We start from the raw sequence: 115,343 nt of genomic DNA on the forward strand, positions 1-115,343 counted from the left end.
ACTCCCGACCCCTTAGTTCGTAGCCAAGTGCTCTATCCAGCTGAGCTATGAGCGCATTAAGTAAATGGCGGTGAGAGAGGGATTCGAACCCTCGATACCAGTAATAGGTATGCTTCCTTAGCAGGGAAGTGATTTCAGCCACTCATCCACCTCACCGGAACGAGCCGCCATAATACAAACTAAAACCCTATTGTTCAAGTCATCATACTGAAATTTTCTTATTTTTTCGTTCAATGAATTATTTTTTAAGCAATTTCCTTATTATTTTCGTCTTTTTCGATCAAACGCTTGTTAAGATAGATATTATTTCTTCATTAAAATACAGTAGTGCATAACACATTATTGCAAACCTAAACGTGCAGTTCGGGTCTGCATGGCTTATGCTAAACTTATCTGCCAAGCGTGAAATCAAAAGACATGACAAAAAACTGGGCTGATCCCGAAGCGAAAGCTGAAGCTGAACGTTATGACAATCCTATTCCAAGCCGTACTCTAATATTAGATACGTTGGAACAATTGCAAACACCGCAATCTCATGCAGAACTTGTTGACCATTTTCATATTCAAGACCAAAAAAGTATCGAAGCTTTAAGCCATCGCTTAAGTGCAATGGTTCGTGATGGCCAAATCATGAAAGACGGGTTCAAGTTTCAGTTAGTGACAGACCAACCCACTTATGAAGCGACCGTCTATATTAATAGTAAAGGCTTAGGCACCGCACATATTGATGGTCAAGATGATCTTTTACTTCCTGAGCGTGAGTTACGTTTAGTCTTTAATGGTGATCGAGTCCGAGTTCGGCAGACCTCAGTAGACCGAAAAGGTAAACCGTGGGGGTTCATTACCGAGGTTCTACAACATCGTGTAAAACAGTTAATTGGTAAATTATCGGTACACGAAGGTGAATACTTTATTCAACCTAATAATCCAAATCAGCACCAACCTATTCCATTAGAAAAAGAATTAGTTGCACATGCCAAAGCAAATGTTGGCGATATGCTTCGTGTTGCCATAGATACCTACCCAACCCGTGAAGAGTTTGCAACGGCGCATATTATTCAATCTATGGCAGATAAAGCGGATACTGAAATTATTATTCCGCAGACTATTCTTGAGTTTGGATTACCTTACGAATTTCCAGATGAAGTTATAAAAGAAGCTGAAAGTTTTAAAGAACCTTCTGCACAAGACCGTGAAGGACGAGTTGATTTAAGAGATTTAGCGCTCGTCACAATCGATGGTGAAGATGCTCGAGATTTCGATGATGCCGTGTATGCAGAAAAACGTCCAGGTGGTGGTTATCGCGTTGTCGTAGCAATTGCTGATGTGAGCCATTATGTACGCTTAGATTCAGCTCTGAACGAAGAAGCAGAAGAACGTGGTACTTCGGTTTATTTCCCGCACTTTGTACTACCAATGCTACCAGAAGCATTATCAAATGGATTGTGTTCACTTAACCCGCATGTAGACCGTTTATGTATGGTCTGTGATTTGAAACTCTCTCGTACTGGCCGTGTAACTGGTTATGAGTTTTATCCATCGGTAATGCATTCAAAAGCACGTTTGACCTATACACAGGTAGCGCAATACTTTGACGGTGCAACCGACGCAATTCCAAAAGATCGTGATATTCACAAATCGCTAAATACGCTTTTTCAGCTTTATCAAATTCTGAAAAATTTACGTGCTGATCGTCATGCAATGGAATTTGAAACCATTGAAACGTACATGACTTTTGATGAGCTAGGCGGAATTAAAGAAATTTTGCCTCGTACACGTAATGAAGCACATAAGCTGATTGAAGAATGTATGTTGCTTGCTAACGTAGCCGCGGCTGAATATGCATTAGAACATGATGTTCCAATGTTATATCGCGTACACGAAGCGCCTGAGTTCTCACGTATTCAGAAAGTAAAAGATTTTGTTAAACTTCTTGGCTTACCTTTCCCAGATCAACCAACCCAAGCAGATTATCAAAAAGTTATTGAGGTAACTAAAGACCGTATTGATGCGCCAAGTATTCATGCAGTGTTATTACGCTCAATGATGCAAGCTTACTATGGTGCCAAAAATGCCGGTCACTATGGTTTAGCTTATGAAGCTTATACACACTTCACATCACCAATTCGCCGCTACCCAGACTTATTGTTACATCGTGCTATTAAAGCTCATTTGAAACAAAAGCCTTATCCGCTTTCTGGTGCAGCTTTAGATGATGCTGGTGAACATTTCTCTCAAACCGAGCGCCGTGCTGATGAAGCATCTCGTAGTGTAACGACTTGGTTGAAGTGTCACTATATGCAACAGCACTTAGGTGATGAGTTCATTGGTATTGTGAGTGCTGTCACTGAATTTGGTCTATTCGTTACTCTTAAAGACCTCTATGTTGATGGCATGATTCATATTAGCCAGCTCGGCGACGACTTCTTTATTTATGATCAAGCAAGTCAAAACCTTATTGGACAAAATCGTGGTCAGGTCTTCGGTTTAGGTGATGAAGTTAAAATTCAGGTTGCTGGTGTAAATCTGGAAGAACGTAAGATCGATTTCCAACTTATTCAGCAAGTGACCCATGCTGGACGAGTAGTTCGTAGTCGTGCCCCACGTACAACCAGAACAGCAACACAAGCAACTGAAGAAATTTTTGGTAAACCAACTACTACTTCTAATGATGGGGAAAAACCTGTCCGTAAAAAGAAGGAAAAAGGTAAACCAAGTTCATATACTAAAAAGTCTGGTAAAAAAACCACTACGAAAGCAGAGGCCAAGCCAGAAAAAGTAAAGAAAAAAGCGAAACCAAAAAAGAAAAAGTCGAATGCCAAGTCTAAGGCTGACTAATTCATAGGTGTTTCTATTCTTTGTTATTAAGCTCCCAAACATGGGGGCTTAATATTTTTAGAACGTTTATTTTCAATTTAAGCTTGATTTCCTGCCTAACAATACCTACATCTAATACTATGTTTAAAAAATAATGTGGCTATTAGCAATGACTTTACAGCAAGCGACTCTACCTACTCCCCGCTTTGACCAAATTACATTAGATAATTTAAAACAAGATATTCAACAAGCGATTCAAGCAGGACAAGAGTTCTTAAACACACTTACAGCTGCACCTTCTGACACAGACCAGCAACTTGCTGTACTTGAACAAATTGATACCCTTGAAAATAATCTCAGTGAATCATGGGGTGTTTTATCACATTTAAATGCAGTGATGAGTAATGCTGAAACTAGAGAAGTCTATCAGTCACTCTTACCTGCTTTAAGTGAATATTACACTCAACTTGGCCAACACACGGCGCTGTACCAGACCTATCAACACATTCATGATGGTCAGAGCTATTCAACGCTAAGTCCTGCTCAACAAAGTGCTATCCGACTCGCATTACGTGACTTTAAACTTTCTGGCGTTGCTTTAGAAGGTGAAGAGAAAAAACGCTACGCAGAAATTTCTGCACGACTTTCACAGCTTTCTTCTGACTTCTCAAACCATGTACTTGATGCGACACAGGCCTACTTTAAACCACTTACAGAAGACCAGCTAAAAGGTCTTCCAGAAAGTAATGTTGAGTTACTAAAGCAGTACGGTAAACAGCGCGAGCTTGACCAAGCTGTAGCAACTTTAGATTTCCCAGCTTATTTTGCAGTCATGACCTATGCAGATGACCGTGAATTACGTGAAGAGCTTTATAAAGCTTATGTCACTCGTGCATCGGATCAATCTGAACAAACAGAGTTTGATAACAGCAAAATTATGGAAGAAATCTTGAGCCTTCGCCAAGAAATGGCAAAACTACTTGGTTTCAATAACTACGCTGAATATTCTCTTGCTAGCAAAATGGCTCCTGATGTCAAAACAGTTCACGACTTTCTAGCCGACTTAGCTGAGCATGCACGTACCCCTGCTCTCCAAGAAGTTGCTGAGCTACAAGCAATTGCCAAACAAGATGGGATTGATGAGCTTAAACCTTGGGATACGACTTACTATTCTGAAAAGCTTAAACAGCAACAGTTCAACCTATCTCAAGAAGCATTAAAACCTTACTTCCCTGCTCCAAAAGTCATTCAGGGCTTATTCCAGATTGTTCAGCGCCTATACGGTATTAACATCGTTGAACGTGAGGCTCCAGTTTGGCATCCAGATGCACACTATTTTGAATTAGAAGACCAAGGCCAAGTGGTTGGCGGGTTCTTCTTTGATTTATATGCACGTACCGGTAAACGCGGCGGTGCATGGATGAGTGGCTTCCGCTCACGTATGCAAACTGTTCATGGTTTACAAAAACCAATTTGCTATATGGTGTGTAACTTCACTCCACCTGTGGGTAATCAGCCAGCCTTACTGACTCATGATGAAGTCATCACACTGTTCCACGAATTTGGACATGGCTTACACCATATGTTAACTGAAGTAGATAATATCTCGGTTGCAGGTACTCACGGCGTTGCTTGGGATGCAGTCGAGTTACCAAGTCAGTTTATGGAATTTTGGTCATGGGACAAAGAAAGTCTTGATGTTTTAAGTGAACATATTGAGAGCAAGCAGACCTTACCTCAAGAGTTACTCGATGCATTATTAAATGCTCGTTTCTTCCAGTCTGGCATGCAAACTTTACGTCAACTTGAATTTGCACTATTTGACTTAACTATTCACACCAAGACTCCTGCGTTGAATAGTGAGCAAATTCAGCAGACTTTAAATGACATTCGCAAACAGTACGCAGTAGTTCCAACTGTCGACTACAACCGCTTCCAACATAGCTTTAGTCATATTTTTGCAGGCGGTTACGCAGCGGGTTACTACTCTTACAAGTGGGCAGAAGTTTTAGCGAGCGATGCATTTGATCGCTTTGAACATGAAGGTATTTTCAACACTCAAACGGGTAAAGAATTCCGTCAAGCAATTTTAGCTGTGGGTGGGAAAGATACTGCTCTTGAAGCATTTGTCAATTTCCGTGGCCGTGAACCAAAAATTGATGCATTGTTACGTCATCAAGGTTGGACGAACGACAACAAAACCGCTTAAACTATGGGCCTAAATTGATCGTGTGGTTAGGGTGATAAAGATGAAAAAACGTTTCATTGCTGGGGCTAAATGTCCAAAATGTGAAGCCATAGATCGGATTGTCATGCTAACCACCGCTGAAGACGAATGGATTGAATGTATCGAATGCGGTTATAGCGAAAATCGTCCGACTCATATTGATGAGCCAGAAACACCTGCTATACCTGACGAAGTTGGAGTAATACAGTTCAAGCCTCGTCGTTCTGACTAAAGGTCTTAAACATGCCACTACAAAGAAAACAAAACTCAAAACTCTTGTGGATTTTAATTGGGGGCTTAAGCATTCTTGTAGTGCTTTTTTTCGCAGCACAATGGTTTTTCAAAAAAATCGAATCGTCAGCACCAATGGTTGATCCTCAACCTGTCTCGACACCTGCACCTCAAAAAACTACAAAACCATCTGCAAGTTCTGAGCCTGTCGCTCAAACACAAACTGCTAACTCGCAACAGCTTGTAAATGAAGATGTGCTCAAACAACCTGTCCCAGCTCAAGAGTCTTTAGCAAAAGAAGAAGTGTCTAAACTCAATGACATTCATCATCAGCTGCAAGATCAGGAAGAGACACTAAAAGCTCAACATGCTGATGCAGATCAACTGATTAAGCTAAAAGAAGAGCAAGTGAAGCTCCTTGAGGCCCAGGTTAAACAACAATAGTATTTGTTTAACTCTAAATATGATGCAAAAAAGCTAGTTCACACTGAGCTAGCTTTTTTATTTATTAACAATTTATCTGTTCAAAATAATAACCACATAAAAAAACACCCTCTTAAAGAGAGTGTTTTTACTCAGCTTATATTTTTAAATTACTTGTACCAGCCAAATAGTTTCAGCACTAATGGAGCATAAGTGACTAATACCAATGATGAGAACAAAACAATGATTGGTAATAACCAACGTTCATATCGGTAGTAGAAACTTGTGTATTTCTCTTTGGCTTCTGCATCGGCAGCATTTACCTCATCATCACCAACGGATAACCGCGTGAGTAGATGGTTCAAGGCAACTGGTGGTGTTACATAACCAAACTCGAATGCAACCAATACAATCATCCAGAAGTGAATTGGATGAATACCATTTTCGTAGGCTACAGGGGCAATCGTTGCTGCTACTAAAATTACAGCACCAAATGGATCTGTACACATACCAATAATGGCAAGTAGTAATGCAATAAATGCGAGCGAAATATAAATATTACCTAAGTGAGTCGGCAACATTTCAACAATTTCGGTACGCTCGATTAAACCACCCACACTTGCAGACAACGCCATTAAAATAATAAGCGCACCAATATGTCCAACTGTTTCTGATGTTGCAAAACGTAGTGCCCCACCAAAACCTAAACGGAACTGTGAACTATGCGGATCGTGTGACTGTAAGAATGGAGATTTTTTCTCATGTTCACGAACAATTGCTTCATGAATATTTAACGCTGGCGCCTCTTTAGGCATAACCATTTTATCGTACAAAATCATCGCAATGAGCACGAGAGGCAGAATCACTGGTGCAGTAAATTCGTTCATTCCTGTATCTAATGCATATTTATAAAATGCAAGAACAACTACAGTGATCAAGATGTATGGAATAACAGGTACAAAAGCACGTGCCATACCAGGAAGTGCTACTTTCGGTGAGTTCACGCGGAACTTCTCTTCTGCTAAGAAAAGAGAGACACCCAAGAAAATAAATGCAGTTAACCAGAAGACATAAATACCATGTCCAAATAATTCATCAGATGTAACATGACGGCTGTCCAACATCGCAATTAGAACGACCAAAAGACAAGGACGTACCACTACACCTAGTGAACCAGACATTGCAGATACAGCGAGTGCATACTGACGGCGAGCACCTGCATTCCAGACTTCTTTATAAATAATCGCACCGGCTGCGATAACGAAAATTCCAGAAGCACCTGTATAGGCAGTTGGTACAGCAGCAGCAATTAAAATTAACCAAGTTAAAGTTTCTGGTGCCAAGTTCCATGGACGAAGTACGTTTAGGAACAAGTCCATCACACGTGTTTGCGTGAGCAACATACCTGCCCAAATAAATAAGGCAAGGTTTAAGAAAATGCCCGAGAACTCTACCAACTGACCAAGGTAAATCCCTTGCCCCATTGGATAGTCCATAAAGAACGTGAATGCAACACCTGTAATCACAGCCATATATGCATACAAAGGCACACATAATAAAGCTAAGCCAATATTGCCACCCTCACGTTTTGCTGGTGGGGAAACAAATAGCTGATAAAGACTAATTAAGGTAAGGACGACAAATAAAATCATCCATAACCAGTAAATAATGATTGTTTCATGAGTTGGAGAAACCCCTGAATTAATCACAGAACGGTACTGGCTAATTACTGAAGAACTAAGCAATGCATTACCAAGCAACATAAAGAAGGCATACACTTTGTAGTCCAGCTTGGTTGCAGGGTTACGTAAACCAATATGGTGGAACTTCAACGATGCAGTAATCGCTGAGATTAAGACCATAAAGACTAGTAAAATTGCGCGGTTCTCTGTACCAAATTTAAATATGCCAAAGAAACCCGTTTCAATCGTACGATATGTACGTACCCCTGGATTTGCTTCAATATATTTAATGGTTTTATCGTAAGCCAGATATTTATCTTCACATTGCTGCTGTGCTGCTTGTAAGGATGCACGGACATCACTTTCTGAGGCAGCACCAAAGAAGCTTGCGAAATCATCAGATGCATTCGCTTTCATTTGCTCTTTTACTTGAGCATCAATATTTGGATGTCGATCACAAGACGGCTTTTCAGGCTCCGCACGCAAAAACGAATATTGCATGCCTATAGCAGGGTCACCATAAAGACGTTCCCCGATACGTAATAATTGTCCGTGGATCATTTCCCCGGTACCAATTATGAGCGTCATTAATAGTAAAATGAGGATCACGAATGTTGAGATCCATTCGTTCCATATATAACCCAGCAGACCTAATCCAGATCTTTTTTCTTGATATTCTTGCATAAATATTCCAATTTTGTTCTCTCAACCCCCTCATAACAAAGGCTTTGAGTCATGCAATTTCCTTGGTCAGGGGTATCGTCCATTCCCCTTCTACCAATCCCTTTATTCAACGATCAAATTTGCATCAAACTTTATCAATAAAGAATGACTAAAATCTCTTTTTTAACAGTTTGTATTGTCAATCTTTCTATTTGAACCTTTGTATAAGCCAATAGCATCCTCCAAAGATTGCACCGCCTATCGCCCCATATAAATGAGCTTCGGTTAAAACAGGACTCCCTATCAACTGTGCTGTGCCTGTTTGTCCAAAGGTGTTTTCCCAAATCAGCTTGGCAATAATTAACCCTAAAACTAGTAATGCAAAATTCCGTTCTTTACGGTATTGCAAATAAACTAAAGCAACAGCCGTATACAGCCCATGGAGTACCCCAGATAGACCGGCATATGCATCGATATAAGGCAAATAAAAATAGAACACCAAACTGATAAAAGGCGGCAAAAGAAAAAGAAGACTTAAAATGTGCCACACTTTGGTATGCGGAAATATGAAGGGCAAACACGCGAATGCCATCATATTTAAAAGAAAATGAATCCAGCCAACATGTACCCAGTGCGCTGTCCACAAACGCCAAAACTCACCGAGTAAGCTTTCGCGCCAATAAATAAAATAGTCTGGAAATACTTGTAGACATGCAGAAACAGAAATGCACCCTGCGACCAAAAGCACTTTTTTATTGAGTACATGATCTTTCATAGCACACTCCTTTTAAACCAAGCACCTTACGATTACTAGAGTTAGTAACCGTAAGGAGTGAGTTTCTTCAGATCTGTTTACTGTGCAGGTGCAGAGGTCGAGTCAGCTGGAACTTCTGATGCAGCCCCACCATCAAACAACTCATCCAGTTCTGCTGAACCTTCGTTTTTCTCATCCCAGAAATGAGACATACCATTATCACCCGTACGAACACCTGTATGCTCAGTCCAGTAGCGGTCAGAAATGCCACGGACAATTAAACCCGCCATACTATCAATTAACTTGAAGTTCGGATTGACTGGCTTGTCATCTGCTTGAGATGCTGCATAAGTTTTTAATGCATCACGGATTTTGGTATCGTCACCACTCGCTTGAGCCGCTACAGCGTAGAGTGCATGAGACAAACGAACACCTTTTTGCTCACCGATTTGCACTGACTGCTTTAACGTCTCATACGGGTCTGGTTTACCTTCGTTAGCCCCTGGTAATAAAGTCCAGATCACCGCACGTGTTGCATTTGGTGCTCCCCAGAACTTTTGGTTATCAAGACAAACCATGCCACGTTCTACAATAGCAGCAATATCTTTCGGAACATTGACAGAACCACCCGAGTTAATGTCATTTGTCACCGCTTGAAGGCCACTGATCATTCCAAGTAGATATACCGTCTGATCGGTATCACTACGCATAGTTGGACAAGAGTCACCTAAATGGTACTTATATTTAGATTCCCAACGATCAGCGAATAATTTATAGCCGGTATATTGTCGCTCTGCAGCAATTGCAGCCCAACGCTTCTGCGCAATACGTGCATCTTGAGCTTCTGTTACTTGTCCTGCTTTTGAAGCGCGCAAATAACGTAACTCCTGTTCTAATGCTTGGTTTTCCGCACATACACCTGAAGCAGCATACATTAAGACAGCAACACGAGTAGGATCTGCACCCATACCTTTAGTCGACATGATTGCAGGAGTTAAGGCACTACCAGTATTACAAACCATTTCAGCATCTTGCATTGCCAAAATAGGTGGAACGACGTGCTTTTCCGTAAAACCTAAAGCAACATTTGCTCCGCTTTTTACGACGTATGAACAACCTGATAAAACTGAAGCTGCAAGAAAACTCATCGCCAAACCTTGGCTTATTTTTTGGACTTTAGACATCTTCCTGTCCTCGATGTAATTTGTTTTTTCCTTTTCAGATGTACATTAGCAGATGCATATCTTGAATAAAAGAGTAATTACTCTAATTGTAGCGCTTATACTTTGACACACTTCACAGCAGATAAAATTGACAGTTTTTCAGGGAAACAAAAATTTTAGGCAAAAAAAAGTAGCATTGCGACGGTTCAGCACATGCTACTTATTAACTGGGATAAGCTTTTAACGGCTTATATTATTGTTGTTCTATATAATCCTTGAGTAAAGTTCCTGCTCTTCCTACTACTACAGCCATAACAACTGCAATTAACAGAAACATCCACATTGAAATCTCCATGAGAGACCTCCTTACTACATTCGCACCCAGTAAAACTGGACACTTGATGAAATTAATCGATTAACCAATTAAACTATTGACTGACCGACGACCTTTGCATCCTCTGTCTCTTAACTTTGCTATAATTAGCTTTATTAAGATGTTCCCTGAGTAAAGTTCCTGCTCTTCCTATCACCACTGCCAGAATGATGGCAATGACCAAGAACGACCATGTTGGCATCTCCATTTGAGACCTCCGACACACTTTACGTTGGTGTTTGTACTTTAACCGATAGAATAATAACCATATTGAGAAATTGTCGGACAATTAGCTTTCTTGCTCTTTTTTCTGTATTTTAACTAGACAATTTACATTTTCCGAAAAGAAATAAATCTTAATTGTTTGATTTTTAAAATTTTTAAATAAATATACAAATGTAGAATTGTCTAACAATTAATAGAATTTTTCTAAGGTTTTAAGTTGTTTCCACTGCGACAAAGGCATTTGATCAAACCAAATCACAGAAGTTAATGTTTCATGCCCTTCAAAATAGACCACTATGAAAATCTGATAATCAATTATTTTTAAAATTTCTACACGAGAAATTGTTTGCTCTGAATGAAAGCTAAGTGACCATAATTTCTGATCTAAATAAGCAATTTGAGTAAGCTGTGGCCGCTTGAAAAAGAAAACAAAACTTATGAATAGTAAACTGACCGTAACCAACCACCAGAGTATTGATAGGAGTTGATAAAATAGAACTGCTAAACTTAAACCAATAAAAAACTGAAATATAATCGAGAAACGACTATATTTCAGTTTAAAATTCAATTGGTTGACCAAAACCAATCAGCCATGTACATAATGCTTTAATTTATGGATGAAATCACGTAATTCAGTACGTGGTGGTTCAGATACTTCCATAAACCAGTCAAGTAAATCAGGATCTTCCTGCTCTACTAATTCAGCAAATAATGCTTTTTCTGCTGGATCTGCCTTTAAGTAATAATTTTTCACATACGGGTCAAAATAGACATCAATTTCCTTTAAACCGCGGCGTGCGCGATAAACTACTTTACGTTCTTCCAAGGTCATTTCTTCAGACATTTATTTCCCCATCTGCGTTGATAGTGCGCCTAGTTTACCTGATCACATAAGAAAGTTCGCTAAAAATATCAAATTGACCAAACTTATCACTTCATAGCTATAAATGAGCATTCATCACATTGTTAGACCTAGTGAGCTTCCCGTATTTTAGACTTATAACATCAAGCCCAAACCAAGGAAGAAATACAATGCAATCTGGTGCTATTCGTCCCATTCCAAATATGTTACCTCGCCATCTATTAAATGAAGAACATGAAGCTTTCCGAGAAACTGTACGCAAGTTTTATGAAAAAGAAGTGGTGCCAAATACTGAAAAATATGAGAAACAACAACATGTGGACCGAGATCTTTGGAATAAAGCGGGTGCGTTAGGTTTACTGTGCACAACCATGCCAGAACAATACGGTGGCTCAGGTGTAGACCGTCTATACAGTATGATTCTTATTGAAGAACAAGCCTATGCCATGGACTCAAGTACAGGTTTCTCGCTGCATTCCGATATTGTCGCCAACTATATCAATAACTTTGGAAATGAAGAACAAAAGCAAAAATGGCTCCCTAAGATGGCGACTGGTGAAACAGTGACCGCAATTGCCATGACAGAACCAGGAACGGGTTCAGATTTACAAGCTGTTCGAACAACAGCCGTTCTTGATGGCAATGAATATGTCATTAATGGTTCAAAAATATTTATTACCAATGGCTATTTGTGCGATATGGCCATCGTGGTCTGTAAAACAGGTAACAGCGATAAAGGCTCTGCCAATTTATCACTTATTATTGTGGAAGCTGACCGTGCCGGTTTTACTAAAGGTAAGCCACTCAACAAAATTGGCATGAAAGGTCAAGATACATGTGAACTCTTCTTCGATAACGTTCGTGTTCCTAAAGAAAATCTTTTAGGCATGGAAGGTATGGGCTTTATTATGCTCATGAAAGAATTAGCATGGGAACGTATGTTGGTTGCAATTATCTGCCAAGCTGGTGCAGAAGCAGCGTTTGCACATACTGTTCAATATACAAAAGATCGTAAAGCATTTGGCAAGCCAATTAGTGCTTTCCAGAATACACGCTTTAAACTAGCAGAATTACGCACAGAAATTGATTTCTGTCGTACCTATTTAGATCGTTGTATGGAATTACAACTTGATGAAAAATTAAGTGTCGAAGCTGCTGCTGCCGCAAAATATAAAATTTCTGATATGTTTTCAAAAGTGGTTGATGAATGTCTCCAATTACATGGAGGCTATGGTTACATGCTGGAATATCCAATTGCTCGTGCTTATATTGATCACCGAGCAAACCGTATTTATGCAGGCACCAATGAAATTATGAAAGAGTTAATTTCCAGAACACTTTAATACCATACATAAAAAAGGAGGCCATCTGCCTCCTTTTTCATTTCAAATCTTAAGACACTAGCTTTGGCTTACGTGTATTTACATCTGAATGTTTATGAAAATGAAGAATACCATCATCGAACTTAGCATTTTGTAATGACTTTCTATCTTCAAGATAGTTATTGGTTACTTGCCATGGAGCATGCTTACCTTGCTTTGGAAGCTCATGAGCTGCACGACTAATATAGCCAGAAGATAGTTTACCCATCACAGTATCTTCTTCCATTTCATTTTTATTACCCGCTGGAATAACTTCGTCATAGTTATTCTTGTCCATATAGTTTAATAGACGGGAAATATAATCAGCTGCAATATCAACTTTTAATGTCCAAGATGCATTCACATAGCCAATAATCATGGCCATATTTGGAATATCACTTAGCATAATGCCATTGTAAAGCATATGTTCTGAGGAGTTGATTGGCTTACCATCAACTTTAGCTTGAACACCACCCATAATTTGAACTTGCAAACCAGTTGCAGATACTATGATATCGGCATCAAGGTGTTTACCAGACTTTAATTGAATACCAGTTTCTGTAAATTTCTCAATCTGATCAGTTTCAACACTCGCCTTACCTTCACGAAGAATCTTAAATAGATCACCATCAGGCACTACACATAAACGCTGATCCCAAGGATTATAAGAAGGCGTAAAGTGTTTCATATCTACTTTACCCTTAAGCTGCATTTCAATTGCTTTTAAGAGTAAACGACGAACTGTTTTAGGATGCTTCTGAGACAATGCATAAATTGCGCGTTGCATACCAATATTACGAGCACGGGTAAATTTGTAAGCCGCCTCTTCAGACATAAATCTACGAGTCTTTTCATAGATGAAGTCAATAGAAGGAACAGTTGCAATATACGTAGGCGAACGTTGTAACATCGTCACGTGACCTGCTCCACCTTTTGACATTGCTGGTACCAGAGTAATTGCAGTAGCTCCACTACCAATAATTACTACTTTCTTACCTGTATAGTCTAAGTTTTCTGGCCAATGTTGCGGATGAATGAGTTGACCTTTGAAAGCTTCTTGATTTGGGAAGGTCGGCGCATAGCCTTGGTCATAATTATAATAACCAGTACAGCCTACAACAAAATTAGCTACCCAAGTCTGCTGTTTTTTATTGCTATCTTCGACAACAACATGCCACTTCTTAGATGAAGAATCATAATTTGCAGAGAGTACACGATGACCAAAGTGAATTTTTTCTTTTAACTTAAACTCATCGATCACTTCACCTAGATACCCTTTAATAGAAGCACCATCAGCCAATACATTTGCTTTACGCCATGGTTTAAAATTAAAACCAAAAGTAGACATATCAGAATCTGAACGAATACCAGGATAACGGAAAAGATCCCAAGTCCCGCCAAAGGATTCACGACGTTCTAAAATTTCAAACTGACGATGCGGAGAATTTTTAGATAAATGGGCAGCAACTCCGATTCCTGAAATGCCTGCACCAATGATTAAAATATCAACTTGCTTTTCCATTTTATTTTTATACCCATTGTTGAGAATATGACTTTATTAAAGCACAATTTTGACAATACACAATGTCAAGTTTGACCGTTTATCCGTTTTTTTATGTCACTTGAGGACATTTTTTATTTTTATAGATCCCAGAAAATAAAAAAGACCGGCATAAAGCCGGCCTTTTCCGAATAATATCAATTATTCAGCTGAAGTGTTAACTTCACGATCTACAAGCTCAACGTAAGCCATCGGTGCTGCATCACCAGCACGGAAGCCCGCTTTAAGAACACGTAGATAGCCGCCGTTACGTTCTTTGTAACGAGGGCCGAGTACGGTAAATAATTTACCTACAGTTGCAGCATTACGAGTACGAGCAAATGCTAAACGACGATTTGCTACAGTATCGTTTTTTGCTAGAGTGATTAAAGGCTCAGCAACACGACGTAATTCTTTAGCTTTAGGCACAGTTGTTTTGATCAACTCGTGTTCAAATAAAGAATTAGCCAAGTTTTGGAACATCGCTTTACGATGGCTGCTTGTACGGCCTAATTTCACACCACTATTACGATGACGCATGGTGATAGTCCTACTTAATTAACGGCTACGATAGGCAAAACGGTCGTCCATACGAAGACTAGCTGGTGGCCAGTTTTCAAGACGCATACCGAGTTGTAAGCCTTTCGATGCCAAAACATCTTTGATCTCTGTTAACGATTTTTTACCAAGGTTAGGAGTTTTTAACAACTCAACTTCAGTACGTTGAACGAGATCACCAATGTAGTAAATATTTTCTGCTTTCAAACAGTTAGCAGAACGAACAGTAAGCTCTAGATCATCTACTGGGCGAAGCAAGATTGGGTCAACTTCTTCACGAGGTTCTTGAGCAACTGGAGTTTGGTCTTTCTGAAGATCAACAAAAATTGCAATTTGTTGTTGCAAGATTGTTGCCGCTTTGCGGATTGCTTCTTCAGGATCAACCGTTCCATTTGTTTCAAGATCGATTACCAGTTTATCTAAATCGGTACGTTGTTCAACACGCGCATTTTCAACGGTGTAAGAAACACGTTTAATTGGGCTATAAGAAGCATCTAATTGTAAACGACCAACAGGACGTGTTTCACCTTCAGGGAAACGAGAATCAGAAGTTTCATAACCACGACCTTGAGAAACTTTCAAGCGCATTTTTAATGAACCTGAAGCACTCAAAGTACCGATTAAATGATCTGGGTTAACCACTTCAACATTATGAGGTAAACGAAGGTCAGCAGCAGTAATATCGCCAGGACCTTGTTTTTCTAATGTTAAATAAGCTTCATTTTGATCGAACAGCTTAATAGACAATCCTTTTAGGTTCAGCAAGAGCTCGACGATGTCCTGCTGCAAGCCTTCTAAAGTACTGTACTCGTGCTCGACACCTTCTATCTCTACTTCAACCACAGCAGCGCCAGGTAAAGAAGACAATAGAATGCGACGTAAAGCATTACCAAGAGTGTGGCCAAAACCACGCTCTAAAGGTTCTAGAATCACTTTTGCCGAGGTCCCGCTAACCGCTTCGACCTTGATCGCTTGCGGAGTTAGAAACTCGTTTGCAGTACGCGTCATTATTGCTACCTCAAGGATTATTTAGAATACAATTCTACAATCAAGCTTTCGTTGATTTCAGCAGGTAAATCAGAACGATCTGGTGCAGCTTTAAACGTACCTTCAAGTTTAGAATGATCAACATCAATCCAAGCTGGAATACCACGTTGAGCAGCTAATTCAATCGCGTTTTTGATACGCAATTGTTGTTTAGCACCTTCGTGAACCGCAATTACATCACCCGCTTTAACTTGAATAGATGCGATGTTTACACGACGACCATTCAAAGTAATGCTACGGTGACTTACTAACTGACGAGCTTCTGCACGTGTAGAACCAAAACCCATGCGATAAACAACGTTATCAAGACGGCTTTCAAGCAATTTCAACAAGTTCTCACCAGTTGCGCCTTTAACACGAGCTGCTTCTTTATAGTAGTTACTAAATTGACGCTCTAACACACCGTAAATACGACGGACTTTTTGTTTTTCACGTAATTGTAGTGAATACTCAGATTGCTTACCACCGCGAGCCTGACCATGTTGACCAGGTGCTTTGTTAGCTTTTTTAGTTTTGACGTCAAATGGTTTAACGCCAGATTTAAGTTGCAGGTCTGTCCCTTCGCGGCGAGAGAGTTTGCATTTTGGACCAATATAACGAGCCATGAATGTTTCTCCTTACACGCGACGTTTTTTAGGTGGACGGCAACCGTTGTGAGGAATTGGAGTCACATCGGTAATGCTGTTAATCTTATAACCCACTGCGCCTAATGCACGAACCGCAGACTCACGACCTGGACCAGGACCTTTTACAAGGACGTCTAGGTTTTTCAAACCGTAATCTAAAGCTGCTTTACCAGCAACTTCAGCAGCTACCTGAGCAGCAAACGGAGTTGATTTACGTGAACCACGGAAGCCTTGTCCACCTGAGGTGGCCCAAGCCAATGCATTACCTTGACGATCGGTAATCGTAACAATGGTGTTATTAAAAGACGCGTGAATGTGTGCAACACCTTCAGAGACGGTACGAGTGACCTTCTTGCGTGTGCGAGTATCTTTAGCCATCTTTTAGCTTCCAGAAATCTTACTTTTTAATCGGTTTGCGCGGACCTTTACGGGTACGTGCGTTAGTTTTGGTGCGTTGACCACGGACAGGCAAGCTGCGACGATGACGAAGGCCACGATAGCAACCTAAATCCATTAAACGTTTAATGTTCATGGAAATTTCGCGACGTAAGTCACCTTCGGTAGGAACCTTAGCAACTTCTGCACGAATCGCATCAAGCTGTGCATCGTCCAACTCACGGATCTTAGTAGTCTCAGTAATACCAACTGAAGCTAAGATATTCTTAGCAGTGTGGCGACCGATACCAAAGATATAAGTGAGGGAGATAACAGCATGCTTGTTATCCGGAATGTTTACACCGGCAATACGAGCCATTCACTTTCTCCAAAAAGGCAGTAGAGATAATCAACCGCCCCACAAAAATCTTGAGGGGCGGATATTAACCCAATTCGCCTACTGAAATCAACAGGTCTTGATTAGATTAACCTTGACGCTGCTTATGACGAGGTTCTGCGCTACAAATCACGCGAATAACCCCATTACGACGGATAACTTTACAGCTACCACAAATTTTCTTTACAGAAGCTTGTACTTTCATGATGAAACCTCTAAGTGCGCTTATCCCTTAGGATGAGCAGTCGTTTTTCTCATTAATGTTTGATTGTCATATTGATGAGATGTTAAATGCGCTTGTAGCTGAGCCATAAAGTCCATAACAACAACGACTACGATCAGTAATGAGGTACCACCCAAGTAGAATGGAATACCAAAAGAACTTTGTAGAATCATTGGCATCAAACAAATGACTGTAATATAAATCGCACCAATAAACGTCAAACGATTAAGAATATGATCTAAGTAACGAGCAGTTTGCTCACCTGGGCGAATACCAGGCACATAAGCTCCGCTGCGTTTTAGATTTTCTGATACTTCCTTAGGGCTAAATACTAAAGCCGTATAAAAGTAACAGAAAAAGATAATTAACGCACCAAAGAGCACCAAATACAAAGGCTGTCCAGGCGACAATACCAAAGCTAAATCTTGTAAGCTACGTTTAATTAAACCAGCACTCGGATCTGCACTACCTACCCATTGACCAAGACTTGCTGGGAACAATAGTAAAGAGCTTGCAAAAATCGCAGGAATCACACCAGCCATATTAATTTTTAATGGTAGATGTGTTTGCTGAGCTGTAAATATACGACGCCCTTGCTGCTTCTGCGCATAGTTTACTGGAATACGACGCTGTGCTTTTTCAATAAACACAATCGCAGCCAATACACCAAGAGACAAAAGACCAAAGATAACAAGACCAATTAAACTTGTTTGACCATTATCTACAGATGACACTGATTGCATAATTAACTTAGGCAAACCAGCTACAATACCTGCAAAAATAATCATTGAGATACCATTACCGATACCTCTTTCAGTGATTTGTTCACCTAACCACATTAAGAACATAGTTCCAGCGATAAGTGACGTAACCGCAGGAATATAGAATGCAAGTCCTGTAGACAGAGTAATACCCTGACCAATAAGACCCGCACACATACCTACTGCCTGAACCACTGCAAGTAGTAATGTACCTTGACGCGTATATTGATTAATTTTTCGCTTACCTTGCTCTCCTTCCTTTTTCAAGGCTTCAAGAGAAGGAATCACCGTTGACATTAACTGCACAATAATTGATGCAGAAATATAAGGCATGATCCCTAAAGCAAGAATCGACATTCGCTCTAAAGCACCGCCAGAAAACATATTGAATAGCCCAAGAATAGTTCCTTGGTTTGCATGAAATAAATTTTCTAACGCAGCATTATTAATGCCTGGTACTGGAATATGCGCTCCTAGTCGAAAGACCAGCAATGCACCGATTAGAAAACTCATCCGGCGAATAATTTCACGGTATTTCACATGAAATGGCTGACCTTTCATCATGTTGACATGACCTGAAGAACTAGGAGACATAGACACTCGAGATTACTCCTCGACTTTACCGCCAGCTGCTTCAATTGCAGCTTTAGCGCCTTTAGTCAATGCAACACCTTGAACAGTGAATGCACGAGTGATTTCACCAGAAAGCACGATACGAGCACGAATTTGATCGCGACGAACAACATTCGCAGCTTTTAAAGTTTCAAGGCTAACGATGTCGCCTTCCACTTTAGTTAACTCAGACAAACGTACTTCAGCAGTTTTTAAAGCGATTTGGCTAGTGAAACCGAATTTAGGTAAACGACGATAAATCGCTGTTTGACCGCCTTCGAAACCTGGACGAACGCCACCACTTTTACGTGATTTTTGACCTTTGACACCACGGCCACCAGTCTTACCAACGCCAGAACCGATACCACGGCCTAAACGACGGTGTTCACGTTTTGCACCTTCTGCAGGTGCAAGCTCATTTAAACGCAGAGTCATGGCTTATTCCTCTACACTAACCATATAGTAGACTTTGTTGATCATACCGCGGTTAGAAGGCGTATCTTGCACTTCTACAGTATGACCAATACGACGCAGACCTAAACCTTGTAAGCAAAGCTTGTGATTTTTCAAGCGATGTGAAGAAGATTTAGTCTGGGTAACTTTAATCGTTTTCATGATTGATTACCCTTGAATTTCTTCTACTGATTTACCACGTTTCGCAGCGACTTTCTCAGGAGAAGTCATATCACGCAAACCTTTAAAAGTTGCGTTTACTACGTTAGCAGCATTTGTAGAACCATAACATTTAGCAAGTACGTTATGTACACCTGCAGCTTCAAGAACGGCACGCATTGCACCACCAGCGATTACGCCAGTACCTTCTGAAGCAGGTTGCATGTATACACGGCTTGCACCATGACGAGCATTCACAGGGTGTTGTAAAGTAGTACCAGCAAGGTCTACAGTGATCATGTTGCGACGAGCAGCTTCAAGTGCTTTAGAAATAGCAGCAGGAACTTCACGTGCTTTACCACGACCAAAACCAACACGACCATTACCATCACCCACAACAGTTAATGCTGTGAAAGAGAAGATACGACCGCCCTTGACAACTTTGGCTACACGATCAACGGCAACCAGCTTTTCAACAAGACCTTCGTTTTGTTCAACTTTAGCCATGATTAGAACTCCAAGCCGTTTTCACGAGCAGCATCAGCCAAGGCTTTGATACGACCATGATATTTAAAACCAGAACGGTCAAATGCAACTTTAGTTACACCAGCTGCTTTCGCGCGTTCTGCGATTAAAGCACCTACTTTAGTAGCCGCGTCTACATTACCTGTAGTACCGCTACGTAAAGATGCATCCAAAGTTGAAGCTTGCGCTAAAACTTTGCCACCATCTGCTGAAATAACTTGAGCATAGATGTGACGCGGAGTGCGGTTTACACACAAACGAGTCGCACCCAATGCACGAATGTGCAAGCGTGTGCTTTTCGCACGACGCAAACGGGATTGTTTCTTTTCGTTCATAAGAACCTCGCGCCTTATTTCTTCTTAGCTTCTTTACGAAGAATGACTTCATCCGAATAACGAACACCTTTACCTTTATATGGTTCAGGAGCACGGTATGCACGGATTTCTGCCGCTACTTGACCTAACAACTGCTTGTTTGCTGATTTCAAAATGATTTCAGTAGCAGTTGGAGTTTCCGCTGTTACACCTTCTGGTAAAGCGTAGTCAATTGGGTGTGAGTAACCAAGGTTAAGGTTTACAACAGTACCTTTAACCGCAGCTTTATAACCAACACCAACTAGCTGCAACTTACGTTCGAAGCCTTCGCTAACACCTTTTACAAGGTTGTTCAATACAGCGCGAGCAGTACCAGCTTGCATCCAAGCATCTTTCGATTCTTTAACTGGAGCAAGTTGAAGTTTACCTTCTTCCTGTTTTAGCTCGACCAGCACATGCAGGTTGAAAGACAATGTACCTTTAGTGCCTTTCACTTCGACCTGCCGGCCGTTCTGAGTAACTGCTACACCATTAGGTACAGTTACTGGGGCTTTAGCCACACGAGACATGAGGAATCACCTATTAAGAAACAAAAGCAATAACTTCACCACCAACGCCCGCAGCACGTGCAGCGCGATCAGTCATGATGCCTTTGCTTGTAGAAACAATTGCAATACCTAAACCTTGCTTAACGCTTGGAAGTTTATCTTTACCACGGTATTGGCGAAGACCTGGACGGCTTACGCGCTTAACCATTTCGATAACTGGTTTGCCTTCGAAATATTTTAAAGTAATTGTCAAAGTAGATTTTGTCTCTTCTTGAGCAACTTCTACATTTGAAATATAACCTTCTTGTTGAAGTACGTTTGCAATTGCAACTTTCAACTTAGAAGAAGGCATAGAAACAGTTTGTTTCTTAGCCATTTGTGCGTTACGAACACGTGTTAGCATGTCGGCAACGGTATCTTGCATACTCATTTAGTCGCTCCTTACCAGCTTGCCTTAACAACGCCTGGTACATCACCCTGCATTACTGTGTCACGTAATTTGTTACGGCTTAAACCGAACTTACGGAAGTAACCATGAGGACGACCAGTTAAACCACAACGGTTACGAAGACGTACCGGAGATGCATTACGTGGCAATGCTTGTAACTTTAACATCGCTTCGAAACGCTCTTCTTCACTTGCATTTACGTTTGCAATCGTAGCTTTTAATTCAGCACGTTTTGCAGCGTATTTAGCAACTGTTTTTTCGCGTTTCAATTCGCGATTAATCATACCTTTCTTAGCCATATCGACCTCTTATTTGAACGGGAAGCCGAATGCACGCATAAGCGCACGGCCTTCGTCATCGGTGCGAGCAGTCGTAGTAATAGTAATATCCATACCACGAATACGATCAATCTTGTCGAAATCGATTTCAGGGAAAACGATTTGCTCTTTCAAACCCATTGAATAGTTACCACGACCATCAAATGATTTCGAAGAGAAACCACGGAAGTCACGGATACGAGGGATTGCGATTGAGATCAAACGGTCCAAGAATTCGTACATTTGGTCGCCACGTAAAGTAACTTTACAACCAATTGGCCAACCATCACGGATTTTGAAACCTGCGATAGATTTACGAGCAAGTGTAATTACTGGTTTTTGACCAGCAATTAATTGCATGTCGACTACAGCGCCATCTAATAATTTCTTATCAGTTGCAGCTGCGCCTACACCCATGTTTAGGGTAATTTTTGTGATGCGTGGAATTTCCATCACGTTCTTAATGCTAAGTTCTTCTTGTAACTTTGCTTTAAGTTCATCGTTGTAACGTGCTTTAAGTCTGGCCATTGCCTTTTCAACCTATTACTTCGCTACCGCCACTGATTCACCATTTGATTTATAAACGCGAGTTTTCACGCCATCAATCACTTGGTAACCAACACGGTCAGCCTTCTGGGTTGTAGCATTTAAAATTGCCACGTTTGAAATATGAAGCGAAGCTTCTTGAGTAACTACACCGCCTTCAGCGCCAGTTACACGGTTAGGCTTTTGATGCTTCTTCACTAAGTTAAGGCCTTCAACCTTAACGCGGTCTTCAGAAACAGACAATACAGTACCCTGTTTGCCTTTTTCTTTACCTGCGATCACGATAACTTGATCGCCTTTTTTAATCTTAGCCATGATTGCCTCTTATAGAACTTCAGGAGCCAATGAAATGATTTTCATGAACTGTTCAGTACGAAGTTCACGAGTCACTGGTCCGAAGATACGAGTAGCAATCGGAGCTTTGTTGTTGTTCAAGATAACTGCAGCATTATCATCAAAACGGATCACAGAACCATCTGGACGACGAATGCCGAATTTAGTACGAACTACAACCGCATTCATCACGTCACCTTTTTTAACACGTGCGCGTGGGATTGCTTCTTTTACAGTAACTTTAATAATGTCGCCAACAGAAGCATAACGACGATGTGAACCACCAAGTACTTTAATACATTGTACGCGGCGAGCACCACTGTTGTCTGCTACGTCGAGCATAGTTTCGGTTTGAATCATTGCCCTACTCCAAAACCGAGCATCACCGGTCACAATTTCGAAAGGCTCAAAGAGTACTCGAAATTGACCGATGATGCAACAAGAACGTCGAATTACTCAGCAGCTGCTTCAACTACTTCCACTAAAGTCCAAGCTTTAGTTTTAGAAATTGGGCGGCTTTCTTTAATGGTTACAACATCGCCAATTTTAGCAACATTGTTCTCATCATGAGCGTGTAACTTAGTTGAACGGCGAATTGACTTGCCATACAACGGGTGTTGAACGCGGCGTTCAATAAGAACAACAATAGATTTATCCATTTTGTCACTTACGACTTTGCCGGTTAACGTGCGGACTGTTTTTTCACTCATTGTCCGTTCCCCTGTTTTTCGGTAAGGAGTGTCTTAATACGAGCAATTGTCTTACGAGCAACTTGCACTTCGTGCGATTTACCCAACTGACCAGTTGCTTTCGCCATACGAAGACGGAATTGGTTAAGCTGTTGCTCATCAAGCAAAGCTTTCAACTCTTCTACCGATTTTTCACGTAGATCTTTAGTTTTCATTACATTACCGTCCGAGTCACGATAGTGGTTTTAAACGGAAGTTTAGCAGCAGCTAAAGCAAATGCTTCACGCGCTAACTCTTCGTTCACACCTTCAATTTCGTACAGGATCTTACCTGGTTGGATCTGGCAAACCCAGTATTCCACGCTACCCTTACCTTTACCCATACGCACTTCAAGAGGCTTTTGAGTAATTGGCTTATCCGGGAATACGCGAATAAAGATTTTACCACCACGCTTAATACGGCGGCTAATAGTACGACGTGCAGCTTCAATCTGACGCGCAGTCATACGACCACGTTCAGTTGCTTTAATTGCAATCGAACCAAATGATACTGTACTACCACGATGCGCTAGACCAGTGTTACGGCCTTTGTGCACTTTACGGAATTTGGTACGTTTAGGTTGCAACATGGATTATTCTCCCTTGTCAGCAGCACGGTCACCGCGACGACCACGACGCTCTTGACCTTCACCACGACCACGACCACGTTTAGCTGGACGATCTTCAGCAGGAGCAGGGTTCATGACTTGTTTCATGCCACCTAAGATCTCGCCACGGAAAATCCAAACTTTAACACCAATCGTACCGTAAGTTGTTTCTGCACGCATAGTTGCATAGTCAATGTCTGCACGTAAAGTATGTAAAGGTACACGACCTTCACGATACCATTCTGTACGAGCAATCTCTGCACCACCTAAACGGCCAGACACTTCAACTTTGATACCTTTAGCACCAGCACGCATAGTGTTTTGAACCGCACGCTTCATAGCACGACGGAACATAACACGCTTTTCTAATTGAGAAGCAATTGCTTCAGCAACTAAACGCGCATCTAAGTCTGGGCGATCAATTTCGTTGATACTTACTTGCGCTGGAACACCCATAATGCTGGTAAGTTCGCGCTGTAATTTCTCAATATCTTCGCCTTTTTTACCGATTACGATACCAGGACGAGCTGTGCTAATAGTTACTTTAGCAGCGCCTGATGGACGTTCGATAAGAATATTGCTTACCATCGCATTCTTAAGTTTTTTAGTTAAAAACTCACGAACTTGAAGATCTTTAAGCAAGTATTCAGCGTATTGTTTCGGATTCGCATACCAGTTAGCGTTATGACGTTTCACAACACCTAGGCGGATACCGATTGGATGAACCTTCTGACCCATATCAAACCCCTACCTTAACGGTGATGTGACAAGTACGCTTAGTAATACGATCTGCACGGCCTTTAGCACGTGGCATAATACGTTTAAGGCTCATGCCTTCATCAACGTAAATCGTAGAAACTTTAAGATCGTCAACATCTAAACTGTTATTGTGTTCAGCGTTTGCAATCGCAGATTCCAATGCTTTTTTTACTAAAACAGCAGCTTTTTTATTGCTGAAGTTTAAGATGTTTAAAGCATGCGCAACAGATTTGCCGCGAATAAGATCTGCAACCAAACGTGCTTTTTGTGCCGAGATAGCGGCACCGCGTAATTTAGCAGTTACTTCCATCATGACACCTATTAACGTTTAGATTTCTTGTCAACACCGTGACCACGATAGGTACGAGTTGGCGCGAATTCACCGAGTTTATGACCAACCATATGCTCAGTAACAATTACTGGAACGTGATTACGACCATTATGAACAGAGATTGTTAAACCAACAAAATCTGGAAGGATCATCGAACGACGAGACCAAGTTTTGATCGGCTTGCGAGAGTTACTAGCAACAGCCGCTTCAACCTTAGCGAACAAGTGCGCATCGACGAATGGGCCTTTTTTCAGAGAACGAGGCATTAGTCAGATTCCTTTACTTGACGCGACGGTCGCGAATAATCATCTTAGTCGTACGCTTATTGGTACGTGTCTTGTACCCTTTAGCTTTTTGACCCCATGGGCTTACAGGTTGAATACCTTTGTTACGCCCTTCACCACCACCGTGTGGATGGTCAATCGGGTTCATCGCCATACCACGTACGGTAGGACGAACACCACGCCAGCGTGAAGCACCAGCTTTACCCAATGAACGAAGGTTGTTTTCTTGGTTAGAAACTTCACCAATTACAGCGCGGCATTCAACGTGTACTTTACGCATTTCGCCTGAACGAAGACGAATAATCGCGTAAGAACCATCACGACCCAACAACTGAACAGAAGCACCAGCAGAACGCGCTAATTGCGCACCCTTACCAATTTTAAGTTCAACGTTATGAAGTGTAGAACCGATCGGCATGTTACGAAGTGGCAAGCAGTTACCTGGACGAATTGGAGCATCGTTACCAGATTGTACTTTATCGCCAGCACGTAAACCTTTAGGTGCAATGATATAACGACGCTCACCGTCAGCATATTTCAATAAAGCAATATGTGCTGTACGGTTTGGATCGTATTCAATACGCTCTACAACAGCTGGGATGCTGTCTTTGTTACGTTTGAAGTCAACGATACGGTAGTGTTGTTTATGACCACCACCAACGTGACGAGTAGTAATGTGACCGTTGTTATTACGACCACCAGTACGTTTTTTAGCTTCAACCAACGGTGCGTAAGGAGCGCCTTTGTGAAGATGGTCATGAACCACTTTCTCTACAAAGCGACGTCCTGGAGACGTTGGCTTACATTTTTGAATCGGCATAATTTTCGTCCTTATTCCGCTGCGCTTTCAGCGGTATCGCCCAAGTCAGCCATTTCAACATCTTGGCCGGCTTTCAGGGTGACGTATGCTTTTTTAACATCAGAACGACGTCCTAATGTACGACCAAAGCGCTTAGTCTTACCTTTAGTAATAGTTGTGTTAACTTTAACAACTTCTACACCAAAAAGTTTTTCAACTGCTTTTTTGATTTCAAGCTTAGTAGCATTGATGTCTACTTTAAATACTTGAACACCAACAGTATCACCTAAAACTTGTGCCTTTTCTGAGAAGACTGGTCCTTTAAGGACTTGATAGATACGTTCGTTGTTCATCCGAGTTCTACCTCAATTTTCTTAGCAGCAGCTACAGACATCACAACTTTATCAAACGCGATCAAGCTTACAGGATCGATTGCAGTTGCATCTACCACATCTACATGCGGAAGGTTGCGTGCTGCAAGATATAAGTTCTCATCTACAGCGTCAGTAACGATTAATGCACGAGCAGCATTTAAGTCGTTAAGTTTTGCAAGCAATTCTTTAGTTTTTGGAGCTGCAACAGCAAACTCTTCAACTAATACAAGGCGATCTTGGCGAACAAGTTCAGCTAAGATACATTGCATTGCACCGCGGTACATCTTACGGTTTACTTTTTGAGACCAATCTTGTGGACGAGCAGCAAAAGTTTTACCACCACCAACCCAGATAGGGCTACGAATAGAACCCGCACGAGCACGGCCAGTACCTTTTTGACGGAATGGTTTTTTACCACCGCCAGAAACGTCTGCACGCGATTTTTGAGCACGAGTACCTTGACGACCACCTGCTAAGTAAGCAGTAACAACTTGGTGTACAAGAGCCTCGTTAAATTCACGTCCGAAAGCAACTTCAGACAATTCAACAGCAGAGCCGGAAACAGTTTTCAAATTCACGGTATTTCCCCTCAGGCCTTGATGGTAGGACGTACAATTACGTCACCGCCAGTTGCACCAGGAATTGCACCTTTAACAACTAAAACAGAACGTTCAGCGTCAATAGATACGATTTCAAGACCTTGTACTGTTACGCGTTCATCACCTAAGTGACCAGCCATTTTTTTGCCTTTGAACACGCGTCCAGGAGTTTGGTTTTGACCTGTAGAACCTAATACACGGTGAGAAACTGAGTTACCGTGAGTAGCGTCTTGGGTACGGAAGTTCCAACGTTTAACACCACCTTGGAAACCTTTACCTTTTGATTGACCAGTTACGTCAACAATTTGACCAACTGTGAACAAATCAACGCCAATAGTACCGCCAACTTCACGACCGTCAAGCTCAGCTTCAGTAACACGGAACTCTTTAACTAAACGACCAGCAGCAACACCAGCTTTCGCGAAGTGACCTTTCTGAGCGTTAGTTACGCGAGATTCGCGACGTTCACCAGTAGTTACTTGAACAGCTTGATAACCATCAGTTTCAAGTGTTTTGATTTGCGTAATGCGGTTTGGATCGACTTCGATGACTGTAACAGGTACAGAAACACCAGCATCTGTAAAGATGCGAGTCATACCACATTTGCGACCGACTAAACCAATAGCCATGTGCATAAACCTCTAAAAAAGCGGCCTAATTAACTAATCGTTAATTAACCGAAAGCCTTAACCCAAAGCGATCTGAACATCAACACCAGCTGCAAGATCTAACTTCATCAATGCATCAACAGTTTTATCTGTAGGTTGAACGATGTCGATCAAACGTTTGTAGGTGCGGATTTCGTACTGGTCACGCGCATCTTTGTTAACGTGCGGTGAAGTAAGAACGTTGAAGCGTTCGATGCGAGTAGGCATCGGAATTGGACCACAAACTTGTGCGCCGGTACGCTTAGCGGTTTCTACGATCTCTTGAGCAGATTGATCAATCAGACGATGATCAAAAGACTTAAGACGGATACGAATTCTCTGGTTAGACATACCAGTAAACTCCAAGCCAAATATATAAAGAATCACCTTTGACGCATCTCACCTATTGGTAAGTGTCAAAGGCAGTGATAATCACCAAGGTCGTGATCGATGCCACGACTGTAATGCACATTTACTACTTTCTTCGCAGTAAATGCCCTCTTCTTGAGGGTCGCTCATTATAACGATTGTTTAAGTCTTATGCAATTCTCTTTTTCTATTTTTTGTTCAAATCCTGCTTTAGCCAAGTATGAGTAATTCATTCTATGCACTTATTACAAACTCGATCGCTTTATTTAAGAGTTGATTACCCTGTTCAAATTTTTGTGCTTCCGAATATTGCAGTTCTCTTGCCGATTGAACATATTCACCGTCAAAAATAGATAGCTCCTCTTCATTTTCAAGTAAGAGTTCTAAAGCTGCCGGTGTCATTTCCGGATGAAATTGAAAACCTAATACATTTTTCCCAATCTGATACATCTGATTACGACAAGCAACGTTCTCAGCTAAACGTATAGCACCTTTAGGTATTTCAAATGTTTCACTATGCCACTGCATCACATTAATTTCTTCAGGTAGCGGAAAGCTTTCTTGGGGTAAGTTAGCAACTCTTTGAACTGTCGACCATCCAAGTTCTTGATAACGATTGCGACTAACAGCTGCACCTAATGCATTTGCAATTAACTGCCCACCTAGGCAAAGACCTATAGCAGGTTTTCCTGCCGCCAAATATCGACGCAACCATCTTTTTTCTATTTTAAGCCATGGATAGTTTGCCTCGTCATTTACACTCATGGTTCCACCCATGATTAATAGTAAATCTACTTCTTCAATTCGTGGTAAAGCTTCTATTTCAAGTGACCGATCAACCGGAAGTGCAAAGAATTCCGTAGAGCTAATAGTGGCATGATGAGCTTTTAAAAATGAATAACAGCTTCCAAACCCTTCGCCAGCAATATGTTGAAAATAGTGAACACGTAAATGCGACTTCATGCGCTTAAACCTATTGTTGTTAGAATGTTGGTTTGATCTTTGCAAAAATAAAGCCAAGTTTTTAGTGAATGTTACAGCAGTAACGAAACCTCTTAGAATTAATCAAAAATCTAGCGAATAAGTGAGTTTTCTCTTAATCTAATCTTATTATTTAAAGCATAGCGCCCCATGAAAAAGCATAACAATTTCCAAACCCGACTCATTCATGCACCACGAAAAGCACCTCAATTCATCGAGACCGTGCAACCTCCCTTATTTCGTGCATCGACTATTATTTTTAAATCGACTGCGCACCTTTTTGACCGTCATTGGACCAATCCTTATGACTATAGTTATGGTACACACGGCACACCAACAACGTTTACCTTAGGCGACAATATTGCCCAAATAGAGGGTGGTTCATACTGTTTACTTGCACCAAGTGGGTTATCTGCAATAAATCTAGTTAACTCTGCTTTTTTAGGAACAGGGGATGAAGTTTGGGTACCAGACAATATATATGGTCCAAATCTGGAGCATCTAAACTATTTAAAAGATCAATATGGTGTTAGCGTCAAAGTTTATAATTCAATTGATGCCTCAAGCTTTAGACCAACTGAAAAAACCAAACTTTTATGGATAGAAGCAGCAGGTTCTGTCACTCTCGAATTCCCTGATCTTAAAGAGTTAGTTAAAAAAGCAAAGGCACATGGAGTTGTAACTGCTTTAGATAATACTTGGGGAGCTGGACTTGCATTTAATGCTTTTGATTTCTCTGATGAGCACTTGGCGGTAGATTTAACCGTTCATGCGCTAACAAAATATCCAAGTGGTGGTGGTGATATTTTAATGGGAAGTGTTGTAACACGTGATGAGAAGTTACATCATCGTTTGTTCCGAATGCATGCCATTTTAGGAATTTCAGTATCTGGCGATGATACAGCTCAAGTTCAACGTAGCCTTGCCCACATGTCGTTAAGATATGAACAACAATCAAATAATGCTAAAACACTACTGAAATGGTTAAAGGAACAGCCGCAGTTTGCACAAGTTTTACATCCGAGTGATGAGGCTTCCCCAGGCCATCAATATTGGCAAGAGATTTGCACAACAGGTAAGAGTGCAGGATTAGTCAGTGTAATATTTAAACCTGATTATGACATTTCAGCAGTACGCCGTTTTTGTGATGCTCTTAAGCTATTTAAACTTGGCTTTAGCTGGGGTGGACCAGTTAGCCTTGTCATGCTTTATGATTTAAAAATGATGCGAAAACTTGAGAATACACATTTACAACAAGGTTTATTGGTTCGTTTGTGTATAGGTCTAGAAGATCCGCAAGATTTAATTCAAGATATCGAAAGTGCACTGAAACATTTGTAAAACGACAACATCAATAGTGGCTCGCTCCAAGGGATAAAAATATATGGGTACACCGATTGTTATTGCTAAAAATATTAATGACACATCAAAAGAAATTGTTTTGCTTTCTCAATTTGCCAACCGGCATGGACTAATTGCAGGTGCTACAGGTACAGGTAAAACAGTCACATTAAAAGTGCTCGCAGAAAGTTTTTCTCGAATCGGTGTTCCCGTCTTTCTTGCCGATGCAAAAGGTGATGTTTCTAGCCTCGCAAAAGCTGGAGAGGCTTCAGATAAATTTAATGAACGCTTAAAGCTTCTACAAATTGATAGTGTTCCTTTTGCTGCCAATCCCGTTATTTTTTGGGACTTATTTGGGCAACAAGGCCACCCTATTCGGACTACTATTTCTGAGATTGGTCCAATTTTATTAGCACGTATACTTAACCTAAATGACACTCAAGAAGGTGTTTTATCTGCTGTGTTCCGCATCGCAGATGATCAAGGATTATTGTTAGTCGACTTTAAAGATTTAAAAGCTATGATCACGTTTGTGAGTGAACATGCGGCAGAATTTAAAGCCGAATATGGCAATTTATCTCCAGCCAGTTTAGGAGCGATTCAGCGTAATTTGCTCGCTCTTGCCGACCAAGGTGGAGATCAATTCTTTGGAGAGCCAGCTTTAAATATTCTGGACTTTATACAAACTGATGCTAATGGACTCGGCTATATCAACATTCTTGCTGCTGATAAGCTCATGAATACACCTAAGCTATACGCTACTTTCTTGTTATGGATGCTTTCTGAGTTATTTGAACAACTTCCCGAAGTTGGTGATATGGATAAACCAAAACTCGTGTTTTTCTTCGATGAAGCTCACTTGTTATTTGATAATGCCAGTCAAGCTTTACAAGAAAAAATTGAGCAAGTTGTACGTTTAATTCGCTCTAAAGGGGTCGGTATTTACTTTATTACTCAAAATCCACTCGATTTACCAGAAAGTGTTTTGGGTCAACTTGGTAACCGCGTACAACATGCCCTACGCGCCTTTACACCTAAAGACCAAAAAGCAGTAAAAACCGCCGCGGATACGTTCCGCTCCAATCCTAATTTTAAAGTGGATGAGGCGATTACACAGCTAGCCGTAGGTGAAGCACTCATTAGTTGTCTAGATGAGCAAGGTACACCACAAATTGTCGAGCGCGGTTGGGTCATGCCTCCCTACTCTTCTTTTACCCCTATTACGCCTGAAGAACGAAAGACTCTGATTTCTCAAAGTATTATTGCTGGCGTCTATGAGCAAGCTGTAGATCGCGAGAGCGCTTATGAAATGCTGCAAAATAAAGTCGCTGAACGTGAGCAGCAAAAACAGGATGCTGAGCTTGCCAAAGAGCAAGAAGCTTTAGCGAAGCAACAAGCCAAGGAACAAGAACGTTTAGCACGCGACCAACAGAAGGAAGAAGAACGTGCTGCAAGAGAACGAGCAAAACTAACTCAAGATATTGTTGGAACTTTTGCAAAAAGTGCTGCTCGAAGCTTAGGCGGCAGTACAGGACAGAAATTGGTACGAGGGCTACTCGGCTCATTATTTGGAAAATAAAAAACTTAACCAGATCATTATTTTATTTTAAGGGATTTAATATCCCTTAATTTTTTTAAGGTTTTTGTAAAAAAGCTATTGCCACAATTTTTTTAAAGATGTATTTTAAATACATCTTATATAGCCAGATAATTAAGGTCTAGCCATGACTCCACAACAAATTGAACTCGTTAAATCTACTGTACCCGTATTACGTGAACATGGCGTTACGCTGACTACATACTTTTATAAGCGTATGTTGAATAACAACCCAGAATTAAAAAACGTATTTAATCTTGATGATCAGACCAGCCTGCGCCAACCTCGCGCTCTTGCAGCAGCAGTCCTCGCGTATGCTGAAAATATTGAAAATCCTACAGTGCTTGCCAAAGCAGTTGAACGTATTACCACTAAGCATGTGAGTTTAGATATTCAACCAGATCAATATGCAATTGTGGGCGACAACTTACTTCATTCAATTAGTGAAGTTTTAAATGTTCCATTTGAATCAGAACTCATTGAAGCGTGGAAACAAGCTTACTTACAGTTGGCAGATATTTTAATTGGTGTTGAAAAACAAAAATATGAACAGCTTGAAAGCTTAAAAGGTGGATGGGCTGGCTGGCGTTCATTTGAAATTACACAAATTGATCCACTTGAGTCTGGCAAACGCTTTACATTAAAAGCGACTGATCATGAAGATGTACTGACTAGCCCAGCAAATGCTTTTATTTCAGTAAAAGTTCAGGTTCCTGATCAAAAACTCGAACAACCTAAAGCTTTTAAATTTACAGAAGCTCAAGAGAACAATACTTATCATTTTGATGTTCAACCTGAAGAAAACCATACAGAGTTTTCGGTCTCGAACATTTTGCTTGAACACTATAGAGTGGGTGATCAAGTACAAGTTTCAGCCCCTTTAACGCTGTAACTGAAAAAGCGCTAGCCTGAAAGTTTTATTCTTTAGACTTTCAGGCTAAGATGATCAACCTCTTAACCTTTAGTTTTTGGTGATCATGCAACTTAATAAATTTACCGATTATGCTTTGCGAATATTAATGTATGTCGCTCGCCCAAGTGACGCGCCGTACACAATTGCAGAAATCGCTCAAGATTTATATGTTTCGCAAAATCATCTCGTGAAGGTTGTCCATTTTATGGGTAAACAAGAGTGGATTATCACCATTCGTGGTAAAGGTGGTGGAATTCGCTTAAACCCCAAAGCCTTAGACTTAAAGCTCGGTGCAATTGTCCGAATTTTACAAGGTGACCATCAAATTGTTGAATGCAACACTCCACCGTGCGTTCTACGCTCGCATTGCGGTTTAAAAGGAATTCTTGATCAAGCTTTAGAAAGCTTCTATCAAAGTTTAGACCAATATACGCTGGGAGAAGTCTTACAACAGCCTAAATCTGCTTCAAACACCTCACCTATAGACTTTTTACAAATCTAGTGCCCGTATTCTATTTATCTTTGCAAGCAAGCTTACTGAAAATTAGCAAGAATAACCAAGCTCCTTTATACTAGGCGCGAGCCCTCTCATTTAAAAAGTTATTTTTTATGCGTCGTAGTGAAAAATCGAAAGACACCAAAGCCAGACTCGCACCCAAGCAAAAGATCAGTTATGAAAAGAAACCAGATCCAGCAATCACAGCTTATGCTGTGCAATCTCTGAACTGGTTACGCCAAGCTGAGTTTTTAATGAGTGCTCCTAAATTGGCACTTTGTGTTGAAGATAGTGGCTACGAGATTGCTTTTGCAGGGCGCTCAAATGCTGGTAAGTCTAGTGCTATTAATGCCTTAACCAACAAAAAACAACTCGCACGTGCCTCAAAAAAACCTGGCCGTACTCAAATGATTAACTTCTTCAGCTTAGGTAATCCTGATCAACGCTTAGTTGACCTTCCTGGTTATGGTTATGCAGCTGTACCAGAAGATATGAAGCGTGTTTGGCAAAAAGAATTAGAAAATTATCTAATCCATCGTAAAAGCTTACAAGGATTAGTTTTACTTATGGATATTCGCCACCCTTTACAGCACTTTGACATGATGATGCTAGAGTGGGCTTATTCACGCCATCTATTTGTTCATATTCTTTTAACCAAAGCAGACAAACTGAACCGTGGTCCAGCAAACAAAGTCTTGCTTGAAGTTAAACAACAATTGAAAAAAATGAAGCTTGATTTCTCTATTCAGCTTTTCTCATCACTTAACAAATTAGGTTTAGAAGAACTCGCAAGTGTGATGGCTGGTCGTCTACATTTCACACTTGATCAAGAGCCAGAATTTGACGTTGACGCGATCCCTGAGGCAAGCGATGAGGATGCTGAAGAGTAAATCGTCAAAACAGATACAATTTCTTCATTAAATTTATATTCAATTGGCCCCTATTGCTAAACACAAATGTAGGGGCTTTTTTTATACTCGTTATAACTTCATCGAGTTAAAAATCAGGACTAAATGATGAAATTGTTATCTTTTTTGAAGAACAAGGCTTTAGGTTCTTCTATTGACTATAAAATTCTTCCACGCAAAGTAAAATTTGACTGGAAAGATACTCCTGTAGACTGGATTCCAAACCAACCGTTTGCAAGTTATTTTATTAATGAAATTAATAATATCCTGCCTGCTGGAGAGTTCTGGTTCTGCCGACTCTATAACAAAGTTTTGCCTCGTATTACCGATGAAAAACTTAAACAGGATGTTCAAGCATTTATTCGCCAAGAAGCAATGCACGCAAATGCACATACTTCTGCCAATAAAGAATATTTGAGCGCACGTAATATTGATATCCAGAGAAATCTGGACATTATGAATTATCTATTTACCACTGCTTTGGCAGATAAACCTTTTGACAAAGAAGTTCCTCAATTCTTGCAAGAGCAATGGGATTTATTCCGTTTAGGCGTTATTGCAACGGTTGAACATATGACCTGTGTACTCGGTAAATATGCGCTGTATAACAACCGTTGGGAGGAACTAGGTGCAGATCCAGAAATGGTCGATCTGGTTAAATGGCATGGTTCAGAAGAAATTGAACACCGTACCGTAGCTTTTGATTTATATCGCCATTTGGGCGGTGGTTATATCCCACGTTACTATTTAAGCCTTGCAGTGATTGTACTGGTACTTGGATTATGGGTAGACGGCGCTGCACATATTATGAAGCAAGACCCTCGCTTTGCTGATGCTGCTAAGTCGAGATTTTTCCCAGCATGGGTTGCTGTAGAGTGGTATAAAATTAGCCGAAAAGATAATCAGGTTTTACCAAACCCAATCTGGCTTATTGCTCAGCAAATTGACTACCTTATGCCTTGGTATGATCCAGTTAAAGAAGGTAGCACTGAAGATGCGGTAAGTTATTTATCTCAATCTCCAGCAGCAAAAAGAGCCGAGCTACAAGCCGCTTAAAAATAAAAAAGCAGGATATAAATCCTGCTTTTTTATTTAGTGATCAGATACTGATATCTTTCTCTTTAGTATATCGATCTACAACCACACTAATCATCATATCGCCCTGAACATTTACCACTGTTCTTACCGTATCAAGTAGACGGTCGATTGGAAGTAAAATTGCAATCGCTTCGGCTGGCAAGCCTACAGACTGTAAAACCATAATCATGGTAACCATACCCGCGCTCGGAATTCCCGGTGCTCCAAGTGATGCAATCATTGCTGTTAAACACACGACAATTTGCTGGGTCAGATTTAAATCCAGTCCTACTAGATTTGCCACAAACAGTGCAGCTGCTGCTTCATATAGTGCGGTACCATCCATGTTGAGCTGCGTACCTAATGGAATCACAAAACCCGCCGTTTGAGGACGTACGCCTAAGTTTTCTTGTGCGCATTTCATACTCAGCGGCATTGTGGCAGAGCTAGAACTGGTTGCGAATGCAGTAATTAAAGCTGTACGTGTACCTTTGAAAAAAGTCCAAGGGCTCATACGACCAAAAATCCAAAGCAGTAATGGCAAAACAACAGCACCATGAAAAATAGTGGTTCCGGTTACCACAACGGCAAATTCAGCCAGTCGACTTAATACTGAGATGTCTTCTGTAGCCATTAACTTAGCAAGTAATGCAAAAATTCCTAATGGCGCCAATTTCATTACCCAACCTACTAGCATCATCATCATTTCAAAAAACTGATGACTCAATAAGCGGATACTCTTAAAGCGCTCACCACCATGAACTAAAGCAACACCCACAAATAGTGCAAACACGACAACCGCCAGGACATTTCCATCACTAAATGCTTTAAATGGGTTAATTAAAGTATTTTGAATAAAATTAGTGAAGAAAGTTGCCGGGTTTAAACTATCTGGTGCTTGATAGCTTTGCATGGATGCCTGAAAAATTGAAATATCTACGCCTCGACCCACCTCAAATAAATGAGCACAGCTAATACCTAAAATTAAGGCCAAGGTGGTAGTGGTGATACAACATAAAAATGTGATTTTCCAAACGGGACCTAACTGCCCGCCTGCCTGTAAATTTGAAACTCCAACCACAATGGAAGTAAAAATTAATGGCACTAACAACATTTTAAGTAGTCCAATAAAAACACTACTTAATACGCCCAAGCCATATAAACTATGCTTTACAAAAGCAGTGTCTGGATACATGGTGAGTAGGAAGCCAAAGGCTAGACCTAAAATCGCGGCAATCAGAATTTGTGTATTTAAGTTCATATCAACATTATTTTTTTCAGTAGGCAATCCTTTTGCAAATATGACATGAGCTTGCTTTTCATTCGAGCAATTTTTTGTCACATCCTTTGAATTAAAAATAAAAAAGCCATCTTTTCGATGGCCCTTTATTCTTTATTGCGTTTCAATTTCCCGCAAACGGATCAAACCCTCTTGCACCGTACTACATACAAGTTGGCCATTTTGCCACATACGGCCAAAATTCAATCCGCGAGAAGCTGCACTAACCGTTGCCTCCATGTCATAAAGCATCCATTCATCAGCACGGAGTGGTCGATGGAAATAAATGGCATGATCAATACTGGCACATTGCAAACTTGGAGAAATATAGCTTAAGCCATGTGGTCTTAAAGCCGTAGTCATTAAAGTGAAGTCTGAATAAAACGCCACAATTGCTTGGTGTAAAGCAATGTCATCTAGCTGTTTTGGAATACGATCATGGGTACGAATATAGTGCGCATTATAGGGAGCTTCGGGTTGCGGCTGAAATGGATTGACTGGATCAATCGGACGAATTTCAACATGACGCTCACGCATGAAACTTGCACGGACATTTTCTGGTACAAAGTTAAGAATACCTTCTTTAAGCTCACTTTCCGATTTTAATGTCTCAGGAGCTGGGTATTCCGGTTCTGAATGTTGGTAGTTCAAACCTTCTTCAGGGTTGGCGAAAGACACCATTGCCGAGAAAATAACTCGTCCATGTTGGATTGCCCGAACTTGGCGGCTAACAAAGCTTTTACCATCACGCAAACGATCTACTTCATAGATGATTGGAGCATTAATGTCGCCACCATATAAAAAGTAAGCATGCATTGAATGCGCAGGACGGTCGGTTGTATAAGAGGCAGCACGTAAAGCCTGACCTAAAACCTGACCTCCAAAAACACGTTTACCGACCAAATTACGGCTCATGCCACGGTAAATATTTTCTTCAAGCTTTTCTAAAGTGAGCAGCTCAACCAGTTCTTGGGTTAACGCATTCATGAGAGATACCTTCATATTGCAGGCAAAATTGGCATTAAAAGACAGATGTGTAGAATCTATTGTGCCATAAAAAACTATTTGTACATGGAACAATCAGTCAACTTCTGACGAACATTGCCCTTAAAACAGCTAAAAATACGATTTTTAACGATAAAAAATGCCAAAAGCATTATAATTTATAAGAAAGTAGCATATTGTTTTTTTTAATAAATGCCTCAAAATAATTACCCTCTGCATTTGGTGCCGGGATTTGTCTTTAAGAAGTAGGAGTTCTTATGTCCAAGAGTGGGTTTGGTCAAATGTATCGTCGGCTTTCGAGTAAGCTACTTGACCTCGTGGTAACACCACATGTTCTTGGGGAAGTTCCTACTGAACCAGTATCAGAAACAGCGGAAACTGAAGCAAAGACTGAGCGCCAAAAAGTGGTGTGCTATGTCTTACAAAACCATTCTCGCAGTAACGCTTTAGTGGTGGATGGGGAAACTCGCCGTTTAAATTTAAAGCCGGCATTAGATCCGTTAGTTATCGGTTCTCATCAGGAAAAAGCATCAGTTTTATTTTTACAGCATAATGATGAAAATAACCTGTTAAATCCCCCACCTCATGCTTTTCCACCTCGCTTAATTAAACTGATTGAAGTTTTACAGGCAAATCCTGAGCTCGACATAGAACTGGTTCCAGTAACCGTTTTATGGGGCCGTTCGCCAGATAAAGAAGACTCTTGGTTCAAACTCTTGTTCTCAGATACATGGGCAACACCAAGTACAGTTAAGCAGCTTGTGAATATCAGTTTACATGGTCGCCAATCTTATTTGGAGTTCCATGAACCGCAGTCTTTACGTGATCTCGTTGAGTATGCTCAACAGCATTATCCAAACCTTTCACCAGCGACTTATATTGTTAGTACCTTAAATGACTACCTTGACCGTCAGCGTGAAGTGGTCTTAGGTCCTGACTTATCAGACCGCCGCAATGTCATGCAGTCAGTTGTAAAGTCTCGTGATGTGCAAGAGGCCATTCGACGCGAGAGTATTCGCGGCAAAATTAGTATGCTTGAAGCAGAACGTCGTGCGATTGGTTATGTTAATGAAATCGTATCTGACTATTCACACTCAGCAGTACGTTTTGCAGATTTGGCATTAACACGCCTATGGACTCAGCTTTATGACGGCGTAGAGGTTCACAACTTTAGTACTGTTCGTGAACTCGCGAAAGATTACGAAATTGTTTATACACCGTGTCATCGCAGCCATATTGACTACCTATTATTGTCTTATGTGATTTATAGACGTGGTCTAATGGTTCCGTATATTGCTGCTGGTGATAACCTGAACTTGCCTTTCGTGGGCCAGCTTTTACGTGGTGGTGGTGCTTTCTTTATTCGCCGCTCTTTCCGTGGCAATGGTCTTTATACAACTGTATTTAAAGAATATTTATACAGCATTCTTTCTCGCAATACACCACTTGAATACTTTATTGAAGGTGGTCGTTCGCGTACAGGTCGTTTATTACCACCGAAAACCGGTATGCTTGCCATGACTGTTCATAGTCATTTACGTGGCCGTACAAAGCCAATTGTATTTGTACCAACTTATATTGGTTATGAACGTCTGATGGAAGGTTCGACTTACGTTGGCGAAATGCAAGGTAAGCCAAAAGAAGCTGAATCTATTTTTGGTATTGTTAAAACATTACGAAAAATTGAGCGCATTTTCGGTAAGGTACACGTTAACTTTGGTGAACCCGTTTTTCTTGATGATTTGCTTAAACAGCATAACGCAGAAAATGTCTATATCGAGAAAAATGACGACCCAATTCCTCAAGCCGTTTCAGATGCTGTAAATAGCTCTGCACATGCAATTTTAGAAAATATTAACCGTGCGGTAGTTATTAACCCGGTTTCCTTACTCTCTATTATCTTACTTGCAACTCCAAAGCATACGCTTGATGAAGAAATCTGTATTAAGCAGCTTGAAGCTTACCGCAATTTAGCATCGAATTTCCCTTATGATCAGCGTACAGAAGTAACACCACTATCTGGCAAAGAAATTATTGCTTACGGCTTAAAGCTTAAATTGATTAAGCGTGTACAACATGCGCTTGGCGATATTATTGCGATTGAAGATAATCAAGCAGTTCTGCTTACATACTTCCGTAATAACATTTTGCATGCTTTCGTTTTACCTTCATTGGTTGCATCGCTTGTTGAGCATAACGGTAAAATCAGTCGTGCTGATTTAAGTAATGTCATCTATACGCTTTATCCATTCTTAAAAGCTGAACTATTCCTTAAGTGGCAAAGCAGTGAGCTTAAAGAACAGATTGAACAATATGCAGATGCATTGGTTCAATCAAACCTTATTCATCAAGATGAAGAAGGTAACTTGATTAGCTCTGCACCAAACACTGAGGAGCACAATCAACTTGTTGTATTGGCAACACCTGTTAAGCAAAGTCTAGAACGCTATTACATGACTTTAGCTTTAATTACTCAGCGTGGTTCAGGCAATATTTCAGCAAAACAAGTTGAAGAATTAAGTCATTTGTTAGGACAACGCTTGTCTGTTCTTTATGAGTTTAATTCTCCTGAGTTCTTTGACAAAGCACTGTTCCAAAGCTTTATTAAAGTTTTAACTCAGCAAAATTACATTCGCACAAATGACCAAGGCCAAATCGAGTTTGATGATAATTTCCGTCAAATGGCAGCAGGCGCACAGTTAGTACTTGATGAAGTAACGTTACAGATGTTGCAACACATCACGACCTTTACTGATGAAGAGTTAAAAGAAGCTCTTGAAGCAATGGCATCTCAACAAGCGAAACGTCGTTTAAAACGTAAAAAAGCTTAAAATTTTACTCAAAATAGAAGGCAACTCAGGTTGCCTTTTATTTTATCTACGCATTGAACATTCAAAATAACGTGGATCATCGATACAACGTAAACGCTTCATCAACTCAACAAAGTAAGCATCATAATATCCAGAGCGAACATATTGATTGCGTATTTTGGCCACCATAATGTCATAGCTCTGCTTTTCGTAAAAAGAAACATCTACCCAATAATAGGCAGGTAAATGGTTTTCCCACTGTATCGCTCGATTCGTTAATAATTGGCTATTTTGCACAAACCAAGCTCGAATTTTTCGGCCAAAATTGGCAGGATAAGCTTGAGGTTTAATAATTAAATTTACTCCGAAATAAGCCAGTGGAAAGTTAATCACCTGAGTATCTGGCCCAAAATCTTTCTGTAAGTTATAAGGTAAAAGCCCATAAATCGGTGCAGGCATGATATCGATTTTGTTTTGCTGAAATTGTGCAATCGCATTGGATAAATCGACATAGACTGGCTGCGCCCCTACACTTCTCACCAAAGCCTGCTGTGGCGGATTATTGGCTAACACACCGACTCGTTGACCTCTAAGCTGTGCTACTTTCGATATTTTTTTGTTTTTCATAACCATATAGGCAGTTCCAACTGGAATCATACCCACCACTTCATAGTCTTGATTAATTAGTTTTTTCTCAATTGTAGGATGATTTAAAAGCTGCAATAAATTTCGAGCAGTCCTGTTATTAGGTATAAGGCCAATCCCAGAGCTACTTCCCATAAAATGGTTATATTGATACGTATTAAAGTTACTAGCTGCTAAACCTGAACATTTACCATCATCAAAAGCTTGAATGGCTTGCTGCTCTTTTTGATAACTGACAACTTTGAATTTGACATTATATTGCTGAGCATATAATCGGATGTCATTTAAACGACGCGTTATATCCCCTTGGGTACCCATAGGATCATATGTGCACCACAACTGATCCTCGGCCCAACTCGCAACAGACATTGCACTCAAAATAAGAGCTAAACAAAATTTCTTTACTTTCAACATTTTTATCTTTATCGGCAATTTATTTGCCTCTTCAGGTATTTCTATTGTTATTTAAAGTTTAGTCTAAATTTTGATTTGTACCATGAGCATTTAAACATAATAAATAGTCATTAAAGCAAATCGGGTGTTCAAGCTGAAAACCTGTTTCAAATAAGTGTTTCGCATATATTTTTTTACCTGAAACATGAGCTGAATCCAAGGTAAGTAGCGGTAAGTCTAATTGGCTTTGAAACCAAAGAATGACTTCATGTAGAGGCACAGGGGCATTATTGGCAACAAGATAACTCCTATGCGGTTTTTCATAATCGGCTAAAAATGCTAAAAATCTTGCCAAGTCATCAATATGAATACGATTACTATAATGAATATTTGGATAAGTCTGTGTGTTTTCAGCCATTCGTTTTAATCGGTCGACCGAAGCGCCATAAATACCTGTAGGACGTACAATCACGCATTGAGATGGAAAGTATTTCTGCCATAGCAATTCCATATTATGAAGAATATGGCCTTGAGCATCATTCGGATGAATCTGGCTATCATCATCAATCGTTTCACCAGAATTTTCACCATATACCCGCGTAGATGACACAACAATCAATCTTTTGACTGGATGAGCTTTTAAAGCCTGACGAATAGGTTCAATACTGTCCACATAAGTATGTTGATAACCTTGAACTGTACTATCGTCCGGAGAAAGTAAAATATAAACTACATCTACAGGCGCAATTTCACTTAAGTCGAGCGTAAAAATATCCTGCACGAGGTGCGTTCCGTAAGGATCTGTTTTTTCACTGCGGCTGATTGTGGTAATTTGATGTCCTATCTCAAATAGTTGTTTAGCAACACGCTGAGATGTTTTACCATAACCGATAAATAATATATGCATAGAAAACTCGTTGAGGGGACATGACTTCAGTCCATCAGTTACAAGGCGTTGGATCGGCTTCAGCAGCCCTACTCGAAAAACTAAATATTTTTACCACAGATGATTTACTGTTTCATCTGCCCCGTGATTATGAAGATCGCAGTACCATTATTCCTATGAATCAGTTGGTGGTTGGTCGTAGTTATTTACTCGAGGGTGAAGTCAAATCTGTTGATTTCCCTCCAGGTAAACGTAAATCTATGGCTGCATTAATACAAGATGAATTTGGTAAGGTGACTTTACGTTTTTATCATATTTATAAAAACTTAACCGACAAAATAAAACCTGGTAACCGTTTACGTATTTTTGGTGAAGTTCGCGTGGGTGCACGAGGGCTTGAGCTTTACCATCCAGAAATTCAGCTCATTAATGAACATACACCACTGCCAAAAACACAGCTCACAGCAATTTACCCGAGTACTGATGGATTAACACAACCTAAATTACGCGAATATGTTAAACAGGCGTTGAAGCATCATAGTGATGCTCTACCTGAGCTGCTTCCCAAGCAATATACAAATGGATACGCGCTCAAAGAAGCATTACATTACATTCATGAGCCACCTGTCGATGCCAATATGATTCAATTGGCCGAAGGGTCGCACCCTGCTCAGCAGCGTCTTATTTTTGAAGAGTTGGTCGCCCATCAAATTAGTCTTCTCACACGACGTGCTTATATTCGTCAAATTGCCTCACCCGCTTTCCCAAGTAGTAAGGTACTGGCAAAAAAACTGTTAGAAGCTCTACCCTTTCAAATGACCAATGCACAAAAGCGTGTATCAAAAGAAATTTTAAGCGACTTAAAACAACACCAGCCTATGCTGCGTTTGGTACAAGGTGACGTAGGTGCAGGGAAAACTTTAGTTGCGGCAGTTGCAGCATGTCATGCATTAGAAGCAGATTGGCAAGTTGCATTAATGGCACCTACCGAAATTTTGGCAGAGCAGCATTATTTAAATTTTAAACGTTGGTTTGAACCTTTAGGCATTACGGTCGCTTGGTTATCAGGCAAACAAAAAGGGAAAGCGCGGGCACACGCTGAGCAACAAATTAAAGAAGGCCATGCTGAACTAATTGTGGGTACTCATGCCTTATTTCAAGATAACGTTGAATTTGCAAAACTAGGACTCGTGATTATTGATGAACAGCACCGATTCGGGGTCGATCAACGATTAGCCTTACGCAATAAAGGCGCCGAACAGCTCACCCCACATCAACTGGTCATGACTGCAACGCCAATTCCTAGAACACTGGCAATGAGTGCTTATGGCGATTTAGATACATCAATTATTGATGAATTACCGCCAGGCCGAACTCCAATTCAGACCGTCACGATTCCGCTAGATCGTCGTGAAGAAGTACTGCATCGAATTGCTTCAAACTGCCGAGAAGGTAAACAAGCCTACTGGGTATGTACTCTGGTTGAACAGTCCGAAACTTTAGATGCTCAAGCCGCCGAAGCCACCTATCAAGAAATGAAAGAGCGCTTTCCTGAACTTAATATTGGTTTGGTTCATGGCAAAATGAAAGCCGATGAAAAACAGGCCGTCATGCAAGCATTTAAAAACAATGAGCTACAGCTGCTAATTGCCACAACCGTTATTGAGGTTGGTGTAGATGTACCCAATGCGTCAATTATGGTCATTGAGAATGCTGAACGATTAGGACTTTCACAGCTACACCAATTACGAGGGCGTGTAGGACGAGGTGCAAAAGCCAGTTTTTGTGTTCTTCTCTATAAACCACCACTTTCACAAAATGGGCAAGAAAGACTTTCAATTTTAAGAGAAAGTAATGATGGCTTTGTTATTGCTGAAAAAGATCTTGAGCTAAGAGGCCCGGGTGAGTTATTAGGAACAAAACAAACAGGTGATATGGGTTTCCGTGTCGCACGTTTAGAGCGAGATGATCATTTATTGAGTCAAGCACACTACGTTGCACAACAAGTTCTAAAAGATTACCCTGAGCAAGCTGATGCCCTCTTGAAACGCTGGCTACCTGAAGCGCCCCGATACGCTTATGTTTAAGTTGTTCAATCCTCAATATCTTTTTCAGTTATTATCCCCTTGCCTGTTATGTGAAATAGGAACGCGGGGTAAGCACTCGCTTTGTAAAGAATGTTGGGAACAACTACCGTGGCTTAAGCAGACAGTTCAGCGTAATGATCAATCTGTTCTTGTGGCCTGTCATTATGCCTATCCAATTAACCGCATAATTCAGCAGTTTAAATATGAACAAAAATTACATTACCAAACCTTACTTGCTGAAGTTTTACAGCAGATAAAATTTCCTAAAGTACAGGCCATAGTACCGATGCCTATTTCTAAACAACGTTTAACGGAACGTGGTTTTAATCAATCATTATTACTTGCCAAACTTCTAAGCAAGCAATTAAGAATACCCGTTTGGCAGCCTGTACAGCGCCTAAATGGGCGCTCTCAAAAAGGGTTATCTCGACTCGAAAGATTTGAAAATATTGAACAGCAATTTGTTGCGATAACTCAAGAAAAACGACGCTACCGTCGTGTGTTGATTATTGATGATGTAATCACAACAGGAAGTTCAATTTCCGCTTTAAGTCAGACACTCAAACAGCTAGGTTGCACCTCTATTTATGCAAGCTGCCTAGCTGCTGCCTCATCTACATCGTATTAAAATAATCAAACTGTAGATAAGTTTTGCTCACACCATGGAATTACAATTTCTTTAGTTAATGGCGCAAGTTTGGTCTCGGAATCATTAAATTTCACCCACTTCATTTCAGCAATTTCAGCTGCAATTTGTGGAGATTGTTTTAATCGAACCAAATATAAATGGCTAATCAGCGTATGATCAGGTTCATTAGCAGCCGCTGTCTCAAAACGCCCTATAAACTGTTCTATTACACACGGGCTGCCTATTTCTTCCAAAATTTCACGTTGTATGGCTGTTTCCGGAGCCTCATTCGGCTCCAGCTTACCGCCTACTTGCATAAAAGCTTGTGTATTACGCTTTCTAACAAGCAATAATTCATTGTGTTCATTTAAGATCACCGCAGCGGCGACCGTAATTATTTTCACCTATTTAACCTCGTTTATGGTTGAACGTCTGCATTAGCCCATTTTGGAGCTGGTGGTTGATATTGTTCAAATTGTTGAAGAATATCCTCAATTTTATCCGATACGATCAATTTATCAGCGAATCGCGCTTGGCTAAAACCTTTATCTACAGTTCCTTGAACCATTTTAAGCAAATCTTCATAAAAGCCCGCTACATTTAGAAAAGCACACGGCTTTTGATGAATACCTAATTGCGCCCACGTCCATTGTTCAAAGATTTCTTCCAATGTACCTGCACCACCTGGTAAAGCAATAAAACCGTCCGACAGATCTGCCATTTTGGTCTTACGCTCATGCATATTCTCGACGACATATAATCTTGTCAGTCCGGGATGAGCTAACTCGCGATCGACTAAAGCACGAGGAATGACGCCAATGACCCGCCCACCGGCTTGCAAAGCACTATCAGCGACAACGCCCATTAAACCTGAACGACCGCCGCCATAAACGAGAGTTTTACCTTGTTTGGCAATAGTTTGACCGGTTAATTGAGCAATTTGTTGAAAGATTGGGTCTGAACCTAGAGATGAACCACAGAAAATGCAAATTGAATTCATAGTATAAAAACCGTTTTATTGAACTGTCATGCTGACAAACTAGACTATCGACAGAGTTTTTTTTTGCAAAATAGCGTATTGGCAAGTGTTTTTCGGCAAATCCTTGTCTAAAATACACCCATCGATTTCCATCAGACTGCGTGAGGAAAAAAGACACATGCTTGAAGCCTTTTATGCCACAGAACGCGGAAGTCTGGAAGATGCCACCATCAACGGTGGATTTGATCTACATCCCGAATTAGTATGGCTTGATCTAATTGCACCCTCTCAAGAAGAACAACAATGGGTCTTAGATGCCTACGATCAGAACTTACCTACACTAAAATCGCTAGAAGACATTTCATCTTCTGCTCGATTCTACCGTGATGATGACGGTATTTTGCATATCAGCACCTATTTTTTAACGAAAAATAAAAATTATCAGGTCGATGGTGATGCTGAAGAGTCATCGCATATGCTTGCCATGGTGCAAACCGTAGCATTCATTTTACACAAAGATCGTTTATTTACTTTACGTGGTGAAAAGCTCGTTGCGTTTCGTGCGTTTCGTGCCCGAGCTCGCCGTAATGACTATGAAATGGACTATAAAGATCCAACTTGGATTTTATTAGGCCTACTTGAAGCAAAGTTGGATGAGCTTGCGGATATCTTAGAAGATATCCACAAGGATCTAGAAAAATACTCTACTGAGGTTCTTAACAACCATCAACGTGAGAAGATTTTAGACCTTGATGACATGATTACCCGTTTGGCACAACAAGAAGACATGCTCGGAAAAGCACAACTTTGTTTAATTGATTTACGACGTGTCTTAACGTTTTTATCTCGTCCACGTGCCTTAGGCAGTCATATCTATGATGCCGATATTCGAGAGCTCAGTGAAGACGTCCGCTCGCTTGTAGAACATGATGCATTCTTATTCCAAAAAGTACGATTCTTACTTGATACAACGTCTGGGTTCATTAACACCGAACAAAACGATACGATTCGTCGATTCTCGATCTTGCCAAGTATGTTGGCACCACCAATGCTCATCGCAAGTATCTATGGTATGAACACTGAAGTATTGCCTTTTGCTCATGGTAAAAGTAGTTTTATCGCCGTCTTATTAATTATTGCTGGCTTTTTTATTGGCCCTATCATTTACTTCCGCTGGAAAAAATGGATTTAAAGTCTGCACTTACAATCTATTAATTTCTATAAAAAAAGCACCTAAATTTAGGTGCTTTTTTTATTTTTGCATAATCAGACCAAATGTAGATCTTCTTGCAAATGGCAAGCTTGAATGATTTTCAGCATCTTCTCTGGAACATTTTTAAAATGTAATCCAGACTTCTGTGGCGTCTGACGTAACCATTGGACTAACACAGCCAATGCTAACGTATTACCATGCTCAAGCTGTTTTAAATCAACAATTAGAGGAAAGCTTGTCTGCTTTTTAATAATTGCCAATCCAGCTTGGTATTGTTGTTCAGCATTTTCAAAATCGATTTTGCCTGAAACAACTAACTCTTGGTTAAGATACTGAACCACTCTTCACCTACTTATTTTTGTTTGTTCTGATTAACAGCAGCATCTGCATCAGGTTGGAATGTAGCAATTGCTTTATTTAAATCGCCACCATTACGTTTCACAGTTGCAGCAAACTGGTTGCGGAACTGTAAACCTAAATCAATACCAGATACATTGATGTTACGGATTTTCCACTGTGAACCTTTGTCAGCCAACTGGAACGACACAGGAATTTTGTCGCCATTGTGGTTGAAGTCTAAAGTCACAACAGGGTTTTTACCTGCTGTCGCTTTATAAGGACGCATGGTGTAAGTTTGGTTTGTATACTTAGCAAATGCACTACCGTAATTCTCAATTAATGTATTACGGAAGTTTGTTTCAAACTGAGCACGCTGTGCAGCTGTACTATACTGATTTGTCGCATAAGTACCCATCACAATACGAGTGAACGCTTGTGAGTCAACATACGGATCTAAGTTCTGACGTATGATTGATTTAACTAAAGCAGGGTTGTTTTGTAACTTGGCATGATCTGTTTTCAAACGAGCAATCAAACCATCAGCAACACGCTTAATAAAATCAGGTGGTGCTTCTGAAGGTGCAGCAAAAGCTGTACCTGCAATCATAGTAGACAAAATACTTGCTGTCAGGGTTTGTTTAAACAACGTATTCACCTGGAACCACTCCTTCAAATAATCTCTTACTCAACAAATGACGGCTGTGCGCTGCTGTCAGTACTTGCAGGAGCTTTTTCTTCTGCTGAGGATGATGAACCAGCGGCAACTTTACCTGCGCCACCACCAGTAATAAATTTACTAATTAAATCTTCTAAATCCATCGTTCCTTGGGTGTTAGAAATTGTATCGCCACGTTTAAGGTAGTTAAGACCACCACCCGGTACGATTTTTAAATATTTCTCACCCAACAAACCATTGGTTGCAACCATTATATAAGCATCTTCATCAATACTGGTGATGGATGACATGTTACTGATCAGTTGCTGTTCCATTGTTTTTTGTTGCGCTGGCGTCGCTTGCGTATAATCAGAACTATAACGTAATTCGTCTAAAGCATTTTTTTGAACTTCTTTTAACTGCTGAGCATTAAAACTTGTCAGTTTTCCATCAAGGTCAAAAGTTACTGTAGCTAAACGTGTAACTGGATCAAGCGTAATTGAATCAACACGGCCAATTGTTACACCACTCATCGTTACTTTAGCACGTGGTTTAAGTCCGTTAACGTTATCAAACTGAGCTTTCATGGTGTAACCTTCGCTCAAGTTTGTACCTACCAAACCACTTACTTTCATTGCTAAAAAGAATAAAGCGATACCGAAGATAATGACAAAGATACCTACGGCCAGCTCACTAGTACGTGATTTCATTAAATCCCTCCGAACATGACCGCAGTCAACACGAAATCAAAACCTAAAACACATAATGAAGAATATACAACCGTCCGGGTCATTGCTGTTGCAATGCCTTCAGGTGTTGGATCACATGCATACCCTTGGAAAACTGCAATCCATGTACAAAGTAAAGCAAATACAATGCTCTTAATGATGCCATTTACAACATCATGGCCAAATTGAACATTATTTTGCATACCACTCCAGAAGGAGCCTTCATCAACGCCAAGAAAATCAACGCCAACCATTTTGCCGCCAACAATACCAATCGCAGCAAAGATAACGGTTAACATTGGCAAACTGACTATGCCAGCCCAAAGACGTGGTGATACGATTTGCTTTAAAGGGTCAACACCAATCATTTCCATACTGGCAAGCTGTTCACTTTGTTTCATTGAACCAATTTCAGCAGTTAATGCAGAACCTGCTCGACCAGCGAATAATAAAGCAGCAACAACTGGTGCAAGCTCACGTAGTAGGGTTAAAGACACCATCGTGCCTAGCATTGATTCACTACCCACATTGACCAATATTGAGTAGCCTTGCAATCCGAGTACCAGACCAATAAATAAACCTGATACCGTAATAATAAGTAAAGACATTACCCCTACACGATGCATTTGATAGACGAAACGCCCAAAACCGCCCGATGAAGGTAATGAAAAAATAATCTGTAAGAGCATCAGTGCCGCAACACCAATCCCTCGAATCCGCTCAATAACGAGTCTACCTAACCAGGCAATCGTATTCATGGACGAACCTCGTTATCTAAATAAGCTTGGTGGCTAAACTGGTACTCAACCGGACCTTCTGCCGAACCGGTTAAGAACTGTTTTACAAAAGGAGAAGCATATTTTTGCAATTCTTCCGGCGTTCCCTCCCCTTGAATCTTTCCTTCCGCTACAACATAAATGTAATCAGCAATAGATAGGGTTTCGGAAACATCATGCGAGACAATAATGGTGGTTAAATCCAAAGCTTCACGCAACGAACGAATAAGACGAGTTAAAACACCTTTTACAATCGGGTCTTGCCCAGCAAATGGTTCGTCATACATGATTAAATCTGGATCAAGTGCGATTGCACGAGCCAAAGCAACTCGTCGATTCATACCACCTGATAACTCTGTAGGCATGAGCTGTTCTGTTCCACGCAGGCCAACAGACTCAAGCTTTAAAGCAACCAGTTCAGCAATCAAATTTTCAGAAAGCTTGGTATGTGCCCTAATTGGAAAAGCGACATTTTCATAAACCGACATATCGGTAAATAAAGCACCACTTTGGAATAGCATTCCCATACGCGCACGGGCTGCAAACAATTCCTGACGTGACATTTGTGCAATATCTTTCCCATCAAGCAAAACTTCGCCTTGATCAGGAACAAGCTGTCCACCAATCAGACGCAATAAAGTCGTTTTACCTGTACCAGATGGTCCCATGATGGCCGTAATCTGGCCTCGACGTATATTTAAACTAATATTGTCATAAATGACGCGTTCCCCTCGGTTAAAACTCAAGTTTTTCACTTCAATCAGTGACTGAGTCGAGAGAGGAGTTTTATTATTCATAATGGCAATCATTCCTGCACTTTTATGCCCGCATACTATAACACTGAATTTTGGGAATCTTGTTGTAATTTTGACAAAAGCAAAAGCAAGCTCATTTATAAATATGAGCTAGATTTTAAAAAGAAATTTATTGATTGAGAACTTGAAACTGATCTACGAAATGGCCAGTTAACAAAGCATACGCAAAATAGATTCCATTGCACAAAGCGAGTGCAATAAAAAGGTATGGCAAACCATGTTGAAGTAATAATTTACTCAACCATGCCAATGGAGTCTCTTTTCGCTTACTTTTACGCATTATTACAATAAATGTTGAACTATTTCACACTTTGTTATTTTATAACAAAACTGAAAAATAAAAAAGGCCAGTATGTTAACTGGCCTTTTTTTAAATCTTTTTAAGATTAACGGTCGAATTTACGACGCGGTTTATCATCAAAACTACGACGCGGACGATCTTCACCACCGAAGCTACGTTTTGGACGATCTTCGCCACCAAACGCTGGACGCTCACCACGTGGTTTGTCGTCAAAGCTACGACGTGGCTTGTCATTAAAACCACCTTCACGACGTGGACGATCTTCACCACCGAAGCTACGTTTTGGACGGTCACCGAAACCACCTTCACGACGTGGTTTATAGTCTACGCGGTTACCACGATTGTCATCATTTGAATCAAAACGAGGCTTATCGTTAAAACCACCTTCACGACGTGGGCGATCAGAGTTGAACTCGCGACGTGGACGATCTTCACCACCAAAGCTACGTTTTGGACGGTCTTCAAAACCACCTTCACGACGTGGACGATCTGAATTGAACTCGCGACGTGGACGGTCCTCAAAACCACCCTCACGACGTGGGCGATCAGAATTGAACTCGCGACGCGGACGGTCTTCACCACCGAATGGACGATCACCACGTGGTTTGTCATCGAAGCTACGACGTGGACGGTCATCACGACCACCTTCACGACGTTTGAAGTTGCTTTCGCCTTCAAAACGACGACCACCGCCAAAACCGCCACCACCACGACGACCATCACGACCACCGTTGCCGCCACGACCACGACCACCACCGTCACGACCTGAACGAGCAGGAGGTGGAGATGGCTCTAAGCCTTCAATTTCAGAAACACTTAAACGTGCTTCTAAATATTCTTCAAGTGCACGAATCTTACCGCGTTCACGATAAGTCGCTAAAGTAATCGCTTGACCTGTACGACCAGCACGACCTGTACGACCAATACGGTGTACGTAGTCTTCGTGCTTCATTGGTAAGCCGAAGTTAATTACGTGAGAAATAGTTGGTACGTCAAGACCACGAGCAGCAACGTCAGTTGCAACTAAGATCTTCGCACGACCTTCACGGATACTACGTAAACGACGGTTACGAACTGTTTGTGGCATTGCACCGTGAAGTGCAACAACTGAATGACCTGCTTCTGCAAGTTCTTCAGCCAACATATCAGTGTCTTCTTGAGTGCTTGCAAAAACTACAGCTTGATCTAAGTTTTCATCACTTAACCAGTGAGTAAGTAATTTTTTCTTGTGCTCAAAGCCATCAGTCCAATGCAATGTTTGGGTAATATCTGTATTGGTTGAATGACCTGTTTCAATTGCGATACGCATTGGATCTTTCATCATGCATGCTGCAAGACGAATAATACGATCAGCAAATGTTGCAGAGAACATTAATGTTTGTTTACGGTTAGCCGCTAATTCGCTAATTGCTTCTAAGTCTTCAGAGAAACCTAGGTCAAGCATACGGTCCGCTTCATCAACGATTAAAGCATCTACTTGGTCTAATTTAATTTGACGACGATTTACCAAGTCAAGTAAACGGCCTGGTGTTGCAACAACAACTTGCGCGCCTTTTAACTGTTGGATTTGTTTAGCAAACGGCATACCACCCATGATGGCAGCAATACGAACACCTTTCATGTGACGTACAAATGCGATTGCATCTTGGCTTACTTGTTGCGCCAATTCACGAGTTGGTGAAATTACTAAAATATTCGGTTGTGTTACAGCTTTCATGCGTTCTTTGAACGGAACGAAAGTTTCTTGACCTGCCAAGTTATTTAATGTCGGCAACAAGAATGCAGCAGTTTTACCAGAACCAGTCTGGCTAGAAACTAAAAGGTCTTTACCTTCTAAAGCTGCAGGAATAGATTGTTCTTGCACAGGAGTCGGGGTAGTAAAACCTAAACCTTCAAGCGCTTGTTGTAAGGTTTCATGCAAAGAAAATTCGGCAAAAGTTTTGCTCATAGAGAGTTTCACCCTAGTGGGTGCTCCATTTTTAATAAGTACAAAATAGACATCGGCACAAAGCGGCAAAGCAAAATTAGCTGAACCTTATTATTCAGCGGCAATCCGAGTAACGACGATGTGGATTAAACGCACGCTTGATTACGGCCGAACCTGAAGAATCGCTGAGCGATCGGGGCGCAAGAAATGGTCCTCTCTATGGACAGCGTGCGCTTACAATGAATAGAACAGAATGTTCAGGTAATGAACGGAAATTTAAGTGCGTGGGCGGATTATAGCAGAAAGAATTTAAAAGTCATGTGTTTTAATCAACTTTATCGTTATTTCTACTATTATTTGTATTTTACCGATCATTAAAAAGTTAAAACCCTCTATAAAAAGAGGGTCTTAACATTGAAAGCATTTCTAAATTATTTTGCAGCTTTGTCCCAAGCAGGAACAACTGTTTGCATTAATGGCTTTAACATTTTAAGTGAACATGCAATCACTTGACCATTTTCAAGTGAATCATTTCCACCACGAGCATCAACCACTACACCGCCCGCTTCTTTAATAATAAGCTCACCAGCAGCGATATCCCATGGTTTTAAACCAAGTTCAAAGAAACCATCGAAACGACCAGCAGCAACATAAGCTAAGTCGAGAGCAGCTGAACCACCACGACGGATTTGAGCACCCGCTTGAGTCACAGCTAATAATGAAGCAAAGTGCTGCTCTGCATAAGATACGATTTCACCAGCACGTTTAGCACGGTAAGGGTGACCTACTGCCAAGAATGTATTTTCTAAGCTATCTTTTACATTTACACGAATACGGCGTTGGTTCATTACCGCACCGCGACCGCGACTTGCAGAGAACAACTCGTCACGTACAGGATCGTAAATTACGCCGTGTTGAGTAACGCCTTTATGTTGAACTGCAATAGAGATACAGAAATGAGGGAAACCATTAATAAAGTTTTGCGTGCCATCAAGTGGGTCAATTACCCAGCACCAGTCTGCATCATGGCCTTTGCCTTCTTGCAAACCGAACTCTTCACCTAAGAAGCTATGGTTTTTATAACTTTTACGTAACGTATCAATCGTTAATTGTTCTAAATAACGATCTACACGTGTTACCGGGCCATCAATGCCTTTCTCTTCAACTTGCAAATCGAGTTTATGACGATTTTGATGCGCTTTTAAAAGCTCTTGACCAACTGTTTGAGCCGCACGCGCAGCCATAACCACCATAGGTTCCATTGAACACCCACTACAATACAAATTTGAAGATTTTGACAAAGAATAATGCATAAAAGCGCATACATTTTAGCAAATGAATGCGCTTTATGGGAAAAAATGTTTCAAAAATTTTATTAAAGGCTTAAACGACCTGATTTTGCTTAAGCCAAGCTCTCTCAATTGAGTTCAAAATACCCTTAGCATCTAGACCACAATCTTGCAGCATTTGATTATGCGAAGCCTGATGCAGGAATGAGTCTGGCAAACCTAAGTTAATGATAGGTTTCACAATTTGCTCTTGCGCCATAAACTCATTCACAGCACTACCTGCACCACCCATAATCGCGTGTTCTTCAACTGTCACGAACAAATGAGTATGTTCAGCCAAATCTCGAATCATTTGTTCATCAAGCGGTTTTACAAAGCGCATATTTACGACACGCACACCAACATCGTGTTTTTGTGCAAGTTGCTCGGCAGCTTCTATAGCAACCATGACACGGCTACCAAATGCTAGAACTGTAATTTGCTCATCACTATTTGGTTTAATTTCTACAACAATTTCAGCTTTACCTAATTCAAGAACAGTCATTTCTTTTTGAATTTCGACACCAACACCAGCACCACGTGGATAACGTACTGCGGCAGGGCCATTATAGGCATAAGCTGTATGAAGCATTTGACGACATTCATTTTCGTCTTTTGGCGCCATAATTACTATATTCGGTACAGTACGCATATAAGCATAGTCATATGCACCTGCGTGTGTTGGGCCATCTTCACCTACTAAACCAGCACGGTCGATCCCGAAAGTTACATCAAGATTCTGTAATGCAACATCATGAATAAGTTGATCGTAACCACGCTGCAAGAATGTCGAATAAATTGCAACAACAGGTTTTAGGCCTTCACATGCCATACCCGCTGCAAGCGTCACAGCATGCTGCTCTGCAATGGCTACATCAAAGAAACGTTGTGGGAATTGCTTGGCAAACTTAACCATGCCCGAGCCTTCACACATGGCAGGCGTGATCGCAAGTAAACGCTCATCTTGAGCAGCTTCGTCACACAACCATTCACCAAAGACATCGGAATACTTTGGCGGTGTTTTACCGCCTGAAGCAGCATTAATTTTGCCAATCGCATGATAAGTGATCGGGTCAGCTTCCGCTGGAGCAAAGCCTTTGCCTTTTTTAGTATAAACGTGAACTAAACGTGGGCCTTTACGTTTTTTAAGCGCATTGAACACTTGAACCAACTGAGTAACGTCGTGCCCATCAAATGGCCCAAAATAATCAAAACCAATTGCTTTAAATAGATTATCTGCTGCATCAGTTGCTGATTGGTGTAACCGAGAGTTATAGGTCCATTTTGGGTGAGGTTGAATGTAAGCCTCACCATGTTCATCTACATTGACTAAATGACCTTTTTCCCAAATTGCAGCTAAATGTTTAGCAAAGCCACCAGTACTACAAGAAATTGACATGTCATTGTCATTAAGTACAACAATCAAGTCAGCATCATGTGCGACAGCATCGTTCATGGCTTCAAATGCCATGCCTGCAGTCATTGCACCATCACCCACAATACAAACAACTTCACATGGGTCATTTTGATAGCGGCGTGCAAGTGACATACCCAAGCCAGCTGAAATGGCTGTTGATGAATGCCCTACCCCAAAGGTATCAAAAACCGATTCTTCTCTAGCAGGGAAAGCTGCTAAACCATTTTTTGAACGGATAGTTGTAATTTGTTCACGGCGACCAGTCAGGATTTTATGTGGATATGCTTGATGACCCACATCCCAAACTAAACGGTCATTTGGTGTATTAAAGCAATAATGCAGCGCAACCGTCAGCTCAACCACGCCGAGGTTAGCACCGAAATGGCCACCACTCTGGCCTGCTGCATATAAAATATATTGACGCAACTCATCAGCCACTTGAACCAGTTGACTATGCTCGAGCTGACGTAATTGTTGAGGATGATCAATTGCATCTAACAATGGCGTAACAGGGCGTTGAGTTGGAATTTCGGTATACAACATATGTGGCAAAGCCTTTATAAGCCTGGCAAATCCTAAGCTGGGTCAAAATGGGTCGATCATACAATCGAATGAAGTCACCTTCAATCAGCCACATTTGCGAACGAGATCATGCAAAGCAGTCTCTCATACATTATGGGTATGGTTGGCAGATTATCCTGAATAATCTGACTATTTATCAACTATTATCGTCTTCTTTATACAAAAAAGAAAACCTTAGTGTGCAAAATGATTATGACAATTCGACCAATCTCCCAGCATTACGCTATACTTTAAACCGTTTTCGGTTAAAAGATGAGTTAATCTGTGCCTATAGAGTTCATTGCAACATCAAAACTCCCGACCGCTTTTGGTGAATTCAATATTTCTGTGTTTCAAGATCCAGCAACAGGTGAAGAACATGTGGCACTTTCTAAAGGGTTAGAAAATCCGCCAACAGGCCCTGTTTTAGTCCGTGTACATTCTGAATGTTTAACAGGTGATGCTTTTGCATCATTAAAATGTGATTGTGGCCCACAACTACAAGCCACTCAAAAACTCATCAATGAAGCAGGACAAGGCGTAATTCTATATTTACGCCAAGAAGGTCGTGGAATTGGTTTAACCAATAAAATTCGTGCTTATGCCCTACAAGATCAGGGACACGATACTGTAGATGCTAATTTACTACTGAATTTACCTGCCGATGCACGTCGTTACGATATGTGTAGCATTATGCTCGACCACTTAAAAGTAAAAGAAGTGAAGTTAATTACCAATAATCCTTTGAAAATTCAGGCACTCAAAGATCAAGGTATTAACGTTGTAGACCGTGTACCGTTAACCGTAGGTCGTAATCCTTTTAATGAACAATATTTAAAAACCAAGCGTGAAAGAATGGATCACCTTTATCAAAAAGATGATTTTTGATTTCAGGTGTAAAGTTTAAAAACAATGTTTAAGGGATTTTTTCAAGATTTAGAAAAAATCCCTTACTTTTTTTATGGTTTTATGTTTTGATGTATTTAATTTATATCAATCATCTTTGAGGGTCATTATGCAACATCCGACTTCCACAGATATTCAACGTGTCCGCGAATTTCTCCTCGATTTACAAGCCCGTATTTGCGCTGGTTTAGAACAACAAGAAAAAGCTGGCGGTGGTACGGCAGAATTTATTATTGATGATTGGGAACGCCCAGAAGGCGGCGGCGGTCGTTCACGTGTGCTGCAAAATGGTACAGTGATCGAAAAAGGCGGTGTAATGTTTTCTCACATCAACATTAGCAAACTTCCAGCATCTGCTACTGAACGTCACCCTCAAATTGCAGGTGCTAAAGCTCAAGCACTCGGTGTTTCTTTAGTTATTCACCCTAAAAACCCAAATATTCCAACCTCTCACGCAAATGTCCGTTTATTCGTTGCAGAACGTGAAGGACAAGATCCAATTTGGTGGTTTGGTGGTGGTTTTGACTTAACGCCATTTTATCCAGATGACCAAGATGTTTTAAATTGGCATCAAGCTGCTTATGACCTATGTAAACCTTTTGGCGACAATGTTTATAACGAACACAAGCAATGGTGTGATGACTACTTTTATTTAAAGCATCGCGACGAACAGCGCGGTGTCGGTGGTTTATTTTTTGATGACTTAAATTGCTGGGATTTCGAAACTTGCTTTAAATATATTCAAGCTGTAGGCAACGGTTATTTAAATGCCATTTTGCCAATTTTCGAAAAACACCGTGAACAACCTTATACCGAAGCTCAACGAGAATTTCAGCTTTATCGCCGCGGCAGATATGTTGAATATAACTTGGTTTATGACCGTGGTACGTTGTTTGGATTACAAACAGGTGGCCGTATCGAATCTATTTTAGTCAGTCTTCCTAATTTAGCTGCATGGTCTTATCGTCCTGAATGGGATGAAGACTCTCCAGAGAAGCGTTTAACTGACTATTACTTAAAACCTCGTGATTGGTTAGGTTTAAAAGAAAAAGTCGCTTAATTTTTTTGTTTTGGGGATTCTTTGGCTTCCACCCTAAAGAATCTCCTTTTTTATTTTTCAAGTTTTCTGACACCCTCCTAATATTTTTTCTTGTGCCAATTTGACTTATAGTGAGGCCTGCTGAATATTCAGTATAGGCTTTATCTGCTTTATGCCATTTTAAAATTTTGGATACAAGAATGACCAAACAGTTTGCAGTAATTGGCAACCCGATCGAACAATCACGCTCTCCTGAATTGCATCATGCTTTCGCTGAAAAAACAGGTGTTGATCTCGACTATCAAAAACGTCTTGCCCCTCTCGATGGCTTTGAATCAAGCATGCGTAGTTTCTTTGCAGAGGGCGGAAGTGGTATGAACGTTACCGTTCCGTTTAAAGAGCAAGCTTTTGCTTTATGTGATGTGTTAACTGAGCGTGCCCAAATTGCTAAAGCTGTAAATACGTTATGGATGGAAAATGGCAAATTGCATGGCGACAATACTGACGGTCAAGGCTTAGTTGCCGCAATTCAAGCATTAGAGTGGAATCTTGAGAATACAACTATTTTAATTTTAGGGGCTGGTGGTGCAACTCGTGGTGTTATTTACCCACTTGTACAGGCTGGTGCTAAAAAGATTGTGATTGCAAATCGAACTCTGGCTCGTGCAGAGCAACTTGTAGATGACTTAAAAACAGCAGTTCCGCAAGCTCAACTACAAGCAATTTCCCTAAATGACTTAGAAGGGAATTTTGATATTGTAATTAATGCGACTTCTGCAAGCCTTTCAGGCGATGCTTTACAGTTACCTGAAAAATTACAATTCAAACATGCTTACGAAATGGCTTACGGCAAGCCATCTAGTTTCCTAGATCAAGCTAAACAACGTAATGTGCCTTATGCAGAAGGTTTTGGCATGTTAGTAGGCCAAGCGATTGAAGCTTTTTATATCTGGAATGGTGTAAGACCAGACTTAAAAGATTTCTTATAAACAAAAAAAGAACCTACTTAAAGTAGGTTCTTTTTTTATCTTATTTACTATTTTTTAGCAGCAACCATTTGCTTATAAACATCTCGGAAAATTTCATAATCAATAAATTCATTATGTTCAGGTTTTAATTTCTGAATTGTTTTTTCCGTAAGCTGTTGTTTACGAGCGGCTACATAGACATTCCCTAAAATATCAGCCGTTTCTGATAACAAATGCTTTTCTTCAGCAGAAACACCGTTTTGTTTTTCAAATTCTAACTGATACTGTTTTGAGAAAAGTTGAGCTGGCTGTTTATATTGTTTCTGTAGTTTCTGCCAAGCTTCACGCCCTGCTTTACCTTGTATAGTCTCTATTACAATATGATCTACAGCACGACCTAATTCATGATCAAACTGCTCATCTTGCTCAAGATGATGCTTTTGCTGTAAAGCTGTAATACGTTCTAAAGCCTTTCCTTGAGGATTATAAGTATCTTCCTCAGAGAACCAGTAAGCATAAACCTCAGCAATTTCTTGTAGCTGTTGAACAGAGTAATACTTAATATATGACGGTTTTTCGGCAGTCAATTTGGCAATAAATACTGCTTTATAAGTTTTGTCATAAGCATGCGTTGCATCATAGGTTTTATCTGCAAGTACAGCCAGATTTGTATCTAAATCTTGTACATCACTATGTGTGCCTACTGGATGCTCTAACACATCACCTTGACCAAGTTTTTCTCCAAAGCCTTTAATAAAGTTTTCCAGCATAGAGCCTTTACTTGCTTCAGCTACAGACTTGGCTTGTTTAAGTTGCTGCTGATCAATTGAGGTTGCTTTACCGTAGTTTAAAATTTGCATATCCGCTTTAATATTAAAGCTGTGTTTAAACTCAGCTGGCGTATAAGCAACATCATAAGTCATGTTCACTGCACGGCCTTTGTCATCTAAAGCTACATCAATCGTAATTGGATTTCTTTGCTTCGGTAAAGCTTGTTCAATCTCGGCTTTGTGTTTTAGCCATAGTGCTTTGAATGCTTCATCATTGATAAACTGGTTTTGGTTATAAGCTTCAAAAGTTTGTTTTAAAGCATCTCGGCGAGACTTGGTTTGAACTTTTTCAGCACTTGCAGCGCTTTGATCAAGCACATCTATACCGTAGACTTGGCAATAATTAATATCACCTAAAGCAACAGGTTCCTTCAGTGATTTTAATTCAATACATTGATCTTCAGTGAGGTTTACAACATCTTCAGCTTGTGCATCTTGTACACCATCTGCTGCTTCACTGACATCTTCGTCTTCAGAAGCCGAAGCATCTGCAGCTTCCGGAGCTTGTGCTGCCGCACTTAAATTATCTTCACCTTCATCATCTGATGAAGAAAGAGCACCATCAAAGTGTGCGTTGATTAAACTATATAGTTCCTGACTTACAGCAGCGGCATCATCCGAAGAAACTTTTTGTTCTTCTTTATCAGCAGCTCCTTTTTTCGCTTCAGCAGCAGCAAGCTCATTGGCTACTTTTTCTGCCATCTTTTCGTTGTCGAAACCTAAAACACTTTTTTGAAGGTACTTATCATTGACCTGACCATACAACTCAACTTCTAAAAGTAATTCTTCAATCGTAGTTTTTAAACGAATTTTATCAACAGCCCCAGCCTTACGATCAGTATCTGTCAGAGATACGCGTTGTAAGTTTTGCGGGTCAGCCAAACGATAAGAGACCGCACTAGATGATTTAACATATTCAATAAACTTCTTCATATCGACATTTTTAAAGAAGTCTTTGTACTTTGAAAAATCAATATAAGCTAAATTGTTTTGATTTTCTTTATTGACTAAATACGGCATTAAACCGAAGTAATTTACGTAAAACTTATAATTTTCTAAATCAAGCACCATTGGCAATTTTGCCTGAACCAATAGCGTTGGCTTTTCATATCTGGCAGTTAGGTTAAATGAGCCCATTTTTTGACGATAATGAATTGAGCCGTCATAGCTAAATTGAAGATCATTTAATAAATTAATTAATACGGCGTTTACTTTGTCAGAACGTGCTGATGAGGTCAGTCCCAAATCGCCTTGTTCATTTGCAATAGCTGCATATAAGGTCTGTTTCTGCGCTTTACTTAAGCTAACTTTTTGCTCACGTAGATACTGATCAACTTTCTTTTGTAATTCAGCATTAAGCTTAGGTGTATTTTCAGCTTTTGAGTTTTGCTTTATTTGTGATGGATCAACCGTAATTTTAAAGTTTCCGCGATAATCGTAACTTGGATATTCATACATCGCGTTAACGCTTTGAATAGCTTTTTGCTCTAAATTCGCAGATGCCACTTGTGGTCGCACACTGTGTTGCGCACATGCCGTCAAGCCCAAACTAAATAAACATAAACTGAGATATTTTAAATGCATAACCTTTTTTAAAACCTTATCGCTTTATCTTTTCAGCAAAACTTGCTAAAAATAAAAAATTAGTTGTTTTTTCACATAAAAGTATAAGACCTGACTTTATCAGAAAATATAATTTCCAGTGTATTTATTTTCGACAAAATTCGCTTTTCTGACATTCTTTTCGGGTGTGATTAACATTGTATTTTTATCATGCGAGTGAATAATCAAATCATCGATTGAGATAATCCCACAATGATTCAAAATTAGGATTAAAGCCATGCCAGCATATAAAGCTCCCTTACACGATATCCGCTTCTTAATGAATGAAGTACTAGACTACCCTGCTCACTATAAAACTTTATCAAATGGTGAAAGCGCAGATCCAGATACTGTAGATATGATTCTTGAAGGTGCGGCCGATTATTGTGAAAACGTACTGTCACCACTTAACCAATCTGGCGATGAAGAAGGTTGCCATTTTGACAACGGCGAAGTAAAAACGCCAAAAGGTTTTAAAGAAGCTTATGATCAGTTCGTAATGGGTGGCTGGCAAGGGCTTTCTTATCCTGAAGAATTTGGTGGTCAAGGCCTGCCAATGTCTTTAAACCTGATCAAATCAGAGATGATGGGTACTGCAAACTGGTCATTTACCATGTACCCAGGTTTAAGTTCAGGTTGTATGAACACTATTTTGCAATTCGGTACAGATGAGCAAAAACAAACATATATGCCTAAACTTGTTGAAGGTACATGGAGCGGCACAATGTGCTTAACCGAACCTCAATGTGGTACAGACTTAGGTCAGGTAAAAACTAAAGCTGAACCTCAAGCAGATGGTACTTACAAAATCACGGGTACTAAAATCTTTATTTCTGCTGGTGAACACGATTTAACTGAAAACATTATTCACATTGTGCTTGCGCGTCTTCCAGATGCACCAGCGGGTACACGTGGTATTTCTTTGTTTATCGTACCTAAATTTATGCCTACAGCTGATGGCGGTGTTGGTGAACGTAATACAGTGACTTGTGGTTCAATCGAACACAAAATGGGTATTCGTGCGTCTGCAACTGCTGTACTCAACTTTGACAATGCAACAGGTTACCTGATTGGTGAAGTAAACAAAGGTTTACATGCAATGTTTACCTTCATGAACACAGCGCGTATCGGTACTGCGGTTCAAGGTATTGCACATGCTGAATTATCTTTCCAAGGTGCTCTTCCATATGCTAAAGACCGTATGTCTATGCGTGCCCTTTCTGGTAAGAAAGATCCAGACAAAGTTGCTGATGCAATCATTCACCATGCAGACGTACGCCGTATGCTTTTAACTCAAAAAGCAATCGCTGAAGGCGGTCGTGCAATGATTTACTACGCTGCACAAATCGCTGACAAAATGACAGATGCGTTAACACGTGGTGATCAAGCTGCTTTTGAAGACTACGATGACAAACTTGGTTTCTATACACCGATCTTAAAAGGTTTCTTAACTGAACTTGGTTTAGAAGCTGCTAACCACGGTATGCAAGTTTATGGCGGCCATGGTTATATTAAAGAATGGGGTATGGAGCAAATCGCACGTGATGCACGTATTGCGACCTTATACGAAGGAACAACTGGCGTTCAAGCACTCGACTTAATTGGTCGTAAAGTGTTGTTAAGTTCAAAAGGTAAAGTAGTACGTGAATATACTGCTGAAATCTTAAAATTCTGTGCTGCTCACGCACGTAATAAATACTTACGCCGTTTTGCTTGGGACTTAACCAAGCTTTGTGCGCAGTGGAATACGTTAACAGTTCGTATCATGCTTGCTGCACGTAAAGACCGCGACATCGTATCTTCTGCTTCTGTAGATTTCTTGATGTTCTCAGGCTATGTCATGATGGCTTATTTCTGGGCTCAACAAGCTGTGGTTGCTTCTGAAAAATTAGAAGCAGGTAACGGCCAAGAAACTCCTGAATTCTATAAAGCAAAAATTAAAGTTGCTGATTTTTACTTCGACCGTTTATTGCCACGTGCACAAGGTCATGCAGAATCAATGGTGACTACGTCTCGTACACTTACTTCATTACCAGTTGAACACTTTAGCTTCGACTACTAATAATAAGTAAGTATTAAAATCAAAAGAGCGCAATATAAATTGCGCTCTTTTTTATTGAATTAAAATTAACTTTATTCTTTATTAAGCACATAGGCTTTTGTGGGAACAAAATAGTTTTGTTCTAGAAATTCACGATTTTTACCATAATCGCTGTAGAACAACTTCTCCAAATTTACGATTAATTTTTGTTTTGAAATAATATTAAAATAAAAATTAACATCTGATGTTGGACATTGAATTTTTAACTCATGAGCATCAGAATCAACTTTCCACGTCAAAGAAGGACATAATTGATTAATGGCTGCACTTTTTGCACCGTCTTTATTACTAATTCGGCCAAAATGAATAACATTCCAATACGCAGTACCATCAGGTAATAAATTTAAAATATATTCTGCTTCACCTGTTTCACAATCGGCAAAATTATCTTCACACGAAATACGAGTATGGTAGCGACCCGCATATTGTTGATCTGTTTCAGATAATTTTGACGTCTTATCTTGCACACCATCAGGCAAGAAAGTTCGTCCCGCGGCATCATCCAAAGTTTTAACCACAGTAGTACTTTTAACTAAACTATCTTCATGTTTAGAGGTCGTTGCTACCGCTGAGTGATCCTTAGAATCGGCATGATTTGCATCACAGGCACTCAGTCCTATACATAAAATGGCAGCCAAACCCAAATGTTTCATTAAAAGACCAGACGACTTCAAAGATATATACATCATTTACATACAACAGCAATGCTACAGTTCAAACTAGGATTCAAGAACGATCTCATCACTGCTACAAACACTTTCAGCCCCGAAAGAGTGCATTTTAGTTGATGTTGCTTTCATTCATTTAAACCATTTACATATTTTAACTATTTTTAGTTTTACCGGACTTTAATTTGCTAATTTTGACGCCATATTTCTACTAACCAAGGGAAATAAATATCCCTTGTCATTTATATATTTGAGGAGAACTACATGACCAATTCTGGTTTATATCGCTCGAACCGACAAAGCATGATCGCCGGTGTAATGGGCGGTATTGCTGAACGTTTTGGTTGGAACGCAAATTTATTACGCATTATTTTCGTATTGGTTTCGGTAATGAGTGCGGCTTTCCCAGGGATTTTAGTCTACTTGGTTTTATGGTTAGTCATTCCTAAAAGACAGCCTGAACAAGTACAAGGTTATCAACAACCTGTTCGTACTGTACGAGAAGAACAAATACATTAAATAACTTAGTTTATTTTGGTCGCTACGGTTGCATCCCCTAATCAACCGTAGCTTTTTTTATTTTAAAAATTATAGTTTTCGATTTAACTGTTGCTGTAAAGCCGCGATCATATCTGCACGACTAATCATTCCTATAAGCTTACGATCTTCAACCACAGGAATGTAGTTAAACGACTTTTCAACAAAGTATGGCACTAAATCTTGAATAGGTTGAGTTGGTAGTACAGTAACCACTCGACGACTCATGATCTGCTTTACATAATGCTGCCAAGAGTTTCTTGGATCAGCTGCCCTTTTAAACCATTCTACGACTTCATATAACGCTAAAGTTCCGACCAAATGGTTTTCTACATTGACCACAGGTAAACTCATGAGATTCTGCTGTTTAAACTTATCTAATGCCTGATGAATATCATCATCTTCATGTAGTTTAATCACATCACGGCTCATAATATCCTGACAGATATATTGGTTCACCATACGTTCATTAGCGTGCTCTTGCGCTTCTAAAATAATTTTTTCTAAATCGTACTGGCTAATATCTAACAGTTCAGTGTGATGCTCTAATGCATACTCAATATCTTTCGGTTGAATCGACACTTTCTGAGTTGGCGTTGGATCCTTACTTCGCTCATTTAAATGTGCGGTAACTGGGTAATGTCGCCCAATCAATCGATTAAAGAAAATAGCGAAACCGAGTAGAAGCAAAGAGTTGAGTAAAACTGGATAAAAAACGAAATAAAAACCTAATTTATGAATGGCAGCGCCGCCCAGTACAGCCGTAATTGCGACTGCTCCACTCGGCGGGTGTAAAGAGTCGGTGGTCATCATTAAAAAGATGGCAAGCCCAACAGCCACACTAAAAGCTGTAGTTAAATCAGGAATCCATTGCGCACAAGCAACCCCAATAATTCCGGCTAATGTATTACCGACAATAACATTCCATGGTTGAGCCAATGGACTGGCTGATACTGCAAATAAAAGAACAGATGATGCCCCCATAGGCGCGATGTACCAAGCATTAATTCCGCCAAGAACATACCAACTAATTAAGGAAGAAATTGCTAAACCACATAGTGCTCCAATACCGCAAAGCAATCGCTCTTTTAGTGGTAAAACCTTAAAATTCGGCTTTAAAATCTGTAACCATTCTCGCTGTATAACACTCACAGTACACCTTAGGGGATATGCCGTTATTTATAACGGGCAAAAGTATACGCCCAAAGCCACATAAAGTGCATTTAAATTATATCTTTTAAATATCAGAAAACTTGTTGAACGTATTCTTACTATTTTAAAACTTTAATATTCAATTAGTTTTTCATTCAAATAACGCCAGTACCGTTTCGGCAAATACTGCACGTGGAGTTTGATATTCTGACGTTCTATAATATTTACACTCTTAAAATAATCTTTCCAAAGCTGATCATACAAAACTTCCTGCTCATCTAACTCAAGCTGAAAACTTTGACTCATGCCATTTTTTAAATTACGGTCAACCTCAGAAGCTTCGAGTGAAACTTCATGTATTTCACGTAAATCATAAAAAATTCCAAACTTACGTTGCTCATCATAAATGAGCCAACGCTGATCTTGATAACGCCGTTTAAAATGCGGCTGGATAAGCGGTAAAACATTAAAATCAGGACGAACCAGACTTAAAAAAAGCTCATCTTTAGTTTTCTTAAACCGAATAAAAGCCTCCATTCTATGCTTCTCTCGCCCGACCTTTTTCGTCCATTGTGCAATCGCTAACACACTTGGATTTAAATAATCTTTTTCTATGGAAACATGGCTAGTAAACACATAGATACAGTAATTAAATAAATGCTGATAGGCATCTAAAGATTCAGATAAATAAGCAAAATAAAATTGTTTTAACGAAGAAGATGAAAGCTTTTTTTGTAGCGCAGACCACACACGTTCGGCATGTTGCTCGTTATTTGCAACCTCAATTTTATCGGCAAATAAGCCATGTTGAGCCGCATCATTTAAACAGAGCCTGACCTGTAATTCTTTAAATTGAAATGCACGAAAAACACAGCTTAGCAGCCCAACCATTGAACCATCAAAATAGTAAGCGACTTCCTCATTAAACATGGCTAAAACCCAAGGCTTAATTGTGGCGAGAGTTGCTGCACATATTTCGAAGATCCCTGCGTTAAAATTTGCTGTCGAATAAAACTTGATGATAGTTCCTTTTGGAATTTCGGACTGTCTTCACAGCGAATGAAGAATTTTGCACGCTGGTAGGCCACGCCTAGTTTTTTAAGTAAATCGATATGGATTTTTCCAAAACGGCGAGCCTGCACAATTTTCTTGGCCGATTTCACTCCAATGCCCGGTACACGCAAAATCATTTGATAATCTGCACGGTTTAAATCTACCGGAAACTGTTCAGGATGCCTTAAAGCCCAGCTTAATTTCGGGTCTACATCAAGATCCAAATTTGGGTGTTTTTCATTGACGATTTCATTGACCTGAAAACCGTAAAAACGCATCAGCCAATCGCTTTGATATAGACGATTTTCACGAAGCAAAGGCGGTGCAGAACCCACTGCTGGTAAATAATTATTTTCAGTATTAATTGGGATATAACCCGAAAAATAGACGCGCTTGAGTTTAAATTCTTTATAGTGCTTGTCTGCCATAAATAAGACATCTTGGTCTGATTCTTGATGAGCACCAACAACCATTTGGGTGGTCTGCCCTGCTGGTACATATTTCGGTACATGCTTAATGATTTGTCGCTCATCTTTAAGCTGAATGAGCCTGTCACGGACTAAACCTAAATCTTTTTGTACTTCCTGATGTGATTTTTCTGGCGCAAAAGTTTTTAACCCAATTTCGGTCGGCATCTCTAAATTAATACTCATACGGTCAGCATATAAACCTGCTTCATGAATCAATTCAGGCGATGCTCCCGGAATAGTTTTTAGGTGAATATAGCCATTAAAGTTTTCTTCAAGGCGCAACTTCTTCACAACTTGAAGCATACGCTCCATCGTATGATCGGCCGATTTAAAAATGCCTGAGCTTAAAAATAACCCTTCGATATAATTACGGCGGTAAAAATTAATAGTTAAATCTACGACTTCTTGCACTGTAAATGCTGCACGCTGGACGTCATTAGAACGGCGTGAAACACAATAGGCACAGTCAAAAATACAAACATTACTAAATAGAATTTTTAAGAGAGATACACAGCGCCCATCTTCGGTATAGCTATGACAAATACCCGAATGACTGGCATCACCCAGACCTTTATTTTTATTTTTACGGTCACTGCCACTTGATGAACAAGACACATCATATTTAGCAGCATCAGCAAGAATCTGTAGTTTTTCTCGAATGCGATCAGACATATCAAACGACTCATTTGTGGCATCGTTTAAAAAATATCATTTCGCATTCTTAAATTTAATCTAGTAAAGTACGCTCAGCGTCATGAGATGACGTTTAAAATGAACCAGCTTAATTAACGTATTCTTCAAGCTGCTTTACACGCTTTTCATACTCTTGCATTGGGCAATATGAATACATCGGTGAACCAATGTATGAACCTGCATTACTACATTCCTGATCTACATAGGCTTTCCAAAGTCGCTGAGATTTTAAAATATCTTGGTAACGTTCTGGCTGTTTGTATTCTTCGCTTTGTGCACGAATTTGATCAATCAGAGCAACAATTTTTTCTTCATAAGTCTTTTTAGCTTGTTCAGAACAACTATACACGACCATATTATTAATACTTTCAAGCTTCATTTCTTTAATAGTCTGGTCTACACATTGATTGTATTCATCTTGCTCATCAGTTTCGGTTTGCGCATGAAGCCACGGACTACAGAAAAGACTGGATAAAACAATAAGTTTGCAGCAAAATTTCAACATAACTTCTTCTCAGTTCTATAATTTTTAATATGCTTCAATATAACAAAAAAATGATTATTCACGCACTTGCGCTTGCACCCATACCATTGCTGAGTTTATCTGCCTTAGGGGTCATAATATTAAATGCTGAATTTAGCCTTTATTCGATTGGAGTTATTTTACTAGCCCATTTCTTATTTTATTTACTTTTTTATGGCCTTCTAGTTATTCCTTTCGCATATATCATTTCCTATTTTCTGACTCGTAAAAATCGTTTAAATCTGATGAGTATTTTTATCTGCGCAACTGTCATCTGGATTTTGATTAGCCCTATTACGCGCTTAATTTTTGTCGGTTCATTCCCTTCTCCTTGGGGGGATATTTATAAGATCTACAGTTTTTATCTCATGATTTTATTTACCAGCTTTTGCTACTGGTTAAGCTTGAAGTGGCTAAGCCGAAAACAAATAGGCTAATCGCGCATTCCTTTGATTAAGCCTTTGCCACTCCCCCACAAAATCCTTATACTTAGGGGCAATTTTTCTCATAAATTCGTGGATGCTACATGAGTCGCGCCATCTCGCATATTGATACATTTCAGGGTTTAATTCTTGCCCTACAAAACTACTGGGCCGAACAAGGCTGCGTCGTATTACAACCTTACGACATGGAAATGGGCGCTGGAACATTCCACACCGCAACATTCTTACGTGCTTTAGGGCCTGAGACTTGGAACGCGGCATACGTTCAACCTTCACGTCGTCCAAAAGATGGCCGTTATGGTGAAAACCCGAACCGTTTGCAACACTACTACCAGTTCCAAGTGGTACTTAAGCCAAACCCAGACAATATCCAACAGCTTTATCTCGATTCTTTAAAAGCGATCGGGATTGATACGCTTACTCACGACATTCGTTTCGTAGAAGACAACTGGGAATCTCCAACTCTTGGGGCTTGGGGCTTAGGTTGGGAAGTTTGGCTCAACGGTATGGAAGTGACTCAGTTCACTTACTTCCAACAAGTTGGTGGCGTTGAGTGTTATCCAGTAACAGGTGAAATCACTTACGGTTTAGAACGTCTTGCGATGTACCTTCAAGGTGTTGACTCGGTTTATGACCTAGTTTGGACCAAAGGCCAATTCGGTACCGTGACTTACGGTGACGTATTCCATCAAAATGAAGTTGAGCAATCGACTTATAACTTTGAATACGCTCCAGTTGAAAAATTATTTGAACTGTTTGATTTTTACGAGTCAGAAGCAAACCGTTTAATTGAAGCAAAACTTTCTCTTCCTGCTTATGAGCAAGTGGTTAAAGCGTCTCATACCTTTAACTTACTTGATGCACGTGGCGCAATTTCTGTGACTGAGCGTCAACGTTACATTTTACGTGTACGTACTTTGGCGCGTGCTATCGCACAAAGTTATGTACAAGCACGTGCAGAGCTTGGCTTCCCAATGGCAGAACCACACTTACGTGATGAAGTATTGGCACAGCTAAAAGCACAAGCTGAAAGTGAAGCAGCAAAGGCGGAGAAAAACTAATGAGCAAACATACTGTTTTATTCGAACTTGGCTGTGAAGAGCTTCCACCAAAAAGCTTAAAAAACTTACGTGATGCCTTACAGGCAGAGACGGTAAAAGGCTTAAAAGATGCGGGCTTAAACTTCGCAGCAATTGAAGCTTACGCAGCTCCACGTCGTTTAGCGCTTAAAATTGTTGATATCGATGCTGCTCAAGCTGATACACAAAAACGTTTTGACGGCCCTGCTGTTCAAGCGGCTTACGATGCAGAAGGCAAACCGACTAAAGCACTTGAAGGCTTTATGCGTGGTCAAGGCATTACAGTTGATCAGCTTTCTACTTTCCAAGCAGGTAAAGTTGAAAAAGTTTGCTATTTAAAAGATGTAAAAGGTCAAAGCCTTGATGCTTTACTTCCACAGATTTTACAAACTGCATTAGACAATTTACCAATTGCTAAGCGTATGCGTTCTGCTGCAAGCCGTACCGAATTTGTACGTCCAGTGAAATGGGTTCTTTTACTCAAAGACGACCAAATTGTTGACGCGACTATTCAAGATCACAAAGCTGGTAATGTGACTTATGGTCACCGTTTCCATGCACCTGAAGCTGTGACTTTAGCGCATGCAAATGACTATTTAGCTGCTTTAGAAAAAGCTTACGTTGTTGCGAATTTTGAAAAACGTCAAGCAACTATTCAAGAACAAGTGAAAAAGTTAGCTGATGAAGTGAACGCAACTGCGATTGTTCCAGCTGACTTACTTGATGAAGTAACAAGCCTCGTTGAATGGCCTGTAGCTTTACGTGCAACTTTTGAAGAGCGCTACTTAGCTGTTCCTCAAGAAGCACTCATCACGACAATGCAAGACAACCAGAAGTATTTCTGTTTGATCAATGCAGAAGGTAAATTACAGCCTTACTTCATTACTGTTTCAAACATTGAGTCTAAAGACCCGACTCAAATTATTGAAGGTAACGAAAAAGTTGTCCGCCCTCGTTTATCTGATGCTGAATTCTTCTTCTTACAAGATCAAAAGCAACCGCTTGCATCTCGTAAAGAAAAATTAGCAAACATGGTATTCCAAGCACAACTTGGTACGCTTTGGGACAAATCAACACGTATTGCAAAACTTGCTGTTGCGTTGTCTCCGATCACTGGGGCAAACCCAGCAGATGCTGAAAAAGCTGCATTACTTGCTAAATGCGACTTAACCTCTGAGCTTGTTGGTGAATTCCCAGAACTTCAAGGTATTGCGGGTACTTACTACGCACGTATTGAAGGCGAAAACACTGAAGTTTCAGAAGCTTTAGGTGAGCAATATTTACCAAAATTTGCGGGTGATGTTTTACCTAAAACTAAAACAGGTACAACCATTGCCCTTGCTGACCGTTTAGATACCCTTGTTGGTATTTTCGGTATTGGACAAGCGCCTACCGGTTCTAAAGACCCGTTTGCACTTCGTCGTTCAGCAATTGGTATCTTACGTTTAATCATTGAAAATGAATTAGATGTAACGATTGAAGAGCTAGTTAATCTTGCACTTCAAGGTTATGGCGATATCGTTAAAGACCATGACAAAACTCGTGCTGATGCTGTTGCGTTCTTGGAAGGTCGTTACCGTGCTAAGTACGAAGACCAAGGCGTTGCCGTTGACGTACTTCAAGCTGTTCAAGCACTTGCACCAAAATCTCCACTTGATTTTGACAAGCGCGTAAATGCTGTTAACCACTTCCGTACATTACCTGAAGCTGCTGCACTTGCTGCTGCAAATAAACGTGTTGCTAACATTCTTGCAAAAGAAGCAACCCCAGAAGGTTCTGTCGTTGAAGCAAACTTAGTTGAAGATGCTGAAAAAGCATTATTTGCTGAGCTTCAAGCAGTGACACCAGTGGTTGAGCCATTACTTGCAGCGAAAGACTACACGGCTGCCCTTTCTAAGCTTGCAGCACTTCGCGCGCCGATTGATGCATTCTTTGATGGTGTAATGGTTATGGCAGATGATGCTGACCTGAAAGCAAACCGTTTACGTTTATTGGCTCAGTTACGTCACTTGTTTACTGCTGTTGCTGATGTAAGTGTGTTGCAGGGCTAAGTATTTATAATACTTGATCTTTAAAATAAACCCCGCTATAAAATTAGTGGGGTTTTTTAATATTAAGAATAAATCAGCAGTTATCATAATGAATACCACTTCAATTAAAAAGTTTTACCGTATAGATGCTTACCTTGTTCTTTGCCACACCCTTTTGATGGCATTCGGTTATGGTCTATGGAAGCTATATCCTCATATAAAGACCAAACCAGATATGAGCGGCCTGTTCTTTATGATTATCTCTATTCTAGGCGGTTTCGCAGGGCTGATTATGCTCGCTATAACTTTGCCTCGTTTAGATCGTTCTGTTCATAATTTATCAGTGAACAAATTTATTTTGGCTCTGCTGTATTGGCTTTCTAGTAGCATTATTTTCATACTATTTGGCATCAGTAAATTCTTCTTCAATAATCCGCTAGTTTTGCTGGTTTTTGTTTTGGTTTTTTTCAGCAGTGTTTATCTTTCGGTGATTCGCCTTGCAGATATGCGTCAAAAAGACTGGTTGATCTTAAGCGGAATTTTTGGAGCTATTGTGCTGTTCTTCTTTTTGCCAGAGCTTTAGAAAATAGTTTAAGTAAAGATGCTGAGCTTGTAATACTTTGTGTACCTAAAAAATACCTTCTTTGATGGCTTAATAGCGATAGCAGATGATGCTGACCTGAAACCAAACCGTCTACGTTTATTGGCTCAGTTATGTGGCTTATTTACTGCTGCTGATGTGAGTGTGTTGCAAGGCTAATTAGATTATGACTAAAAATAAAGGGATCTTTTATAGATCCCTTTATTTTTTACGTTAAATAAACGCCTTAATTTCTTCTAAACTTTTCGATGGCTCAAACCACATAAAATCATAATCGGCCACATCATGAATATAAAACGGATCATTTTTCATGATTTCTTCGGCTTCTTGAATCGAAGAGCTTAAAACCAAAATCACCCCACCTACTCTATTTTCTCGACGGCCCGACGCTAAAAACTTCTTTTGCTCATAGTAATGATCTAAAAACGCAATATGTTCTTTGAGTACAGCATCAACTTCGGCTAACGGTTTTTTAAAGGTCAAGGTAACAACAATCATCTCATTCTCTTAAAGCAAGTAGCGCATTACATATGCTTATTCGATAGTACGCCTATTCCCCCAATTCATCCACACCAAACTCCCCACAATAATCACTCCACCCAGTAGCACCATCATTGATGGTTTTTCATTTAAGAAGAGAACCGCCAAACTCATCGCGACAATCGGCGAGCAATACAAAAAATTCGATGCAATCGTTAACGGCATATTTTTAAGTACATACCCCCAAAGTACATAAGCCATCGCACTTGGGAAAATACCCAACAAAACTATAGACATATTGGCTTGCCAAGTAGCATGTAAAATCTCATCAGGCAAATGAGCACTATAAAATAGTAAAGGAATGGTACCGAACCAAATGATGTAGCACATCATGCTCAAGGCATCATAATTTAAAGCAAATTTTTTATATAAATTAAAATAAAGGCCCCACGCAATTGCTGCTAACACAATCAACAAACTGTAAGGACTCGGCATACCAAAACCATGATCTCCACTAACCACCAACACGGCGCCACAAAGGCCAAGTAAAATACACAACCACTGTTTGAAACTAATTTTTTCTTTAAAAAGCAAAGCTGAAATAATAAAAGTGAATAGCGGAATAGATTGACTCAAAATACTAGAGGCCACTGCAGTCACATACTGCTGTCCGGTATTTATAAGTAAGTGATGCAGAGTTACAGAGAAAAATCCTAATACAGCAAGCGCAGGAACATCTTTCCACTTTAAAGGCTGAATGCCTTTTTTCATGACTAAAAGAAGTAAGAAAACGGATGCAATCAAAAAACGGAGCAAGGCAATATGCTGCGGTGTATATGAATGCAAGGCACTATGTACGCCAATGGGTGAATAACCCCAACAAAAAACGGTAACAGCAATACATAAATAGAGCTTAACTGCGGGAGGCTGGGTTTCGGCAGCAAGAGAAATTGCCATGTTAAATCTGCATTAATAAAATGGAACACTTCCATCATATGCGCATGGATAGTTGAATAAAATTAATTTATATTGAGTCATATATTCATTAAAAGTGAATGATAAAATATGGATATCGCCCAGTTAAAAATGTTTCAGACCGTAGTTGAATGCGGAACAATGGCAAAGGCATCAATGCAACTACATTGTGTACCTTCCAATATCACAACGCGTATTAAACAACTTGAAGAAGAACTCGGTGCACCGCTGTTTTATCGTGAAGGAAAAAGTTTAAAACTCACGCCATCAGGAGAAATCTTCCTTAATTATTGCCGTAAAATTTTAGCACTCTGTGATGAAGCCAAACGAAGTATTCACCCTGATGCACCGCCCTCTGGCCCATTAAAAATTGGAGCTATTGAATCTTCTGCTACAACTCGTCTACCTAACTTACTTGCGAAATATCATCAACGTTATCCGGAAGTTTCCATTCAAATTATTACTGGCACATGGAAACAGCTATTAGTCGATATTTCTCAGCACAAACTTGATGGTGCAATTGTCGCAGGCAATATTGAGTTCCCTATGCTCAATAAACTCAGTATTTATCAAGAAGACATGGTCCTAATTGCGTCTCACTCTTTGGGTGAAATTCATTGCCAAGAAGATTTGATTGGTAAAGAAATTTTTATGTGGACTGAAGGCTGCCCTTACCGTGCAGCTCTCGAAGATTGGCTTAAACTCAAGAATATTTCACTTCCCATCACCAGCATTACCAGTTATGCCACCATTATTGGGTGTGTGAGTGCGGGTTCTGGCGTGGCTTTAGTCCCTAAGAGTATTTATGAACAATATAAAAATTTAGCGCATATTCAGAGTTATAAGTTTGAACATCTTGCCTTTATGCAAAATCACTTTTTCTGGCATAAAAATGTGAGCAACCACAAAGCGAGAGATACATTTATAGAGTTAATTAAGTCTGAATTTTATTTATGAGTATTCGGAATAGTAAGTCTATTGCTATTAAATGATGAATTCTCGTAATCAAATCGTATGGGTTTTATCTCATGGCTGCACAAGGTATATTTTTAACAGTAAGATCAGCACTTCAACTTTTAAAGTAATTGGGGAGATTGATCCAAATGAAAACCTTACAATTGTTATGCGTTGCAAGCTCTATATTGGCTTCATCAACCCTTTTTGCTGAAACAACACAGCCTCAACAAGTAAATGAAGCAACATCTAAGACTCAACCTTATGGTGATAACCCAAGTTTAGGACGTGTCCTGTTATATAAAACAGGAAAAGGCATACAAAATTTAGGAGACTCTATTCAAGGTGCTTCAGAAAAAACCTCGAATAAAATTAGTGAAAAATGGAAAAACACCAAAGAATTTACAGCTGAAAAAGCAGAAGTCGTTCAACAAAAAGCAGATACAGCAAAAGTCTTTACTGAACAGAAAATAGAGCAAGCCAAACAAAATATTACCAGTAGTCGAAATGGTGAAAACATACCGATAGAACAAGGTGAGTTAAGCAAATCTAGCACGACGACCAATTAAAATTGGGTTTGAGGAGCGCGATCATGTCGCGCTTTTCAAAAAATATATACTTTAAAAAGAAATGTCACCAAATACAAAGAGCTAGGAATCTGCCTTATGAATAGTCAAAAACTTCTCTTTTCAACACTATGTTGTGTAGCATTAACTGCGTGTGCGACCACCAAATCTGTTTCTTCTTATTCTCAGGCACAAGTTTTAGAACAAGATACGAATATCGAAGCTTATCCAACCACCACCGGCAATGTAGCCAAACTCATTAAACACGATAAACAAGCGTGCATGATTGAATTTACGGGTTATTTAGGTGGAGGACAAGTGACTGAGCACTGGATTTTTAACAATAAAGGCCTGATTTCAGCTCAATCATTTACGGAACAATATCCAGATTCTTCCGGCATATTAAGTCAAGCCACCAACTCGACGACAAAAAGCTCAACCACGTTTAATATTCAAGATCCAGCAATTCAAAATAATTTTAAAAAGCTCCAGAGCAATTTTAGTAAAACCAATTTAGAAAAATGTGATTAAAAATTTTCCATAAAAAAACTCGTTGCAGAAGTAATCTTTTGCAACGAGCCATAGCCATTTTAAATTTCTTGGACCTAATAAAAAATTATAAATATGCTATTTAGTTAACAGTTAAGCCATTGGTTGCCGCCAGTAAATCAATGCGTGGGAAAACTAAGCCCGTTCTTGAATCAGTAATAGGTTTACCAGTGGTTTTTAAACGGTTAATGGTCTGATCGATAGTTTCAGTTGGTGTAACACTGTTTGCTCTTAATAATGCAATTGCGCCAGCCACATGTGGCGTCGCCTGAGAAGTACCTCCCATAGTATAGCCACCCGCAGTAATCATTGCCCCTGGTGCCAATAAAGTCACAAGGCTGCCCCCGTTACTAAAGCATGCCACTTTGTCCGCTGCCGTGGTTGGGTCAGAACATTTCACTGGGTTCCCCCATGACACACCACCAATATTACTGTCATATACAGCACCTACTCTTACCGCTCCAGCAACACAAGCAGGTGAAGAAATACCATCAGGGAATGCATCGTTACCAGTTGCGACTACTGGTACTACTCCAGCAGCTCGCGCATTTGCAAATGCTGTTCCATAACTACTATTACTACATTCAGATTTGTATTTAACACCAGGAACACCAAGGCTCAAATTTATCGCTTTAATATTGTATGTTTTAGCGTTATTTACTGCCCAGTTAATGCCCGCAATGATATCACTATCATAGGCTGAACCTGATCGAAAAACGTCTATTCCAATAATTTTTGTTTTGGTAGCAACTTTAGACACAATCGCTGAAACATTACTACCGTGACCATTATCGTCAAGTGAGCCATCATCTGGAGCACTATCAAATGAATAAACGACACGACATGTACTTGAAGGTGTATTCACCGCCGTACAGCCAAAATCCGAATGTAAATAATTTACCCCTGTATCCAGCACAGCAACACTAGAACCGGTTCCATTAAAACCTTTAGTATTGGCCTGAGGCTGATTAATTAAAGGCAGACTTTCCATCGTCGTAGGCTGATTGATTCGGTTTGGATATACGGCCTTAACGTTCGGATCGTTAAGTAAATCAACTAAAGCTTCTCTATTACTAATTCGATAAAAAGCTAAAGGCAAATTATTGTAGTCCCGAAGTACTTGTACCCCTACACCACGATTAAACCTCGATTGTATATTCTTTTTATTTGCAGCAATATAACTTCGCCGCTCCAAACCTGAAGCTACACTTTCCGAAGGGATATTGTATTCAACGATAAGGTCATTAGAATCATTGGTGACCAAGGCATCTAAATCAATTTTACCCTGAAATACTTTTTGTTTTGCTGCCTGATTTAACTGCTGTTTAGCACCTTTAGAGTCCAAAGGAAGAGCAGATGCAGTTGTACTTAAGATCGTACATAGACCTAATAGAAATAACGTTTTACTTTGCATTATTTTTCTCCGTAGTCTTTCGACTAACAATTTACTTATTTCGCTTTTATTTCATTTGCTGGATCTTTTTCTGGATCAATCGGTTGAATAGAAAGATCACTTTTTGTGTCATAGAAAGGAACAGTATCTGCTGATACTGGGCTGGGTTGAGTTGAATTTAAAGATACGTTTTTAGGTTGAGCAGGCTCCTTAAGTTTAGAAAGTAAAGATGAAGTGTCTGGTTGTGATGAATTCGGCTTATGTAAAGCAGAATTGAACACCTCAGATGCACCGCTTGTTGGCTTAAAATAAAGAACAACGGCGACTAAGCCGACCAATATGAAAAGGGAAGCAATAATTTTCATCATTTAAGATCTCTGTTTTTTTGTTTATAGACATCTACATTTATTTTTGATTATTCGAAATAAGGCGCTATTTCTTTAGATATATTTCATGTGAAATTTCTATTTCTTGAAATATATAAACATGAGAAAAGCTAAAACACCTTTTCCCGAATAAGCAAAAATACAGTTCTGCCCTGTACGTTTATATTTCTGGCAGAATATGGTTCAAAAAAGCGCCAAAAAGCACCCTATTCTCATAATAAGCAATAACTATGCCGTTAACTCCAATAAAAAATGAAAAAAGAATCATCTTTAGAGATATAGAAAAATGGTTATGTTGAATGCTTTTAATTGTTTTTATTTCAGAGAACAAAAAGAGAGAAAATATTTTGCTGGTTTTAAATCATAAAATATCGATATCTATTTCACTTTATTATTAATATTTTTCTTTCTCCACAATTTCTCCCTTATGTGTTTATTGACTGTAATGCTGTTGTAACGTTTTGATGAAGGTGATTCCCAAGCGAATCAAGGTTTGACTATGATGCGATTGCGTTTATGAAATACCTCACTAAAGGGTATATTCTTTGAAGGATATCGCAATGAAAATGATGAAAACAGCTATCGTGACTGCAAGTGTTCTTGCTTCTGCCTCTATTTTTGCACAAAGTGCGGGCGTTAATGCAGGTGCCTCTGCCCAAGTTAATGTACAACCAGGTGGACTTGTTAGTGGCGTAGCCAATACAGTCAAAAATACTGCTCACACTGTAGGCCATACTGCAAAACATGCTGGTCATGTAGCGGCTGACACTACAGTTAAAGCAACTAAAAAAACAACAGGTAAAGTGACTGAACTTTCTTCTGATGCTGTAACAGGCACTAAACATTTTGCTACTGAAGCAGCAACAGGAACAAAAAATTTAGCGACTAAAGCCGCAACGGGTACTAAAAACTTAGCAGTTGAAGCTAAAGCTGATACAAAAGCGCATCTTGATGCAGTAAAAACTAAAGTTGCAGAAAAACAAGCCGACCAAAAAGAATTTACTGCTGAAAAACAAGCTGATGCTCAAGCACGTGTAGATGCAGTTAAAGCCCGCGTAGCTCAAAACCAAGCAGAGCAAAAAGAATTTGTTGCTGGCACTAAAGCTGATGCTCAAGCACAATTAAATGCAGCTCAACCAGCTCATGCAGTTAACGCTCAAACAGGTGTAAACGTTGGTGTTAATGTTGCTCCAGTTGGAATTAGTGCAAATGCAAACGTAAATGCAGGGGCTCAAGGTTCTACACAAAAAACTGAAAAGAAATCTTTCGTTAAAGGTCTTTTCGGTACTAACTAATCAGTTATCAATAAAAAAGGGCAATTTATTGCCCTTTTTTATTGATCTAAAAGTTATTTAGCGTGTTTCAGTTAAAACCAAGCCTGCACGTAAACCGATCTTCACATTTGGGTTTGGAAATAAAATCCAGACCTGCTCTTGCTCAACTACATAATTACCCGAAGGTTGCATCGCAATGATTTCGTCTTTAGTAAAAGTTGAAAAGTTTGGAGCCTCAGCAGATAAATTCATGTGAAACTCTTCATCTTTTTTTATTAAAGAGTCAGATACCTGAAACACTCGAATTTTCGATTTATGTCGTGTCGGTAAAGCTTGTTCGGAAACCACATGACGCATGACTTCATCAATTGCAGCAAACTGGCTCAAGTCATTTTGTCCAAATGGCAAGGCTTTCCCCAACTCCAAGGTGGCACTCGCAGCTTTAAAACTCTCACTGGTAAAATGTGTGAAGGTTTTACCTGCAGCGCGGTGATAAACCAAAGCATCTAAATCGGCAGCATCAAGACTTGCTATCAAATCAGCATCGTAGTCATGCGTTTGATAAGGCAATAAAGCAAAGGTTGGTAATAATGAAGCCCGAATTGCGGTATGCAAATCATAATGATAGCGCTTAGCCTCACTCTCACTTTCCTGAAAGAAAGTGGCAACTGCGTGTTCCAAAACCTCAGCTCGCTTAGATTCCTCTGTTACGGGTAAATTTTTATATCCACCACAAAACATTCGGTTTACATCATCATGCACATAACGCTTACCTTGACGCATTGCATACGGGTTACCCAATACAAGCAGCAACCTCACAGCAAGGTTTAAACGTCCAGCAAATAAATCAGTGCAAAGTTGAGACAACAATTCAATTGGTGCTGTTTCATTACCATGTACCCCAGCTGACAGTACGACAGCTTTGTCGTACTGTACATGTGGCGTACATTCAAGAAGTCCCTCACCTAACCAACGCCAAGAAAAATTTTCTTGTTTTCCCTCGCGTACTGTAGGTTGCTCACCTTGTAAGGTTAATGCTAGAAAATCTTGCATGTCACCTCCTCATTATTTTTGGAAAGGATAAACCGAACCCAAACCTAAAATTTTGGTGAGTTCATCAAGCGCCATACGGCTTTCCATAAGCAAATGCGGATCTGCTAAATCTTCTTGAGCTAAACGATCACGATAGTGTTTATCTACCCATTGATTGAGTGTGCCAAACAACTGATCATTCATGAGGACTTTTGGATTTACAGCATTTAATTCAGTTTCGTTTAAAGCTACACGCAAGCGTAAACATGCTGGTCCACCACCATTACGCATACTTTCACGTAGGTCATACACCTGAATTGCATCAATTGGTGTACCCATTTGAATCATATCATTCAAATAGCTCCACACTGCAGCATTTTGGCGAGACTCTTCTGGTACAACAATGGTCATACCACCATCAGGACGAGTCAAAATCTGGCTATTAAACAAATAAGTTGCTACGGCATCATCAACAGTAACGCGGTTTTCAGGTACTTCAATCGAAATAAAATCTTCACCAATGCTTGCCATTTTTTGACGAATTTCAGCAAAAGCTTGATCTTGATTTAAGAAAGCATGTTGATGGTGGAATAAAACCTGTTGGTTACTTACCGCGATCACATCATTATGGAAAACACCCTGATCAATCACATCTGGGTTTTGTTGAACAAAAACCGTATGTGCATCATCTAAACGGTGTAAACGTGCAATTGCTTCACTTGCTTCACGTGTCTGACGTGCTGGATAACGTTTTGGTCCCGGTAAGCCATTATTTAAATGTTGTTGACCATAAACAAAAACCTGAACACCGCGCTTAGCATAATCACCACCTAAACGATTGTGATTTGCTGCACCTTCGTCACCAAATAAAGCCACTTGTGGTAAAGCTTCATGGTGTACAAAGTGACGTTCATTTTTAAAGATGGCTTGTAAAACTTGGCTCGTTGTTTCAGCTTCAATTGAACGGTGAAACTTATTGTTCAAGTTCGCTGCTGTAAAATGCACGCGTTCATCTTGGCTATCAGCCGAAGGTGAAACTGTTGCAGCATTTGCAGTCCACATTGGAGAAGCTGAACTTAAAGATGACAATAGCTCTGGTGAATAACGCATTGCTTGAGCAACAACACTAATGTCATCTCCAGTAAAACCTAAACGACGTAACATTGGAACATGTGGACGCTCATGCGGAGCAAGTACACCTTGTTTCATTCCCATATCAGCCAAGGCTTTCATTTTTAATAAGCCTTGTTTCGCTGCTAATTTTGGATTCGAGGTGTTATTACGGTTTTTGGTTGATGCTTCATTACCAAAAGACAAACCCGCATAGTGATGTGTTGGTCCCACTAAACCATCAAAATTTACTTCATATCCTTTCATTTTTTCTTTCCCTAGTGTTAAGGCAACACAATCCCTGGAGATAATTTTTCTGGCAAACTTAAGCTTTCACTTTCAAGTGAAGCCATTGGCCAAGCACAATAGTCAGCAGCATAAAACGCGCTTGCACGGTGGTTACCCGAAGCTCCAACACCACCAAATGGCGCAGCACTTGAAGCGCCTGTTAATGGCTTATTCCAGTTTACAATACCGGCACGTGCTTCAATCAGTAAGTCATCAAAGAGTTCACGTTTTGGAGAAACCAAACCAACAGACAAACCAAAACGAGTTGCATTGGCAATTTTCAATGCTTCATCAAAGCTGTCATAACGTTGAATGGTGGTAAGCGGACCAAAATATTCTTCATCTGGAATACCAGCCACACCTGTTACATCAACAATACCCGGAGTAAGTAGCGAGCTGTCTTCTTGAGGACGTGTCATTGGCAATAAGCTTTTTGCACCAAGCTCAAGTAACTTTTGCTGAGCATTCATCATGTTTGTTGCAGCAACCGATGAAATCACGCCACCCATAAATGGTTGTTGTTCGTCGTTCCAGCGACCAACTTTCAGGTTTTTAGCAACTTCAACAAAACGTTGAATAAATGCATCACCTTCTGCACCATTTTTGACTAAGATACGGCGCGCACATGTACAACGCTGACCAGCCGAAACAAAAGCAGATTGAATAGTAAGGTTAACTACAGCATCAATGTCTTCAATTTCATCGATAATCAATGCGTTATTACCACCCATTTCAAGCGCAAGAATTTTCTCAGGCGCACCCGCCATTTGCTTATGTAAGTGGTAACCCGTATTTGCACTTCCGGTAAACAATAGACCATCAATTTCATGGGAAGCTGCCAAAGCTTCACCAGTAGTACGGCCACCTTGAACTAAGTTCATTACGCCATTTGGCAAACCTGCTTGTTGCCAAAGTTTTACAGTTTCTTCAGCAGTCCAAGGCGTTAATTCACTTGGTTTAAATACAACTGTGTTGCCCGCAAGCAATGCAGGAACAATATGTCCATTTGGTAAATGGCCCGGGAAGTTATATGGACCAAAAACTGCGAGCACACCATGTGGACGGTGACGTAAAGATGCCACACCATCTGCCATTTCAGTTGAGCTTTCGCCAGTACGCTGATGATAAGCACGAATCGAAATCGCAACTTTGCCAATCATAGATTGAACTTCAGTTAACGTTTCCCAAAAAGGTTTACTGGTTTCTTGGCTAATGACTTCTGCTAAATGTTTTTTATTTTCTTCAAGCAGCTTTGCAAACTTCTCTACAATCGCAACACGCTCAGCAAAAGGTAAACGCGCCCATGCAGGAAATGCTGTACGTGCAGCTTGGCAAGCTTTCTCAACATCAGCAGCCGTAGCTTCAGCGCCTGACCATACAGTTTGGTTATCAACTGGATTTGTTTTTACAAATGTTGTACCGCTGCCTTGTAACCAGACACCGTTTATAAATAAAGAGTTTGACATCAGGATACTTCCATAGGATTTAGTGATAACACACGAACAGCGTGACCTTCTTGTACACCGAGTTTTTCAGCTTGTTCATGGGTTAAATTTAGAGTGCTATCTACGAGATCAAGCTTCATTAACATGGCTCGATAGTCGTGATAATTATCATTGGCAACAAGGTATTGTGTTTTACCTACGCTTGCTTCATTTGTAATTTTGACTGTTAAAAATTGGCTTTCTTTAACTGCGCGCAACTCATCAATATTGGCTTCAATGGTTGGACCCGCATCAAAAATATCGACATATCCTTGATAACGTAAGCCTTCTGACTCAAGCACATGATAAGCAGGCAAAGTATGTGGATGCATTTTCCCAATCACTTCTTGTGCAGCCTTTGGTAGAAGGTCTACATAAACTGGAAAACGTGGCATAAGTTCCGCAATAAAAACTTTTTGGCCAATTCCACTTAAATAGTCTGCTGTTGAGAAATCCATATTGAAGAAATGGTGGCCAATCGCATCCCAGAAAGGTGAACATCCATTTTCATCAGAGAAACCACGCATTTCAGCAATGAGTTTTTTCTCAAAATATTGCTTAAATGCTGCGATAAACATAAAACGGATTTTTGATAAGAATTTACCGTTTTGGTTTTCACGACGTTCCGGATCTAAAAATAATGTACAGAGCTCACTGCTTCCTGTTCTGTCATTACTTAAAAATAGAGTCGGTAATGCTTTATAGACATTTAATGCTTTTGAAGCGTGTACTTGAGTACCAACATGAAAGTTGTACCAAGGCTCAATGAGTCCTACAGCAACTTCAATTGCGCTTAAACCAATAACACGTTGAGCTTCTGTATCTTCAAGAACAAACAGATAGCCTTGTTCACTTTTATGGACATTGCCATTTAAAGTATTGCGAGTACGTGAAATTCGAGCCGAAAGTGTATCCATATTTTGTGGCAAGGAAGTCAGGCCTACACCCGACTTACCCGCTAATTTATAAATATCTTCAAGGTCTCGAAACTCGGCATGACGGACGATCATCATGGCTAGCTTTCCTTTTTTTTATTTAGCCAATTTAGCCAACGCTCTTTTTAAACGAGCAATCCCTTCATCAATATCTTGTTCAGGAATGATAAGCGACGGAGTAAAACGAACCACATTCGGGCCTGCAATTAAAGCAAGTAAACCTTCTTCACCCGCCCAAGTCGTAATATCTTTAGCTTTCCCTGCATACTCAGCTTTTAATTCACAGCCAATCAATAAACCTTGACCACGAATTTCTTCAAAAATCTGATGTTCAGCGTTTAATGCATTTAGTGCATCGAGGAAATATTGATGACGATGTTTTACACCTTCAAGCACTTCTGGTGTATTAATAAATTCGAATACAGCACCAGCAACCGCACTTGCTAACGGGTTACCGCCATAAGTTGTACCGTGCGTACCCACTGAAAAATGCGGAGCAAATTTATCAGTTGTTAACATTGCACCCACTGGGAAACCACCACCCAATGCTTTTGCAGTAGTAAGCACATCTGGAGTAACACCATAGTTCATGTAGGCATAAAGTGAACCTGTACGGCCTACACCAGTTTGCACTTCATCAAAAATAAGTAAGGCACCAAACTCATCACACAGTGCACGTAAACCTTTTAAAAATTCGATGTCAGCAGGAATTACCCCACCCTCACCTTGTACAGGCTCTACAATCACTGCACAGGTTTGTTCATTAATGACTGCTTTGGCAGCTTCTAAATCATTGTAAGCAACATGGCTAATGCCGTTTGGAAGTGGTGCAAAGTCTTGTGAATATTTAGGTTGACCACCCGCCGAAACGGTAAATAAAGTACGGCCGTGGAAAGCATTATTAAATGCCACAATGCCACTTTTACCTGCCACACCGCTGTCGAGTCCAACTTTACGAGCAAGCTTTAATGCTGCTTCATTCGCTTCTGCACCTGAGTTACAGAAGAATACTTTGTCGGCAAATGTATTTTCAGTGAGTTGTTTAGCAAGGCGTAGAACAGGTTCATTGGTATAACCGTTACCTACATGCCAAAGTTTTGTAGCTTGTTCTGTTAATGCATTTACTGCCACTGGATGCGCATGACCTAATGCGTTTACTGCAATCCCGCCTGCAAAATCGATATATTCTTTATTTTCTTGATCCCAAATACGTGAACCTTCACCACGTACCGGAATGAAATTTGCCGGTGCAAAAACTGGAACCATCCAGTCATTAAAGTTGCTTCGAGTTACAGAAATTGGCTGTTCCATGCTTACCTCAGTATCTATTTAATTTATTTAATCTGTCTTACTGTCTTTTATTTAATTTATTTAGAAAAAGGGACTGAACAAATAACCCTATACATCCTTTATATTTGCTCAGCCCACTTTTCCTAAAAAGGTAATTTCCTCAGATTAGCCTGGGAAAATACCGCGTTCTTTACGAGCTTTTAAGATACGCTCACATGCCAAGATGTAAGCTGCTGTACGTAAAGTACAAGCATTACTGTTTGCTGTATTCCAAACGTCATGCATAGCTTGAACCATCAACTTGTCTAAACGCTCGTTGATTTCTTCTTCGGTCCAGAAGTAGCTCGCCATGTCTTGAACCCATTCGAAGTAACTTACAGTTACACCGCCGGCGTTACATACCACGTCAGGAACCACAACAATGCCACGCTCAACTAAAATATCTTCAGCTTTAGGATAAGTCGGGCCGTTCGCGCCTTCTAAAATCAACTTAGCTTTAATTTTTTCAGCACGTTCAACTGTGATTTGACCTTCTAACGCAGCAGGAATAATGATGTCTACATCTGCAGTCCAGAAATCTTCATCAGCAATTGCTTGCGCGCCAGCGAAACCACCAACACCACCTTGGTTTGCATTTACGTGTTCACGTAATGCAACAAGATCAATACCGTCAGCATTGAAAATTGTGCCAGTGTGATCTTGAACGTGAGTGATTTTTGCTTTTGATTCAACAAACAAGAAAGCAGCTTCACTACCTACGTTACCAAAACCTTGAACAGCGATTTTCGCGCCTTCAATTGGTAAATTGATTTTTGCAGCTACTTCGCGACCTGTAACGAATACACCGCGACCAGTCGCTTTAACACGACCTAAAGAACCACCTAAGTGAACTGGCTTACCAGTTACAACACCAGTTACTGTATAACCTTGGCTTGTAGAGTAAGTATCCATCATCCAACCCATAATATTGGCATTTGTACCAACGTCTGGAGCAGGAATATCTTTTTGAGGTCCGATAATGTGACCAATTTCAGTCGTATAACGGCGAGTTAAACGCTCTAATTCACGATTTGAAAGTTTACGTGGATCAACACGGATACCACCTTTTGCACCGCCAAATGGCAAGTTCAAAACAGCAGTTTTAATTGTCATCCATGCAGATAACGCCATCACTTCATTTAAATCAACGTTTGGATGGTAACGAACACCGCCTTTACCAGGACCACGAGACAAGTTGTGTTGTACACGGTAGCCTTCAAAGTGCTGAATAGAACCGTCATCCATCACGATTGGCACGTCAACAATAAGCGCACGCTTTGGACGTTTTAAAGTGTCAATAAACTCAGCTAAATGGTCTAAGTACGGAGCAACACGGTCAATTTGTGCCAAGTAAGTTTGCCATGCATCGCTGTGTTCGTTTACGTATGAAAGATCTGACATCTTTTTTCCTATTTACCTATACAGACTCAGATGTGATAAATCCGCAGTCTTTATTATTCAGCAACCAAAACCTTGCAATAACAATGTCTTGATTTATTTATAAAATCTTCAGCTCTTCTAAAGCTTCAGACCTTTTAAATTCCATCTTGTGATATCAAAAGTACGATTTACTTTTATATATCGATATCTTTTACAATCTTTCTTTTGCCTCATCTGCTGTTTATAAAAACGTCTTTATAAAAGCAAAAGTTCCACCGCAATCAACTCAAACAAGTCGATCGTAAATAAGTGCAAAAGAGGTGATATAACCGTTTGGGAGTTAAAAAGAACTAGGGTTCATAAAACGAAAAAACCATAAGTCCATAAAATTATTTTTGACTAATCGATAGATCCCTCCATTAGTCTTTTTAAATAAAAATTGTTCACTAATACTGCAAGCTTCACATCACTACTCAAGCTGGTTAATCATGCTTTCATATAGACATAAAATCTTTAAGTAAATATAGCACAGCGCAAGGTAATTTAGAACATTTTAAAATAAACAAGCAGAGAAAAAATAATCAATTTTCTCTAAATTTTATAATAAAAAAGTAACTGAGCCTAAAAAAACCTTAAGCCATAATAATTTTATTTTATGGAAATTAAAAAAATATTAAAAATAAAAATGGTTAAAAAATTACCATTTAATAACAACAACTTAATTAACAAAAAATTTCAAAAAACCTTAGAAAAATTTAGAAAATTTCATAATATTTTTTTTGTGCGGTCCAATTTAAAACAAAAATAAAAATATAAAAAACTCCTTACTATTAAATAATCATGTTAAACATGTACTTATTTAAAAACTTATAATAATTAGCTATTAATACCATTCCGACAAATGGTTAATTTATGAATCATTATTTGATTTAATTATTAAAATAAAAAAAACATTTTTAAAAAAAATATATAACACCCCGCTCCCAAGCTTAATTTATCACCATAAAAAAAGGCCCCATAAGGGACCTTCAATCAACAAAATTAGCTAAGAAATGGCTTTGTTCGGAGCAATTTCTTTCTTACGATAAAAAACAAAATAGCTCACATAGCACAGCAAGATAAAAATAATGCAGCAGATAAAGCCAACCTGCATAGATGGATCAAACACCATACTGACACAGGTAACAATACAGAATAGCCCACCTACAATTGGAGTAAGAGGGAAAAGTGGTGCAGCGAAACGTAAATCTTTTGCTGTTTTACCTGCTTTATACCATTGTCTACGGAAATTAAATTGTGAAACGCAAATTGCGATCCAGACCACCACCATTGTAAAAGCAGCAACACCTAGTAAATTTTTGAAAATTGTTTCTGGGGCAAATTGTTCTGAAAGTAACCCAGGAATAGCACCAAACATGGTCACAATAATGGCAACAATAGGTGTTCCTGATGGTGTGAGTTTAGCGAAAATTTTAGGTAATTGATTTTTTGCTGAAAGCGACCACATCATACGTGAAGCAGCAAACAAACCAGAGTTAGCAGCAGAAAGTAGAGCCGTAATAATTACGAAACGGATAATATCTTCTGCATACGGAATACCAATATAGTTAAATACCGTCACAAATGGACTACTGCTCACATCATTTGCATTAAGACCTGCAAGGTGGAATGGTAGCAAAGAGCAAATAACAACAATTGTTCCTACAAAAAATATAAGTAAACGCCAAATTGCTGCATTAATTGCTTTAGGAACAGTCTTCGCTGGCTCCTCTGCTTCACCTGCAGCCACACCAATAAGCTCAGTACCAGAGAAGGCAAAATTCACAATGAGCATGGTTGTAAAAATTGGAAATAATCCGTGCGGGAACCAACCTTGAGCCGTTAAATTACTAAACAATGGTGCTGTTTCATGCCCGTGATAAGGAATAAAACCAAAAATTGCCAACAACCCCAAAGTAATAAAGACAATAATTGTTATAACTTTAATCAGCGCAAGCCAGAACTCAGATTCAGCAAACAAACGCGTTGAACTGATATTGAGGAAAAAGACGAGACCACCAAAAAATAAAGTCCATGCCCAAACAGAAGTAGTAGGAAACCATTCCTTAACAAGTAAAGCTGCGGCAGTAAATTCAGTTCCTAAAGTGGCAGTCCAAGTTAGCCAATATAGCCAGGTGATCATATACCCTGTGCCTGGACCAATATAACGTCGTGCGTATTCACCAAAAGAGCCTGACTCAGGCACATGAACCGCTAGCTCACCAAGACAGAGCATAACGGTGTAGGCAATCAAACCGCCCAAGAAATAAGAGATAATTGCGCCAATTGGGCCTGCTTGAGAAATTACGTCGCCAGACCCTAAAAAAAGACCTGTACCTATGGCACCGCCAAGGGAGATCATCACCAAATGTCGAGTACTCATTGCTCGTTTCAAAGGTGCAGAACTTCCATGTTGCGATGCATCATTATTCCGATAATTTAATGATTGCATATAAAAAACTGTAACGACAATTTAGTAAAAAATCATTTTAGGAGAAAAAAATAAATATGCAATTATCTTTGAATAGTGAAGCTATTTTAAGCACATCTTCCCATCTAAAATAAAATATCAATTAAAACAGTACTTTGATAATTATAAAAGTATTAATTGTATTTTAATTAACCCCACACTATTTCTTTAATTTATATAAAAATAAAAACCATTATTTTTTAAATATAATAATTTTTCAGTTAATTTATCATGACTACTTTTACTCCTATCTTTATTTAAAAAATAATCACACTATTTATTTAAATAATGACTTTTAATTTCATATACAAATAAATTAATAAAAAAATATTTTTTGAGCAAAAAATAAAGCCCAAATTTGAAGATTTGGGCTTTATTTAATCAGTAAATTAAATTAAAAACGGGTCAGTACAAATTGTTGCGATGGTTGAACTGAACCTTCAATGTAGTCACAAACGCCTTGTTCATCACAATCTAAATTGAATTGCTTATAGCTCAATGCAAAAAAATCAGAATATTTTTTAATGACAAATGGACTCATATCCGAGCTTAATGCATCACCTTGTTTAAATAATTTAATAATTTTTCGGTCATTCATACCTAACAAATAAATTTCATTATTTAATTCAATGTGTGCAACTCCGGTCTGCTCTGCCACAATCGGAATCAGATACGATGTATTTGCGAGCAACACATCTACAGCATAGCTTTCAAGCTTTAGATTAATTAAATTGAATACTAAGACTGTACCAGAATGAGTCTGCAAGCCTTTGTTAGAGCTTACAACTTGCTGGCTGTACTGAATTTTAATTCCAAGTTTTTGGAAGTCTTGTTCAGTCGCCTGCTTTGTTTTTACAAGACTACGTGTAATCGCTTGCTTGAGCGGGTTATCTAAATAACGCTCATCCAATTGAAAATCATTTTGACGTAAAATTTTCAATAACATGCTGTCATGGTATGTCAGCACATTCGCAAGTACATTACGGTAATAGAATTTACTTTGTTTTTTAATTTTACGAATATGTTGATAAAAATACGTTTCATCAAATTCATGTTCAATAAAATCATGTAAAAGACTTGAACTTGCCAATACAGATAAAGCTTCATGTCCTGTAAAAGGCAAATGAACCGTATATAAACTTGGCAATATTTCTTTTATTTTTAAGTAATGTTCACGATCGACGGCAAAGTAAGGGTCATAAACAATAATATATTCACGACTTGCATCTATATCTTGCAGCTGAATTTGCATGTCTTTATTTGCGACAGCATCAAAGAATTCAGCATAACGTCGGTCTTCAACTTGTTCAGGGTCAATTGAATATTGAGGTACAAATGCAACGATTCGATTCATATTTAAAAGATTCGAATATTTGATTGCTGCATAGCCACCCATTGAGCCGCCATAACCTACAATATTTTTAAAACGCTGAATAATAGGCAAAATGGCTTTAGCCATTTCAACCATACTGGCTTTTGGGAACCATGATTTTTGTTTTGGCATAATCCCAATAACATTGTATTGGTACTTTATTAGAGACTTTTCAGCATTGATAGATAAGCCACTCGCTCGGGTAATCAAATCGCCAAAAGAGAGAACTAATGTATTAGAATCGCCTTGTAAAAAAATGGCTCTAATGTGTTCGTCTTCAAAAATAATTTGCTTATCCATGCTCACACCGAAAGAAAATTTACTCCCACATACATAGTCAAAAATGAAACAAAATAGGTGTTTTGCCAATTTATGATTGCGGAGTATCTTATTTTATAGATGCCAGTCAGATTAAAAAGCGCAAAATATGACACAATCCTTACATCCTGCCGCTCAAAAAGGCTTCAGCTCAGCTGCTGAGCTTTATCAGCAAGTTAGGCCAAATTATCCCGTAGAAATAGTGAGTTGGCTACAAGAATGTCTCCAAATACATGAAAATTCTACTGTTATTGATCTTGGCTCAGGTACTGGCAAATTCTTACCCTACTTAAAACAAACCCATGCCAATATTCTTGCAGTAGAGCCAATTGGCGAGATGTTACAACAGCTTCAGCAAACCTATTCTGATATTAAAACTTTACAGGCGTTTAGCCACGCTATTCCGGTAAATGATCAACAAATTGATGCGGTCATTTGCGCTCAATCTTTCCATTGGTTCGACAACATAGAAACACTGACTGAAATCCATAGAGTATTAAAACCACAAGGACATTTGGGACTCGTTTGGAACCAACGTGATGAACGTACAGACTGGGTGAAGGCCTTAGCAGATTTTTTATTACCACTTGAAGGTGATACACCGCGTTACCATAGTGAAAAGTGGAAAAAGGTTTTTGAAAATCAAAATTTATTTACTTTTGACAGCTTAGAAACTTTTTCGCAATCGCAGCATGGTACTGTCGAACAAGTGGTAAGTAAAAGATTACTCTCTACAAGTTTTATTGCAGCAATGACCGAAAAAGATCAATTACAGCTCAAAGCTCAGTTTGAAAAAATTGTTTATGATTTTACGGGGCTAGGCCCACAAGATCAGATTGATTTTCCATATGTCACATATGCATATCACTTTCAGAAAAGTACATCGTCAAATCATAGAGAATAGGTTCGGTTGAAAGCTATGTTTAAAAAAACGCCTCATATCATCTTAATGTCTTTGCTCAGCTCTAGCCTATTATTGACTGCTTGTAAAAAAGCAGATGAGCCAGCAAAGACCGAACAACATCAGACAAATTCATCTACCGATCAGGTGATGGAAAAGCTCAATGAAAGACCTGTTAAAAAGTTCGCAGCCACTGCTGATGATGCACATGACATTGCTTTATTAGAAGACTATGACCGTCGCTTTACTGAAATGAGTGATGAAATGGAAACTGAGCTAGAAAAAATGCATGCGGCAGGTACACTCACCACAGAATTTGAACAAAAACGTACGCTTGATAATGTGCGCTCAGCATTGACCATGTTAAAAGACCTCGACTTAAAAACTGAACAAGGTCGTTATATTCAAGGCTTGCTTTACCAATATTGGGAAAATCAAGAAAAACACATCAATGATAAACAAGCCAATAAAGATGAACAGGTCAATCAACTTGCTGACTACTTACAAGCACAAAACCAGTTGAAATACTGGAAAGCCTCACAGCAGCATTAATTTTATAGCGTGCAATAAAAAGCCTTCTGATTAAGAAGGCTTTTTAATTTATATATTTTGTTTTTCAACCCAATGAATCGATTGAACACGGAATAACTCACAAGCACCATCACCTGTATCACTTGAGGTTAAAGATGATCGCCAAACTAAATTTTTGTCTTTAATTTCGACCAACTCACCTTTGAGATAAACCAAGTCACCGCGTTTAACTTGTTTGATTTGCTGAGCAATCTGAGGACTAGCAGGAATGATGTGCATATTAGACACCATCTGCATTGCTTGGTCAGCAGGTACTGGAAGTTTATTCATTTTCCAGTTCAAATAGCGGTCATACTGTTTAACTGAAATGGTACGAGCAATATCTGGTTGAGCAAACAGCCCCCAACTTACCGCATAATCAATCGGTGAAAACTTAGCTTGTTCATCATTTTTATAAATTTTTGAACCTAAAATTCTAAAATTGCCTTGGAATGGCTGTAATACAGAAATCGATTGATCTTTTTCAATCGGTAACAAACCATTTGCAATATTATATTCACCAGAAGTAGATGCCGTCGAAGCAAAAGCTGAGCTGATACATAAAGAGGCCAATAAACCTATCATTACATGTTGTTTTTTCATCGCTTTATACCTCAAATATTGCTAGATCAAATGCAGTAGATCTCTAATTTATGGTAGCTCTAAGCGATGAAAAAAATATCGGAATTTAGTAACAATACAGATCAATTTCGTCTATTTTTGTGCCTAATTAAATAGATTGTTAATCTTCAAAATCAATTCGTAACGTTTCAAAACGAACCTTTCCTTCTTTTATTGCTTGAGCAATTGCCTGCTGCCCTTTGGTCAAACGCGCTCCCCCACTTTTTATATCAAGCAAAATAATCTGAATATCCTCGGCAGTCCCATCCCCATCTCTAAAATCGGTATAGCCATCAAAAATAACGTAATCAACCGGATCACCCAAGAACTTGGCATCACTCGGTAAGTATTGAAACTCAGGTAAAATCGGCGCGAATTGTTCTGCCATTTTACCTTTTAATACGGCACGGCTTGTATTCACACTCCGTTTTTGTGCGTGCGCTAATGCCTGTTGATGCTCAAGCTCTAACTCCGCAATATATTGCTCGTATTCAGCCTTAATTCGACCATTACGGGTATTTGATAAAATGAGTGTAGTGATAATAATACCAATACCAGCACCTATAAGCATGGCCAGCCATACGGACATAAATTTTCCTTAACAAATACATATCATCGCGATAGATGAGCAATCATATCTAAAATTACTGAGTAGCTTAAACTTTTGTCAAAGGTGGTCATCTACTTCTTATAAAAAGATGCTAAGGTATAAAACATAAACACATGTGCTGCTGAAAATAATTGGATTTATGAAAACGATACTTATTGCAAATCAAAAGGGCGGATGCGGAAAAACCATGACAGCCATTACGTTGGCAACAGCTTTGGCACAAAAAGGATATAAAGTAGCATTAGCAGACTCTGATAACCAAAAATCTTCTTTACAATGGTTAAAGCAACGTCCAGAAAGCGTAGCTGCGATTCAAAGCTTGGATTGGCGTCACGAAAAATCGATTGGTGATGCGCCGAAAAATTTAGATTATCTAATTATTGATGCACCAGGTGCTCTTTCGGGCGACCATGCTGAACAATTAGTCAGCGAAGCTCATGCCATTATTACACCTCTTCAGCCTTCATTTTTTGATATCGATAGTACACGTCGTTTTCTCAAGCATTTGCAAGACATTAAGCGTATACGCAAAGGCAAAGTACAAATCTTACTACTTGCAAATCGAGTTAAACCGAACAGCGCCAGTTCAAAAGACATTCAGCAATTTTTTGAAAAAATCGAACATGAACCGATTGCATGGATTGCAGAGCGTAGTGCGTATGGCAGCCTAGCAATGCAAGGTTTGAGTGTGTTTGATAAACCACAAAAAAACTTTATTGCAATTCAAAGCCAGTGGCAGCCGCTTTTAAATAAACTGATTGAAGATAAATCTGAGTGGTTCTAAAAATAACTTTTTATTTTTATTGAGCAGGAATGTGTGCATTAGCATTTCTGCCTAAAATTTGCCTCAAGTCATTTTTCAGTTAATATGGCCTCACCCTATTTTAAAAATTAGAGAATTTTTGTTCGTGCATCAATACGCTCCTACTTTACAGCGCGTTTTATTGTTTGGGCTGTTTTTTATCCTGATGTTTTTAGGATTTAACATCCTGAAGTACTTTATTGTACCTGTAGTTTGGGCTGCCATTATTGCCTACATGACTTGGCCTATTTATTTAAGAATCCAACGTTTTTTTGGAGAAAATCGTAATAATTTAAATGCTACCGTCATGATTAGCTTAGTCATTTTAGTTGTTGGTGTTCCCCTTATATGCGCTATTTTTATTTTGCAACATGAAGGCCGCAACCTCTATCTTGATTTACAGCGCCAAGTTTTTTCTGGTCATTTAAGCGTACCTGATTTCATTAGAAATCTTCCTTTTATTGGTAAAGAAATAAGCCGAACACTAAACGATATAAACACCGACCCTAACAGCACGATTCAGAGTATTGCCGCTTGGGTACAAAGCCATTTAAGTTATGGGCGAGTGTTACTCAATGAAATTAGTAAAAATATCGTCAAACTTGGTTTTGCAATTTTAACGCTTTTCTTCTTTTATCGTGATGGTCACAACATCTTAACTCAAGTAAGTAAAGCCTTAGAAATGGTGATTGGCCTACGTATTCACCATTATCTCGATACGATTTCAGAAACAACTCGTGCTGTTGTCTACGGTGTGGGTTTAACTGCGATTGCTCAAGCTGTACTTGCTGGATTAAGTTATTTCGTAGCGGGTGTACCAAATCCAATGGTACTCACGATTGCAACATTCTTATTAGCACTCATTCCTTTTGGCACTCCTGTTTCCTATTTAGGCGTTGGCCTATGGTTGTTCTCTCAAGGGCAAACTATGGAAGCGATTGGCGTGGTTTTATGGGGTGTTCTTATTGTAAGTAGTTCAGATAACGTGATTCGTCCACTCGTGATCTCTGGTGCAACCCAAATTCCGTTTTTACTCATTATGTTTGGTGTATTAGGTGGTATTGCGAGTTTTGGTTTAGTTGGTTTATTTATTGGGCCAGTTATTTTAGCCGTTCTATTAGCGATTTGGCGCGAATGGCTCCATGAAACCATTGATCCTGAACCCATGCCAAAAACCACTATGATTTATGATTCGGATGATGATTTACCACCATCTAAAAATTAAGCCAATGATTTAAAAATGTTTCAGGATACAAAGTGACTATTTAAAGTAACTTGTAGGGTTTACACGCCTTTGCTTGAATAAAAAAATCAGATTTATATCTATAAGGACATCTAATAATGCCAATATTAAATAAAATGAGTGCAGTATGTGCACTCACAGCTCTATTAACAGTCGGTTGTAGCACGGTCAGCAAAACAGTATCGGAAACGACTCATGCATTAACAACGATGCATACCAAAAAAGTAGTCGATGTGAATGAAGTAACAGCCAATGGGATTGGTAAAAAAATCGGGACAATTAGCTTTCAAGACAGTGATAAAGGCTTAATTATTACCCCTGCTTTAGCAGATTTACCAAGCGGTACTCGCGGTTTCCATATTCATGAAAATGCATCGTGCGCCCCTGCTGTTAAAGATGGAAAACCAGGTGCTGCTTTAGCTGCAGGTAGTCACTATAACCCTAACCAAGCGCCACATCATGGTACGCCTACTACAGGACACCTAGGCGACTTACCCGCATTAGTCGTTGATAACACAGGAGTGGCTACCACCGCTGTTATTGCGCCACGTTTAAAACTTGCGGACATTCAAGGTCGTGCAATTATGATCCATGCTGGTGGGGACAACTATTCAGATTCTCCTCTACCTTTAGGCGGTGGTGGAGCACGAATTGCCTGTGGCGTAATTCAATAATTTGTCATTTTTTTTAAATTGTGGGTATCTAAAAAGATATCCACAATTTTGCTATTTTATTAAGCAGTTTAGATCACTTAATTATTATAAAATCTTAAAAAATTAACTGACTTTTTTAGACAAAACGCATAATATTTTTCAAGTAATAAAAAATTAAATACCCCTTATCACGTATCCTCTCATTTAGAAAAAAAGCCGTGAATTATCTGACTCAACTATTCAATCGTTTTAAAGCGAATTCAATTTTAATTTACTGTCTGCAAATTTTAATTGTACTCACAGGCACAACTTTAGGCTTACTAGAGTTAGGTCATAACGAGCTCATCGTTCCTGTGACATTAGGTGCGATCGCCGCTGCACTTACCGATTTTGATGATCGCTTAAGCCTTCGATTACGTAACCTGCTCTATGTCTGCCTACTCTTTTTTACTGTCAGCACTATTCTTGGTTTTTTAGCACCTTATAAATTTTTATTTATTTTATATCTTTCAATTTCAAGTGCTTGTTTTATTTTATTGGGAGCCTTAGGCCAGCGTTACGCCACGATTTCTTTTGGTACGATTTTACTCTCGATTTACAGCATGTTTGGTTTAGGAGAATATGCTCACTGGTACCAACAGCCTACTTATTTTGTCTATGGCGCACTGTGGTACGGCCTAACATCTATTTTATTTTTTCTTTTAAAACCAACACTTCCTTTACAAGATAAGCTTTCGCAAATTTTTGAAGAAATCTCTGCCTTACTTCAAGCTAAAGCCCGCTTGTTCGATCCAGACAATAAAGAAAATGTTGAACAGCTTTTATTTGAATTATCACTCCAAAATACGCAAGTCGCGCAAAGTCTTAACCAAATACGTAGCTCTTTGCTCACTCGTCTTAAGGCATCACGAGTCAGTAATAAAAGTATTTACTGGTTAAACCTGTACTTTTTTGCCCGCGATATACATGAGCAGGCCACCTCTAACTATCTACACTATGAACATATTCAACAAAATTTTAGCCGTAGCGATCTCATTTTTCGTTTTCAGAAAAATCTGCGTTTACAAGCCCAAGCTTGCCATGATTTAGCTCAATGTATTTTGCATAACCAGCAATATCAACCTTCTCAAGAAGGGCAAATTGTTTTAAACCATCTGGAAAGTTCTTTAAAAGACTGGATACAACAGCATCCACAAAATTTTGAAGTTAAAAATTTAAAGCTGATTTTTAATAATCTAAAAGGTATGCATGAACAGTTTGAACAACTTCAATATGCTCAACCGTTTAATGAAACGCTAAGTCAAAACAAGCAAGATCATCTCAATTTACTTGATGATGATATTCAAGATTTTTCTGACCTTGTTTTAAAAATTCGCCAGCAACTGACTCCACAATCGGCTCTGTTTAGACATGCAATACGAATTGCCGTTGTGTTTGCAGCAGGTTACGGCATTTCACTGCTACCTTTCGCCCAGCACGGTTACTGGATTTTGCTTACCAGTTTATTTGTTTGCCAAATTACTTACTTCGCAACGAAAAGCCGTTTAAAACTCAGAACAATTGGAACCTTACTTGGCGTTTTGTTGGGTATTCCTATTTTGTATTTTGTACCAAGTATTGAAGGTCAGCTCATTCTTACCATTATTTGTGGAGTTAGCTTTTTCTACTTACGCCAGAAGAAATACGCCTTGGCAACGCTGATGGCAACTTTAATGGTATTGCTCATTTTCAACTTAAAAGGCGCAGGTTTCAGTATTATTTTACCTCGCCTAATTGACACCTTATTAGGCTGCTTTATTGCATGGCTTGCCGTTAACTTTATATGGCCAGACTGGAACTTCCGTAATATTCCAAACAATATTAAAAAAAGTAGCCAAGCCACATTGGATTATTTCAATGTAATTGTTGAGCAATACCAGCATGGTAAAAATCAGGACATTGAATATCGCAGAATTCGCCGTGCTGCACATAACGCACAAATTGAGCTGTCGAATATGATTTCGAGCTTAAGTGCTGAGCCCAATCCCAAACCAGAGCTGATTCATTACGCCTTTCGCTATCTGGTTTATAGTCATAGCCAGTTGAGTTATGTCGCAGCATTAGGTAGCCAAAGACAAAAAATTGAGGATCAACAGGTATTACAGCTCTTACTGGATTGTCAGCAAATTCTTAACCAGAGTTTATTTGAACAAACTTCTGTTAATTTTAATTTTCTTGAGCAAACTTTGAAGCAAATTCAAAGTCTAACAACTCATGAACACTTTTCAGAAAGCTACACTCTTGTTTTAAAACAAATGAGTTTACTATTAGAAACCTTGCCTGAATTATTAACCCTTAAAGGCAAACTTTTAGAACAAGAGATTAAGTAAAATAAAAAAATACCGGAATATAAATTCCGGTATTTTTTTAATGTAAGTCTTGGGCAACTCTTTCCTGCATTTCCCGTTTTAAAGCTAAACGTGGCTGAGTAAACCACAGCGCAATAAATGCAAAAGCAGATAAGACAAAAGCCCATAAATGAAATTGAGTATAGAGATAACGCACCAACTCAATCATTGCAAAAAAGCTCGTCATCAATAGCATTGAAACAGCGGCAGCCACAGTTCCTTTTGATACTTCAGATGACATCAGTGCAAAACGGTACAACACTGAAAAGCTAATTCCTTCACCAAAGCAAATGAGTGTCATACCCGTAAGCAAACAAGGAATTAAATAGTTTTGCCAGACAACGCCTAATATTAAAATGAGTGTCCCAGTGAGCATAATCGGTAAACCAATTAGGACTGTTTTACCTAAAGCCAAACGGTCAATAATTTTAATTAAAACGATGTTACCAACAATTAAGCCTAAAAATACTGGAAATTGAGCTAATCCATATTGCACACTAGTTAGCTTGAGTTCATCAACCAAAATAATGGGTGATAATGCAATCCAAAGCATAAGCGGCATACCTACAAGCGGTAGCGCGAGTGTTAAACCAAGGAATTGCCGATTGCTAAACACTTTTTTAAAGTCATCAAAAAGATAGCTAAAAGGTTGTTTAGTTACACTCACCTTCTGACTAGGCATTTGTTTCTTTAAGCCAAACCAACTTAGCAGTGCAAGTAAAGCAATTGCCACAAAGCCCCAGTGCCAAGACACATAATCAATTAAAAATGCGCCAAGTACAGGTCCGAGCAAGGGTGCAAGCAATGAGATATTTGCCATAAGTGCCATGACTTTAATAGCATCACGCTCGGCAAAATTTTCTTGAATCGCTGCATAGCCTACTGCTGAAATTACACTTAACCCAATACCTTGTAAAAAACGTAATGTCAGAAAGTATTCAATTTGCCTCGTTAATAAAATTAAAAAACAACACAAGGCAAAAAATAAAACACCAGTTAAAAGTACTTTCTTACGACCTAATCGATCTGATAAAGGCCCAAGTAACCATGCAACAGATGCACCACCTAATAAGTAAAATGACATTGAAGACGGCGCCCAAGTTGCACTTACACCAAAATCTTCAGTAATTGCCAACATCGCTGGCTGAATCAGGTCATTACCAATATAAACCGCAAATTCAAATAGCACTAAAGCTAAAGGAAACATCAACGTTGTACGGTTCAACGCTGTCGTTTGAATATTATTCATGAGTTGTACACTTCAAAATAGCGGCCAAAATGTCTCAACAACTACATATTGAAATAAATAATGTAGTCATGACGATGACAGTATGGTCAGTCAATCTTTAGTTAAGTTGTTATATGCCGTGAGAGTGCATGTTTAGAATGTGAAACACCGTATTCACAAGGTGTCTAAGACAAGAAAAAATGTATGACGTGAGATTCGGTAATTTTTACCATTTGGCTTAATTGCCGGATGACACAATATCACTTTTTAAATTGATCAGCAATCGGACAGTTTCATCCATTTAAAATTCTATATTTTGATTAGTACCCACTCATTTTTATATTGTGAATAACCTTGAAGTTATCCACATATTGAATAATGATTCAGGCTTTAAGGACAAGGATTAACTTGAAAGTCTGCTGTTTCCTCGCCTTTTGTACATTGATAACTTTGTTTTTTATTCACGATTTTCCAAACAGTCTGATCTTTTTTTAATAAATACTCAGTACGTGTTTCTGATATAGCATCTTCACTAGGCACAGTCTGCAAAATCGTTACTTGTGCATTAGATGCGTCATCCAAAGCATTCATTTGCTGTGAAATACTTAAATTACTCGCATTATTTAAAAGGTTTGGTTGATCAATCAAAACTGCTTGTATCGGACTATTGGCTTGGGGTGTAGGCGGGTTTGTATTCGGTGTACATGCGCTCAGAATCAACAAATTACACATCATGAGTAAACCAATTTTTTTCATACTCAACTCCGCCACAACTTCACTTTGATGCTAAAGACTAGAAACAATTTTTTCCGTTCAACTTTGTAAAAGGTTTATCTTTAAAGTGAGAAAGAAACTGATGCATCAAACTCATATTAGTGACTTTTAATCAATAATATTTTTCCAATTACTGCATTTTTCTCTAAGAGTAAGTTCACTAAAGTATGCATCAATTTAGGAATTTAATTAGAGTAACTCTCATGAGCAATATTTTAGTGATTAATGGCGCCAAACAATTTGCCCATTCAAATGGTGAATTAAATGACACACTCACGGCATTGGCAACCGACCATCTCACTGAACTGGGCCATGAAGTTCAAGTGACTCGTGCAGATAGTGACTACAATGCAGAAGCCGAAGTAGAAAAATTCTTATGGGCCGATGTCGTGATTTATCAAATGCCAGGTTGGTGGATGGGTGCACCTTGGACTGTGAAAAAATATATTGATGATGTATTCACGACAGGTCACGGTTCATTATATGCAAATGACGGCCGTAGCCGCTCTGATGCCTCAAAAAAATATGGCTCAGGTGGTTTAATTCATGACAAAAAATATATGTTGTCACTCACTTGGAATGCACCGATGGAAGCATTTGATGATGCAGATCAATTCTTCCACGGCGTGGGAGTAGATGGCGTTTATTTACCATTTCACAAAGCCAACCAGTTCTTAGGCATGAGCACGCTTCCAACTTTTATTGTAAACGACGTGATTAAAATGCCTGACGTTGATAGTTATGTTGAAGAATATAAAGCACACTTAAATACTGTATTTGCAGCAGCTTAATCAGGAGAAAAACCATGCTTACCATTATTGCGGAAATTCGTACTCAATCGGGTGGACAGCATCGCCAAAACGTATTGGATGCATTTCAAAAAATCATTCCAACTGTTTTAGCAGAAGATGGTTGCCATGGTTATGAACCTTTAGTTGACCACAAATCAAATGCGAGCTTCCAGACTCAAGAGCCTGACACGATTGTCATGCTAGAAAAATGGGAAAGTGTGGCTCATCTTGAAGCTCATTTAGCTACACCGCATATGCAAGCGCATCATGCAGCAGTTAAAGACGATGTCGTTGATGTCAAAATTAAAATTTTAGAAAGCGGCGTATAATTTAGGTCATTAAAAAAGACGATACATTTATCGTCTTTTTTATTTTTAAGAGCAAAGCTGCGTTTGGAAACCTCTAGAACCTTTTCCTCGCGCACATTGGTAGCTCTTTTGCTTATTTTGCAATTGCCACTTTTCATCAACCAATTTAAATGAATATTCTGTTCGAATTGCAGCGACAGAATCATCCATTAAACCGGTTTGTATAACAGTAATACGGGAAACCGTTGGAGATTCTACACGGTTAAATACTTGCTGAACTGACGTATTGTTATGCTCTTTTACAATCTCAGGTTGAGCTTTAAGTACTTGTTGCATCGGGGTTTCCGAACCCACAAAAGGAATTAATTTACTCGTTGTTGCACAACCAGTGATAAGTCCAGCACAAAGCGCTGGAATCAAAAGTAAGCGTTGCATCTTTATCACCAAAAACAAAAGGCATAGCTTTATGATGCTATGCCTTTGTTGGTTACTCTGTAGAAACTATGTAGTTCTAAGGATAGCTACTCTTTTACAGATCAAATAATTGTTCTTACTCACTCAACTTTAACGACAATCGTTTGATAAAATTAATTTCTATTACACATAACAAATAGGATCATTATGCAACTGACGTATGCGGGGCAAGTTTTCTTGGTGGTCGTTGCAGTTTTGATGATTTGGTCATTTGTACTCACCAAGTTTTGGGTCAAGCGTTTAGCTAAAAATCGTAAAAGTAGTAAGTTTGAATTTGCTTATTTATTTGCCGTGGTTTTTAGTATTAGTGCTTTATTTTTCCCATTTACTTATTGGGTTTCTCAAGCAGTCTACGGCTTAGTAACCAAACCAACTTACGATGCAACTGTAGTGAGTTATACTTCTGAATGGGTAGATACTGAACGTACCGACTCAAATGGGCGTAAATATAAAACTAAAATACTCATGCATACTGCTCAGGTTCAATTTAAAGATAATCAAAACAGAACTCTAACTTTAGATAATTCAGTTCGCTCTGGTGATGTACCTATAGTTGGTGAACATATTACTGTTGTTTATGAATCAGGTGATCACACCGCACAAGAAAAGAGCTGGCGAACAATTCTATTGTTTGCAGCCGCTTTATTTATGCTGTTTATTTTAGGTTATGTGTTGCTCATGATTATTGCCTATAGTCTAAAGCGCGACATGGAACCCTACAAAACATTTGCTAGCACGTTAATTTTTAAAGTCACGCTTCCACTTGGAACAATGGCGATGTTTTCGATGTTGTCTTATTCTATTTTTGCCTATTTCTTTTTAGGTAATCCAAGGGATTTACCTGTGTGGGCCATTGGACTTTGTTTCTTTTTTGCTCTTAGTCTTTTACCGTTGATTTATCATATTCTGACGGGTTGGAAAGCGTACAAGGAATAGAGCTTTTAATAAAAAAGCGCATCTTTCGATACGCTTTTAACAGAGATTCTTTTATTCAATCAAGCATTAAAGATCAAATAATTTACCCGGATTCATAATACCTTTCGGGTCAAATACTTTTTTCAAAGCTTTCATATATTCAATTTCTTCAGGTGAACGTGAATATTCCAAATATGGCTTTTTAGTCATACCTACGCCATGCTCAGCAGAAATTGAACCATCGTATTTTTTCACGGTATCAAACACATATTTATTCACCACCTGACACTTCGCAAAAAACTCATCTTTGGTTAAGTTTTCAGGTTTTAAAATATTTAAGTGTAAGTTACCGTCGCCGATATGACCGAACCAGCAAATTTCAAAGTCAGGATAGTTCTCTTGAACAATCGCGTCAATCTCACGAATAAATGCAGGTACATGAGTAATTAATACAGAAATATCATTTTTATATGGAGTGAACGGCGCGATTGATTCAGAAATATCTTCGCGTAAACGCCATAAGCTTTCTACTTGGTCAAGGCTCTGGCTCATCACGCCATCAAGTACCCAACCTTGTTCCATACAATGCTCGAAGATTTCCATTGCTTTGTCGATAATCGGCTCGTATGGCGCTTCAAACTCAAGCAATACATAGAATGGACATTCAGTTTCAAATGGACGTTGTACATGACCATTGTTTAAGACTTTTTGCATTGCAAGTTCACCAAAGAACTCAAATGCTGTTAAGTCGATATCTTTTTGGAACGCATGTAATACAGGCATCACTGCATCAAAATCAGGAACACCTAAAACTAAAACTTGTAAGTTTTGTGGTTGACGCTCAAGTTTAATTTCTGCTTCAGTTACTAAACCTAAAGTACCTTCACCACCAATAAATAAATGCTGTAGCGCATAACCAGTGGCATTTTTAACCATGCCTTTGTTTAAACGTAAAATATCACCCTTACCAGTCACTACGGTTAAGCCAAGTACCCAGTTACGTGTCATGCCGTATTTAATGACTTTAATACCGCCAGCGTTGGTACCGATATTACCGCCTATTTGGCTAGAACCTGCTGATGCAAAGTCCACTGGGTAATACATACCTTGTTCTTCTGCATAATTCTGCAATTGTTCAGTCACAACACCAGCTTGAACACGTACCATACGGTCTGCTGGGAAGAACTCAAGAATCTGGTTCATTTTGTCCATGCTAATGACAATTTCACCATTGGTTGCTACCGCACCTGCAGAGAGACCAGTACGACCACCAGATGGTGTAATCGCAACATTAAACTGGTTCGCAAGCTTCACAACAGCTTGAACTTGTTCAGTGGTCGATGGGAAAACGATGACCGATGGGTTCGGATTAAAATGCTTGGTATGATCTTTACCCCAGTTTTCGAGACTATCAGCATCAGTTTTAATACGGTTTTCACCGACGATTGCTGTTAATTGGGTGAGTAACTCAGGTGTTAAAGCGACTGGAGCATTCATCGTTTGCAGACCTAGCAAGAAGTAAACTATGATGGGACTATGACTTCATATTTTCAAGGTTTTCACCTGAGCAAAGCCATAATGTTCAAGGAACTCCTATATTCTACATGTATCCGCACAAGCGATAAAGTTCAGATTAGAGATACTGTCAATACAAAACATGTTTAACGCGAATAAATGCGTTTTTATAAGGCTTTCAGATAAAAACATACTTTATTAATCCGCCAAGCATATTTTGAAACACTCGACAAGCCATAAATAGAAGTGATTAGACATAGCTAAAATTGCCATAAGGCGATGGTATAAACGAAATATCTATAGCACCGCCCAATATGTTATTATACCGCCACCAAATTTGGCCTTTGTAGCGGAGCCGTAATGAGCCAACATCTTTCACTACCTAAAGATAAAATCCGTTTCCTTTTGTTAGAAGGCGTTCACCAAAACGCAGTCGATACTTTAAACGCTGCGGGTTACACCAATATTGACTATCGTAAAACTGCTCTTGAAGGCGAAGCGCTTAAAGAAGCAATTAAAGATGCTCACTTTATTGGTATTCGTTCGCGTACCCAATTGACTGAAGAAGTTTTCGAAGCTGCAAACAAATTGATCGCAGTAGGTTGTTTCTGTATCGGAACAAACCAAGTTGATCTTAAAGCAGCTATGGCACGTGGTATTCCTGTATTCAACGCACCGTATTCAAATACGCGTTCGGTTGCAGAGCTTGTACTTGCTGAAACAATTCTTCTTCTTCGCCGTGTTCCTGAAAAATCGGCGGCTTGTCATCGTGGTGGTTGGGACAAATCTGCTGTGGGTTCTTTCGAAACTCGTGGCAAAACTTTAGGTATTGTGGGTTACGGTTCCATCGGTTCTCAACTTTCAGTTCTTGCTGAAAGCATGGGTATGCATGTTATTTATTATGATGCAGTAACTAAGTTACCAATGGGTAATGCTCGCCAAGTTGGTTCTTTAGATGAACTTTTAGCAACTGCAGATGTTGTAACGTTGCATGTGCCAGATGTTCCGTCTACACGTAACTTCTTCACTAAAGAACAATTTGCGAAAATGAAAGAAGGCGCGATCTTCTTAAATGCTGCACGTGGTACATGTGTGGTGATTGAAGATTTAGCTGATGCAATCAAGTCTGGTCATATTGCTGGTGCAGCGGTTGACGTATTCCCGAAAGAACCAAAAGCAAATGGTGAAGAATTCCAATCTCCACTTCGCGGTTTAGACAACGTGATTTTAACGCCTCACGTTGGTGGTTCAACTATGGAAGCGCAAGCAAACATCGGTTTAGAAGTAGCAGAGAAATTCGTTGCTTACTCTGACAAGGGTATGACGCTTTCTGCGGTAAACTTCCCAGAAATCGCGTTACCATTAACTGCTGGTCAACACCGTTTATTACACATCCACAAAAACGTACCGGGTGTATTGTCTAAAATCAACAACTTGTTTGCTGAACAAGGCATCAACATTTCTGGTCAGTCACTCATGACTAAAGGTGACATCGGTTACCTTGTAATGGACGTTGACGCTTCTGCTTCTCACGAAGCTTTAGATATGTTGCATGAAGTTGAAGGTACAATTCGCGTGCGCGTATTGTTCTAATACGAACTGTGAATTTAAAAGCCACAGCGATGTCTGTGGCTTTTTTATGGGCATTTACATTATCATGTGAAAAGTATACCAATTGATCTAATAATAAAATGTCCACTTTAAGCCAGAAATCTCAACTACATGCTTTGGGTTTTCTTATTCTTGCCATGTTAAGCGTTCAAAGTAGCGCATCTTTAGCTAAAGTTTTGTTTGAGAGCTTTCCCGTTTTGACAGTGTCTGCAATGCGTTTATGTATTGGAGCATGTATTCTGGCTTTAATTTTTAAAATTTGGCGAATTAATTTTAATCAGGTTCGATGGAAAGCGATTTTGGCTTATGGCTTTGCTCTTGCAGGCATGAATGCCCTTTTCTATTTATCTCTTGAACGTTTGCCTATTGGTATTGCAGTCGCCTTTGAATTTATTGGTCCCTTAAGTGTGGCACTGTACCACGCACGCCAAAAATATGATTTTGTCTGGGTCACTTTTGCGATTCTTGGACTCATTTTATTATTTCCTTTTAATCAGGCTCATGGTCTGGACTGGGTTGGGGTTCTATTTGCAATGAGTGCGGGTGCATGTTGGGCGCTTTATATTATTGCCGGACAAAAACCTTCCGGTATTTCAGGCAATCATACTGTCTGTTTAGGTATGACAGTAGGTGCATGCATCTTATTACCTATTACCTTTTTTTCAGGTTCGATTGCTCAAGTTATAGAACTTCCCTATCTTTTATATTTTATTGGCTTAGCCATTTTGGCCAGTGCACTTCCCTTTTCTTTAGAAATGTTAGCACTACGCAGTTTAACCCCTTTAAGTTTTGGAACATTGATGAGCCTAGAACCCGCAGTTGCGGCACTTTCTGGTTTTATTTTCCTAGGGGAATATCTGTTATGGAACCAATGGTTGGCACTTGCAACCATTATTACCGCTTCTATCGGTTGTACCATAACCACCCAAAAAGCCCGCCAACAACGTGAAAAAACAGCTGGTTAACGCTATAAAATCTGCTGGCTGAAACGTAGTATTGGCTATAATTGACTACTATTATTTTTTTAAATATCAAATGAAGCGCTAAGGTATTTCCATGCAAAATCTTCCAATTATTGCTGTGCTGTATATGATTTTGTCGATGGTTTCATATCAAATCAGTGCTTCATTTGCCAAACAGCTTATCGCAGCTTTAGACCCACTTACCGTTACTATTTTAAGATTAAGTTTTGCGACTGTTATTGTTGCTGTCATGTTTCGTTCGTGGAAAATTTGGTCTCGATTACCCTATTTAAAATGGCGCGATTTATTAATGTATTGTGCATCTTTAGGGATAATGAATATTTTGTTTTATACGTCTCTTGGTAAATTACCTCAAGGGATTGCCGTAGGCTTAGAGTTCATTGGTCCATTAGGTCTAGCTCTACTGTCTATTAAACAAAAAAGTGACTATATTTGGGTAGCACTTGCTATGTTAGGTATTGCCCTGATGGTACCTTGGCAAGATTCAGCACAGCATCACTTTTCCTATGTTGGGGCAGCCTGTGCACTAGGTGCAGGTCTGTGTTGGGCCTTCTATATTTATTTTGGGCAAAAAGTTGTGACTCAAAATATAGGGATGCACGCCTTAACAATCGGGATCGGTGTATCTGCACTTGCCTTATTGCCAATTGGAATTTGGCATAATGCTCCTGCATTACTTGAAACACAGTACTGGGGTAAAGCCTTACTTATTGCTGTTTTAGCCACAGCCATACCGTATGCCCTCGACTTAATGGCACTCAAACAACTCAATAAATTAACTTACGGTACTCTAACGAGTTTGGCACCAGCATTAGCAGCATTAACGGGTTTCTTATTACTTCACGAAGAAATCAGCATGCTGCAATGGGTGGCTTTAGCTTGCGTAATGTTAGCCTCTATTGGGGTTACTTTAAGAAGTACTAAAAAAGCTGCATAGGTTTACTTTACTGCGGCTTTTTATACTTTTTATATTCCTTTAAATATTTATTGCCGAGTGTCTCTTTTTCGCTGTCTTTAAGAATTTTTCCAGCTTGTTGAAAAAACTTATGCTCTTCTTCTTTTAAATGGTGATGAACTTTCTCACTTAACTGTTTGGCGGTTGCTAACCAGCTCGGGCTGCTCATATCGGTTTTTTCGAGCTGCTCCACCAACTCATCCATTTCATGGTGTTCAGCTAAGGCATGGCGAGTGATATCTAAACCGACATCATCAAACATCAAAGGAATATATAAATAACGATCTTCGGCAACTGAATGGGCATAAAGTTCATTTTTTAATGCATCAAATAATTCTTTTCGTTCTTCGGTTAAACCATGTGTCTGGATTAATTGTTCAGAAAGGTTTCGTTGATTTTCATGGCTTTCTCTTAATGCTTCGAAAATATTCATTCTCTTCCTCATTTTTTAGCTAAAAAATCTTTTTTATTTCAAGGTTTATGATACGTTGAAATTTATATTGTTTACGTAGCTTAAAATGAGACTATTTTTTACACAGTTTTCTTTCTAGTAAATTTCTGTAATGATTTTTATATTTCTAATTTTAGATGATACATAAAAAGTATGAACTGTCCGCGAGAATCAGCTCATACTTTTAAAGTTAATTTAGCCCGTCACAAAAATTTGATAACCTAAACGGCAAATCAAAATACTCACTAAAATTAAAAAGATAATACGCACAAAACCACTACCGTATTTGAGCGCAGTACGCACCCCAACAATAGAGCCTATAACGTTTGCAGCCGCCATCATTAAACCAATATGCAAAATAGCGTGACCAGTCGGAATAAGAAAACTCAACGCTGCAAGGTTAGTCATGAAGTTACCGATTTTTGACAATGCTGAAGCATGTAAAAAGTCGACTTGCAAGAAGCGGATAAAGAAAAAGATAAAGAAGCTTCCAGTACCCGGTCCAAAAATACCGTCGTAGAAACCAATCGCCAAACTACCAATACCTGCTAAAACTAGCATTTTCGTAGTAATTTTTTGCTCAGTATGAACTTGTCCAAAGTTCTTTTTAACCAAGGTATAGATGGCAATTACGATCAGCATTACAAACACAAAAGGACGTAATACAGATTGAGGAATAAGCGATAAACAGGCTGCACCAGCAAATGAGCTAATCAAAGCACAAATGGCAATGACAGCTAAAAGCTTCCACTGCAACTTCACTCTTTTTGCAAAGGTATAAGCAGCCGATGCAGTACCAAAAATGGATGAGACCTTATTTGTACCAATCACCGTAGCAGTCTGCATGGTTGGAAAAGTGCTCATGATACCGGGAATCTGGATGAGTCCACCGCCACCAACAGCAGCATCAATTGCTCCCGCAGTAAACGCAAAAAAGATCAAACTAAGGATAACATCCCATTCCATGCCCATGCTCTATACTCTACATCTACTACAAATTTAAGATACGCTTAGGTACCAACCGTTTTTTATCAGTAATCTCAGCCAAACCTAAACAGCGCTCACCCGAAAAAACCAAAACTTCTGCTTCTGCAGAATGATCAATATTGCTTTCTAAACCATTGCAAAAATATTTTTCCCGTCCTTCGGGAACCTGTATTTTTAAGAAATGGTCAATTGGCGCATACACTGGTAGTAACAAAGCTTCTCTTTGCTCTTCCGTTAAGCTTTCTAAATATTCAATGGTGTAACTTGGGATTAATTCAAAATGCCCAGTTTGAATACGGTGAAGCATGGTTAAATGACCACCACAGCCAAGAGCTTCACCAATATCTTCACCTAACACACGAATATATGTTCCTTTAGAACAGGTTACATCCAGAGTGATACTATTTTCGGTAAACTCAATAAGCTCTAAAGCATAAATCGTAACTGGACGCGCTTCACGTTCAATCTCTATCCCTTTCCTGGCAAGCTCATATAATGGCTTACCCTCTTTTTTTAATGCCGAATACATCGGTGGAACTTGTTGAATATCACCTCTAAATTTTTCTAGAGTTTGCTCAATAAGCTCTTGGCTAAGAACAGGAACAGAACGTTCTTGTAAAATATCGCCTTCTACATCACCAGTTGTTGTCGTTTGTCCCAATCGAACAGTCGTTTGATAACGCTTTGTTGAGTCCAGCAAATAATGTGAAAACTTGGTCGCCTCTCCCAAACAAATAGGAAGTAAACCGGTCGCTAATGGATCTAATGCGCCAGTATGACCCGCCTTTTGGGCACGATACAGCCAACGCACTTTTTGCAAAGCGGCGTTTGAACTAAGCCCTAATGGTTTATTTAATAGAAATACACCACTGATATGGCGACGAGAAATTTTTTGATTTTTTGTCGTCATTTTTACTGGAACACAAAGCTAGAGAAAAGTGCCGACATGTTAGCAAATTCGACAAGATATTTTCACAATATTTAGGTGCCTTTTCACTTATTTTATGGCACATTAATAATCGAGTAAAAAAACAACAAATTAAAACTTTAGGAAGATATCTTTATGCAAAGGATGCAGAAAAAGATATGGTGGTGTGTGCTCGGATTTTTTATTTTGAGCCTCATTGCATGTGTATATTGGCTAAGCCCAGACTCAAAAAATACTTCATCTCGACTCAATCAGGATGAGGCAAAAAGCTTAGCATCTACTCCTCAAACCACTTCAAAGTCATCGTTAAGTGGAAATGCTTATTTAAGCCAAAGTCAGCAAGATACCCAAGTTAACTGCCAGTTAAAAATTGATAGCTCTCAACATTTAGTTGTAAATAGCCAAACTCGGGACTGCTTTGAATATTTTATTACGCAGTATGGGGAATCCAATTTACAACAGATTAAAACTCATTTTGATAAATTTATACAAGATCAGTATTTAGAACCAGCCCGTTCACAGATTATTGACTTGTGGACCCGTTATTTAAAATACCGCGAACAACTTGCACAAATTCAACCGTCTCAATCTAAACAGCAAGATCAAAGTTATTTTCAAAAGATCTTCAGTTCAATTCAAGATATCAGAAAACGTTACTTCTCTATCTCTGAAATCGAAGGACTCTTTTCAACAGAAGATATCTATCAGAACTACACGTTAGATCGTATGAAAATTTTAGAAGATTCATCTTTAAGCGAAATTGAAAAAGCTAAAAAACTTAAAGAACGCTTTGAGCAATTACCACAAGATTGGCAACAAAACCTACAAGAACTATCAAAACTTGATGATTTGCATACCCTGACTAAACAAATTAAAGCGCGTAATGGCTCAGCAGAGGAACTTCGACAAATGCGTACAGCTCTCGTTGGAGCCGAGGCAACACAAAGATTAGAAACTTTAGATACACAGCGTAATGCTTGGCAACAGCGAGTTACAGGCTACTTAAATCAGCGTGATGAAGTCCTACATAGCAATATGAGCGATAGTGCTAAAAATCAAGCAATTCAACAACTCCGCCAACAACAATTTAACTCATCACAGGAACAACTTCGTCTTCAAACTTTTGAAAAAGTCCATGATCAAGGAGGTGAATTACCATTTAACTACTAGGCTTTTCTATTTTGAAGTTAGCCGAACCTTATCCAGCAGTAAAAGCTGCTGCTCATACAAAATAAAAATAGTGAGTAAAAAATGAAAAGGAACTTAATATTTTTCTGTGCTGCAATGCTCTCAGGACTGAGTGTTTCAGCAACCCATGCCACAAATGCCGAGCAAGTAAAAAGCTCATTTGTCTATTCGAATTATGCCCAAACCAAATACCCATTAGTTTTTAACCATGGTATGGCCGGTTTTAGCAGAGTTGGGACAGATACGCTTGGTCTCGATTATTGGTATCAGATTCTTCCTGACCTTGCTCGTAACGGAGGAAATGTCTGGGCAACAAGGGTTTCACCGTTTAACTCAACCGAAGTTCGCGGAGAACAACTTGCCCAACAAGTAGAAGAAATTATTGCTATTACCGGAAAGCCTAAAGTCAACTTGATCGGACATAGCCACGGGGGACCAACGGTTCGCTATGTCGCTGGTATCATGCCAGAGAAAGTTGCTTCACTTACTACTATCGGAGCACCTCACAAAGGATCTCCAATGGCAGATGTCATCCTGAACGTTGAGGGTACTCCTCTATCTGGACTGGCAACATTAGTAAACTGGTTTTCAGCAGCGATTACTTGGGCAGAAGGCCTAGACCCAACCAGTTATCCCCATGACTCTTTAGCTGGTGCTCACAGCTTATCTACGCAAGGTTCTGCAAAATTTAATGCTCAGTTCCCAATGGGTGTTCCTACCACTTCTTGTGGTGAAGGTGCTTATCAAGAGAAAGGCATTTATATGTATTCCTTCTCTGGCAATAAGGCACTGACCAATCCATTAGATCCTTTTGATATTGCATTAACGGGAAGCAGCCTGGTTGTCGACCCATTTGGGGATAATGATGGACTAGTTTCTAGATGTAGCGCTAAATTTGGTAAAACTATCCGCGATGATTACAACTGGAATCATTTAGATGAAGTTAATCAAATTATGGGGATACGTTCTATTTTTGCAGCAGATCCTGTGTCGGTTTACCGCCAACATGCTAACCGTTTAAAACTTCAAGGACTATAATTTTTAAACAAAAAAATGCGCCGAAAGGCGCATTTTTTTACTCGGTATAAGCTTACGCTTTACGAGCTGGTAATTTTTCACGAATACGTGCAGCTTTACCAGACAAGTCACGGAGGTAGTAAAGTTTAGCACGACGAACGTCACCACGACGTTTCACTTCGATTTTAGCAACAACTGGTGAGTGAGTTTGGAATACACGCTCAACACCAACACCGCTAGAAATTTTACGTACTGTGAACGCAGAGTTCAAACCACGGTTTTTCTTAGCGATTACAACGCCTTCAAATGCCTGAAGACGTTCACGGTCACCTTCTTTTACTTTAACTTGAACAACTACTGTATCACCAGGAGCAAATTCAGGAAGGTCAGTTTTTAACTGTGCATTTTCAACAGCTTGAACTAAAGGATGTTTACCACTCATTGTGGGAATCTCCATATGTGCGGAGTCAGAAGAGGTCTGATTTTCCGCTGGGGATAGAGGCTAAAGCGCATATCAACCCGTTTAACTTTCCCTTTACGACAATCGTAAAGAGCCTTAAGTACACATAAATCTATAAAGTAAAAATAGATTTATGCTTCTAACTCGAAGCATTGCTTCTCGTCTTATTGTAGAACTTTCGTTCCTGAGAATAACGGTTAAGAATTACCACCATTCTCTTATATATCTTTTAGCCATTTCTTCTGCTGCTTAGTCAACTCTACTTTTTCTACCAACTCTGGTCGGCGTTCTAAAGTCCGTTGATATCGCTGCAAAAAGCGCCATTTTTCAATATTGGCATGGTGCCCTGATTTTAAAATTTCAGGAACATCCAACCCTTCAAACTGGTCTGGCTTAGTATATTGTGGACAATCTAGAAGACCATCTACAAAAGAATCCTGTATCGCTGATTGCTCATCTGACATTACATTCGGTAAACGGCGAATAATACTATCAAGCAATACCATGGCAGGTAGTTCACCGCCAGATAAAACATAATCCCCAATTGACCATTCCTGATCAACATAATGCTGGATTAAACGTTCATCGACGCCTTCATAACGCCCACACAATACAATTAAGCCGTCATAATCAACAAACTGCTGTACTGCCTGTTCATTTAAAGTCTTGCCTTGTGGAGACATATACACCACAGGTACATGAACACACCCTGCTTGCGAAGCAAGTTGTTTGGCATGCTTAATTGCTTTTGCCAGCGGCTCAGCCATCATTACCATACCAGGACCACCACCAAATGGACGTTCATCCACTCTTCGGTAACTCCCTTCAGCAAAATCACGTGGATTAATACAAGTTACTTGCACAATGTCACGTTTTGCTGCGCGCCCGCTAATCCCGTAGGCTGTAATCGCTTCAAACATTTCAGGAAAAAGCGTAATGACTGCAAAAAACACCGCAGACTCCTCTATTTTCCTGCTGCGTTAATCCTCTAAAAAGGATTAATAATCTACGCCCCAATTGACGTAAATGCGACCAGCTTCAAGATCAACGCGTTGTACCACATCTTTATGCCAAGGAATCATGCGTTCTTCTGAATCAATGCTGTCTGGTGTAGCACGTACAACCATCACATCATTAGCTCCAGTTTCAAACAACTCATGAATTTGCCCTAAGTTAACTTCCTGTTCATCATCATCAAGTCCTAACACTGTTAAGCCTTTTAAATCTGACCAGTAGTACTCATCTACATCTGCTTTTGGCAGTTGAGATTTAGCAATCCAGATATTAGCGCCAACCAAGCTCTCCGCACCAGTGCGATCACTTACACCTTTCAAAGCGACAACTAGGCCTTTGCCATGTGGTTTCCAACGTTTTACATCTATTGTTTGCCAACCGGCCTTGGTCTCAATGTACCAAGGCAAGTAGTCAAACATGTTGCTCATAGGTTCTGTATTGGAATACACCCAGAGCCACCCATTCAATCCATAAGCTGAACGTAACTGTCCAATCTGAATACGATCTTCGGGAACATTCTGTGTTGGTGTCATGGGCTACCTACTACAAAAAATTATGCAGTAGCTTTTTTAGCTTGAGCAGCTAAAGAAGCAACACGTTCAGAAGGTTGAGCACCTTGAGAAACCCAGTGAGCAAAACGGTCTGCATCTAAACGAAGTTTTTCTGCTTGACCTTGTGCAGTTGGGTTAAAGAAACCGATACGCTCGATGAAACGACCATCACGTGCATTGCGGCTATCAGTCACAACGATTTGATAGAATGGACGTTTTTTTGCGCCGCCAC

Annotated in this window: 121 protein-coding genes, 1 tRNA gene and 3 pseudogenes (1 of these 125 running past the window's edge); 44 read left to right on the forward strand and 81 right to left on the reverse strand. The window is 39.5% G+C overall.

Annotation, left to right across the window (positions count from 1 at the left end):
• Window positions 1-65 precede the first annotated feature (65 nt).
• A tRNA-Ser gene (locus RMA95_RS04550) sits at window positions 66-156 on the reverse strand.
• A gap of 261 nt (window positions 157-417) precedes the next feature.
• On the opposite strand from RMA95_RS04550, the gene rnr reads away from it, so the two are divergent.
• The 4 genes from rnr (at window position 418) to RMA95_RS04570 (ending at window position 5,719) form a co-directional block, all read left to right on the forward strand.
• Window positions 418-2,838, forward strand: a complete 2,421-nt coding sequence (gene rnr / locus RMA95_RS04555; protein ID WP_311069725.1) for a ribonuclease R — start codon at window positions 418-420, stop codon at window positions 2,836-2,838.
• Window positions 2,839-2,971: 133 nt separating this feature from the next.
• Window positions 2,972-5,026 carry a M3 family metallopeptidase gene (locus RMA95_RS04560; protein ID WP_311069726.1) on the forward strand — a complete coding sequence of 685 codons (2,055 nt, stop codon included), beginning with the start codon at window positions 2,972-2,974 and terminating at the stop codon, window positions 5,024-5,026.
• Between the two features lie 40 nt (window positions 5,027-5,066).
• Complete coding sequence (locus RMA95_RS04565) at window positions 5,067-5,276, forward strand: YheV family putative zinc ribbon protein (RefSeq protein ID WP_191001078.1); 210 nt, start codon at window positions 5,067-5,069, stop codon at window positions 5,274-5,276.
• Window positions 5,277-5,287: 11 nt separating this feature from the next.
• On the forward strand, window positions 5,288-5,719 hold the full coding sequence (locus tag RMA95_RS04570) for a hypothetical protein (protein ID WP_311069728.1): 432 nt from the start codon (window positions 5,288-5,290) through the stop codon (window positions 5,717-5,719).
• A 149-nt stretch (window positions 5,720-5,868) separates the two neighbouring features.
• On the opposite strand, the gene RMA95_RS04575 is transcribed toward RMA95_RS04570, so the two are convergent.
• The 5 genes from RMA95_RS04575 to RMA95_RS04595 all read right to left on the reverse strand — a co-directional run bounded on the left by RMA95_RS04575 (window position 5,869) and on the right by RMA95_RS04595 (window position 11,402).
• Complete coding sequence (locus tag RMA95_RS04575; protein WP_263614646.1) at window positions 5,869-8,064, reverse strand: TRAP transporter large permease subunit; 2,196 nt, start codon at window positions 8,062-8,064, stop codon at window positions 5,869-5,871.
• A 187-nt stretch (window positions 8,065-8,251) separates the two neighbouring features.
• Window positions 8,252-8,818, reverse strand: coding sequence for a rhombosortase (gene rrtA / locus RMA95_RS04580; RefSeq protein WP_004711824.1), 567 nt, complete (start codon window positions 8,816-8,818; stop codon window positions 8,252-8,254).
• A gap of 77 nt (window positions 8,819-8,895) precedes the next feature.
• Entirely contained in the window at window positions 8,896-9,981 is a 1,086-nt protein-coding gene (locus RMA95_RS04585; protein WP_311069729.1) for a hypothetical protein, read from the reverse strand.
• A gap of 767 nt (window positions 9,982-10,748) precedes the next feature.
• On the reverse strand, window positions 10,749-11,138 hold the full coding sequence (locus tag RMA95_RS04590) for a hypothetical protein (RefSeq protein WP_311069730.1): 390 nt from the start codon (window positions 11,136-11,138) through the stop codon (window positions 10,749-10,751).
• 6 nt (window positions 11,139-11,144) lie between these two features.
• Window positions 11,145-11,402 carry a succinate dehydrogenase assembly factor 2 gene (locus tag RMA95_RS04595; protein ID WP_002049719.1) on the reverse strand — a complete coding sequence of 86 codons (258 nt, stop codon included), beginning with the start codon at window positions 11,400-11,402 and terminating at the stop codon, window positions 11,145-11,147.
• 188 nt (window positions 11,403-11,590) lie between these two features.
• On the opposite strand from RMA95_RS04595, the gene RMA95_RS04600 reads away from it, so the two are divergent.
• Window positions 11,591-12,763 (forward strand): acyl-CoA dehydrogenase family protein, encoded by a 1,173-nt coding sequence (locus RMA95_RS04600; RefSeq protein ID WP_311069731.1) that lies wholly within the window; start codon window positions 11,591-11,593, stop codon window positions 12,761-12,763.
• 49 nt (window positions 12,764-12,812) lie between these two features.
• On the opposite strand, the gene RMA95_RS04605 is transcribed toward RMA95_RS04600, so the two are convergent.
• The 30 genes and pseudogenes from RMA95_RS04605 to RMA95_RS04750 form a co-directional block, all read right to left on the reverse strand.
• The gene (locus RMA95_RS04605; protein WP_311069732.1) at window positions 12,813-14,303 is read right to left on the reverse strand and encodes an NAD(P)/FAD-dependent oxidoreductase; all 1,491 of its coding nucleotides are present in this window, start codon (window positions 14,301-14,303) and stop codon (window positions 12,813-12,815) included.
• 180 nt (window positions 14,304-14,483) lie between these two features.
• Window positions 14,484-14,861: a 50S ribosomal protein L17 gene (rplQ, locus tag RMA95_RS04610; protein WP_002049717.1), complete on the reverse strand. Its 378-nt coding sequence runs from the start codon at window positions 14,859-14,861 to the stop codon at window positions 14,484-14,486.
• A gap of 18 nt (window positions 14,862-14,879) precedes the next feature.
• Window positions 14,880-15,887, reverse strand: a complete 1,008-nt coding sequence (locus tag RMA95_RS04615) for a DNA-directed RNA polymerase subunit alpha (RefSeq protein ID WP_004705386.1) — start codon at window positions 15,885-15,887, stop codon at window positions 14,880-14,882.
• A 17-nt stretch (window positions 15,888-15,904) separates the two neighbouring features.
• Entirely contained in the window at window positions 15,905-16,531 is a 627-nt protein-coding gene (gene rpsD / locus RMA95_RS04620) for a 30S ribosomal protein S4 (protein WP_002049716.1), read from the reverse strand.
• A 12-nt stretch (window positions 16,532-16,543) separates the two neighbouring features.
• Entirely contained in the window at window positions 16,544-16,930 is a 387-nt protein-coding gene (gene rpsK / locus RMA95_RS04625) for a 30S ribosomal protein S11 (protein ID WP_001040166.1), read from the reverse strand.
• A 19-nt stretch (window positions 16,931-16,949) separates the two neighbouring features.
• Window positions 16,950-17,306, reverse strand: coding sequence for a 30S ribosomal protein S13 (gene rpsM, locus RMA95_RS04630; RefSeq protein ID WP_263614651.1), 357 nt, complete (start codon window positions 17,304-17,306; stop codon window positions 16,950-16,952).
• 106 nt (window positions 17,307-17,412) lie between these two features.
• Window positions 17,413-17,529, reverse strand: a complete 117-nt coding sequence (gene rpmJ / locus RMA95_RS04635) for a 50S ribosomal protein L36 (protein ID WP_000867907.1) — start codon at window positions 17,527-17,529, stop codon at window positions 17,413-17,415.
• 20 nt (window positions 17,530-17,549) lie between these two features.
• A complete protein-coding gene (gene secY / locus RMA95_RS04640; protein WP_191001672.1) occupies window positions 17,550-18,869 on the reverse strand; it encodes a preprotein translocase subunit SecY in 1,320 nt (439 codons plus the stop codon).
• Between the two features lie 45 nt (window positions 18,870-18,914).
• Window positions 18,915-19,355 carry a 50S ribosomal protein L15 gene (gene rplO, locus RMA95_RS04645; protein ID WP_002049750.1) on the reverse strand — a complete coding sequence of 147 codons (441 nt, stop codon included), beginning with the start codon at window positions 19,353-19,355 and terminating at the stop codon, window positions 18,915-18,917.
• A gap of 3 nt (window positions 19,356-19,358) precedes the next feature.
• Window positions 19,359-19,535 carry a 50S ribosomal protein L30 gene (gene rpmD, locus RMA95_RS04650; protein ID WP_000849088.1) on the reverse strand — a complete coding sequence of 59 codons (177 nt, stop codon included), beginning with the start codon at window positions 19,533-19,535 and terminating at the stop codon, window positions 19,359-19,361.
• Window positions 19,536-19,541: 6 nt separating this feature from the next.
• A complete protein-coding gene (gene rpsE / locus RMA95_RS04655) occupies window positions 19,542-20,039 on the reverse strand; it encodes a 30S ribosomal protein S5 (RefSeq protein WP_001141025.1) in 498 nt (165 codons plus the stop codon).
• A gap of 2 nt (window positions 20,040-20,041) precedes the next feature.
• Entirely contained in the window at window positions 20,042-20,392 is a 351-nt protein-coding gene (rplR, locus tag RMA95_RS04660; RefSeq protein WP_002049741.1) for a 50S ribosomal protein L18, read from the reverse strand.
• A gap of 14 nt (window positions 20,393-20,406) precedes the next feature.
• On the reverse strand, window positions 20,407-20,940 hold the full coding sequence (rplF, locus tag RMA95_RS04665; RefSeq protein ID WP_311069734.1) for a 50S ribosomal protein L6: 534 nt from the start codon (window positions 20,938-20,940) through the stop codon (window positions 20,407-20,409).
• A 13-nt stretch (window positions 20,941-20,953) separates the two neighbouring features.
• A complete protein-coding gene (gene rpsH, locus RMA95_RS04670; RefSeq protein ID WP_002049732.1) occupies window positions 20,954-21,349 on the reverse strand; it encodes a 30S ribosomal protein S8 in 396 nt (131 codons plus the stop codon).
• 11 nt (window positions 21,350-21,360) lie between these two features.
• On the reverse strand, window positions 21,361-21,666 hold the full coding sequence (rpsN, locus tag RMA95_RS04675) for a 30S ribosomal protein S14 (RefSeq protein ID WP_002049689.1): 306 nt from the start codon (window positions 21,664-21,666) through the stop codon (window positions 21,361-21,363).
• A gap of 9 nt (window positions 21,667-21,675) precedes the next feature.
• Complete coding sequence (gene rplE, locus RMA95_RS04680; RefSeq protein ID WP_044119300.1) at window positions 21,676-22,212, reverse strand: 50S ribosomal protein L5; 537 nt, start codon at window positions 22,210-22,212, stop codon at window positions 21,676-21,678.
• Window positions 22,213-22,227: 15 nt separating this feature from the next.
• On the reverse strand, window positions 22,228-22,545 hold the full coding sequence (gene rplX / locus RMA95_RS04685; RefSeq protein ID WP_002049703.1) for a 50S ribosomal protein L24: 318 nt from the start codon (window positions 22,543-22,545) through the stop codon (window positions 22,228-22,230).
• Between the two features lie 9 nt (window positions 22,546-22,554).
• Window positions 22,555-22,923, reverse strand: coding sequence for a 50S ribosomal protein L14 (rplN, locus tag RMA95_RS04690; RefSeq protein WP_001982634.1), 369 nt, complete (start codon window positions 22,921-22,923; stop codon window positions 22,555-22,557).
• Window positions 22,924-23,015: 92 nt separating this feature from the next.
• Window positions 23,016-23,273 (reverse strand): 30S ribosomal protein S17, encoded by a 258-nt coding sequence (gene rpsQ, locus RMA95_RS04695; RefSeq protein ID WP_001291845.1) that lies wholly within the window; start codon window positions 23,271-23,273, stop codon window positions 23,016-23,018.
• Window positions 23,270-23,467, reverse strand: coding sequence for a 50S ribosomal protein L29 (rpmC, locus tag RMA95_RS04700; RefSeq protein ID WP_000849928.1), 198 nt, complete (start codon window positions 23,465-23,467; stop codon window positions 23,270-23,272). Before rpmC ends, rpsQ begins: the two co-directional genes overlap by 4 nt.
• The gene (gene rplP, locus RMA95_RS04705; protein ID WP_002049688.1) at window positions 23,467-23,880 is read right to left on the reverse strand and encodes a 50S ribosomal protein L16; all 414 of its coding nucleotides are present in this window, start codon (window positions 23,878-23,880) and stop codon (window positions 23,467-23,469) included. The genes rpmC and rplP overlap by 1 nt, the downstream gene beginning before the upstream one ends.
• Window positions 23,820-24,636: pseudogene (gene rpsC, locus RMA95_RS04710) on the reverse strand (30S ribosomal protein S3). Before rpsC ends, rplP begins: the two are co-directional and overlap by 61 nt.
• Before the next feature lies 1 nt (window position 24,637).
• Window positions 24,638-24,967 (reverse strand): 50S ribosomal protein L22, encoded by a 330-nt coding sequence (gene rplV, locus RMA95_RS04715; RefSeq protein ID WP_001982638.1) that lies wholly within the window; start codon window positions 24,965-24,967, stop codon window positions 24,638-24,640.
• Between the two features lie 11 nt (window positions 24,968-24,978).
• Window positions 24,979-25,254: a 30S ribosomal protein S19 gene (rpsS, locus tag RMA95_RS04720; protein WP_001138119.1), complete on the reverse strand. Its 276-nt coding sequence runs from the start codon at window positions 25,252-25,254 to the stop codon at window positions 24,979-24,981.
• Window positions 25,255-25,267: 13 nt separating this feature from the next.
• Window positions 25,268-26,092 (reverse strand): 50S ribosomal protein L2, encoded by an 825-nt coding sequence (gene rplB / locus RMA95_RS04725; protein WP_002049686.1) that lies wholly within the window; start codon window positions 26,090-26,092, stop codon window positions 25,268-25,270.
• 11 nt (window positions 26,093-26,103) lie between these two features.
• Window positions 26,104-26,424, reverse strand: coding sequence for a 50S ribosomal protein L23 (gene rplW, locus RMA95_RS04730; RefSeq protein WP_002049693.1), 321 nt, complete (start codon window positions 26,422-26,424; stop codon window positions 26,104-26,106).
• On the reverse strand, window positions 26,421-27,023 hold the full coding sequence (rplD, locus tag RMA95_RS04735) for a 50S ribosomal protein L4 (protein WP_002049755.1): 603 nt from the start codon (window positions 27,021-27,023) through the stop codon (window positions 26,421-26,423). The genes rplW and rplD overlap by 4 nt, the downstream gene beginning before the upstream one ends.
• An 11-nt stretch (window positions 27,024-27,034) precedes the next feature.
• Entirely contained in the window at window positions 27,035-27,673 is a 639-nt protein-coding gene (gene rplC / locus RMA95_RS04740) for a 50S ribosomal protein L3 (protein WP_263614652.1), read from the reverse strand.
• Between the two features lie 57 nt (window positions 27,674-27,730).
• Window positions 27,731-28,042 carry a 30S ribosomal protein S10 gene (gene rpsJ / locus RMA95_RS04745; protein ID WP_000070912.1) on the reverse strand — a complete coding sequence of 104 codons (312 nt, stop codon included), beginning with the start codon at window positions 28,040-28,042 and terminating at the stop codon, window positions 27,731-27,733.
• A gap of 252 nt (window positions 28,043-28,294) precedes the next feature.
• A complete protein-coding gene (locus RMA95_RS04750; RefSeq protein WP_263614653.1) occupies window positions 28,295-29,023 on the reverse strand; it encodes a type 1 glutamine amidotransferase in 729 nt (242 codons plus the stop codon).
• 168 nt (window positions 29,024-29,191) lie between these two features.
• Here RMA95_RS04750 and RMA95_RS04755 point away from each other — a divergent pair, with 168 nt between their 5' ends.
• The 7 genes and pseudogenes from RMA95_RS04755 to RMA95_RS04785 all read left to right on the forward strand — a co-directional run bounded on the left by RMA95_RS04755 (window position 29,192) and on the right by RMA95_RS04785 (window position 35,352).
• Window positions 29,192-30,382, forward strand: coding sequence for a PLP-dependent transferase (locus RMA95_RS04755; protein ID WP_311069737.1), 1,191 nt, complete (start codon window positions 29,192-29,194; stop codon window positions 30,380-30,382).
• A gap of 43 nt (window positions 30,383-30,425) precedes the next feature.
• On the forward strand, window positions 30,426-31,961 hold the full coding sequence (locus tag RMA95_RS04760; protein WP_311069738.1) for a helicase HerA-like domain-containing protein: 1,536 nt from the start codon (window positions 30,426-30,428) through the stop codon (window positions 31,959-31,961).
• 24 nt (window positions 31,962-31,985) lie between these two features.
• Window positions 31,986-32,104, forward strand: a pseudogene (locus RMA95_RS04765) (hypothetical protein).
• A 2-nt stretch (window positions 32,105-32,106) separates the two neighbouring features.
• A complete protein-coding gene (locus RMA95_RS04770) occupies window positions 32,107-32,871 on the forward strand; it encodes a globin domain-containing protein (RefSeq protein ID WP_311069739.1) in 765 nt (254 codons plus the stop codon).
• An 85-nt stretch (window positions 32,872-32,956) separates the two neighbouring features.
• Window positions 32,957-33,394: an Rrf2 family transcriptional regulator gene (locus RMA95_RS04775; RefSeq protein WP_145849729.1), complete on the forward strand. Its 438-nt coding sequence runs from the start codon at window positions 32,957-32,959 to the stop codon at window positions 33,392-33,394.
• A gap of 107 nt (window positions 33,395-33,501) precedes the next feature.
• Window positions 33,502-34,278 carry a ribosome biogenesis GTP-binding protein YihA/YsxC gene (gene yihA / locus RMA95_RS04780; RefSeq protein ID WP_005067265.1) on the forward strand — a complete coding sequence of 259 codons (777 nt, stop codon included), beginning with the start codon at window positions 33,502-33,504 and terminating at the stop codon, window positions 34,276-34,278.
• A gap of 123 nt (window positions 34,279-34,401) precedes the next feature.
• Window positions 34,402-35,352: a metal-dependent hydrolase gene (locus tag RMA95_RS04785; RefSeq protein WP_145849731.1), complete on the forward strand. Its 951-nt coding sequence runs from the start codon at window positions 34,402-34,404 to the stop codon at window positions 35,350-35,352.
• 43 nt (window positions 35,353-35,395) lie between these two features.
• Here the strand turns inward: RMA95_RS04785 and RMA95_RS04790 are convergent, their stop codons facing one another.
• On the reverse strand, window positions 35,396-36,661 hold the full coding sequence (locus RMA95_RS04790) for a dicarboxylate/amino acid:cation symporter (RefSeq protein WP_311069814.1): 1,266 nt from the start codon (window positions 36,659-36,661) through the stop codon (window positions 35,396-35,398).
• Between the two features lie 105 nt (window positions 36,662-36,766).
• Window positions 36,767-37,639, reverse strand: a complete 873-nt coding sequence (locus RMA95_RS04795; protein WP_311069741.1) for an acyl-CoA thioesterase II — start codon at window positions 37,637-37,639, stop codon at window positions 36,767-36,769.
• 275 nt (window positions 37,640-37,914) lie between these two features.
• Here RMA95_RS04795 and plsB point away from each other — a divergent pair, with 275 nt between their 5' ends.
• Window positions 37,915-40,488 (forward strand): glycerol-3-phosphate 1-O-acyltransferase PlsB, encoded by a 2,574-nt coding sequence (plsB, locus tag RMA95_RS04800; protein ID WP_311069742.1) that lies wholly within the window; start codon window positions 37,915-37,917, stop codon window positions 40,486-40,488.
• Window positions 40,489-40,530: 42 nt separating this feature from the next.
• Here plsB and RMA95_RS04805 read toward each other — a convergent pair whose 3' ends face one another.
• Together RMA95_RS04805 and RMA95_RS04810 are read right to left on the reverse strand one after the other, a co-directional pair.
• Window positions 40,531-41,526: a putative solute-binding protein gene (locus tag RMA95_RS04805; RefSeq protein ID WP_311069743.1), complete on the reverse strand. Its 996-nt coding sequence runs from the start codon at window positions 41,524-41,526 to the stop codon at window positions 40,531-40,533.
• Window positions 41,527-41,584: 58 nt separating this feature from the next.
• Window positions 41,585-42,412 carry an NAD-dependent epimerase/dehydratase family protein gene (locus RMA95_RS04810; protein WP_311069745.1) on the reverse strand — a complete coding sequence of 276 codons (828 nt, stop codon included), beginning with the start codon at window positions 42,410-42,412 and terminating at the stop codon, window positions 41,585-41,587.
• 20 nt (window positions 42,413-42,432) lie between these two features.
• Here RMA95_RS04810 and recG point away from each other — a divergent pair, with 20 nt between their 5' ends.
• On the forward strand, window positions 42,433-44,478 hold the full coding sequence (recG, locus tag RMA95_RS04815; RefSeq protein WP_311069746.1) for an ATP-dependent DNA helicase RecG: 2,046 nt from the start codon (window positions 42,433-42,435) through the stop codon (window positions 44,476-44,478).
• Window positions 44,471-45,106, forward strand: a complete 636-nt coding sequence (locus tag RMA95_RS04820) for a ComF family protein (RefSeq protein ID WP_311069748.1) — start codon at window positions 44,471-44,473, stop codon at window positions 45,104-45,106. The genes recG and RMA95_RS04820 overlap by 8 nt, the downstream gene beginning before the upstream one ends.
• A gap of 5 nt (window positions 45,107-45,111) precedes the next feature.
• On the opposite strand, the gene RMA95_RS04825 is transcribed toward RMA95_RS04820, so the two are convergent.
• Together RMA95_RS04825 and RMA95_RS04830 are read right to left on the reverse strand one after the other, a co-directional pair.
• Window positions 45,112-45,510 carry an NUDIX domain-containing protein gene (locus RMA95_RS04825; RefSeq protein WP_263614662.1) on the reverse strand — a complete coding sequence of 133 codons (399 nt, stop codon included), beginning with the start codon at window positions 45,508-45,510 and terminating at the stop codon, window positions 45,112-45,114.
• Between the two features lie 14 nt (window positions 45,511-45,524).
• Entirely contained in the window at window positions 45,525-46,106 is a 582-nt protein-coding gene (locus RMA95_RS04830) for a TIGR00730 family Rossman fold protein (RefSeq protein ID WP_311069749.1), read from the reverse strand.
• A 157-nt stretch (window positions 46,107-46,263) separates the two neighbouring features.
• Here RMA95_RS04830 and RMA95_RS04835 point away from each other — a divergent pair, with 157 nt between their 5' ends.
• Window positions 46,264-47,277 (forward strand): magnesium and cobalt transport protein CorA, encoded by a 1,014-nt coding sequence (locus tag RMA95_RS04835; RefSeq protein ID WP_263614664.1) that lies wholly within the window; start codon window positions 46,264-46,266, stop codon window positions 47,275-47,277.
• Between the two features lie 74 nt (window positions 47,278-47,351).
• On the opposite strand, the gene RMA95_RS04840 is transcribed toward RMA95_RS04835, so the two are convergent.
• The 8 genes from RMA95_RS04840 to dxs form a co-directional block, all read right to left on the reverse strand.
• Window positions 47,352-47,639, reverse strand: a complete 288-nt coding sequence (locus RMA95_RS04840; RefSeq protein ID WP_000250997.1) for a lipid asymmetry maintenance protein MlaB — start codon at window positions 47,637-47,639, stop codon at window positions 47,352-47,354.
• 11 nt (window positions 47,640-47,650) lie between these two features.
• On the reverse strand, window positions 47,651-48,292 hold the full coding sequence (locus tag RMA95_RS04845) for a phospholipid-binding protein MlaC (protein ID WP_263614666.1): 642 nt from the start codon (window positions 48,290-48,292) through the stop codon (window positions 47,651-47,653).
• Between the two features lie 26 nt (window positions 48,293-48,318).
• Entirely contained in the window at window positions 48,319-49,002 is a 684-nt protein-coding gene (locus RMA95_RS04850) for an outer membrane lipid asymmetry maintenance protein MlaD (protein ID WP_263614667.1), read from the reverse strand.
• Window positions 49,002-49,778 (reverse strand): lipid asymmetry maintenance ABC transporter permease subunit MlaE, encoded by a 777-nt coding sequence (mlaE, locus tag RMA95_RS04855; protein ID WP_004705340.1) that lies wholly within the window; start codon window positions 49,776-49,778, stop codon window positions 49,002-49,004. The genes RMA95_RS04850 and mlaE overlap by 1 nt, the downstream gene beginning before the upstream one ends.
• Window positions 49,775-50,593: an ABC transporter ATP-binding protein gene (locus RMA95_RS04860; protein WP_004705339.1), complete on the reverse strand. Its 819-nt coding sequence runs from the start codon at window positions 50,591-50,593 to the stop codon at window positions 49,775-49,777. The genes mlaE and RMA95_RS04860 overlap by 4 nt, the downstream gene beginning before the upstream one ends.
• 404 nt (window positions 50,594-50,997) lie before the next feature.
• Window positions 50,998-52,860, reverse strand: a complete 1,863-nt coding sequence (locus tag RMA95_RS04865) for a DEAD/DEAH box helicase (protein ID WP_311069750.1) — start codon at window positions 52,858-52,860, stop codon at window positions 50,998-51,000.
• A 410-nt stretch (window positions 52,861-53,270) separates the two neighbouring features.
• Window positions 53,271-54,101, reverse strand: coding sequence for an inositol monophosphatase family protein (locus tag RMA95_RS04870; RefSeq protein WP_000433617.1), 831 nt, complete (start codon window positions 54,099-54,101; stop codon window positions 53,271-53,273).
• A gap of 121 nt (window positions 54,102-54,222) precedes the next feature.
• Complete coding sequence (gene dxs, locus RMA95_RS04875) at window positions 54,223-56,127, reverse strand: 1-deoxy-D-xylulose-5-phosphate synthase (protein ID WP_311069751.1); 1,905 nt, start codon at window positions 56,125-56,127, stop codon at window positions 54,223-54,225.
• 303 nt (window positions 56,128-56,430) lie between these two features.
• On the opposite strand from dxs, the gene ribA reads away from it, so the two are divergent.
• From ribA to aroE, 3 genes are all read left to right on the forward strand, one after another.
• Window positions 56,431-57,033 (forward strand): GTP cyclohydrolase II, encoded by a 603-nt coding sequence (gene ribA / locus RMA95_RS04880; protein ID WP_001121170.1) that lies wholly within the window; start codon window positions 56,431-56,433, stop codon window positions 57,031-57,033.
• Window positions 57,034-57,160: 127 nt separating this feature from the next.
• The gene (gene hemF / locus RMA95_RS04885; protein WP_019457803.1) at window positions 57,161-58,111 is read left to right on the forward strand and encodes an oxygen-dependent coproporphyrinogen oxidase; all 951 of its coding nucleotides are present in this window, start codon (window positions 57,161-57,163) and stop codon (window positions 58,109-58,111) included.
• 179 nt (window positions 58,112-58,290) lie between these two features.
• The gene (gene aroE / locus RMA95_RS04890; protein ID WP_311069752.1) at window positions 58,291-59,079 is read left to right on the forward strand and encodes a shikimate dehydrogenase; all 789 of its coding nucleotides are present in this window, start codon (window positions 58,291-58,293) and stop codon (window positions 59,077-59,079) included.
• A gap of 47 nt (window positions 59,080-59,126) precedes the next feature.
• Here aroE and RMA95_RS04895 read toward each other — a convergent pair whose 3' ends face one another.
• The gene (locus tag RMA95_RS04895) at window positions 59,127-61,472 is read right to left on the reverse strand and encodes a hypothetical protein (protein ID WP_311069753.1); all 2,346 of its coding nucleotides are present in this window, start codon (window positions 61,470-61,472) and stop codon (window positions 59,127-59,129) included.
• A gap of 256 nt (window positions 61,473-61,728) precedes the next feature.
• On the opposite strand from RMA95_RS04895, the gene RMA95_RS04900 reads away from it, so the two are divergent.
• Window positions 61,729-63,552: an acyl-CoA dehydrogenase C-terminal domain-containing protein gene (locus RMA95_RS04900; protein WP_174747979.1), complete on the forward strand. Its 1,824-nt coding sequence runs from the start codon at window positions 61,729-61,731 to the stop codon at window positions 63,550-63,552.
• A gap of 71 nt (window positions 63,553-63,623) precedes the next feature.
• Here RMA95_RS04900 and RMA95_RS04905 read toward each other — a convergent pair whose 3' ends face one another.
• Window positions 63,624-64,280, reverse strand: a complete 657-nt coding sequence (locus tag RMA95_RS04905) for a hypothetical protein (protein WP_263614673.1) — start codon at window positions 64,278-64,280, stop codon at window positions 63,624-63,626.
• A 243-nt stretch (window positions 64,281-64,523) separates the two neighbouring features.
• Here RMA95_RS04905 and RMA95_RS04910 point away from each other — a divergent pair, with 243 nt between their 5' ends.
• On the forward strand, window positions 64,524-64,778 hold the full coding sequence (locus RMA95_RS04910; RefSeq protein WP_002052345.1) for a PspC domain-containing protein: 255 nt from the start codon (window positions 64,524-64,526) through the stop codon (window positions 64,776-64,778).
• A gap of 69 nt (window positions 64,779-64,847) precedes the next feature.
• Here RMA95_RS04910 and RMA95_RS04915 read toward each other — a convergent pair whose 3' ends face one another.
• The 4 genes from RMA95_RS04915 to RMA95_RS04930 form a co-directional block, all read right to left on the reverse strand.
• On the reverse strand, window positions 64,848-65,948 hold the full coding sequence (locus RMA95_RS04915; protein ID WP_311069755.1) for an HPP family protein: 1,101 nt from the start codon (window positions 65,946-65,948) through the stop codon (window positions 64,848-64,850).
• A 132-nt stretch (window positions 65,949-66,080) separates the two neighbouring features.
• Window positions 66,081-66,878 carry a TIGR03915 family putative DNA repair protein gene (locus RMA95_RS04920; protein ID WP_311069756.1) on the reverse strand — a complete coding sequence of 266 codons (798 nt, stop codon included), beginning with the start codon at window positions 66,876-66,878 and terminating at the stop codon, window positions 66,081-66,083.
• A gap of 2 nt (window positions 66,879-66,880) precedes the next feature.
• Window positions 66,881-68,143, reverse strand: a complete 1,263-nt coding sequence (locus RMA95_RS04925; RefSeq protein WP_151823145.1) for a putative DNA modification/repair radical SAM protein — start codon at window positions 68,141-68,143, stop codon at window positions 66,881-66,883.
• Window positions 68,144-68,252: 109 nt separating this feature from the next.
• Window positions 68,253-68,669, reverse strand: a complete 417-nt coding sequence (locus tag RMA95_RS04930) for a lysozyme inhibitor LprI family protein (protein WP_311069757.1) — start codon at window positions 68,667-68,669, stop codon at window positions 68,253-68,255.
• 29 nt (window positions 68,670-68,698) lie between these two features.
• Between RMA95_RS04930 and RMA95_RS04935 the strand changes: the two genes are divergently transcribed.
• From RMA95_RS04935 to RMA95_RS04955, 5 genes and pseudogenes are all read left to right on the forward strand, one after another.
• A complete protein-coding gene (locus RMA95_RS04935) occupies window positions 68,699-69,124 on the forward strand; it encodes a hypothetical protein (RefSeq protein WP_311069758.1) in 426 nt (141 codons plus the stop codon).
• A gap of 89 nt (window positions 69,125-69,213) precedes the next feature.
• Window positions 69,214-70,191 carry a glycine--tRNA ligase subunit alpha gene (glyQ, locus tag RMA95_RS04940; RefSeq protein WP_002044989.1) on the forward strand — a complete coding sequence of 326 codons (978 nt, stop codon included), beginning with the start codon at window positions 69,214-69,216 and terminating at the stop codon, window positions 70,189-70,191.
• Window positions 70,191-72,260, forward strand: coding sequence for a glycine--tRNA ligase subunit beta (gene glyS, locus RMA95_RS04945; RefSeq protein ID WP_311069760.1), 2,070 nt, complete (start codon window positions 70,191-70,193; stop codon window positions 72,258-72,260). The genes glyQ and glyS overlap by 1 nt, the downstream gene beginning before the upstream one ends.
• 88 nt (window positions 72,261-72,348) lie before the next feature.
• Window positions 72,349-72,822 carry a hypothetical protein gene (locus RMA95_RS04950; protein WP_311069761.1) on the forward strand — a complete coding sequence of 158 codons (474 nt, stop codon included), beginning with the start codon at window positions 72,349-72,351 and terminating at the stop codon, window positions 72,820-72,822.
• A 51-nt stretch (window positions 72,823-72,873) separates the two neighbouring features.
• Window positions 72,874-72,999, forward strand: a pseudogene (locus tag RMA95_RS04955) (hypothetical protein); the annotation flags it as partial.
• A 54-nt stretch (window positions 73,000-73,053) separates the two neighbouring features.
• Here the strand turns inward: RMA95_RS04955 and RMA95_RS04960 are convergent.
• Together RMA95_RS04960 and RMA95_RS04965 are read right to left on the reverse strand one after the other, a co-directional pair.
• Window positions 73,054-73,338, reverse strand: a complete 285-nt coding sequence (locus RMA95_RS04960; protein ID WP_311069763.1) for a YciI family protein — start codon at window positions 73,336-73,338, stop codon at window positions 73,054-73,056.
• 36 nt (window positions 73,339-73,374) lie between these two features.
• Window positions 73,375-74,277 carry a DMT family transporter gene (locus RMA95_RS04965; RefSeq protein WP_311069764.1) on the reverse strand — a complete coding sequence of 301 codons (903 nt, stop codon included), beginning with the start codon at window positions 74,275-74,277 and terminating at the stop codon, window positions 73,375-73,377.
• A 108-nt stretch (window positions 74,278-74,385) separates the two neighbouring features.
• Between RMA95_RS04965 and RMA95_RS04970 the strand changes: the two genes are divergently transcribed.
• The 3 genes from RMA95_RS04970 (at window position 74,386) to RMA95_RS04980 (ending at window position 76,346) form a co-directional block, all read left to right on the forward strand.
• Entirely contained in the window at window positions 74,386-75,252 is an 867-nt protein-coding gene (locus tag RMA95_RS04970) for a LysR family transcriptional regulator (protein ID WP_311069765.1), read from the forward strand.
• A 146-nt stretch (window positions 75,253-75,398) separates the two neighbouring features.
• Window positions 75,399-75,818: a hypothetical protein gene (locus RMA95_RS04975; RefSeq protein ID WP_311069766.1), complete on the forward strand. Its 420-nt coding sequence runs from the start codon at window positions 75,399-75,401 to the stop codon at window positions 75,816-75,818.
• Window positions 75,819-75,914: 96 nt separating this feature from the next.
• Window positions 75,915-76,346, forward strand: coding sequence for a hypothetical protein (locus RMA95_RS04980; RefSeq protein WP_311069767.1), 432 nt, complete (start codon window positions 75,915-75,917; stop codon window positions 76,344-76,346).
• A 100-nt stretch (window positions 76,347-76,446) separates the two neighbouring features.
• On the opposite strand, the gene RMA95_RS04985 is transcribed toward RMA95_RS04980, so the two are convergent.
• Together RMA95_RS04985 and RMA95_RS04990 are read right to left on the reverse strand one after the other, a co-directional pair.
• The gene (locus RMA95_RS04985) at window positions 76,447-77,778 is read right to left on the reverse strand and encodes a S8 family serine peptidase (RefSeq protein ID WP_311069768.1); all 1,332 of its coding nucleotides are present in this window, start codon (window positions 77,776-77,778) and stop codon (window positions 76,447-76,449) included.
• Window positions 77,779-77,813: 35 nt separating this feature from the next.
• A complete protein-coding gene (locus tag RMA95_RS04990) occupies window positions 77,814-78,122 on the reverse strand; it encodes a hypothetical protein (protein WP_031945722.1) in 309 nt (102 codons plus the stop codon).
• Between the two features lie 581 nt (window positions 78,123-78,703).
• On the opposite strand from RMA95_RS04990, the gene RMA95_RS04995 reads away from it, so the two are divergent.
• Window positions 78,704-79,438, forward strand: a complete 735-nt coding sequence (locus RMA95_RS04995; protein ID WP_311069769.1) for a hypothetical protein — start codon at window positions 78,704-78,706, stop codon at window positions 79,436-79,438.
• 57 nt (window positions 79,439-79,495) lie between these two features.
• Here RMA95_RS04995 and astE read toward each other — a convergent pair whose 3' ends face one another.
• The 8 genes from astE to RMA95_RS05035 all read right to left on the reverse strand — a co-directional run bounded on the left by astE (window position 79,496) and on the right by RMA95_RS05035 (window position 91,156).
• Window positions 79,496-80,470, reverse strand: a complete 975-nt coding sequence (astE, locus tag RMA95_RS05000; protein WP_311069770.1) for a succinylglutamate desuccinylase — start codon at window positions 80,468-80,470, stop codon at window positions 79,496-79,498.
• A gap of 12 nt (window positions 80,471-80,482) precedes the next feature.
• Complete coding sequence (gene astB, locus RMA95_RS05005; protein ID WP_263614688.1) at window positions 80,483-81,826, reverse strand: N-succinylarginine dihydrolase; 1,344 nt, start codon at window positions 81,824-81,826, stop codon at window positions 80,483-80,485.
• 17 nt (window positions 81,827-81,843) lie between these two features.
• Complete coding sequence (gene astD / locus RMA95_RS05010) at window positions 81,844-83,313, reverse strand: succinylglutamate-semialdehyde dehydrogenase (protein ID WP_311069771.1); 1,470 nt, start codon at window positions 83,311-83,313, stop codon at window positions 81,844-81,846.
• Window positions 83,313-84,344, reverse strand: coding sequence for an arginine N-succinyltransferase (gene astA / locus RMA95_RS05015; RefSeq protein ID WP_311069772.1), 1,032 nt, complete (start codon window positions 84,342-84,344; stop codon window positions 83,313-83,315). The genes astD and astA overlap by 1 nt, the downstream gene beginning before the upstream one ends.
• 18 nt (window positions 84,345-84,362) lie before the next feature.
• Window positions 84,363-85,577 (reverse strand): aspartate aminotransferase family protein, encoded by a 1,215-nt coding sequence (locus RMA95_RS05020; RefSeq protein ID WP_311069773.1) that lies wholly within the window; start codon window positions 85,575-85,577, stop codon window positions 84,363-84,365.
• Window positions 85,578-85,721: 144 nt separating this feature from the next.
• Entirely contained in the window at window positions 85,722-86,996 is a 1,275-nt protein-coding gene (locus RMA95_RS05025; protein ID WP_134262440.1) for a Glu/Leu/Phe/Val dehydrogenase, read from the reverse strand.
• A gap of 1,024 nt (window positions 86,997-88,020) precedes the next feature.
• Window positions 88,021-89,466, reverse strand: a complete 1,446-nt coding sequence (locus tag RMA95_RS05030) for an amino acid permease (protein WP_134262442.1) — start codon at window positions 89,464-89,466, stop codon at window positions 88,021-88,023.
• Between the two features lie 412 nt (window positions 89,467-89,878).
• Window positions 89,879-91,156, reverse strand: a complete 1,278-nt coding sequence (locus tag RMA95_RS05035) for a hypothetical protein (RefSeq protein ID WP_311069774.1) — start codon at window positions 91,154-91,156, stop codon at window positions 89,879-89,881.
• A gap of 127 nt (window positions 91,157-91,283) precedes the next feature.
• Here RMA95_RS05035 and RMA95_RS05040 point away from each other — a divergent pair, with 127 nt between their 5' ends.
• Both RMA95_RS05040 and RMA95_RS05045 read left to right on the forward strand, forming a co-directional pair.
• Entirely contained in the window at window positions 91,284-92,078 is a 795-nt protein-coding gene (locus RMA95_RS05040; RefSeq protein ID WP_311069775.1) for a class I SAM-dependent methyltransferase, read from the forward strand.
• A gap of 15 nt (window positions 92,079-92,093) precedes the next feature.
• Entirely contained in the window at window positions 92,094-92,627 is a 534-nt protein-coding gene (locus RMA95_RS05045; RefSeq protein WP_004705274.1) for a hypothetical protein, read from the forward strand.
• Between the two features lie 48 nt (window positions 92,628-92,675).
• On the opposite strand, the gene RMA95_RS05050 is transcribed toward RMA95_RS05045, so the two are convergent.
• Complete coding sequence (locus RMA95_RS05050; RefSeq protein WP_284087439.1) at window positions 92,676-93,248, reverse strand: hypothetical protein; 573 nt, start codon at window positions 93,246-93,248, stop codon at window positions 92,676-92,678.
• Between the two features lie 139 nt (window positions 93,249-93,387).
• Window positions 93,388-93,855, reverse strand: a complete 468-nt coding sequence (locus tag RMA95_RS05055; protein WP_311069776.1) for a Holliday junction resolvase-like protein — start codon at window positions 93,853-93,855, stop codon at window positions 93,388-93,390.
• 160 nt (window positions 93,856-94,015) lie between these two features.
• Here RMA95_RS05055 and RMA95_RS05060 point away from each other — a divergent pair, with 160 nt between their 5' ends.
• The 4 genes from RMA95_RS05060 (at window position 94,016) to yccS (ending at window position 98,943) form a co-directional block, all read left to right on the forward strand.
• The gene (locus RMA95_RS05060) at window positions 94,016-94,660 is read left to right on the forward strand and encodes a ParA family protein (protein ID WP_174724423.1); all 645 of its coding nucleotides are present in this window, start codon (window positions 94,016-94,018) and stop codon (window positions 94,658-94,660) included.
• Window positions 94,661-94,784: 124 nt separating this feature from the next.
• Window positions 94,785-95,903 (forward strand): AI-2E family transporter, encoded by a 1,119-nt coding sequence (locus RMA95_RS05065; RefSeq protein WP_284087440.1) that lies wholly within the window; start codon window positions 94,785-94,787, stop codon window positions 95,901-95,903.
• A gap of 122 nt (window positions 95,904-96,025) precedes the next feature.
• Window positions 96,026-96,595: a superoxide dismutase [Cu-Zn] SodC gene (sodC, locus tag RMA95_RS05070; protein ID WP_311069815.1), complete on the forward strand. Its 570-nt coding sequence runs from the start codon at window positions 96,026-96,028 to the stop codon at window positions 96,593-96,595.
• A gap of 197 nt (window positions 96,596-96,792) precedes the next feature.
• A complete protein-coding gene (yccS, locus tag RMA95_RS05075) occupies window positions 96,793-98,943 on the forward strand; it encodes a YccS family putative transporter (RefSeq protein WP_311069777.1) in 2,151 nt (716 codons plus the stop codon).
• A gap of 37 nt (window positions 98,944-98,980) precedes the next feature.
• Here the strand turns inward: yccS and RMA95_RS05080 are convergent, their stop codons facing one another.
• On the reverse strand, window positions 98,981-100,210 hold the full coding sequence (locus tag RMA95_RS05080) for an MFS transporter (protein WP_311069778.1): 1,230 nt from the start codon (window positions 100,208-100,210) through the stop codon (window positions 98,981-98,983).
• A 369-nt stretch (window positions 100,211-100,579) separates the two neighbouring features.
• Window positions 100,580-100,945: a hypothetical protein gene (locus tag RMA95_RS05085; RefSeq protein ID WP_311069779.1), complete on the reverse strand. Its 366-nt coding sequence runs from the start codon at window positions 100,943-100,945 to the stop codon at window positions 100,580-100,582.
• Window positions 100,946-101,166: 221 nt separating this feature from the next.
• Here RMA95_RS05085 and RMA95_RS05090 point away from each other — a divergent pair, with 221 nt between their 5' ends.
• Both RMA95_RS05090 and RMA95_RS05095 read left to right on the forward strand, forming a co-directional pair.
• Entirely contained in the window at window positions 101,167-101,754 is a 588-nt protein-coding gene (locus RMA95_RS05090; protein ID WP_311069780.1) for an NAD(P)H-dependent oxidoreductase, read from the forward strand.
• 14 nt (window positions 101,755-101,768) lie between these two features.
• Entirely contained in the window at window positions 101,769-102,083 is a 315-nt protein-coding gene (locus RMA95_RS05095; RefSeq protein WP_016142913.1) for a putative quinol monooxygenase, read from the forward strand.
• Window positions 102,084-102,128: 45 nt separating this feature from the next.
• On the opposite strand, the gene RMA95_RS05100 is transcribed toward RMA95_RS05095, so the two are convergent.
• Entirely contained in the window at window positions 102,129-102,497 is a 369-nt protein-coding gene (locus RMA95_RS05100; RefSeq protein WP_311069781.1) for a hypothetical protein, read from the reverse strand.
• A gap of 186 nt (window positions 102,498-102,683) precedes the next feature.
• Between RMA95_RS05100 and RMA95_RS05105 the strand changes: the two genes are divergently transcribed.
• Entirely contained in the window at window positions 102,684-103,472 is a 789-nt protein-coding gene (locus RMA95_RS05105) for a xanthine permease (protein ID WP_311069782.1), read from the forward strand.
• 66 nt (window positions 103,473-103,538) lie between these two features.
• On the opposite strand, the gene RMA95_RS05110 is transcribed toward RMA95_RS05105, so the two are convergent.
• On the reverse strand, window positions 103,539-104,948 hold the full coding sequence (locus tag RMA95_RS05110; protein WP_108679818.1) for an FAD-binding oxidoreductase: 1,410 nt from the start codon (window positions 104,946-104,948) through the stop codon (window positions 103,539-103,541).
• A gap of 378 nt (window positions 104,949-105,326) precedes the next feature.
• Here RMA95_RS05110 and serA point away from each other — a divergent pair, with 378 nt between their 5' ends.
• From serA to RMA95_RS05125, 3 genes are all read left to right on the forward strand, one after another.
• On the forward strand, window positions 105,327-106,559 hold the full coding sequence (gene serA, locus RMA95_RS05115) for a phosphoglycerate dehydrogenase (protein ID WP_004705258.1): 1,233 nt from the start codon (window positions 105,327-105,329) through the stop codon (window positions 106,557-106,559).
• A gap of 98 nt (window positions 106,560-106,657) precedes the next feature.
• Window positions 106,658-107,542, forward strand: coding sequence for an EamA family transporter (locus RMA95_RS05120; protein ID WP_311069783.1), 885 nt, complete (start codon window positions 106,658-106,660; stop codon window positions 107,540-107,542).
• A 91-nt stretch (window positions 107,543-107,633) separates the two neighbouring features.
• The gene (locus RMA95_RS05125; RefSeq protein ID WP_311069784.1) at window positions 107,634-108,497 is read left to right on the forward strand and encodes an EamA family transporter; all 864 of its coding nucleotides are present in this window, start codon (window positions 107,634-107,636) and stop codon (window positions 108,495-108,497) included.
• A 7-nt stretch (window positions 108,498-108,504) separates the two neighbouring features.
• Here the strand turns inward: RMA95_RS05125 and RMA95_RS05130 are convergent, their stop codons facing one another.
• The 3 genes from RMA95_RS05130 to truB form a co-directional block, all read right to left on the reverse strand.
• On the reverse strand, window positions 108,505-108,948 hold the full coding sequence (locus tag RMA95_RS05130; protein WP_263614706.1) for a hemerythrin domain-containing protein: 444 nt from the start codon (window positions 108,946-108,948) through the stop codon (window positions 108,505-108,507).
• Window positions 108,949-109,161: 213 nt separating this feature from the next.
• Window positions 109,162-109,938, reverse strand: a complete 777-nt coding sequence (locus RMA95_RS05135) for a TSUP family transporter (RefSeq protein WP_263614707.1) — start codon at window positions 109,936-109,938, stop codon at window positions 109,162-109,164.
• Window positions 109,939-109,957: 19 nt separating this feature from the next.
• A complete protein-coding gene (truB, locus tag RMA95_RS05140; RefSeq protein ID WP_263614708.1) occupies window positions 109,958-110,863 on the reverse strand; it encodes a tRNA pseudouridine(55) synthase TruB in 906 nt (301 codons plus the stop codon).
• 153 nt (window positions 110,864-111,016) lie between these two features.
• On the opposite strand from truB, the gene RMA95_RS05145 reads away from it, so the two are divergent.
• Both RMA95_RS05145 and RMA95_RS05150 read left to right on the forward strand, forming a co-directional pair.
• Complete coding sequence (locus RMA95_RS05145; RefSeq protein ID WP_311069785.1) at window positions 111,017-112,051, forward strand: lipase secretion chaperone; 1,035 nt, start codon at window positions 111,017-111,019, stop codon at window positions 112,049-112,051.
• Window positions 112,052-112,165: 114 nt separating this feature from the next.
• Window positions 112,166-113,107, forward strand: coding sequence for a triacylglycerol lipase (locus RMA95_RS05150; protein WP_311069816.1), 942 nt, complete (start codon window positions 112,166-112,168; stop codon window positions 113,105-113,107).
• Between the two features lie 52 nt (window positions 113,108-113,159).
• Here the strand turns inward: RMA95_RS05150 and rplS are convergent, their stop codons facing one another.
• The 4 genes from rplS to rpsP form a co-directional block, all read right to left on the reverse strand.
• Window positions 113,160-113,528 carry a 50S ribosomal protein L19 gene (gene rplS / locus RMA95_RS05155; RefSeq protein ID WP_002051668.1) on the reverse strand — a complete coding sequence of 123 codons (369 nt, stop codon included), beginning with the start codon at window positions 113,526-113,528 and terminating at the stop codon, window positions 113,160-113,162.
• Window positions 113,529-113,764: 236 nt separating this feature from the next.
• A complete protein-coding gene (gene trmD, locus RMA95_RS05160; protein ID WP_311069786.1) occupies window positions 113,765-114,499 on the reverse strand; it encodes a tRNA (guanosine(37)-N1)-methyltransferase TrmD in 735 nt (244 codons plus the stop codon).
• A 45-nt stretch (window positions 114,500-114,544) separates the two neighbouring features.
• A complete protein-coding gene (gene rimM / locus RMA95_RS05165) occupies window positions 114,545-115,093 on the reverse strand; it encodes a ribosome maturation factor RimM (RefSeq protein WP_311069787.1) in 549 nt (182 codons plus the stop codon).
• Window positions 115,094-115,113: 20 nt separating this feature from the next.
• Window positions 115,114-115,343 carry the 3' portion of a 30S ribosomal protein S16 gene (gene rpsP / locus RMA95_RS05170; RefSeq protein WP_000260334.1) on the reverse strand. It continues 22 nt past the right edge of the window, so 230 of the gene's 252 nt are visible here — the last part of the coding sequence; its start codon lies off the right edge, out of view — the gene reads right to left on this strand; its stop codon occupies window positions 115,114-115,116.

This window comes from Acinetobacter sp. V110_1, assembly GCF_031798975.1.
GTDB classification, from domain to species: Bacteria; Pseudomonadota; Gammaproteobacteria; order Pseudomonadales; family Moraxellaceae; genus Acinetobacter; species Acinetobacter nosocomialis_A.

Coding starts and splice junctions, on each gene's coding strand:
- RMA95_RS05105 (WP_311069782.1), top strand. CDS start 102,684: ATGCAACTGACGTATGCGGGGCAAGTTTTCTTGGTGGTCGTTGCAGTT.
- RMA95_RS04600 (WP_311069731.1), top strand. CDS start 11,591: ATGCAATCTGGTGCTATTCGTCCCATTCCAAATATGTTACCTCGCCAT.
- RMA95_RS05060 (WP_174724423.1), top strand. CDS start 94,016: ATGAAAACGATACTTATTGCAAATCAAAAGGGCGGATGCGGAAAAACC.
- aroE (WP_311069752.1), top strand. CDS start 58,291: ATGACCAAACAGTTTGCAGTAATTGGCAACCCGATCGAACAATCACGC.
- rnr (WP_311069725.1), top strand. CDS start 418: ATGACAAAAAACTGGGCTGATCCCGAAGCGAAAGCTGAAGCTGAACGT.
- RMA95_RS04595 (WP_002049719.1), bottom strand. CDS start 11,402: ATGTCTGAAGAAATGACCTTGGAAGAACGTAAAGTAGTTTATCGCGCA.
- rimM (WP_311069787.1), bottom strand. CDS start 115,093: ATGACACCAACACAGAATGTTCCCGAAGATCGTATTCAGATTGGACAG.
- RMA95_RS05035 (WP_311069774.1), bottom strand. CDS start 91,156: ATGGATAAGCAAATTATTTTTGAAGACGAACACATTAGAGCCATTTTT.
- RMA95_RS04795 (WP_311069741.1), bottom strand. CDS start 37,639: ATGAATGCGTTAACCCAAGAACTGGTTGAGCTGCTCACTTTAGAAAAG.
- RMA95_RS05125 (WP_311069784.1), top strand. CDS start 107,634: ATGCAAAATCTTCCAATTATTGCTGTGCTGTATATGATTTTGTCGATG.
- RMA95_RS04975 (WP_311069766.1), top strand. CDS start 75,399: ATGAAAACCTTACAATTGTTATGCGTTGCAAGCTCTATATTGGCTTCA.
- RMA95_RS04585 (WP_311069729.1), bottom strand. CDS start 9,981: ATGTCTAAAGTCCAAAAAATAAGCCAAGGTTTGGCGATGAGTTTTCTT.
- rpsQ (WP_001291845.1), bottom strand. CDS start 23,273: ATGAGTGAAAAAACAGTCCGCACGTTAACCGGCAAAGTCGTAAGTGAC.
- yihA (WP_005067265.1), top strand. CDS start 33,502: ATGCGTCGTAGTGAAAAATCGAAAGACACCAAAGCCAGACTCGCACCC.
- rpsD (WP_002049716.1), bottom strand. CDS start 16,531: ATGGCTCGTTATATTGGTCCAAAATGCAAACTCTCTCGCCGCGAAGGG.
- truB (WP_263614708.1), bottom strand. CDS start 110,863: ATGACGACAAAAAATCAAAAAATTTCTCGTCGCCATATCAGTGGTGTA.
- RMA95_RS04835 (WP_263614664.1), top strand. CDS start 46,264: ATGCTTGAAGCCTTTTATGCCACAGAACGCGGAAGTCTGGAAGATGCC.
- RMA95_RS05135 (WP_263614707.1), bottom strand. CDS start 109,938: ATGGGCATGGAATGGGATGTTATCCTTAGTTTGATCTTTTTTGCGTTT.
- RMA95_RS05150 (WP_311069816.1), top strand. CDS start 112,166: ATGCTCTCAGGACTGAGTGTTTCAGCAACCCATGCCACAAATGCCGAG.
- rplE (WP_044119300.1), bottom strand. CDS start 22,212: ATGGCCAGACTTAAAGCACGTTACAACGATGAACTTAAAGCAAAGTTA.
- RMA95_RS05045 (WP_004705274.1), top strand. CDS start 92,094: ATGTTTAAAAAAACGCCTCATATCATCTTAATGTCTTTGCTCAGCTCT.
- RMA95_RS05090 (WP_311069780.1), top strand. CDS start 101,167: ATGAGCAATATTTTAGTGATTAATGGCGCCAAACAATTTGCCCATTCA.
- astA (WP_311069772.1), bottom strand. CDS start 84,344: ATGATGATCGTCCGTCATGCCGAGTTTCGAGACCTTGAAGATATTTAT.
- RMA95_RS04965 (WP_311069764.1), bottom strand. CDS start 74,277: ATGGCAATTTCTCTTGCTGCCGAAACCCAGCCTCCCGCAGTTAAGCTC.
- RMA95_RS05120 (WP_311069783.1), top strand. CDS start 106,658: ATGTCCACTTTAAGCCAGAAATCTCAACTACATGCTTTGGGTTTTCTT.
- RMA95_RS04775 (WP_145849729.1), top strand. CDS start 32,957: ATGCAACTTAATAAATTTACCGATTATGCTTTGCGAATATTAATGTAT.
- RMA95_RS04810 (WP_311069745.1), bottom strand. CDS start 42,412: ATGCATATATTATTTATCGGTTATGGTAAAACATCTCAGCGTGTTGCT.
- RMA95_RS05025 (WP_134262440.1), bottom strand. CDS start 86,996: ATGTCAGATCTTTCATACGTAAACGAACACAGCGATGCATGGCAAACT.
- RMA95_RS04960 (WP_311069763.1), bottom strand. CDS start 73,338: ATGATTGTTGTTACCTTGACCTTTAAAAAACCGTTAGCCGAAGTTGAT.
- RMA95_RS04860 (WP_004705339.1), bottom strand. CDS start 50,593: ATGAATAATAAAACTCCTCTCTCGACTCAGTCACTGATTGAAGTGAAA.
- rplR (WP_002049741.1), bottom strand. CDS start 20,392: ATGAACGAAAAGAAACAATCCCGTTTGCGTCGTGCGAAAAGCACACGC.
- rplQ (WP_002049717.1), bottom strand. CDS start 14,861: ATGCGTCATCGTAATAGTGGTGTGAAATTAGGCCGTACAAGCAGCCAT.
- RMA95_RS05110 (WP_108679818.1), bottom strand. CDS start 104,948: ATGAATGCTCCAGTCGCTTTAACACCTGAGTTACTCACCCAATTAACA.
- RMA95_RS04830 (WP_311069749.1), bottom strand. CDS start 46,106: ATGAATTCAATTTGCATTTTCTGTGGTTCATCTCTAGGTTCAGACCCA.
- rpsS (WP_001138119.1), bottom strand. CDS start 25,254: ATGCCTCGTTCTCTGAAAAAAGGCCCATTCGTCGATGCGCACTTGTTC.
- RMA95_RS05050 (WP_284087439.1), bottom strand. CDS start 93,248: ATGAAAAAACAACATGTAATGATAGGTTTATTGGCCTCTTTATGTATC.
- rplF (WP_311069734.1), bottom strand. CDS start 20,940: ATGTCTCGTGTGGCTAAAGCCCCAGTAACTGTACCTAATGGTGTAGCA.
- RMA95_RS05145 (WP_311069785.1), top strand. CDS start 111,017: ATGCAAAGGATGCAGAAAAAGATATGGTGGTGTGTGCTCGGATTTTTT.
- RMA95_RS04900 (WP_174747979.1), top strand. CDS start 61,729: ATGCCAGCATATAAAGCTCCCTTACACGATATCCGCTTCTTAATGAAT.
- glyS (WP_311069760.1), top strand. CDS start 70,191: ATGAGCAAACATACTGTTTTATTCGAACTTGGCTGTGAAGAGCTTCCA.
- RMA95_RS04870 (WP_000433617.1), bottom strand. CDS start 54,101: ATGGAACCTATGGTGGTTATGGCTGCGCGTGCGGCTCAAACAGTTGGT.
- rplB (WP_002049686.1), bottom strand. CDS start 26,092: ATGCCGATTCAAAAATGTAAGCCAACGTCTCCAGGACGTCGCTTTGTA.
- RMA95_RS04805 (WP_311069743.1), bottom strand. CDS start 41,526: ATGTTGAAAGTAAAGAAATTTTGTTTAGCTCTTATTTTGAGTGCAATG.
- serA (WP_004705258.1), top strand. CDS start 105,327: ATGAGCCAACATCTTTCACTACCTAAAGATAAAATCCGTTTCCTTTTG.
- RMA95_RS05020 (WP_311069773.1), bottom strand. CDS start 85,577: ATGGAACAGCCAATTTCTGTAACTCGAAGCAACTTTAATGACTGGATG.
- recG (WP_311069746.1), top strand. CDS start 42,433: ATGACTTCAGTCCATCAGTTACAAGGCGTTGGATCGGCTTCAGCAGCC.
- RMA95_RS04755 (WP_311069737.1), top strand. CDS start 29,192: ATGAAAAAGCATAACAATTTCCAAACCCGACTCATTCATGCACCACGA.
- RMA95_RS04820 (WP_311069748.1), top strand. CDS start 44,471: ATGTTTAAGTTGTTCAATCCTCAATATCTTTTTCAGTTATTATCCCCT.
- rplO (WP_002049750.1), bottom strand. CDS start 19,355: ATGACTCTGCGTTTAAATGAGCTTGCACCTGCAGAAGGTGCAAAACGT.
- rplX (WP_002049703.1), bottom strand. CDS start 22,545: ATGGCTAAGATTAAAAAAGGCGATCAAGTTATCGTGATCGCAGGTAAA.
- secY (WP_191001672.1), bottom strand. CDS start 18,869: ATGAAAGGTCAGCCATTTCATGTGAAATACCGTGAAATTATTCGCCGG.
- RMA95_RS04575 (WP_263614646.1), bottom strand. CDS start 8,064: ATGCAAGAATATCAAGAAAAAAGATCTGGATTAGGTCTGCTGGGTTAT.
- rpsM (WP_263614651.1), bottom strand. CDS start 17,306: ATGGCTCGTATTGCCGGTGTAAACATTCCGGATAACAAGCATGCTGTT.
- RMA95_RS04985 (WP_311069768.1), bottom strand. CDS start 77,778: ATGCAAAGTAAAACGTTATTTCTATTAGGTCTATGTACGATCTTAAGT.
- RMA95_RS04565 (WP_191001078.1), top strand. CDS start 5,067: ATGAAAAAACGTTTCATTGCTGGGGCTAAATGTCCAAAATGTGAAGCC.
- rplW (WP_002049693.1), bottom strand. CDS start 26,424: ATGAACAACGAACGTATCTATCAAGTCCTTAAAGGACCAGTCTTCTCA.
- RMA95_RS04750 (WP_263614653.1), bottom strand. CDS start 29,023: ATGAAGTCGCATTTACGTGTTCACTATTTTCAACATATTGCTGGCGAA.
- RMA95_RS05130 (WP_263614706.1), bottom strand. CDS start 108,948: ATGAATATTTTCGAAGCATTAAGAGAAAGCCATGAAAATCAACGAAAC.
- glyQ (WP_002044989.1), top strand. CDS start 69,214: ATGAGTCGCGCCATCTCGCATATTGATACATTTCAGGGTTTAATTCTT.
- rplV (WP_001982638.1), bottom strand. CDS start 24,967: ATGGAAGTAACTGCTAAATTACGCGGTGCCGCTATCTCGGCACAAAAA.
- rpmD (WP_000849088.1), bottom strand. CDS start 19,535: ATGAAAACGATTAAAGTTACCCAGACTAAATCTTCTTCACATCGCTTG.
- RMA95_RS04615 (WP_004705386.1), bottom strand. CDS start 15,887: ATGACGCGTACTGCAAACGAGTTTCTAACTCCGCAAGCGATCAAGGTC.
- RMA95_RS05095 (WP_016142913.1), top strand. CDS start 101,769: ATGCTTACCATTATTGCGGAAATTCGTACTCAATCGGGTGGACAGCAT.
- RMA95_RS04930 (WP_311069757.1), bottom strand. CDS start 68,669: ATGTTGAAATTTTGCTGCAAACTTATTGTTTTATCCAGTCTTTTCTGT.
- RMA95_RS04995 (WP_311069769.1), top strand. CDS start 78,704: ATGAAAATGATGAAAACAGCTATCGTGACTGCAAGTGTTCTTGCTTCT.
- RMA95_RS04760 (WP_311069738.1), top strand. CDS start 30,426: ATGGGTACACCGATTGTTATTGCTAAAAATATTAATGACACATCAAAA.
- RMA95_RS05100 (WP_311069781.1), bottom strand. CDS start 102,497: ATGCAACGCTTACTTTTGATTCCAGCGCTTTGTGCTGGACTTATCACT.
- rpmJ (WP_000867907.1), bottom strand. CDS start 17,529: ATGAAAGTACAAGCTTCTGTAAAGAAAATTTGTGGTAGCTGTAAAGTT.
- hemF (WP_019457803.1), top strand. CDS start 57,161: ATGCAACATCCGACTTCCACAGATATTCAACGTGTCCGCGAATTTCTC.
- rpsH (WP_002049732.1), bottom strand. CDS start 21,349: ATGAGTATGCAAGATACCGTTGCCGACATGCTAACACGTGTTCGTAAC.
- RMA95_RS05080 (WP_311069778.1), bottom strand. CDS start 100,210: ATGAATAATATTCAAACGACAGCGTTGAACCGTACAACGTTGATGTTT.
- rplS (WP_002051668.1), bottom strand. CDS start 113,528: ATGAGTGGTAAACATCCTTTAGTTCAAGCTGTTGAAAATGCACAGTTA.
- rpsE (WP_001141025.1), bottom strand. CDS start 20,039: ATGGCTAAAGTTGAACAAAACGAAGGTCTTGTTGAAAAGCTGGTTGCC.
- rplC (WP_263614652.1), bottom strand. CDS start 27,673: ATGGCTATTGGTTTAGTCGGTCGCAAATGTGGTATGACTCGCATCTTT.
- rplP (WP_002049688.1), bottom strand. CDS start 23,880: ATGTTGCAACCTAAACGTACCAAATTCCGTAAAGTGCACAAAGGCCGT.
- RMA95_RS04605 (WP_311069732.1), bottom strand. CDS start 14,303: ATGGAAAAGCAAGTTGATATTTTAATCATTGGTGCAGGCATTTCAGGA.
- RMA95_RS05030 (WP_134262442.1), bottom strand. CDS start 89,466: ATGCAATCATTAAATTATCGGAATAATGATGCATCGCAACATGGAAGT.
- RMA95_RS04865 (WP_311069750.1), bottom strand. CDS start 52,860: ATGAGCAAAACTTTTGCCGAATTTTCTTTGCATGAAACCTTACAACAA.
- rplN (WP_001982634.1), bottom strand. CDS start 22,923: ATGATTCAAACCGAAACTATGCTCGACGTAGCAGACAACAGTGGTGCT.
- rpmC (WP_000849928.1), bottom strand. CDS start 23,467: ATGAAAACTAAAGATCTACGTGAAAAATCGGTAGAAGAGTTGAAAGCT.
- RMA95_RS04905 (WP_263614673.1), bottom strand. CDS start 64,280: ATGATGTATATATCTTTGAAGTCGTCTGGTCTTTTAATGAAACATTTG.
- RMA95_RS04560 (WP_311069726.1), top strand. CDS start 2,972: ATGTGGCTATTAGCAATGACTTTACAGCAAGCGACTCTACCTACTCCC.
- rpsN (WP_002049689.1), bottom strand. CDS start 21,666: ATGGCTAAGAAAGGTATGATTAATCGCGAATTGAAACGCGAAAAAACA.
- astD (WP_311069771.1), bottom strand. CDS start 83,313: ATGTCAAACTCTTTATTTATAAACGGTGTCTGGTTACAAGGCAGCGGT.
- RMA95_RS04850 (WP_263614667.1), bottom strand. CDS start 49,002: ATGAAATCACGTACTAGTGAGCTGGCCGTAGGTATCTTTGTCATTATC.
- RMA95_RS04570 (WP_311069728.1), top strand. CDS start 5,288: ATGCCACTACAAAGAAAACAAAACTCAAAACTCTTGTGGATTTTAATT.
- rpsK (WP_001040166.1), bottom strand. CDS start 16,930: ATGGCTAAAGATACTCGCACACGCAAGAAGGTCACTCGTACCGTCTCT.
- RMA95_RS04950 (WP_311069761.1), top strand. CDS start 72,349: ATGAATACCACTTCAATTAAAAAGTTTTACCGTATAGATGCTTACCTT.
- rpsJ (WP_000070912.1), bottom strand. CDS start 28,042: ATGTCTAACCAGAGAATTCGTATCCGTCTTAAGTCTTTTGATCATCGT.
- RMA95_RS05040 (WP_311069775.1), top strand. CDS start 91,284: ATGACACAATCCTTACATCCTGCCGCTCAAAAAGGCTTCAGCTCAGCT.
- rrtA (WP_004711824.1), bottom strand. CDS start 8,818: ATGAAAGATCATGTACTCAATAAAAAAGTGCTTTTGGTCGCAGGGTGC.
- RMA95_RS05085 (WP_311069779.1), bottom strand. CDS start 100,945: ATGAAAAAAATTGGTTTACTCATGATGTGTAATTTGTTGATTCTGAGC.
- RMA95_RS04990 (WP_031945722.1), bottom strand. CDS start 78,122: ATGAAAATTATTGCTTCCCTTTTCATATTGGTCGGCTTAGTCGCCGTT.
- astB (WP_263614688.1), bottom strand. CDS start 81,826: ATGAAAGGATATGAAGTAAATTTTGATGGTTTAGTGGGACCAACACAT.
- RMA95_RS04895 (WP_311069753.1), bottom strand. CDS start 61,472: ATGCATTTAAAATATCTCAGTTTATGTTTATTTAGTTTGGGCTTGACG.
- dxs (WP_311069751.1), bottom strand. CDS start 56,127: ATGTTGTATACCGAAATTCCAACTCAACGCCCTGTTACGCCATTGTTA.
- RMA95_RS04970 (WP_311069765.1), top strand. CDS start 74,386: ATGGATATCGCCCAGTTAAAAATGTTTCAGACCGTAGTTGAATGCGGA.
- RMA95_RS04925 (WP_151823145.1), bottom strand. CDS start 68,143: ATGTCTGATCGCATTCGAGAAAAACTACAGATTCTTGCTGATGCTGCT.
- RMA95_RS04770 (WP_311069739.1), top strand. CDS start 32,107: ATGACTCCACAACAAATTGAACTCGTTAAATCTACTGTACCCGTATTA.
- mlaE (WP_004705340.1), bottom strand. CDS start 49,778: ATGAATACGATTGCCTGGTTAGGTAGACTCGTTATTGAGCGGATTCGA.
- RMA95_RS04920 (WP_311069756.1), bottom strand. CDS start 66,878: ATGTTTAATGAGGAAGTCGCTTACTATTTTGATGGTTCAATGGTTGGG.
- RMA95_RS04935 (WP_311069758.1), top strand. CDS start 68,699: ATGCTTCAATATAACAAAAAAATGATTATTCACGCACTTGCGCTTGCA.
- astE (WP_311069770.1), bottom strand. CDS start 80,470: ATGCAAGATTTTCTAGCATTAACCTTACAAGGTGAGCAACCTACAGTA.
- RMA95_RS04910 (WP_002052345.1), top strand. CDS start 64,524: ATGACCAATTCTGGTTTATATCGCTCGAACCGACAAAGCATGATCGCC.
- RMA95_RS04785 (WP_145849731.1), top strand. CDS start 34,402: ATGATGAAATTGTTATCTTTTTTGAAGAACAAGGCTTTAGGTTCTTCT.
- RMA95_RS05055 (WP_311069776.1), bottom strand. CDS start 93,855: ATGTCCGTATGGCTGGCCATGCTTATAGGTGCTGGTATTGGTATTATT.
- RMA95_RS04980 (WP_311069767.1), top strand. CDS start 75,915: ATGAATAGTCAAAAACTTCTCTTTTCAACACTATGTTGTGTAGCATTA.
- plsB (WP_311069742.1), top strand. CDS start 37,915: ATGTCCAAGAGTGGGTTTGGTCAAATGTATCGTCGGCTTTCGAGTAAG.